Annotated in this window: 60 protein-coding genes; 45 read left to right on the forward strand and 15 right to left on the reverse strand. The window is 72.5% G+C overall.

All coding sequences use genetic code 11. The features are described from left to right. Positions 1-303 precede the first annotated feature (303 nt). From ACIQVL_RS36185 to ACIQVL_RS36195, 3 genes are read left to right on the forward strand one after another with little or no spacing between them, the layout of a single operon-like run. Positions 304-627, forward strand: coding sequence for a WXG100 family type VII secretion target (locus ACIQVL_RS36185; protein ID WP_403437401.1), 324 nt, complete (start codon positions 304-306; stop codon positions 625-627). A gap of 53 nt (positions 628-680) precedes the next feature. After that, positions 681-1,004: a WXG100 family type VII secretion target gene (locus tag ACIQVL_RS36190; protein ID WP_403437403.1), complete on the forward strand. Its 324-nt coding sequence runs from the start codon at positions 681-683 to the stop codon at positions 1,002-1,004. A 52-nt stretch (positions 1,005-1,056) separates the two neighbouring features. Next, positions 1,057-2,451, forward strand: a complete 1,395-nt coding sequence (locus ACIQVL_RS36195) for an EsaB/YukD family protein (RefSeq protein WP_403437404.1) — start codon at positions 1,057-1,059, stop codon at positions 2,449-2,451. A gap of 93 nt (positions 2,452-2,544) precedes the next feature. On the opposite strand, the gene ACIQVL_RS36200 is transcribed toward ACIQVL_RS36195, so the two are convergent. Further along, on the reverse strand, positions 2,545-3,228 hold the full coding sequence (locus tag ACIQVL_RS36200) for a LuxR C-terminal-related transcriptional regulator (protein ID WP_403437405.1): 684 nt from the start codon (positions 3,226-3,228) through the stop codon (positions 2,545-2,547). Positions 3,229-3,474: 246 nt separating this feature from the next. Here ACIQVL_RS36200 and ACIQVL_RS36205 point away from each other — a divergent pair, with 246 nt between their 5' ends. Both ACIQVL_RS36205 and ACIQVL_RS36210 read left to right on the forward strand, forming a co-directional pair. Continuing rightward, complete coding sequence (locus ACIQVL_RS36205; RefSeq protein WP_403477447.1) at positions 3,475-4,302, forward strand: hypothetical protein; 828 nt, start codon at positions 3,475-3,477, stop codon at positions 4,300-4,302. Further along, positions 4,299-7,019 carry a right-handed parallel beta-helix repeat-containing protein gene (locus tag ACIQVL_RS36210; RefSeq protein ID WP_403477448.1) on the forward strand — a complete coding sequence of 907 codons (2,721 nt, stop codon included), beginning with the start codon at positions 4,299-4,301 and terminating at the stop codon, positions 7,017-7,019. The genes ACIQVL_RS36205 and ACIQVL_RS36210 overlap by 4 nt, the downstream gene beginning before the upstream one ends. 109 nt (positions 7,020-7,128) lie before the next feature. On the opposite strand, the gene ACIQVL_RS36215 is transcribed toward ACIQVL_RS36210, so the two are convergent. Further along, a complete protein-coding gene (locus tag ACIQVL_RS36215; RefSeq protein ID WP_403437408.1) occupies positions 7,129-7,851 on the reverse strand; it encodes a hypothetical protein in 723 nt (240 codons plus the stop codon). A 203-nt stretch (positions 7,852-8,054) separates the two neighbouring features. On the opposite strand from ACIQVL_RS36215, the gene ACIQVL_RS36220 reads away from it, so the two are divergent. The 5 genes from ACIQVL_RS36220 (at position 8,055) to eccCa (ending at position 41,295) form a co-directional block, all read left to right on the forward strand. Next, positions 8,055-11,405, forward strand: a complete 3,351-nt coding sequence (locus ACIQVL_RS36220) for a WXG100 family type VII secretion target (protein ID WP_403477449.1) — start codon at positions 8,055-8,057, stop codon at positions 11,403-11,405. Between the two features lie 13 nt (positions 11,406-11,418). Beyond that, positions 11,419-11,892 (forward strand): WXG100 family type VII secretion target, encoded by a 474-nt coding sequence (locus ACIQVL_RS36225; protein ID WP_403477450.1) that lies wholly within the window; start codon positions 11,419-11,421, stop codon positions 11,890-11,892. A 14-nt stretch (positions 11,893-11,906) separates the two neighbouring features. After that, positions 11,907-36,752 carry a lonely Cys domain-containing protein gene (locus tag ACIQVL_RS36230; protein ID WP_403477451.1) on the forward strand — a complete coding sequence of 8,282 codons (24,846 nt, stop codon included), beginning with the start codon at positions 11,907-11,909 and terminating at the stop codon, positions 36,750-36,752. A 96-nt stretch (positions 36,753-36,848) separates the two neighbouring features. After that, a complete protein-coding gene (locus tag ACIQVL_RS36235) occupies positions 36,849-37,247 on the forward strand; it encodes a YbaB/EbfC family nucleoid-associated protein (RefSeq protein WP_403437417.1) in 399 nt (132 codons plus the stop codon). Positions 37,248-37,281: 34 nt separating this feature from the next. Then, on the forward strand, positions 37,282-41,295 hold the full coding sequence (gene eccCa, locus ACIQVL_RS36240; RefSeq protein WP_403477452.1) for a type VII secretion protein EccCa: 4,014 nt from the start codon (positions 37,282-37,284) through the stop codon (positions 41,293-41,295). A 1,180-nt stretch (positions 41,296-42,475) separates the two neighbouring features. Here eccCa and ACIQVL_RS36245 read toward each other — a convergent pair. Further along, complete coding sequence (locus tag ACIQVL_RS36245) at positions 42,476-43,132, reverse strand: sigma-70 family RNA polymerase sigma factor (RefSeq protein WP_403437421.1); 657 nt, start codon at positions 43,130-43,132, stop codon at positions 42,476-42,478. A gap of 207 nt (positions 43,133-43,339) precedes the next feature. Here ACIQVL_RS36245 and ACIQVL_RS36250 point away from each other — a divergent pair, with 207 nt between their 5' ends. Further along, positions 43,340-46,192 (forward strand): ATP-binding protein, encoded by a 2,853-nt coding sequence (locus ACIQVL_RS36250; RefSeq protein ID WP_403477453.1) that lies wholly within the window; start codon positions 43,340-43,342, stop codon positions 46,190-46,192. 4 nt (positions 46,193-46,196) lie between these two features. Here the strand turns inward: ACIQVL_RS36250 and ACIQVL_RS36255 are convergent, their stop codons facing one another. Next, on the reverse strand, positions 46,197-47,393 hold the full coding sequence (locus tag ACIQVL_RS36255) for a cytochrome P450 (protein WP_403477454.1): 1,197 nt from the start codon (positions 47,391-47,393) through the stop codon (positions 46,197-46,199). Between the two features lie 347 nt (positions 47,394-47,740). Between ACIQVL_RS36255 and ACIQVL_RS36260 the strand changes: the two genes are divergently transcribed. Further along, positions 47,741-48,970, forward strand: a complete 1,230-nt coding sequence (locus tag ACIQVL_RS36260) for a cytochrome P450 (RefSeq protein ID WP_403477455.1) — start codon at positions 47,741-47,743, stop codon at positions 48,968-48,970. A 77-nt stretch (positions 48,971-49,047) separates the two neighbouring features. Here the strand turns inward: ACIQVL_RS36260 and ACIQVL_RS36265 are convergent, their stop codons facing one another. After that, on the reverse strand, positions 49,048-50,034 hold the full coding sequence (locus tag ACIQVL_RS36265) for a methyltransferase (protein ID WP_403437426.1): 987 nt from the start codon (positions 50,032-50,034) through the stop codon (positions 49,048-49,050). Between the two features lie 335 nt (positions 50,035-50,369). Here ACIQVL_RS36265 and ACIQVL_RS36270 point away from each other — a divergent pair, with 335 nt between their 5' ends. The 13 genes from ACIQVL_RS36270 to ACIQVL_RS36330 all read left to right on the forward strand — a co-directional run bounded on the left by ACIQVL_RS36270 (position 50,370) and on the right by ACIQVL_RS36330 (position 66,905). After that, the gene (locus tag ACIQVL_RS36270) at positions 50,370-51,674 is read left to right on the forward strand and encodes a nucleotide disphospho-sugar-binding domain-containing protein (protein ID WP_403437428.1); all 1,305 of its coding nucleotides are present in this window, start codon (positions 50,370-50,372) and stop codon (positions 51,672-51,674) included. After that, positions 51,671-53,386 (forward strand): NAD+ synthase, encoded by a 1,716-nt coding sequence (locus tag ACIQVL_RS36275; protein WP_403477456.1) that lies wholly within the window; start codon positions 51,671-51,673, stop codon positions 53,384-53,386. The genes ACIQVL_RS36270 and ACIQVL_RS36275 overlap by 4 nt, the downstream gene beginning before the upstream one ends. A 35-nt stretch (positions 53,387-53,421) precedes the next feature. Next, complete coding sequence (locus ACIQVL_RS36280) at positions 53,422-54,240, forward strand: class I SAM-dependent DNA methyltransferase (RefSeq protein ID WP_403477457.1); 819 nt, start codon at positions 53,422-53,424, stop codon at positions 54,238-54,240. Further along, positions 54,237-55,370 carry a hypothetical protein gene (locus tag ACIQVL_RS36285; RefSeq protein ID WP_403477458.1) on the forward strand — a complete coding sequence of 378 codons (1,134 nt, stop codon included), beginning with the start codon at positions 54,237-54,239 and terminating at the stop codon, positions 55,368-55,370. The genes ACIQVL_RS36280 and ACIQVL_RS36285 overlap by 4 nt, the downstream gene beginning before the upstream one ends. Next, positions 55,367-56,089 (forward strand): cyclase family protein, encoded by a 723-nt coding sequence (locus ACIQVL_RS36290; RefSeq protein ID WP_403437435.1) that lies wholly within the window; start codon positions 55,367-55,369, stop codon positions 56,087-56,089. The genes ACIQVL_RS36285 and ACIQVL_RS36290 overlap by 4 nt, the downstream gene beginning before the upstream one ends. A gap of 21 nt (positions 56,090-56,110) precedes the next feature. Then, positions 56,111-57,343 carry an MFS transporter gene (locus ACIQVL_RS36295; RefSeq protein WP_403477459.1) on the forward strand — a complete coding sequence of 411 codons (1,233 nt, stop codon included), beginning with the start codon at positions 56,111-56,113 and terminating at the stop codon, positions 57,341-57,343. Positions 57,344-57,457: 114 nt separating this feature from the next. Then, a complete protein-coding gene (locus ACIQVL_RS36300) occupies positions 57,458-57,982 on the forward strand; it encodes a cupin domain-containing protein (protein ID WP_403437439.1) in 525 nt (174 codons plus the stop codon). Between the two features lie 94 nt (positions 57,983-58,076). After that, entirely contained in the window at positions 58,077-59,255 is a 1,179-nt protein-coding gene (locus ACIQVL_RS36305) for an acyl-CoA dehydrogenase family protein (protein WP_403437441.1), read from the forward strand. 9 nt (positions 59,256-59,264) lie between these two features. Next, positions 59,265-60,110 carry an oxygenase MpaB family protein gene (locus ACIQVL_RS36310; RefSeq protein WP_403437443.1) on the forward strand — a complete coding sequence of 282 codons (846 nt, stop codon included), beginning with the start codon at positions 59,265-59,267 and terminating at the stop codon, positions 60,108-60,110. A 60-nt stretch (positions 60,111-60,170) separates the two neighbouring features. Continuing rightward, positions 60,171-62,405 (forward strand): tetratricopeptide repeat protein, encoded by a 2,235-nt coding sequence (locus ACIQVL_RS36315; protein WP_403477460.1) that lies wholly within the window; start codon positions 60,171-60,173, stop codon positions 62,403-62,405. A gap of 168 nt (positions 62,406-62,573) precedes the next feature. Beyond that, positions 62,574-64,145, forward strand: coding sequence for a phytoene desaturase family protein (locus ACIQVL_RS36320; protein WP_403437446.1), 1,572 nt, complete (start codon positions 62,574-62,576; stop codon positions 64,143-64,145). 100 nt (positions 64,146-64,245) lie between these two features. After that, the gene (locus ACIQVL_RS36325) at positions 64,246-65,355 is read left to right on the forward strand and encodes an NAD(P)H-dependent flavin oxidoreductase (RefSeq protein WP_403437448.1); all 1,110 of its coding nucleotides are present in this window, start codon (positions 64,246-64,248) and stop codon (positions 65,353-65,355) included. Next, the gene (locus ACIQVL_RS36330; RefSeq protein ID WP_403437449.1) at positions 65,352-66,905 is read left to right on the forward strand and encodes an acyl-CoA synthetase; all 1,554 of its coding nucleotides are present in this window, start codon (positions 65,352-65,354) and stop codon (positions 66,903-66,905) included. The genes ACIQVL_RS36325 and ACIQVL_RS36330 overlap by 4 nt, the downstream gene beginning before the upstream one ends. A 27-nt stretch (positions 66,906-66,932) precedes the next feature. Here ACIQVL_RS36330 and ACIQVL_RS36335 read toward each other — a convergent pair whose 3' ends face one another. From ACIQVL_RS36335 to ACIQVL_RS36345, 3 genes are all read right to left on the reverse strand, one after another. Then, on the reverse strand, positions 66,933-69,842 hold the full coding sequence (locus tag ACIQVL_RS36335; protein WP_403477461.1) for an ATP-binding protein: 2,910 nt from the start codon (positions 69,840-69,842) through the stop codon (positions 66,933-66,935). A 188-nt stretch (positions 69,843-70,030) separates the two neighbouring features. Next, positions 70,031-71,038 (reverse strand): (-)-alpha-amorphene synthase, encoded by a 1,008-nt coding sequence (locus ACIQVL_RS36340; protein WP_403477462.1) that lies wholly within the window; start codon positions 71,036-71,038, stop codon positions 70,031-70,033. Further along, positions 71,022-72,500 carry a cytochrome P450 gene (locus ACIQVL_RS36345; RefSeq protein ID WP_403437455.1) on the reverse strand — a complete coding sequence of 493 codons (1,479 nt, stop codon included), beginning with the start codon at positions 72,498-72,500 and terminating at the stop codon, positions 71,022-71,024. Before ACIQVL_RS36345 ends, ACIQVL_RS36340 begins: the two co-directional genes overlap by 17 nt. Before the next feature lie 268 nt (positions 72,501-72,768). Between ACIQVL_RS36345 and ACIQVL_RS36350 the strand changes: the two genes are divergently transcribed. The 4 genes from ACIQVL_RS36350 to ACIQVL_RS36365 all read left to right on the forward strand — a co-directional run bounded on the left by ACIQVL_RS36350 (position 72,769) and on the right by ACIQVL_RS36365 (position 77,579). Beyond that, positions 72,769-74,271: an acyl-CoA synthetase gene (locus ACIQVL_RS36350; RefSeq protein ID WP_403437456.1), complete on the forward strand. Its 1,503-nt coding sequence runs from the start codon at positions 72,769-72,771 to the stop codon at positions 74,269-74,271. Between the two features lie 87 nt (positions 74,272-74,358). After that, positions 74,359-75,933 carry a fibronectin type III domain-containing protein gene (locus ACIQVL_RS36355; protein WP_403477463.1) on the forward strand — a complete coding sequence of 525 codons (1,575 nt, stop codon included), beginning with the start codon at positions 74,359-74,361 and terminating at the stop codon, positions 75,931-75,933. A gap of 27 nt (positions 75,934-75,960) precedes the next feature. Beyond that, entirely contained in the window at positions 75,961-76,680 is a 720-nt protein-coding gene (locus ACIQVL_RS36360; RefSeq protein WP_403437459.1) for a class I SAM-dependent methyltransferase, read from the forward strand. A gap of 62 nt (positions 76,681-76,742) precedes the next feature. Then, positions 76,743-77,579: an alpha/beta fold hydrolase gene (locus ACIQVL_RS36365; protein ID WP_403477464.1), complete on the forward strand. Its 837-nt coding sequence runs from the start codon at positions 76,743-76,745 to the stop codon at positions 77,577-77,579. A 119-nt stretch (positions 77,580-77,698) separates the two neighbouring features. On the opposite strand, the gene ACIQVL_RS36370 is transcribed toward ACIQVL_RS36365, so the two are convergent. Next, positions 77,699-79,309: an acyl-CoA synthetase gene (locus ACIQVL_RS36370; RefSeq protein ID WP_403477465.1), complete on the reverse strand. Its 1,611-nt coding sequence runs from the start codon at positions 79,307-79,309 to the stop codon at positions 77,699-77,701. Between the two features lie 187 nt (positions 79,310-79,496). On the opposite strand from ACIQVL_RS36370, the gene ACIQVL_RS36375 reads away from it, so the two are divergent. From ACIQVL_RS36375 to ACIQVL_RS36410, 8 genes are all read left to right on the forward strand, one after another. After that, positions 79,497-80,297, forward strand: a complete 801-nt coding sequence (locus ACIQVL_RS36375; RefSeq protein WP_403437462.1) for a crotonase/enoyl-CoA hydratase family protein — start codon at positions 79,497-79,499, stop codon at positions 80,295-80,297. A 114-nt stretch (positions 80,298-80,411) separates the two neighbouring features. Then, positions 80,412-81,353 carry a Zn-ribbon domain-containing OB-fold protein gene (locus ACIQVL_RS36380; RefSeq protein ID WP_403437464.1) on the forward strand — a complete coding sequence of 314 codons (942 nt, stop codon included), beginning with the start codon at positions 80,412-80,414 and terminating at the stop codon, positions 81,351-81,353. Then, complete coding sequence (locus tag ACIQVL_RS36385; protein WP_403437465.1) at positions 81,353-82,399, forward strand: thiolase domain-containing protein; 1,047 nt, start codon at positions 81,353-81,355, stop codon at positions 82,397-82,399. Before ACIQVL_RS36380 ends, ACIQVL_RS36385 begins: the two co-directional genes overlap by 1 nt. Beyond that, entirely contained in the window at positions 82,396-83,562 is a 1,167-nt protein-coding gene (locus tag ACIQVL_RS36390; protein WP_403437467.1) for a thiolase domain-containing protein, read from the forward strand. The genes ACIQVL_RS36385 and ACIQVL_RS36390 overlap by 4 nt, the downstream gene beginning before the upstream one ends. Before the next feature lie 83 nt (positions 83,563-83,645). Further along, positions 83,646-83,888, forward strand: a complete 243-nt coding sequence (locus tag ACIQVL_RS36395; RefSeq protein WP_403437469.1) for a DUF397 domain-containing protein — start codon at positions 83,646-83,648, stop codon at positions 83,886-83,888. 155 nt (positions 83,889-84,043) lie between these two features. Continuing rightward, on the forward strand, positions 84,044-84,943 hold the full coding sequence (locus ACIQVL_RS36400; protein ID WP_403437470.1) for a universal stress protein: 900 nt from the start codon (positions 84,044-84,046) through the stop codon (positions 84,941-84,943). A gap of 132 nt (positions 84,944-85,075) precedes the next feature. Further along, on the forward strand, positions 85,076-87,739 hold the full coding sequence (locus ACIQVL_RS36405) for an ATP-binding protein (protein ID WP_403437472.1): 2,664 nt from the start codon (positions 85,076-85,078) through the stop codon (positions 87,737-87,739). 91 nt (positions 87,740-87,830) lie between these two features. Continuing rightward, positions 87,831-88,328, forward strand: coding sequence for a hypothetical protein (locus ACIQVL_RS36410; protein ID WP_093507815.1), 498 nt, complete (start codon positions 87,831-87,833; stop codon positions 88,326-88,328). Positions 88,329-88,348: 20 nt separating this feature from the next. Here the strand turns inward: ACIQVL_RS36410 and ACIQVL_RS36415 are convergent, their stop codons facing one another. Both ACIQVL_RS36415 and ACIQVL_RS36420 read right to left on the reverse strand, forming a co-directional pair. Next, on the reverse strand, positions 88,349-90,367 hold the full coding sequence (locus tag ACIQVL_RS36415; protein ID WP_403477466.1) for an N-acetylmuramoyl-L-alanine amidase: 2,019 nt from the start codon (positions 90,365-90,367) through the stop codon (positions 88,349-88,351). Positions 90,368-90,642: 275 nt separating this feature from the next. Then, the gene (locus ACIQVL_RS36420) at positions 90,643-91,782 is read right to left on the reverse strand and encodes an aminoglycoside phosphotransferase family protein (protein WP_403477467.1); all 1,140 of its coding nucleotides are present in this window, start codon (positions 91,780-91,782) and stop codon (positions 90,643-90,645) included. A gap of 266 nt (positions 91,783-92,048) precedes the next feature. Here ACIQVL_RS36420 and ACIQVL_RS36425 point away from each other — a divergent pair, with 266 nt between their 5' ends. Further along, positions 92,049-93,545: a hypothetical protein gene (locus ACIQVL_RS36425; RefSeq protein ID WP_403437475.1), complete on the forward strand. Its 1,497-nt coding sequence runs from the start codon at positions 92,049-92,051 to the stop codon at positions 93,543-93,545. 77 nt (positions 93,546-93,622) lie between these two features. Here the strand turns inward: ACIQVL_RS36425 and ACIQVL_RS36430 are convergent, their stop codons facing one another. Next, complete coding sequence (locus ACIQVL_RS36430) at positions 93,623-95,044, reverse strand: PP2C family protein-serine/threonine phosphatase (RefSeq protein ID WP_403477468.1); 1,422 nt, start codon at positions 95,042-95,044, stop codon at positions 93,623-93,625. Positions 95,045-95,393: 349 nt separating this feature from the next. Here ACIQVL_RS36430 and ACIQVL_RS36435 point away from each other — a divergent pair, with 349 nt between their 5' ends. Further along, complete coding sequence (locus ACIQVL_RS36435; protein WP_403477469.1) at positions 95,394-95,807, forward strand: SsgA family sporulation/cell division regulator; 414 nt, start codon at positions 95,394-95,396, stop codon at positions 95,805-95,807. Positions 95,808-95,947: 140 nt separating this feature from the next. Further along, positions 95,948-97,981: a phosphocholine-specific phospholipase C gene (locus ACIQVL_RS36440; protein ID WP_403477470.1), complete on the forward strand. Its 2,034-nt coding sequence runs from the start codon at positions 95,948-95,950 to the stop codon at positions 97,979-97,981. On the opposite strand, the gene ACIQVL_RS36445 is transcribed toward ACIQVL_RS36440, so the two are convergent. Continuing rightward, positions 97,971-98,996: a Gfo/Idh/MocA family protein gene (locus tag ACIQVL_RS36445; protein WP_403437482.1), complete on the reverse strand. Its 1,026-nt coding sequence runs from the start codon at positions 98,994-98,996 to the stop codon at positions 97,971-97,973. The two genes, ACIQVL_RS36440 and ACIQVL_RS36445, sit on opposite strands and share 11 nt — an antisense overlap. Before the next feature lie 66 nt (positions 98,997-99,062). After that, positions 99,063-100,157, reverse strand: a complete 1,095-nt coding sequence (locus tag ACIQVL_RS36450; protein ID WP_403437484.1) for a chemotaxis protein — start codon at positions 100,155-100,157, stop codon at positions 99,063-99,065. Between the two features lie 170 nt (positions 100,158-100,327). Here ACIQVL_RS36450 and ACIQVL_RS36455 point away from each other — a divergent pair, with 170 nt between their 5' ends. Further along, complete coding sequence (locus ACIQVL_RS36455) at positions 100,328-101,107, forward strand: alpha/beta fold hydrolase (RefSeq protein WP_403437486.1); 780 nt, start codon at positions 100,328-100,330, stop codon at positions 101,105-101,107. 323 nt (positions 101,108-101,430) lie between these two features. Next, positions 101,431-103,269, forward strand: coding sequence for an asparagine synthase (glutamine-hydrolyzing) (gene asnB / locus ACIQVL_RS36460; protein ID WP_403477471.1), 1,839 nt, complete (start codon positions 101,431-101,433; stop codon positions 103,267-103,269). A 55-nt stretch (positions 103,270-103,324) separates the two neighbouring features. Here the strand turns inward: asnB and ACIQVL_RS36465 are convergent, their stop codons facing one another. Next, positions 103,325-104,944 carry an alpha/beta hydrolase gene (locus ACIQVL_RS36465; protein ID WP_403477472.1) on the reverse strand — a complete coding sequence of 540 codons (1,620 nt, stop codon included), beginning with the start codon at positions 104,942-104,944 and terminating at the stop codon, positions 103,325-103,327. Between the two features lie 303 nt (positions 104,945-105,247). On the opposite strand from ACIQVL_RS36465, the gene ACIQVL_RS36470 reads away from it, so the two are divergent. The 3 genes from ACIQVL_RS36470 (at position 105,248) to ACIQVL_RS36480 (ending at position 107,928) form a co-directional block, all read left to right on the forward strand. After that, positions 105,248-105,931 (forward strand): chaplin, encoded by a 684-nt coding sequence (locus ACIQVL_RS36470; RefSeq protein ID WP_403477473.1) that lies wholly within the window; start codon positions 105,248-105,250, stop codon positions 105,929-105,931. A 283-nt stretch (positions 105,932-106,214) separates the two neighbouring features. Continuing rightward, on the forward strand, positions 106,215-107,075 hold the full coding sequence (locus ACIQVL_RS36475) for a GNAT family N-acetyltransferase (RefSeq protein ID WP_403477474.1): 861 nt from the start codon (positions 106,215-106,217) through the stop codon (positions 107,073-107,075). A gap of 76 nt (positions 107,076-107,151) precedes the next feature. Beyond that, positions 107,152-107,928, forward strand: a complete 777-nt coding sequence (locus tag ACIQVL_RS36480; RefSeq protein WP_403477475.1) for a GNAT family N-acetyltransferase — start codon at positions 107,152-107,154, stop codon at positions 107,926-107,928. The last annotated feature ends 134 nt before the right edge of the window (positions 107,929-108,062 follow it).

Here is a 108,062-nt window from a genome sequence, read left to right on the forward strand (position 1 = left end):
TCTCGCCGACCCACTCACCCATCGCCACAAGACGAGTCTGGTCCTGCCGCTCACGCGGCAGGACCAGAACCCCAAGATCTTCATCAGCCTTCTAGGGACAGTCCCGAGGACAACCCGGTCTCCTGCCCTTGTCATTGACGAACCGTCAAGCCCCCTGCCGTGCGGGGGGCTTTCGGCATGCGTGGGCACGGGGACACCGTTCGACCTCCCCGGGGGACACCGGAAAGGGGATCTGTCCGCCTCCCGTCCACTGCTGCGACGCTTACTGGGCCGGTATTACGCCACCCGGAGAGGAGCAGTACGGTGACCGACTTCAAGGTGACACCGGAGCAGATCTCGATGGCCGCAGCGGCCTGCGACAGCAAGGCGGGCGAGATCGACGGCCAGCTGTCGAACCTCAAGAACTACGTGGCCAACATGGAGGCCTCGTGGCAGGGCATCGCCCAGGACACCTTCCAGGCCCTCATGCAGGAGTACGACATCTACTCCCGCATGCTCCACGACGCGCTCACCGACATCGCCGGCGGCCTGCGCGGAAACTACGTCAACTACGGCGACGCCGAGCAGCAGAACATCAACTCGATCAACACCATCGAGGCCGGCCTCTCCAACGCCAACCTCGGCTGACGTCCCGTCACCACCACCGACCGGCACAGCACCCAGCACACCAGGGAGTGATCATGGCAGGAAATGTCGACGGCGCGAACCTCGTGGTCAGGCCGGAACTCGCCCACGCGGGCAAGGACATCAACGACATGGCCCAGACCATCGCGGACGAACTGAGGGACCTCAAGAACCAGCTCCAGCCGGTCCTCGCCGGCGGCGACTGGACCGGTGACGCGCAGCGGTACTTCGAGGGTCTGGAAGCGGAGTGGAACTACGCCGCGAACGGTCTCTTCGGTCCGGACGGCGTGCTCGGCGAGATCGCCGGCGCGATGCACGTCAACTGGAACAACTACTCCGAGGCCGAGTGGGCCAACGGCCGCACCTGGCAGCACCACTGACCCGCCGTCCCCGTGGCGGAACGCCCCCTGCATCCCCTGAGGAATCGTCATCGTGGATGAGCACTGCCGTATCACCGTCGTCGGCGAGCGCCGGAAGGTGGACCTCGCGGTCCCGGCCGGCGCCCCGATCGTGAGCTATGCCGACACCCTGGCGCGCTTGTGCGACCAGCGGGAGTCCGACATCATGCCGGCGGCCTGGACCCTGGGCGCGGCGACCGGGAGTGCCTTCGCCCCCGAGTGGTCGCTCGCCGAACTGGGCGTCACCGACGGGCAGGTCCTCTACCTGCGCGACGCCACCGCCGACGAACTCGACGACCCGGTCGTGCACGACGTCGCCGAACGGGTCGCCGACGTCTCCGGGGGCGTCCTGGACCGCCGGTGGGACGCCCGCTCCCGCACGTACGCCCTGACCGCGCTCGCCCTGGGCTGGCTCGTCGCCACGCTGGCCGTGCTCGCCGCCCGGCACCGGCCCGGCACGGGCGTGCTCCTCGATCTCGCGCTCGCCGCGGGGCTCGCCCTGCCCGTCCTGGCCTGGGTCGCGACGGAGCGCACCTGGCCCGTCCCGGCCGCCCTGCGGATGACGATGGGCCTGTGCGCGGTGCCCGCGCTGGCCCTGTGCGCCTGGTCCGCGGCCCTGGGCTACGGCACCGAACGGCTCGGCCTGGCCGGGATCATGACCAGGACCGGGCTGGCCGTGGCGGCCCTCGCCGTGGGCGCGCTGCTCGGCGCCTTCCTCGCCGCCGTGGCGGCGCCCGCGGTCACCACCTCCGCCACCCTGTTCACGGCCGTCGTCGCGGCCGTGCTCGGCATCGGCCTCGCCGCACTGCGGGCGAGCGGCGTCCAGGCGGCCTCCGTCGTCGCCGTCGCCGCGTTCGCCCTGCTCATCGTCGTGCCGTCGGCCGTCAGCGGCACGGTGGCCTTCACCTGGCGGCGGGTGCGGATGCGGGTGCAGGAGGAGCCCCGCGACGACGAGGTCGCCGACGCCGTACGCGCCGCGACCGTCCTGCTGGTGACCTGGAGCGCCGTCCTGAGCGTGGTCCTCGGCGGCGCGCTGGTGGCCATGGCCGCCTCCGCCTCCCCGTACGCCAACCTCGCGGCCGGGCTGCTGGGGCTCGCGGTCCTGCTGCGCGCCGGGTCGGCCCGGCTGGTCGCCGAGGTGGTGCCGCTGCTGCTGGCCGGTACGGCCGGACTCTTCACGCTGCTCGTCACCGGCCCCGAGCGGTTCGGCTCGGCTGACTGGGCCGGGCCCGTGTGCAGCGCCCTGGGCGCGGCCGTGCTGCTGGTCTACGGATTCCGGCGCATGATGCGCCGCCCCGACCTGCCGGCGATGGCCCGGCCCCGCTGGCTGACCGGATTCGGCTCGGTACTGGCCGGGGGCAGCGTCGCGCTCGCGGTGGCGACGTTCGGCGCGTTCGGCTCGATCGTCGGTCTCGGACACCACATCTGACGTGACGTCATCAACGTGGTCAGCAGGCGTGACCGCCGGCCCGCACAGGTGCTGTGCGGGCCGGCGGTCACGACGGGAAGGGCGCGCGCGATGTCAGGCGGCGGAGGAGTAGCCGGCCACGAGAACGGGGCTGCGGAGCTCGTCGTCCTGAAGCAGCCCGAGCTCGATCGCCTTGCGGGTGAGATCCGCCTTGTTGCGGACGTTCAGCTTGTTCCGGATCCGCTTCACATAGGTGCTGACCGTGGCCTCCGTCAGCCCCATCCGGCGGGCGATCTGACTGTGGGTCAGCCCCGTGGCCAGGAGCCTCAACGCCTCCCGCTCCCGGTGCGCGAGCGCCGGGGCGGGGGTGCCGACGGGCTGCCGCAGCTCGTGGTGGAGCCGGCCCGCGAGGCCGGGCGCCACATGCAGACCGCCCAGCGCCACGGTCTCGACCGCGCGCAGCAACTCCTGCTCGCCCGCCTGCTTGCCGACACATCCGTAGGCCCCGGCGCGCAGCGCGTCGGTCACCGGCTGCCAGCCCGCGAGGTCGGCGACCACCAGCACCCGGCCGCGCTGCGTGAGGGCGGCCACGGTCCTGGCGAGCGACGGCCCGGGCTGCTGCGGGGCCCCGTAGACGATGACGTCCAGGCGCTGCGCGGCGGGCTCCGGCAACTCCGCCGGATCCGCGGCCAGCGCGACCACCCGCAGCAACGCGCTGCCGGAGAGCAGGGTCTCCAGACCCAGGCGCACCAGACTGTGCTGCTCGACAACGGCGATCTGAGCAATCTGGGGGGACATCGGGCTCCTGCCAATTCTGGGGTTCGGGGAGTTCCTGAGTACGAACGTAGCCTCCGCGTCTGCCCCCAACCCCGCTCCGGGCCCCGTGAGAGAAAACACGTGAACCTGCCCGTGACCTCGTACGTAACTCAAGTCGGGTGCCCTGCGGCCGAGTAGCCCACTCGTGCGCCCGCGCCGCGGCAATTCGTCCCGCCATCCCTTTCCCGTGATTATTCAGAAACTCAACAATGAGGGGTGCTTTCCCGCATGATTGAAGAGGACTGGCGTGAGTTCTCCTCCGCGTTCGCCGAATCCGTACGGCCCGAGGACCCGCGCGGCCTGACCGGCAAACGCATGCTCGTGGTGAGCGTCTCCACGCTCCTGGCCGTCGCCCTCGGCGCGCTGGTGTACGGCGCACTCGGCGGCCCGGCCTTCGCACTGCCCAGCGAGGTCAGGCCGATCGCCCCCAGCCCGGACGCCACGCCCTACCAGGCCGGCGGCCAGAGCTCCGGACAGACCTGGAAGGCCATCGCCGGCCCCGACTGCGCGGCGAGCAGCGACGGTTCGACGAGTTTCGCCGCGTACGGCTACGCCACCGGCACCGACGCCGACGGCACCGCGGCCTGGACCCAGTCGGACAGCGGCGGCTACACCGGCGAGGCGTGCACCGGCGGCTACCTCTCCATGCCGGTCTCCGGCAAGGCCGACGGCTACGACGCCACCCGCTACGCGCTGTGGAAGTACGACTTCAGCTCCCACTTCACGGTCGCCTCCTGCCGGGTCTCCAGCTACGTGCCCGTCAACTCCTCCCGCACCCGGGTCGGCGGCTCGCCCGCGTACTTCTACTACTACGACGACGACTACACCCCCACCCCCGGCACCAGCACCGACAGCGAGCCCAAACCGCTCGGCGGCTTCCTCGTCGACCAGGTCGGCAAGACCCAGCAGGGCCGCTGGTACACCTCGCCCGCGTTCACGGTGCGGACCGGCCAGGTCACCGTCAAGCTCGTGGACGCCGGCGCCGAGCGCACCGACGCGGCCGACGGCGTCCATGTCGCCGCCGCGCAGCTGCGCCTGACCTGCACCTCGACATGAGCGCCGGACTCCGCGTCGCACCCCGCGGCTGGGGCACGTTCAAGACCATCGTCGCCGCGGTCCGCGAGGCCCCGGCGGGAGCGGTGATCTCCGTGCAGCCCGGCACCTACACCGAGAGCGTCGTCCTGGACCGAGACATCACCCTCGCCGCCGAGAAGGGCCGCGGCACGGTACGGCTCATCGCCGGATCCCACGGACCCGCGCTCACCGTGCAGAGTCCCGGCGGCCGGATCCAGGGCCTGGTCCTCGAAGGCCGCGGCAAGGAACCCGCCGTCCTCGTCACCGCGGGCGCGGTGGAGATCGACGGCTGCGAGATCACCGGCGGCGGCGTCCAGGTCACCGGCACCGCCACCCCCGTCCTGCGGGACTGCGAACTCCACCACACCGGGGACATCGGGCTCTACCTCGGCGGCGACAGCCGGGCCGTGGTCGAGAACACCGGCATCAGCGACGTGGACGCCGTCGGCATCCTGGTCGACCACGGCGCCGCCCCCACCCTCACCCGGGTCTCGGTGACCCGCACCGGCGGCCACGGCATCCGGATCACCGGCGCGGCCCGCGCCGCCCTGGAACTGTGCGCGGTCACCCACACCGGCGCCGCGGCCGTCGCCGTCGACGACACCGCCCGGCCCGTGCTGCGCACCTGCCGCATCGGCGACAGCGAGGCCGGGGGAGTCGTCATCACCGGCGACGCCGGGGCCGACGCCGCCCCCGACGACGACACGGCAGGAGAAGCGCCGTCCGCCGGCGGCGAGTTCGGGGTCGCGCTGCGCGGCTGCGAGATCGCCCGCACCGGCCGCGACGGCGTGCACGTCACCGGGCGGGCCGTCGCCTCGCTCGTCGACTGCCGGGTCAGCGACATCCGCGCGGCCGGCGTCGTCGCCACCGGCTCCGGCCGGCTCCGGCTGCACGACACCACCACCACCGACACCGCGGGCTCCGGTCTCGCGGCGGGCGGCGAGGCACAGGTGGAGGTACGCGGCGGAGCCTTCACCCGCTCCGGCGCCAACGGCGTCTACGCCTCCGACACCGCCCGCCTCACCCTCACCGACTGCGCCGTCACCGTCTCCGCCTTCACCGGGGTCCACGCCGGCGACGGCAGTCGGGTCACGGTCCACGACAGCCGGGTCCAGGGCACCCCGGAACACGGCCTGCGCAGCGTGGACCAGGCCCTGCTCACCCTCACCGACACGAAGATCGACGACACCGAGCTGTGCGGCATCGAGGTGGACGGCGGCGACCTGTCCGCCCGCGGCTGCCGCATCACCAAAGCCGCCACCGGCATCGTCCTGCGCACCGACCACCGTCCCCTCGTGGACGACTGCTCCATCAGCTCCTGCTCCGGCGTCGGCATCGACATCGGCGCCGGTACCGCCGCACTCGTCGTCGACACCCGCGTGACCGGCACCGGCGCGGCCGGCGTCTTCGTCCGCGAGGGCGCCGGCGCCTGGCTCGCCGACTGCTCCATCACCGACACCAAGGGCACCGGCGTCGTGGTCCAGGCGAAGGCCAGGCCCCGGGTCCGCGGCACCACCGTCACCGGCACCGCGAAGAACGGCCTCTACATCGCCGACCACGCCGCAGGACGCTTCGAGGACTGCGACATCAGCGCCACCGGCTTCCCCGCCGTCTACGTCGGCAAGGAGGCGACGCCCCTCCTGCGCGGCTGCCGTATCCACGACACCGACGAGGACCTCAAACTCGCCGACGGCGCCGACCCCACCATCGAGCGCTGCCGCGTCGACGACGTGAAGATCAGCACGATGCCGGAGGAGGCACTGGGCGGTGACCCGCTGCCCGCACCGGCCGGCGCCGGCGCGCTCGCGGTGGCACCGGGCGCCCAGGCCACCGGCTCCGCCACAGCACCCGCGACGGGCACCGGCACCCGGCAGTCCCGGGCGGAGAGCCTCTCCGAGGTGCTGGCCGAACTCGACGACCTGATCGGCCTGGAGAGCGTCAAACAGGACGTCAGCACCATGGTGAAGGTCATGCAACTGGTCCGCCAGCGCACCGAGGCGGGCCTCGCCGCCCCGCCGCTCAGCCGCCACCTGGTCTTCGCCGGCAACCCCGGCACGGGCAAGACGACGGTGGCCCGCCTGTACAGCCGGGTCCTCGCCGCCCTCGGCCTGCTCTCCCGCGGCCACCTGGTCGAGGCCGACCGGGCGTCCCTGGTCGGCGAGTACGTCGGCCACACCGCGCCGAAGACCACCGCCGTCTTCAAACGGGCCCTCGGCGGCGTCCTGTTCATCGACGAGGCATACGCCCTCACCCCCGCGGGCCAGGGCAACGACTACGGCCGCGAGGCCATCGCCACCCTCGTCAAACTCATGGAGGACCACCGCGACGACATCGTCGTCATCGTGGCCGGCTACCCCGACGAGATGGAACGCTTCGTCGACATCAACCCCGGCCTGGCCTCCCGCTTCACCCGCACCCTGATGTTCGACGACTACGGCAGCGAGGAACTGGGCCGCATCGTCGAGTTCCACGCGGCCAAGCACGAGTACGAGCTGCCGCCGGACACCCGCGAGGCCCTGCTCGGCTACTTCGGCGCCCTGGTCCGCGACGACCGCTTCGGCAACGGCCGTACCGCCCGCCAGATCTTCCAGCGCATGACGGAACGGCACGCCCAGCGGGTCGTGGAACTGGTGGAGCCGACCACGGAGGACCTGGTGACCCTGCTCCCCGACGACCTGCCGACCGTCGCCGTGGAGTGAGGCACCGGCAGGGCGGCATCACACCAGGGCACACGGAACGGCGCCCGGCCGAGAAACCCGGCCGGGCGCCGTTCGCCATGCCCTCCACGCCCTCCAAGGGCTCCGCACGTCAGACCGCCGAGGGCGTATCCGCGTCGCTCCCCTGCACCGCCGACTGGGCGGACGGATCCATGGACGACTTCGCGTCCGTCTGCGCATAGGTCTGGCCGGCGTTGTTCAGCAACGCGGTGAACGTACCCATCAGTTCGATGCCACCGGCACCGTCCTGCATGACCTTCGTCAGCTGCGGGTTGATCGCCTCGGCGAACTGGGCGCCGCTGTCGGCGAGTTCGTCTTTGTGCCATTGCAGGGCGCCGTGCGGGCCACTGGCCTCGAAGTGACCGTTGTCCTGGCCGAACAGGGTGCCGTCGTCGACGGCGCCCTGCACCTTGGTCCGCAGCGCTTCGTACGCGCTCGTCACGTTCGAGACGGCATCGAGGAAAGTTCCCTCCGCCGCCCGCAGCGCGCCCAGGTCGATCGAGAAGGCGTTGGTGTCCGGAAGGGGCGGCGGGCCGTCCGACCCGCCGCTCGACTGGGTGGGCACCAGGTCGGGAGCCGTGGTGTAGGCCATGCTCAGTTTCGGCATGGTGACCATCGGGTCGGGCGGGTCGTCGGAGTCCGAGTCGTCGGGCTTGTCGGTCGTCGCCGTGACCCCGTAGATCTCGGCGTATTGTTCGGCGGCGTCCTCCTCGTCGCCGTGATCGCTCGCGTCCGGGTCTACGTTCGGTACCCAGGGGTCGCTCTGGTATTTCGATGCGTGCGGGCTTACGTCGTCGCTGTCGCTGTCGCCCATGAGATACCCCGCTTTCTTCGGTCCTCGGCGTCCTGATTGACCTATCCATGGTGCCGGGATATCGGGCGCCGCTCGACGTCCCTTTTCCAGGACGTCCCCCATGCCAGGAACAAGGATCTGGGAAATCCCTCCCCGCCCCACGACTCTTAACGTGCGGACACATATGAAGTCGCCGGCGGGGCGGGGAGAGGAGACGGGGCGAGATGGCGAACGCGCACACCGACGGCGAAGCGTTGATTCCGTTGGACCGGGGGCTGTTCGAGCCCGCGACGGCCTCGACGGACCAGGACGCCGCCGCTACGGCACCGGATGCACAGAGCTCCGCTCCGGCGGAACCGGCGGCCGATGCGCACGGCCCGGTTCCCGGCGATGCCGGTCAATCGCCCGACGACGGTTCGCTGGTTCACCTGGACAGGGAGTTCTTCAGCCGGGCGACGGGGGAGCCCCACGCGAGGCCCCACGACGGCCACGGAGTTCCCGAGGGACACGACGACCATGCGGGCCATGCGGACCACATGCCGGCGGATCACACGGCGACCGCCGACACACAGTTCACCGTCCAGGCGCCCCCGTCACACGGGGACGGCGCCGACGAGCCCCATCCGCCCGCATCCACGTCCACACCCGCGCCGACATCATCGGAAACGGAGGAACCGCGCGCCGCGAACACCCCCACGGACGCCGGCGACTCAGACCCCGGGCAGACCACCTCGAACGACCAGAACCTCACCGAACGGACCGTCGACGGCCAACACCTGCTGGGATCCGACACCCAGGACGGCGGCTGGATCTCCCAGGACGGCACGGTCTACGTCTCCGGCGACGGCACGGTGGAGCATGGGCTGACGGCGCCGGACGGTTCGTTTCTGGCGAACGGTGAAGTTCGGCAGATCGACGGTGACTCGGTCTACGGGACCCGTTTGGATGACGGGTCGTTCCTGTCCGAAGACGGAAAGACCATGGTCACTGCCGGCGGTGTGGTTGAGCATGGGCAGACGACTGCGGATGGGCAGTTCGTCACGGAGCGGGCCGTTGACGGCCAGGATCTGTGGGGCTCCGATACGCAGGACGGCGGCTGGATCTCCCAGGACGGCACGGTCTACGTCTCCAGTGACGGCACGGTGGAGCATGGGCTGACGGCGCCGGACGGTTCGTTTCTGGCGAACGGTGAAGTTCGGCAGATCGACGGTGACTCGGTCTACGGGACCCGTTTGGATGACGGGTCGTTCCTGTCCGAAGACGGAAAGACCATGGTCACTGCCGGCGGTGTGGTTGAGCATGGGCAGACGACTGCGGATGGGCAGTTCGTCACGGAGCGGGCCGTTGACGGCCAGGATCTGTGGGGCTCCGATACGCAGGACGGCGGCTGGATCTCCCAGGACGGCACGGTCTACGTCTCCAGTGACGGCACGGTGGAGCATGGTCTGACTTCGCCGGACGGTTCGTTTCTGGCGAATGGTGAGGTGCGCACCATTGATGGTGCGGAGGTCTACGGAAGTCGTCTGGATGACGGGTCGTTCTTGTCGGAGGACGGGACGACGATGGTCACTGCTGGTGGTGTGGTTGAGCATGGGCAGACGACTGCGGATGGGCAGTTCGTCACGGAGCGGGTTGTCGATGGTCAGGATCTGTGGGGCTCCGATACGCAGGACGGTGGGTGGGTTTCTCAGGACGGGACGGTTTATGTCTCGAGTGATGGTTCGGTTGAGCATGGTCTGACGGCGCCTGATGGTTCGTTTTTGGCGAATGGTGAGGTGCAGCAGATTGATGGTCAGACTGTTTATGGGTCGCGTTTGGATGATGGGTCGTTTCTGTCGGAGGACGGGACGACGATGGTTACTGCTGGTGGTGTGGTGGAGCATGGGGAGGTCTCGTCCGACGGGCAGTTCCTGACTGAGCGGGCTGTTGATGGTCAGGCGATGTGGGGTTCGGATACGCAGGACGGTGGGTGGGTTTCTCAGGACGGGACGGTTTATGTCTCGAGTGATGGTTCGGTTGAGTATGGTCTGACGGCGCCTGATGGTTCGTTTTTGGCGAATGGTGAGGTGCAGCAGATTGATGGTCAGACTGTTTATGGGTCGCGTTTGGATGATGGGTCGTTTCTGTCGGAGGACGGGACGACGATGGTCACTGCTGGTGGTGTGGTGGAGCATGGGGAGGTCTCGTCCGACGGGCAGTTCCTCACCGAGCGCACTGTCGACGGTCAGACGCTGCTCGGCTCCGACACCCAGGACGGCGGGTGGATTTCCGAGGACGGGACCGTATATGTCTCGGCGGACGGTGAGACCGAGTACGGGCAGACCTCGTCCGACGGATCGTTCGTGGCAGCCGGCGACACGTCGAGCGGGGACGGCACGACGACAGCCGCGGCGGACGACGGCACGACGACCACGGTCTCGGACGACGGCACAACGACCGTTTCGGACGACGGCACGACCTTCGTCTCGGACGACGGGACCGTTGATGACGGGACGACCACGTCGGACACGGTGGACTCCTCCGACGGGACCGCCTCCGACGGGACCGCCTCGGACGAGTCCGAGGAGTCGACGTCGGACTCCTCGGCGCTGACCGCGCGGACCGTCGGCGGACAGACGTTGCTGGGGACCGCCACCCAGGACGGCGGGTGGATCTCCCAGGACGGGACCGTCTACGTCTCTCCGACGGGTGAGGTGGAGAACGGGCTGACCTCGCCGGACGGTACGTTCCTGCCGAACGGCCAGGCGCGGACGGTCAACGGGCAGCAGGTGTACGGAAGTGTCCTGAGCGACGGCACGTGGGTGTCGGAGGACGGGACCGTCGAGATCCAGCCGGACGGCACCGTCCTGAACGGACAGACCACGGCCGACGGGCAGTTCCTCGTCTCGCAGAGCGTCGACGGGCAGTCACTGCTGGGCACCGCCACCCAGGACGGCGGCTGGATCTCCCAGGACGGAACCGTCTACGTCTCGGCGGACGGCGAGGTCGAACACGGCATCAGCACCCCGGACGGCAGCTTCCTGAAGGACGGGGTGACCAGGACCCTGCCCGACGGCACCGTTCTCTACGGCTACATGTCGGGCGGCGACTTCTACTCCTCCGACGGGACCACCGTCGTCCTGGCGGACGGCACCGTGCTCACCGGCACCCTCGACACCCAGACCGGCATCTTCACCGCGTCCGACGGCTCCACCTACCTCGTCACCGACGACGGGGTCGAAGGCGCCACCCTGCAGAGCGACGGTTCCTATGTGCTCGCCGACGGCTCGACGGTGATGACCCCCGGAGCCTGGGCCGTCGACATCGGTCAGCTGGGCGAGTCCATCACGCTGGTCCGGAACCGCGCCGATGTGATCGACGACAACATCAGCGCCATCCAGGATCAGTATCGCGTCGTCGAAGACGCCTGGAACGGCCCCGCCGGCAACTCGTTCACGGATATCTCCACCCAGCTCAGCAAAGTCATGACGGATCTCCAGGATCTCCTCACCGACATGATCGAGCGGATGATGACCAGCAAGGAGAACTACATCTCCGCCGAGACCGCCAACATTGCCAATTCACAGGGCTCCTGAGGAGGCGTCAGTAATGCCGAACATCCCCCACGACTACAACGCCGTCACGCTCTCGGTGGATCCGAACAGTCTTGCCGGCGCGTGCGACCAACTGAACTCGGCCGGCCAGAACATCAGCGACGCGCTCGCCGACATCATGAACTCCCTGAGCGAACTGCGGCTTGCGTGGACCGGAGACTCGGCGGACGTCGCCGACGACTTCAACACACGCTGGACAACGGTGACGGAGCAGCTTTACGGCACGCAGGCGGATCCCTCCAAGGGCGTCCTCAACGTCCTGACCGCGGGCATCTCCCAGGCCGCGCAGAACTACGCCAGCGGCGAGGGCGCCGTCAAGGCGATGTTCTGGAACTTCCACCACGGGATAACGCTGGGCAAGAGCGGCGGCTCGACGTCCTCCGGTGCCCCGACCGACACGGTGGACCAGCCGACCGGTACTCCGAACGAGAACTTCCACACCACCGCGGTCAACGAAACCGGATTCTGAGGTAGCCCCCGATCATGTCTGAGTCGATCTTCCAGGACAAGAACTGGGACCCCAACCCCGTTTACGAACTCGGCAACGCCCTCATCGACTTCGGTGACTACCTGGACGAGCAGGTCGCCCGGATGACCAGCGCCGAGTTCGATCTGAACAACGGGGCGTGGCAGGGCGACGCCGAGATGTGGATGACTCAGGCCTACTCCGACCAGCGCGAATCGGTGATGGAGATCATCGAGGAGTTCTGGGACACCGGCGAGATGATCAACTATTACGCCATGCTCCGCACCGAGCAGGAGGCCACGCTCGCGAAGCAGTCGCTGGCGAATCTCATCGCGGGCATCGTCGGTGCCCTGCTCGGCGCGCTCCTGTTCGTGGCACCGGAACTCCTCGGCCTCATCGGCGTCGGAATGGAAATCCTCGCGGATATCGGCGGGATGGTGGGGAGCATCTTCACCTTCCTGGTGAACGTCGGCAAGAGCGTCGGCCAGTTCGTCGGCAGCGCCGCCACCGCGGTCGGCGAGGCCCTGCCCGACTGGGTGGTGACGATGGCCACCACCACCGGGAAAGTCGCCCAGTTCGGCATCGAGTTCATGGGCGTCAACGCGGCCTCGGTGGCGGCGGGCAACGCCGCCGCCGGCCTGGAGACGACCGCCGAGCAGCTCATCCCCGTCCCCACCTCCCTGGAGCAGATCCCCGGTTTCCTCTCGGACCTGGTGCTGTGGGGCGGGATCGGCGTCGCCGTGGCCTCCGCCGCCAAGGGCCTGGTCAACGTGGCCAGGGAGAAGCTGGACATCATCAAGGCCGACATGAACGTCGGGGACGTGAACGTCGGCGTCGGCGACGTGGGCACCTCCGCCGGCAGCGCGTCGACGGGCACCGGTTCCGGTACGGGCCTGACCCTGCCGTCCTCGGCCGGCACCGTCTCCTCCGTGAGCGGGACGATCGCCGACTCCTCCAAGGGCCTCACCAAGTCCGACCTGACGCTGTCCTCGGACGTCGAGGTCAACTCCGCCGTGACCCGGACGCTCACGGGCACCACGGTGCGCACCTCCACGGACACGGCACCGGCCCCGACGCCCACCAAGGTGACGACGACCGTGGCACCCGACGGCCCGAGCGCCGGCGGCGGGACGGCCGTACCCGACAAGGTGACCCCGGTGGACGCCGGCACCTCGCCCGGCGGCTCCTCCGCGGTCAAGACGGCCACCGACGGCGCCACCCAGCCCGTACAGCCCGCGCCGAAGACCGACACGGCAGGCGGGAGCACGGGCGGGAGCAGCATCACGAGCGGCGTGGCGGACGGCTCCACGGGTCAGTCCGTCCTGCACGACGTCGGCTCCGGCCTGAGCAGTGTGGCCAAGACGGCGCAGGCCGCACAGCGCACGGTGGACGCCACGACGGTCGGACACTCGACAGGCAGCGGCCCGGAGTCTGCGGGCGCCACCGGCGCCGAGCACGTGGTGCGCACGAACCTGGAGGCCCAGCCGGCCACCAGTACCCCGCACGAGGCGACCGCGCAGACGCCGAGCCCGACTTCGGCCGCCGACACCGGCGCCAGGGCACAGGACACGGGAGGCAACGCGGCACCGGGCGTGGCGAAGGCGGTCGACGCCGGGGTGAAGCAGACGCAGAGCGCCCTGCGGACCGTCGGCGACAACCACGCCGCCGCCTCGGACGCAGCCGTGCGCAACGCGACGCCCGAGGAGACGGTGTCCCCGGTGCAGTCCGTCGTGTCCGCGAAGCCGGAGGTCGTCCATCCGTCCGCTCCGGTGCGCGAGGCGTCGGTCGGGCAGATCGAGGGCGGCGCTCGTACGGGCACGCCTGACGCGTCCGGGCGCAGCGGTTCGCCGGACGCGTCGACGCGCAACGGTGCCTCGGGCGGGAGCGCGCGCACGGCGGGGGCCGAGAACACGGTCTCTGCGGTGCGCGAGGCATCGTCCGGGCGGATCGAGGACGGCGGCCGTACGGGCACGCCGGAAGCGGCGGGAAGCACGGCTCCCAGGGCCGCGGACGCGGCGCAGAGTGCCCGCGGCACGGCCGACGGCGGCGTGGCGGCGAAGGCGGTCGGCGTCCGCGCCAACCTCGGGGACACGGCCGTACGCCCGGAGGCGGACCAGGGGCAGCGCGCCTCCGGTGCCGCCGAGGGGACACGCACGGTCCGGAACGCGGGACGTGAACCGTTGACGTCGGCCGCCGGGTTGGGCGGCCGGCAGGTGCGGCCCGCGGGCAGGGCGGACGCCCGGTCCGCGTCGGGCGCGGCCGGCGACCCGGCCGCGCCCGCCGGGCCGGCGATGGACAGGACCACGCCCGTGGAGGCGACCGAGGCGACGGTGCACGGGGCGTCGGCCAGGGCCGGGTCCGGGTCCGAGGCCGACGGGGCCGGTCAGACCCGGACGGGCGCGCCCGGCGAGACGTCACGCGCCCAGCGCGGCGCGGACGAAGCGCGCTCGGCCGTCAGGCCCGAGGAAGCGGAGACCGTACGGACCGCGTCGGACCGGAACTCCGCCGACACGAGCAGCGTCCAGGCGGAACGGCAGCGGGTCGCCGACTTCAGGGAGGCCGCGAAGCGTCAGAAGGAAGAGGCGCGCCAGACGGCCGTGGCAGGCAAGGAGGCCGACGAGACGTCCGCCGCTGCCAAGTCCGCCGACGCGACCGACGGCACCGACGTGACCGACGCGTCGGCGGCGTCGCGCGAGACACCGGGCCAGGTCCGGGACCAGAGTTCGGCCGGTCGGACGCCGGAGCACGAGTCGGCCGCCACCGGCAGCGAGGCCGATCCGGCGCACGCACAGCCCGGCGACAGGACCGGGGAGTACCTCGGGGACGGGCAGGTTTCGTACGACTACCGGCACGAGGTGTCGGAGGCGAAGAACGCCGCGTACGAGGAATCGAAGCGTCAGCAGAACGAGACCTACGAGTCCCGGCTGGCGGAGGAGGCGGAACGGGCCGACCAGCGGATGCAGCGCAACCAGCGCCTCTGGAACACCTTCGAGGGCCTCCGCAGTGAACTGGCGCACGAATACCCCGCCGTGAAGTCCGAGCCGGTCAGGGACATCGAGGCCGCCGTCAGGGACGAGGGCGTCTCGGGCCGGTACGCCGAATCGATGGCCGACGCCTATCACAAGGCGATGGACGAGCACCGGCAGTACCTGAAGGAGAACCCGGAGAAACGTGCCGAGGAACTCCAGGGCGGGGTTGACTCCGAGACCGGCGCCGTGACGCACTCTCCGTTGCAGGCCAAGCTGGTCAAGGCACTGGAGTCGGTGCTGGACGACAACTACCGGGGCCCGACCCCCGCCGAGCTGGTCGACGCGATCTGGCGCTCGGAGGACAGCCACGGTCCCAGCAGCTGGGCCCGGAAGCTGGGCGTTCCGGAGGACCTCGTCTCCACCGTGGGCAGCGCCTTCCAGGAGGCCCGCCACGAGTACGGCAGGGCGGGGGAGACCGACCTCGGCACCTACGCGTTCGAGGGAATCCTGAGCGGCAAGCTGGAGAGCCACCTCAGCAATGTGGAACACAACCTGTCGATCCGCTCGCTTGCCGACCAGATGATCCGCGAGGACAGCCGGTTGCAGAGCGGTCAGCCACGGCCGTGGCGGGAGGAGGTCAAGCAGCGGCTCGAAACGCAGGTGTCGGACATCGAGGACGCCGTCGAGCGGGGTGACATCTCCACCGCCAAGGGTGAGGCCGACATCCGGAGCCTCTACGACGCGCTTCCCCAGGAGTTCGCGCTGGAGGCCGCGGTGCGGCAGCTGCGCGGTGCTGCGGAGGACGCCTTCGACCGCGCCCTGACCCACCCGGACCGACCGAACGAGCAGGTGTTCGCCTCCGAGGCACTGTTCGACCGGCGGCCGTTCTCACCGAAGGACGAGGCGAGCCTCCGGACGGACTTCCTGAACGAGTTCACCACCGAGCTGCGCGGCAGCGCCCGGCAGCTGGAACAGGAACTGGACGGGGGCATGGCCCACCCGGACTTCCTGCCGAACCTGTTCCAGAAGGCACAGTCGCGGTTCGACGCCACGGCGCGCGGCCTGGAGACCCGGCTGGTGCAGGCCGAGACCGCCCTGCGCACCTTCGACTCGATGGCCGACTCCAGGGGCCTGGACCGGTCCTCCGACGACATCGGCACAGTCCGCAAGGACTTCCTCGACGAGTACACCAAGGCCACCGGCGAACTCTCCGACGGCCGCCCGGCGCGCGAACTCGACAGCACCGCCTACGCGGATGGGGCCCGCCAATTCGACCAGGCCCTGCGCGCACTCGAGGACCGCTGGGCGGGCAGGCTCGACGCCAAGGCCGCCGAGCGCGACATGCGCGAGCACGCCGATCAACTGGGCGGCTATCGGCCCGACGCCTCCGACAGCGTCGCCGACAAGGTGATCGAGGACCACAACAAGGCCGTCGAAGCAGCGGCGACCGAGATCCTCGGCTCCCGCAGGCCGGAGGAACTGTCCGCCGACGACTGGGCCGCGTACACCGCCGAACTGAGCCAGGCGCACACCCGCCTGATGGACAGGATGGACGCCCGCTACGACCTCCACTCCGGCCTGGAGGGGACGCTGGAGGCCGCGGACAGGCAGCTCCGCTTCACCGCCGGGGCCGGCAAGGGGGCCGAACTGGGCTCGCAGGCCAAGCGGGTCCAGGACGACATGCGCAAGACGCTCACCGAGACCTATCGCGAACAGGTCGGCATGCCCGAGCAGGGCCGGTGGTCGGACGAGGAACTGGCAGCACGGGAAGCGGCCTTCGACGAGACGGTCCTGGACCCGTACGTCCGATCCCTCAGCGACCGTCTGGCCTACGAGGGGGCCTTCGACACGGCGCTGACCGATGGCGGCCGCCGCTTCAACGAGCTGACCAGCAAGGTCGACGAGGAGGCCGGAACGGTCACCGGCCGCTACGCGCTGAACGGGTACGACCTGGGCCGGGTGGCCGACGACTTCCGCAGCGATTCCGCCCGGACCCACCAGGAGATCTTCGGCCCGAACGGCCGCGACGTCGAAGCCGCGCTCGGCACCGAGCGGGCCGGCGGCGACGCCTTCGGCACGGCACGCGATCAGGCCCGGAGCGACCTCGTGCGCGAGGTGGAGATGCCCCGCCACCGAGCGCAGCAGGACGCGTGGCGGGCCCAGATGATGCAGATGCTGCAGAAGACGGGGGCGCAGGTCGACGTGCGCCGGCAGGTCGAGACGAAGGAGTCGGCCATCGGCTCCGCGGACGCCCGCCAGACCTTCCACGAGGGCAGCAGGCAGGTGCTGGACTCCTTCGAGCAGGAGCTGAGGGGTGCTCGGACACCGGAGGACGTCGGTACGGCGGTGCGCACCGCGCAGGAGCAGGTCCAGGCACTGTACGACGATGCCGCGACCGCCGACGCGGAGTACCGCCAGTGGCGGGAGAACCCCACGTGGAAGCTGGACTTCGCGCAACTGGCCGTCGACCGGACCCCCTTCACGGAATCCGGCCGCACGCAGGAGCGGGCCGACGCGCGGACTCCCGACGCGACGCCGCTGACGGAGGGCGCGGGCGGGGTGTTGGCGGACCTCCGTGCCGGGACGGAGCTCCGTGCCCAGGTGTACGGGGAGTTCGAGCAGAAGCTCGCCGACAACCCGGCCCTGGCGCAGACCATTCCGTACGCGGAGCAGGTGAACGCCCGCGAGTGGTTCGCCGACCAGCGGTCGCAGGCGGCACAACAGGCGGACTTCGACCACGACGCGCTCAACGCCCAGCTGGACGCCAGGCTCGAACAGGCGTACAGGCAGGCGAAGGCCACGGCGGAGGTGCACGGGGCCTTCGACCGCGAGATCGCCGCCGGGTCGCGGTATCTGCCCGCGGGGGACCTGTTCAGGGGATCGGCCGAGGCCCGCTCGGTCCGCGACGCCTTCGCCCAGGCGATGACCACCGCCCCCCTCGGTGACGAGGGGGCGCCGGCCGCGGAGCTGGTGGAGCAGTTCCGGCAGGAGTACCGGACGACGCACCGGGCCTGGTGGGCCGAGCAGCGCGCCCAGGACGCGTTCGAGCGGGCACTCGTGGTTCTCCCCGACGGAGTCGACCTCACGCGCGGTGGCCCGGGGTGGGCCCGGGAGCAGCATGCCTGGTACGACAGCCGGCTGCGGGAACTGCGCGAGCAGTACACCGAGGAGTGGCTCGCCGAGGGCACGTTCCGCCCCACCGAGGAGACGGCGAACCGTCTGCAGACGGCCGTCCGCCACGTGGCGTCGATCCTGAAGGATCAGGCCGAGTCCCTGAGCGAGCCGGTCCAGCAGGCCGTCGAGCTGGCCCGGACCATGGGAGAGGAGCGCGGCTGGTCCCAGCAGCTGGCCTTGAGCTACCGGACCGAACAGGCAGCGCTCATCCGCGACTTCGTCGCCTCCACCGCAGCCCGCAAGCCGGGCGACCGTTCCTCGGCCACCGCGGACCTCGCCGCCGCGTTCGACACGTTGCGGGACGCGGCCCGCATCCGTCATCTCGCGCACCAGGACCTGGCCGAGTCGCTGTCCGCCGCGCAGTTGGCGCCCGTGACCGTGACCTCGCGCGACGTGGCCGACTGGGCCCAACGGGAGTTCGACCGCATCCGTGCGGAACACGTCGAGGCGTTCGAGCAGAAGCATCAGACCACGACACCCCAGGCGCCCTCGCGGCAGGAGCGGCAGTCGGCCGCCGTCGATGCCGATGCCAATTCCAATGCCGCGTACACCTCCTCCGACGATTTGCTCGACGATCTGGTCGGGTCGACCCGGATCTCCGATGTGCGGGAGGTGGCCGCGGACCGGACGCTGGGCGTGGACGTCTTCGGTGTGCTGGCACCGCAGGACCCCCCGGCCTTCCTGCGGGATCCGGCCACCGGCCTGCCGTACGACTACACCGGGCTCGGCCCCGACCACGGCGCGCACTACCTGTACATGATGAACATGCTGGAACCGGCTCCGGAGCCCGGAGCCATGGACCCTTCCCAGTGGGACATCGACGAGGGGGCCTACAGCCACCAGGGGACACACCATCGGGTGCCGCTGCTGGTGTCCGCCGTCTGGCAGGGCGACCCGCTGTCGGACACCGGCGCGTCGGCCGGGTTCTGGGAGAGGTTCGGCGGCGCGGCCGTGCGGTTCGCGGGCCAGGCGCAGTTCGTGCTGTTCACGGACGTGACCCGCGCCGACCTGGAGCAGGTCCTGGCTCTGACCGACTGGTCCGAGGACCCGCAGCAGCTGGCGGTGCAGCGGATGGCGGCCTGGGCGCAGCAGGCCGGGATCGCCCTGGTCAACATCGCGGAGGTGTTCAACTCCGCCCGGCCCATGGCCCTGCACGCGGAGTTCGCCACCGAGACGGCGAAGCAGACGGGTCCGGGATGGGCCGCCGCCAGCGATGTCGTGCGCTGGGAGATCGCGGACCGGTTCGGCGGGCTCTACAGCGACGGCGACAACACCATCACCAGCCTGGAGGACTTCCGGAAGGTTGCGGACAGCCCGTCCGGGATCGCCGTGCACCGCCAGGGGGAGAGCGTCGCGAACTCGGCGGTGCTGGTTCCGCCCGGGCATCCGGTCATCGGCGAGATCCGCGAGCTCATGCGGCAGCAGTACGGCAGGACCCAGCGCGACATGTACTCCGCCGCCGGCGAGCTGCGCGACTACTGGTGGCGGACCGAGGTGGGCCGGGCCCGACGGAACTCGGTGCTGATGCGCACCTTCCCGCCCGCGGTGATCGACGTACTGACGAAGGCCGCAGGTGTCGAACACCACCGGCAGCTGCCCCGCCTCGAAGGCGTCGGCATCGGCACCGACGGGAGCTGGAAGAAGTCCGGCCCCCGGACGCCGTCGGCCATGGGGCGTGCGCAGACCCTCGCCTTCACGCAGAAGGTCGTGCAGAGCCTGGTACGGGACCTGTACAACCGCGACGGGGACCTGCGGCTGACGGCCGCCGCCGAGGCCGTCGCCCGGCATCCGCAGCCGCAGTTGGTGTGGGAGGCAGCGGTGCGGTTCCTCGCCTCCCGCGAGGACATGCGGGCTCTCGTGCGCGGTGTCACGATGCGCCGCCTGGTCGGGGCGGACGAGGAGTTCGTGGCCGAACTGCCCGAGACCGTACGTGGTCTGCTGCGGCCGGTGCAGGGCGAGAGGCCGCCGCTGGGGGCCGCCGAGGGGGACGACGCCGACCGGTTCTGGTTCGGCGAGGAACACAGCGGAGGATGGTGGCTCGGGGAACAGTCGGTCGCCACCCGCCTGGAGCCCTACCGGCGTCCCGCGAAGGACACGGCGCCCCGGAGGTCACCGGGCACGTCATACGGCACGTCGTCCGGTACGTCCTCGCGGACGGCCGGCGCGTCGGACACGGCCGTGGAGAGGGCCGCGGACACGAGCGCGGACACCTACCAGGCAGTCCTGCCGATCGGAACCCCGGTGGCCCTCGAAGGGCCGCGCCAAGGCGTGGAGCTCACCCTGGTGCCTGCCCCGGCGTTGCCCTCGGCCGAGGGCAAGGGCAAGGCCAGGGAGCAGTCGTTCGCGTACCGGCGTTCGAACCCGCGGGGTGCGGTCCCGACCGAGTACCACGTCAGCGACATGGGAGACGTCACGTTGCCCTCGGGCGAGGTGCTGTCCGCGGACGGTTGGGTGCGGTTCGGCGGCGACTTCGTCCATCCGGCTTCGGGGGCCCTGATGTTCGGGGACACCGGCTGGATCGGCCAGGTGCACGACCTGGACGAGTTGCTGGAACACCCCGACTTCCCGGAGCCCGGTACCGCACGGCACACCCTGGTGGCGGACCCGTCGTACATCTACCTGGCCCCGGCCGGGCAGGCCGGGGCTCCAGGCGTTGACGCGGTCCGCATCACGCTGGACCCGGACAACCTGGCCGGCACGGATCAGAGGCACGGGCCGCAGGCCGGGGCGTCGTCCGCAGAGTCGGGCGAGACCTCTGCCCGGACGTCGAGCGGGACCGCGGCCGGGACCGCTGCCGCGACGTCGCCCGAGCGCTCTGCCGAGACCGCGGCCGCCATGACGGCCGAGGACCCTGCCGAAACGGCAGCCGAGAGGTCTGCCGAGACCACGGCCGAGGCGTCCGCCGAAGCCGCGCCCGAGTCGTCCGCCGAAGCCACAGGCGCGGCGTCGGGCGAGAACTCTGCCGGCACGGCGGCCGGGACGGGATCCGGCAGGACCTCGGAGGGTGCGGGGGATCCCGCCAGGCCCCCCGTTCCCGAGATCGTCGTCACGCCGCCCGACGACGAGCGCGAGCCCTGGTACCTGTCCTTCGACGCCATGGGCCAGGCCGTCGTGCCGGACTCGGTGGAGCAGGTCGAGTTCACCGAGAAGCAGGCCGAGCGCTGGGCGGACCGGGTCAGCCGGCCGCTCGTCCTGCCCGGTCCCGGGCCGCACGACGCGCTGCGGGCGGGGATCCGGGACGAGGTCCGGAAACTGCTGCTGACCGTCAAGCCCAAGGACTGGGACAACGTGCTCGCGGTCGGCCGTACGGTGGTCGTCGACGGCCGCCTGGTGTGGCTCCGCCCGATGCTGCGGACGCTGTCCCCCGTGCCTCCGAAGACGGGCGATGTCAGCGAGTACCCGGTCGGCTTCGCGGTGACCCAGACCGGCGGCGAGACCAGCCGCGAGACGGTCCAGGGCGCCGACTCCGTCCTGTTCACCGCCCTCAACCTGGGCACGAGTGTCGCCGCCTCGATCGCCGCCCTCGCCGTGCCGCAGGTCCTCGTCGGCTCCTCGAAGGAGAAGAGCGACTCCTGGGCGCAGACGGTCCTGTCCGGCCGCAAGCCCTTCATCAACAAGTTCAACCGGTTCACGGCCGGCCTCGAGATGCACGTCTTCGTCGGCGGCGAGGAGGTCACGGGCGCGAACCGTCCGGTCACCGTGCCCGAACGTGTCCAGGTCGACCTTCCCGCCCCCTACTCGGACGCGGGCCAGCAGCAGCCGGACCGCCACGCCCCCGAGCAGCCGCGCCCCGTCAAGCCCCGCAAGGGCGGCCCGTCCCAGGCCAGGGAGCTGCTCAACGCGGTCAACCTCACGCCCGTCATCGCGGGACTCCAGCGCAACCTCCTCGCCGCCGGTCTCCCCGCCCCCCACGTCAAGAAGATCATGACCGGGCTGGGGATGGACAAGTCCCAGGGCTTCCTCAGCGAGCCGACCGCGCGCAACCGCTATGCCTGGTGGACCGGCGGGGACGTCTCCAACAGCATCGAGGTCTCCGGGCCGTTGGGCAAGAAGTTCCAGGGGCATCTGCGCATCCAGGCCCAGGTCGACAGCCTCCAGTACGTCGGCGACACCAACGTCGGCACACGTGACGACATCGGCGCGGGCTTCAGCCGTACGGCGTCCAGCAAGGGTGCGTCGGTCGCCGGCCTCGGCGGTGGCTACAACACGGCCGGTATCGGCGGTGCCTCCGACGCGTCGACCGCGGGCACCGACCCCGAGACCACCCTCCCCGGGCAGGAGGCCCCGCAACACGAGTCGGTCGAGGTGAAGGGCGTCGCCCCCGCCGTCGGCCTGTCCGTGACCGGCGACCGCGGCACCGGCTACTCCCTGGACACCGCCCACATGAGCCACACGGTGCTGAACGTCTTCGGCGACCAGAGCCGTTACCGCACCGGGCTCCGGCTGACCGCCACCATGGAGTCCAGCACCCACAACATCGCCCCGGTCGTGGTGACCACCGAGTCCGAGCAGAGCGTGCCGAAGCGCGAGGCCGCCCAGTTCGTGGAAGGTACGGTCGGTCCGGGCTGGACCGCCGACCTGCGCCCGGTGGACGGCGGCGAGAACGCCCGACGCCACCGGGTCTTCGCGCTGCCCGCGCCCCGGCAGGTCAGGAAGCTGCCGACCACGCGCTCACCGTTCCGCTTCGGCATGGACGTGTCCGGGCCGGGCCTGCTGCGGCCGCATCCGCGCGAGCCGCTGCCGCTGGCCGCACGCCGGGGCCTCGGCTTCGGCATGCCGATCGCCCTGCCGGGCTCGGAGGGACTTCAGCAGAACCTCCGCGACGCCATCGAGCGGCACCACGTCAAGGCGCTCGGAGCCAAGAAGGCCTCGAAGAGCGACTGGGCGAACGCCGACCGGGACCTCGCGATGTTCTACGGCCGCTCCGCGCTGGAGGCCGACCCGAACCAGGCGCTGCTGGGCATCCACCGCACCATCGAGGTCGGCGGGCGCCGCTACAAGGTGTCGGCGAAGATGAGCTGGGGCGACCGGGTCACCGGAGCCAACCCGCTGACCGGTCCGGTGAACGAGGACAACCCGCTGGGCGAGACCTACTCGATGAAGGTCAACGCCCGGGTCGTCAACGGTGCGACGGTCGCGGGGGAGCGCGGCAAGGGCGCCAAGGCCCGGTTCGCGTTCGGCGGCGGCGCCCGGCTCGCCATTCCGGAGCACGAGTTCAACATCGGCTCCCTGCACATCAAGACCCCGCCCTTCCGGCTCGCCGTGGGCGCCTTCCGCGGACTGCTGAGCCGCTCCGGCGGCAAGAGCGACAAGTTCTCCGGACTGGCCAAGGAGTACCGGCGTACGGAGACGGCCAAGAAGGTCGACGAGCACCGCTACGGGATGACCCTGCAGTGGACGGTCACACCGGAGGGAAAGAAGCCGTCGTACCTCAGCGGCAGCAACCCCACGACCGCGCGGATCGTCGTTCCGCACGAGCACGTCCCGGATCGGCCCGTCTCCCTGGAGCAGGCCCAGGCGGCGGGCCGGACCGAGGCCACCGGGCACCGCCCGGAGACCGAGCGGCCGTTGGACTTCAGCAGCGGTACCCACGGTTTGTACCCGGTCTTCCACCTGATGCCGGAGCTGGCCCAGCTCGGCGCCCGCATGTACGCGAGGCAGCACAGACTGCCCGACAGCTGGCTGCGCAACCCGGCCGAGTGGCCGGAGGAGATCCGTGACCTCGCCCACCCCGGGATCCTGACCTCCCGGTTCGGCGCCATGACCGGCGCCTTCGGCCACGAGTCCGAGCTTCCGAAGGACGGCAGGCACAAGCAGGCGTTCCGGGTGAAGCTGCACACCCATGCCCCGAGCGACCTGGGCCGCAGCCCGGATGTCGAGGTCGAGCACTACGCCCAGGCCGCGTCGAGCCATGCGGCCGAGAAGGAGGGCGAGTGGTCCCTCGGGCTGGCCGGCTCCCTCGGACCGCAGTTCCGGTTCGGCTCCGACGCCAACGACGAGGGAGGCCACCACGGCGGCGTGGGCGGCCGGCTGACCGTCCAGGGATACGGTGAGGCCGCCAAGAAGTGGGGCGACGGATCGGGCAAGACGGCCGGACGGATCGACATCACCCGGGCGACCTACGGCGGCGACGTCCACACGGTGCGCACGACGCCGGTCTTCGAGGTGACGTACGTCCGCTGGCGCGGCAAGGAGCTCACCGAGACGACGGAGTTCCTGACCGCCGACGAGGCCCTCGACCTGCTCACCCCCGAACGCCGGCTCTCCGACATCATGCCCGCGGGCGCCCCGCCGGCCGTCACGACCAGCGCTCCGGTGACCGGTGCGACCGAGGCTGCGGCCCCCGTCACCGTCCCGACGATCGTCGTCACCTCCCCCGAAGGCGAGGAGTCGGCCGTCGACGCGGCCCCGGCCGCGGCGGCCGACGTCACCGCGGCCGCGGCCCCCGCCACCCTCCCGACGATCGTCGTCACCCCGCCCGACGGCGAGGAGCACGCCACCGACCCCGGTACGGCCGCGGCCGCCACCGCCGCCGTACCGGACCCCGGCCGGCTCGCGCCGACCGCCCGGCAGCAGTCCGTCGCGCCACCGCCCAGGACCCGCACCTACCTCCACCAGGATCTGATCGCCGGCATCGGGCACCCCGAGGTGATGCGCGCCGACCGTGTGCTGAACGCGATCACCGGGCGGCTGCGCGACCGCGGCGTCATGACCACGGAGAGCGCTCCGGGAGTCGCGCCGCGGCCGAACCTGCTGATGCGGTCGCTGAGTTCGTCGTTCTCCTCCGACGCGTTGCGGACCGAGTGGCACGCCCTGACCACCAACCAGGGCGTGAGCCGCTGGTTCCCGGTGCCGGGTCCCCTCGGCACCACCCGCTATCTGTGGGTGAAGGTCACCGCGACCCGGCTCGGCGCGGCGGCCGGGCAGCGGGCCCGGGACGACATCAAGCTCACCCTGCGGGGCGAGTCGGTGGACGAGGACTCGAAGAGTGAGGCCTCCGGCGCCGAGTTCAGCGGCGGACTGGATCTGCGTGGCCGGATCGGGGCCGGGTCGCTGCACGGCGGTCTGGAAGGCGGCGTCGAATACTCCGCGTCCCGCGGTGAGGCGGACGAGGAGGCCAAGAAGAAGGTCAAGATCTACCGGGCCAACCCCAAGGACGCCTCGGAGGAGTTCAACCACGACGTCACCTTCCGGGTCGAGATGGGCACCACCACCGAACTGCCGGAGGCGCTGACTCTGCCCGCGCGCGGCGTCGGCCGGATCACCCGCCTGTTCTCCGGCCGGCCGAGCCGTGACAAGGGGGTGTTCACCTGGTACGACGCGGGAGACGGCACCCCGGGCAACGCGGCGCCGGTGCAGGGCGGCAGCGTACGACTGCTCGTGCCCCGGCACCTCACGGCCGCGGTCGAGGAATGGCCTCGGGCCATCGACCTCACCGGAGCCCACGAGACCGAGGTCGGCTGGGAGCCCGCGCCGAAGCCGAGCACGCTCGAGAAGCCCGATCCGGCGCAGCCCGCCGAGCCGCGGACCGAGCCGCCCCAGGAACAGCAGGCCGTCCCGGCCCCCCAGGCGTCCGAGTCCGTCGCGGAGCAGGAGCAGGAGCAGGAGCAGGAGCCGGACCGGGCGGCCGAGTTGCCGGAGGCCCTGCTGGAGAACCTGCACCCGTGGTCCGTGCCCGCCGCCGCGTCCATCGGGCGCTGGGCGGCCGTCACCGCCGTACGCCACCGCACTCCGCCCGTTCTCGATGTCAACGCGCCCCCGCATGTCTCGGGCCTCGACTTCACCACCCGGGCGGGGCTGCGCTACCAGCACTTCACCAGCGGGAACATGCTGCGGCCGCACATCAAGGAGCTGCTGAAGCAGACCTACGAGGTCCCGGTCGGCGACAAGAAGGCCGTCGTGGGCCTGCGGCTGGACGGTGCGGAGATCCTGGGCCCGCCCGAGGGCACCCTCATCAAGCAGCGGACGTACACGCAGACCGACGAGGAACCCAAGCACGCCGTGGAGCGGGAGAGCGGCTGGCAGTTCACGCTCGGGCCCGAGATGGGCGGCTCGCTGGGCGACCACAAGATGTTCGACCGGCTGCCCATCACCATCAAGAACTGGATCAACGGCCGCAAACGGACCACCGCCATCGGCGACACCGACGAACGCAACAAGGAAGGCCAGCGCAACTACCGGCTCTACCGCTTCGACGTCACCGCGATCATCAAGGGCCCGCACGGAACGGTCAGCGTCAAGATCCCGGACGGACTGTTCGGCATGCTGCCGATCGACAAGGCGACCGGCAGGCTCGCGGACGGCCTGGAGGACCGGCTGAACGGCCTCCTGGCTCCGCCGCCGGCCCCGGTGCCCCCGATGCCGACCCGCCCGGCCCCGGCCCCGCCGGTCCCGACCCGCCCCACGCCGGCACCTCCGATGCCGACCCGCCCGGCACCTGCGGTGCCGGCGCGTACCTCGTCGTTGTCCGCGAAGCACTCCCACCCGGCTCCGGAGCTCGCGATGCCGAGCCGTCCGGCCCCGGCGCCGCCGATCCCGGAACGTACCTCGTCGCTGTCGGCGCGGACCGCCGACCCGGTGACGATTCCCCCGATGCCGACGCGTCCCGCGCCCCCGGTGCCCGAGCAGGCGCGGGACGTCTCCCCGGGAGAGGAAGGCTATCGGCAGGACGACGACCCCGAATCGCAGTTCCGCCTCGGTACGGCGGCATTGCTGGAGGAGACGGTGACCGCCGCGCTGCGCGAGCGCTTCGGCCTGGAGGCGGTGGTCAGCCTCGGGGGCGGCGGCGCTGTGTCGGCGGTCAGGCCGGTGCGCTCCATCCAGGATCTGGACATGCGGCTCACTCTGCCCGACGGCGTCGGGGCCGAGCAGCGCGCGGCGATCATGCGGCACATCCAGGACGACGTCCTGGTCGACGGTGAGCAGTCCTCCGGGACGACGGTGCGTGGGCGGTTCGGCGATGTCGAGACGAGTGTGACCCTCGCGCCGGTCCCCGTGGCGGCGCGCCCGCTCCAGGTGGTGGACGGCTCGGACACCGTCGACGTCAGCGTGGTGGACACCGCCCGGCTCTTCGCCGACAAGGTCCTCGCGTTCGTGGCACGCAAGGCGGATCCCTCCGACGCGGACGGCGCGGCGTGGGTGGTGGAGAAGCGGCTCCGTGACGCCGCGGACATCCTCGCCCTGGCCGACCGGCTCTCGGAGGAGCGGGCGCTGAGCGAGACGATGGCGGGTCTCGCGGAGGGGACACTTCCCGCGCCGCCGAAGTGGGCGGAGCAGAAGCCGGCGAGGTTCGCGCAGACGCTGAGCGAACTGCGCAAGGCCGGGCAGGACCATTTCACCGATTCCCAGTGGTCGGCACTGCGCGACATCGGTCGCCTGCTGCCCAACGCCGCCAGGCCCACGAAACCCGGCACGGCCGCGCCGACCGAGCAGGAGCGGGCGGCGCTGGCGGAGGAGAAGCTGGCACGGCGCCAGGCGAAGAAGGAGCAGGGGGCGGCCCGGCGCGCCGCGGCGGCAGGTCGTGCTGCACCCGGCCGGGCATCCGAGGCCTCCGCGGTCCTGGTACCCGACCCGACGCCGTCCGGACTGGGCGAGCAGGCACAGGAGCCCGAGCCGCAGCGGACGCCCGTGGCCGACGTGCCGGTGCCCGCGTCGGACGAGAGCCTCGCTCCGGCGCCGCTCCCGGCGGTCGACGGGCGGACGGTCGTCCAGGTGCCCGGCCAGGAGGGGATGCTTCTGCGGGCACCTCGCGGCGAGGCTCCGAAGCTGCTCGGGACCGGCGCCGATTCGGGCTTGTTCAGTGTGGCGAACGTGAACAACAGGGTCGTCGTGCAGGAGCTGGCGGCGACCGGTGGTCCGGCCGTGCACACCTGGACGTTCGCTCGCCTGGGCGGTCTGCGCCTCGCCGAGGAGAGCGTCCTGCTGAGCGGCGGCACCTTCCACGGCTCCATGATCACGATCGCGGGCGGGAACGTCGGTGACGTGCACGCCGACGGTGCCGAGTGGCCGGCCAGGCTGGGCGAGGGCGACGAGATCATCATCGCCTCGACGGCCGGCAACCAGATCTACCGCCGGACCACGGGCGGGTTCAGCACGGTGTCCGCACCGGAGCTCACCCCACCGGTACGGCCCGCACATCTCTCCGGCGAGCAGGGTGAACGCTGGGACGCCGCCGTGAACCTGGCCCGGACCCATCTGGGCGCGGCCGCGGCCGACCAGCAGCTGAAGCTGTACATGCTGGGTGTCACCATCGGCGCGTTCACGTCGAAGAAGGGCTACGGCGGTTTCGTCACCCCCCGCGCCCTCGAGGGCGACAGGGACCTGGTCGCCAAGGCCCGGACCTTCAACAAGATCACCAAGGGGCTGCTGCACGCCGGTCCGAACCAGCGCGTCACCCTGTGGCGCGGTGTGTCCATGGACCCTGAAGCGGCACAGGCCGATCAGTTCATCGAGCGGCTGCCCGCCTCCACCTCCCAATCCCGTGAGTTCCAGGCCACGTGGGCCAGGCACGGCATCGACAGCAACCGCGTGATCTTCGAAATCGACGTCCCGGCCGACCACGGCAAGTTCGTGATGGCCTATCCGCCCGGCTACGCCGGGACAGCCGATGACGCGCCGGCGCTCAACCAGGACCAGTGGGAGGTGACCCTCTCCCCGACCAGGCTGATCCGCACCGGCCCGTCCCGGGTCGAGGACGGCATCACCGTCATCCCGGTCCGCGCGGAGCAGATCCCGGCCGGTGAGCTGGAGAGCGTGATCACCGAGCCGTGGCCGGGCCTCCCGTCGGTGACCGCGTTCGACGACTTCGGCAGGGCGTTCGAGCAGAGCTCCCTGCGCAGGTGGCCCGGCCTGCAGGACGCCACGGTCCGCGAGGTGGGCGGCACCGACCCGCTGGTCCGGTCGTTCGTGGTCAGCCGCCCCGGCCTCGCCGACGAACTGACCATCACCGTGACCCACAAGCCGGGCGACGACGCGGTCTCGGTGTCGTTCGCCGCCGAAGGCGTCCCACCCTTCAGCCAGGAGTGGAGCGGAACCGGTTTCAGCGACATCGCCGCCGACCTGCGCGGCAACGTCCTGTACGACAACGATCTCTTCGCCACGTTCCCGACGCCCGCCTCCTGGAAGAGCCTCGCCGCCGGTGCCACCCACCCCGACCAGCTCGTCTCCCTGCCCACCGTGTCCCCGGCGAGCCCGCCGACCGGTACCGTCGCCGGTCCCGAACAGCCGGCCGCGGCCGATACAGCCGCCTCTGCCACCAGCCGGGACGGCCTCGATCCGGCCACCACCGAAGCGACCGCGTCATCGGGGACCTGGACCTCGGGAAAGGTCACCTTCGCGCAGGGCTCGACGGAGATCGATCCGGCCCAGCGCAGCCGGCTCAGCGCACTCGCCCGCAAGGTGGTGGAGGTGGGTGTCCGCGACATCCGGGCCGGACTCTGGGCACCCTGGATCACCGTCACCGGGTACGGCAACGGTTCGTGGCTGACGCCGGGACTCAGCGACTGGGGCGCCGAACGCACCGGCCAGGAGCGCGCGGACGCCGTCGCCGGCCTGCTCCGGACCGAGATATGGAACGCCCTGTACCTGCTCCAGGAGAACGACCCGCCCACCGCCGGGCGCATCGACTCCGACGCCTTCAAGGTCGTCTCCCGCAGCGAGGGACGGCAGATCTCCTACGGCAGCCCCCCGGACGGCGTGGACCGGCGGGTCCTGCGGCGGAGGGCGGAGATCGAGATCGACCTGGCGCCCCGCTCGGCGGCCGTGGAACTGCTGGACAACCTACGGCTCGCCGGCCCTGATCGCGCGCTGCGCGAGGCGCCCTTCGACCCGGATCCGTTCGCCCGCCAGATCCTGCACCTGGACCCGCAGCAGCCGGTGCGCGACGCCCACCGCCGGGAGCTGTACGCAGTGGTGGACGAGGCGATCGCGGTCGGCCGGGCCACCAGCCTGGCGGCACTGGGCGCGTACCACCTCTGGCGGCAGGGGGCGCTGTCCGACGCGACTCGGATCACCGCTCCGGACGGCAGGGCCCTGGGTCGCAACTGGACGGGCAGCCCGGTCAACAACCTGGCCACGAAGTCCTACTTCGAGCTGTTCGAGAGCCACATCCTGAACAGCCCGGCGGCGTTGTGGCAGCAGTCGGGTGTCGCTGACGACCGCCCCTACGTCATCGCCGCCCAGGGCGGCCACGACCATGTCAGGGTACGACTCACGGACGGTTCCCTGCCCCGGGTACCGCTGGAGGAGTTCGCCGAGCTGCTCGCCATGGACCAGGACCTGGCCGCGCTCGACGGCCGGCTCCCCGTCGTACTCGCCGTCCCGCGTGCGGGTGCCCTGAGCCCGCGTCTGCCGCGCACCGCCGCCGCCCGGACCGGCAGGACCGTATGGGCGCACAGCGGCGAGGTGAAGCTCTACCAGGACCCGGTGTCGCAGCGGACCCGGATCGCGGAGGTCTACCGCAATCAGACCGTGGACCCGCTGGGCAGTTGGTTCGCCAGCGAGCCGGACGTCCTCTCGCTCGACGCCTCGCCCGCCGGGGCCGAGGAGCGGTTCATGCGCATGACCGACGGGACGCTCGTCGCGGACGACGACATCATGAGCCACACCATCGCCGTGGACGGCCGCACGCACGGCCGTGCCGTGCTCGACGGGGAGGAGGTGCTCCGGCGGGAGCAGTACTACGAGTCCCTGACCTCGGTGAACGGGTACGTGCACATCGACCCCGTCAGCGGGGGCTTCCAGGGTCCGGCCGAGAACGTGCCCTGGGCCGGCCGCGAGGCGTACTTCTTCAACCTGCACGGGGAACCCGGCGCGTTCCGGATCGCGCGGGCCGACGGAACCCCGAAGGGCGCCCGAGGCGACCAGGTCGGCGGCTATCTGCGGCGCCGGCCCAGTCTTCGGCGTCTTCCCGCCGACGGTGTCCTGGTGCTCCTGTCCTGCTGGGTGGGCGCGGCTGCGGACGGTCACGTCTCGGCCAGCCTCGGCAGCCGGGCCCCGTTCGTCGCCGATCCGCTGGCGACCGTCTCCGAGGCCCAGCAGGTGGCCGACCACACCGACCGCACGGTGTTCGCGGCCGACCGGGTCAGCTACCTCACCTACGACCTGGGGGTGAAGCGGCACGGGATCGCCACGACCACCGAGGGGGAGCGGCACAGGTGGCTGGAGCTGCGGCCGGAGCCGGCGGGGTCGGCGCTGGACGAGCTGGCTCGCACGGCGGGTCTGCACACGGGCGCGGACCCGGTTCCGGAGGAGGCCAGGGGCGCGACGCTGCGGTTGGTGCGGGCTCTGCGGCAGGTGTTCGGGGCCTCGGTCGAGGACGACAAGGACGATGCCCACGGGGAGTACCAGCGGTTGCTGCGGGGGGTCGGCGCGCTGGAGTCGATGCGCCACAACGACGCGGGGCTGCGGGACACCGGGCAGTTCACCATGGAGCTGCTGGCGCGGGTCGTCCGTTCGCACCTCGGACGGCCCGCGGGCTCGGCCCTGGACTCGACGGACGTCCTGCCCGTGTTGCAGGCGGCGCAGGCCCAGCAGCCGGGGACTGTGCTGCGTGACTTCGTCGCGCTGCCCTCGGTGGACGAGGCCCTCACATGGCTGGCGAAGGGCGATCCCGGCCAACGGGCCGTCGAGGTTCTGGGCCTGGAGACCGGTCCGGTCACGGAGGTCCACCGGCAGCGGCTGCTGTGGGCGACGGCCAAGGCCGTCGAGGGCCTGTCGGCCGCCGCCGACGTCAACTCCCTGGCGGTCAAGGTCCTGCACCTGAACGCCTCCGCCCAGCCCATGGACGACGCACGGCGTACGGAGCTCTTCTGGACCATGGCGGGGGCCGCCGCCGCGGGCCGTGACGTCCACAGCCCGACGGCGCTCGCCGCGTTCCACCTGGAACGCAACGGTGCCCTGTCCAAGGACACGCTGCTCCACTCCTGGAGCGGCCGGGTGACGGGCCGCAACTGGACCGGCACGCCGATGACCGAACCGCTGATCAGCGACAGGTACATCGCCGTGGACCCGGCCGTAGGCCAGACCAGCGCCGTGGTCCGCCCCGTGCCGTGGGATGCCTCCGCAACCGGTACGGGGCCGATGAAACCCGCCTTCCTGGTGGTGGCCGACGGCAGTCGCGACCACATTGACATGCCGTGGCCGGACGGCTCCCGGCGCCCGGTGCCCGCCGACGAGATCGCCGAACTGCTGGCCAACGACAACCAGCTGAGCAGGCGTGCGCCCGAGGAGCCGATCGTGGCGGTCGTTCGGCACACCGGCCGGAGCGGCCGCCTGATGGCGGCTCTCTCGGACCGGGCGGCGACCAGCAGGACCGTCTTCATGGCCACGACCCAGGCGAACCTCTACCACGAGACCACGGCCAACCAGTACTACCTGTCCGTTCACGAACACCGGGGGGCGAACTCCACGACAGGCTGGGACAGCACCGCCCCCGCGGCTCTGACCCCACCGGCCCAGGCATCGTCCGCGCTGCCGGTCCTCACCAACGCAGCACCGGCGACGGAGGAACGCCTCACCAACGCGGCGTCGACGACCGGAGAACCCCTCACCAATACGGCGGCGACAAGCCAGGCACCCGTCGCCGGCGCAGCGCCGGCCGCCGTCGAGGAGACCGCGGAGACCTCCTCGGTGCCCTGGACGACGGGAAAGGTCACCTTCGAGGAGGGCTCCAAGGACATCGACGCGGTCCAGCGCGGCAATCTCGCCACCCTGGTCGCCAAGGTGGCTGAGGCAGGCCTGCGGGACATCCGGGACGGACACCCGGCGCCGTGGATCACCGTCACCGGATACGGCAACGGCTCGTGGCTCAAGGCGGCCAGCAGCGATCGGGGCGCCGACGCCACGGGCCAGGAGCGCGCCGACGCCGTCGCCGACGTGCTCCGGACCGAGCTGGACAACGCCCTCAACCTGCTCCAGCAGAACGATCCGTCCACCGCCGTTCGTGTCGACGCCGACGCGTTCCGCATCAACAGCCTCAGCGGAGGCCGGAACCTGGCCGTCGACGGCCAGTCGGACGGCGTGGACCTGCGGGTCCTTCGGCGGCGGGCGGAGATCGAGATCGACCTGGCACCGCGCTCACCGGCCATCGAGCGGCTGAACGCCCTGCGGCTGGCAGAACCCGGATCCGGCCTGGCCGAAGGGGCCTTCGACCCGGATCCGCTGGCCCGCCAGATCCTGCACCTGGGCGAGTACCAAACGGTGCGGGACGCCCATCGGCGCGCGCTGTACGACCTGGTGGACGAGGCCGTCGCTGCGGGCCGGGCGACGAGTCTCGCGGCGTTGGGCGCGTACGACCTCTGGCGGCGCGGGGCGCTGTCCGACGCGACCCGGATCACCGCTCCGGACGGCAGGGCCCTGGGTCGCAACTGGACGGACAGCCCGATTACCGACCTGGTCACGGACTCCTACCAGCGGCTGGGCGGCGGCAAGGTCGTCGACAACGCCGTCGCGCTGTGGGGGCAGCAGGGGACCGGCGACAACCGCCCCTATGTCATCGCGGCCAAGGGCGATCACGACCACATCGCGGTGAAGCTGGCGGACGGCACCCGGCCGCCCGTGCCGCTGGAGGAGTTCGCCGAGCTGCTCGCCATGGACCAGGACCTGGCCGCGCTCGACGGCCGGCTCCCCCTCGTACTCGCCGTCCCGCATGCCGGTGCCATGAGCCCGCGTCTGCCGCGTACAGCCGCCGCCCGGACCGGCAGGACCGTGTGGTCGCACGGTGGCAAGGTGAAGCTCTCCGAGCACTCGCTCACGCAGCAGACCCGGATCGAGGTGGTCGACCGCCATGTGGCGGGGGAGCCGATGGGCAGCTGGTTCGCAAGCGAGCCGGACGATCCGGCGCCCACGGCCCGCCCCTCCGGTGTGCGGGAGCGCTTCGTACGCACGATCGACGGGACCCTGGTCCCCGACGACGAGATCATGAGCTACACCCTCGCCACCGACGGGCGCCCGTACGGCCGTTCCGTGTTCACCAGGCGGGACCAGGCCGACCGCGAGCGGTACTACCAGGCTCTGCCGACGTTGAACGAGTACGTGCACATCGACCCGGTCTCCGAGAACCAGCACGGCGCTGCGGAGAAGGTGCCCTGGGCCGGCCGGCCGGCGTACTACTTCGCTCTGCACGGGAGCCCGGGCGCGTTCGCCATCGTGACGACGGACGGGACCCACGAGCAGGTGCGCGGCGACCAGCTCGGCGGGTACCTCCAGCGGCGCCCGAGTCTGCAGGGGCTCGACGCCGACGGAGTCGTGGTGCTCACGTCGTGCTGGGTCGGTGCGGCCACGGACGGTCTCCCTTACATCCACATCGCAGGGCGGAGCCCGTTCGTCGCCGATCCGCTGGCGACCGTCTCCGAGGCCCAGCAGGTGGCCGACCACACCGACCGCACGGTGTTCGCGGTCGACCGGGTCTACTACCTCACGCTCGACCAGGGGGTGAGGCGGCAGGGGATCGCCACGACCGCCGAGGGCGGGCGGCACAGGTGGCTGGAGCTGCGGCCGGAGCCGGCGGGGTCGGCGCTGGACGAGCTGGCTCGCACGGCGGGTCTGCACACGGGTACGGACCCGGTTGCAGAGGAGGCCAGGGGCGCGACGCTGCGGTTGGTGCGGGCTCTGCGGCAGGTGTTCGGGGCCTCGGTCGAGGACGACAAGGACGATGCCCACGGGGAGTACCAGCGGTTGCTGCGGGGGGTCGGCGCGCTGGAGTCGATGCGCCGCAACGATCCGGGGCTGCGGGACACCGGGCAGTTCACCATGGAGCTGCTGGCGCGGGTCGTCCGGTCGCACCTCGGACGGCCCGCGGGCTCGGCCCTGGACTCGACGGACGTACGCGCGGTGCTGGCGGCGGCGGAGGCCCGGTCGGCCGGGACGGCGCTGCGCGACTTCGCCCCGCTCCCGTCGGTGGACAAGGCACTCGCGGCGATGGCGCACGGCGATCAGGACGAGCGGGCCGTCCGGGTCCTGGACCTCGACGCCGGCCCGGTCACGGAGGTCCACCGGCAGCGGCTGCTGTGGGCGACGGTCAAGGCCGTCGAAGGTCTGGAGGCAGCCGCCGACGTCAACGCCCTGGCGGTCAAGGTCCTGCACCTGGACGCCTCCGAGACCGTGGACGACGCACGGCTTGCCGAACTCCTCTGGACGGCGGCCGGGGCGGCCGCGGTCGGCCGCGACGTCCACAGCCCGACCGCGCTCGCCGCGTTCCACCTGGAACGCAACGGAGCCCTGTCCCCGGAGACCCTGCTCGAATCGGACAGCGGCCACATCATCGGGCGCAACTGGACCGGCACGGCCCTGACCGACCCGCTGATCCCGGACAAGTACCTCGCCTCGGCCAACGGCACCGACGGAGCCAACGCCCAGATGCGCTACACGCCCTGGCGTGCCGCCGGAGCTCTCCCCGGCCAGCGGCCCGCCGCCTACTTCGTGCTGGCCAAGGGCGCCGCCGACCACCTCGACATGCCCTGGCCCGACGGCTCCCGGCGCCCGGCGCCCGCCGAGGAGATCGCCGAACTGCTCACCAACGACCCGGTGCTGAACGGCCGCCCGACGCGCGAGGCGATCGTGCCCATCGTGCCGCACACCGGCCGTGGCCGGGCCCTGGCGAAGGCCCTGTCCAGCCGGACAGCCACCACCAGGACCGTGTACACGCCCGCGGTGGACCTCGATCTCTTCCACGACACCGGGACCGAGGAGCACTTCATCGTCGTGGCCCCACAGCCGCAAGGGTCCACTTCACAGTCCGAATGGGTCCGCACCGACCCGCCCACGCTGGCCGCCCCCGCCCAGGCGGCGCCCGCCCCCGCCCTCGTGACAGCGGCCGACGGACAGCACACCGGCGCCGGAGAGCGGCAGCCGTCCGCGGCCGGCCGGGACACGGCGCACACCTCCGCCCCCGTGGAGCTCGTCGAGGGGCCGATGCCGAACGCCGCGATTCCCACGGACGCGGCCGACGTCATCCCCCCGCCGATCCCGTACCCGGGAGGGAAGGTCTTCGTCGCGGCCACCGGCAGCCCCGAAACGGTCCGCACCGCAGGGCTGGTGCCGGGTGGCACGGGCCTGGACCTGGTCGCCTACGCCCAGGTGGGCGGCGCCGGCCATGGGTTCGTGAGCGCCGACACCACGCCCGAGGCGGCCGCGCGACGGCTGAGCGAGGGGTTCGTCTGGGAGATCGACGCGCCGGGCGGCATCGACATCGGCGCCACGCTCGACGCCTACGGGATCCCCCAGGAGGCCACCGGCGGGGACGAGGTCCTCTTCGCCGGCGGCGTCGCCTCCCGGTTCGTCAAGGGCGGCTGGGCCATCGTCCCCGGCGGCGAGGGCAACACCCTCGGCGAGTGGATCCCCAACCCCCGCTACGGCGCCGCCCCCGGCCGCAGGCTGCCGCTCTCCGTGGTGGTCAGAAAGCGTGAGTTCCAGGTGGAGGACGCGGTGTCCGCGGGCGAACTCCGGCTCCTGAACGAGGCGTTGGTCCGGGAGGACACTAAGACGGGTGAGGAGCACGCGCGGGAACTGGGAGCCAGGCTGGCCGGCCACATCGAGGCGGAGCTCGCGAAGGCGGGCACGGCGTCCGGCCACGCCGACCTGTACCTGACCGTGGCGGACGGGAACTCCTCCCTCGCCGGCACGGTGCTGGCCCAGGCCGTCGCGAACGCTCTCGGGCGCCGGGCCGTGCTCACCGTCGGCGGTCTGCGGATCCCCTTCGAGATCTGTTCCTCGCAAAAGTGACACAGACCCGATCCGGCCCCGGATCCGTATCTCCGAGTGGAACCCCTCAGCGGAACCTCTCAGCGAACAACAGCCCCCAGGACGGGAGATGCCCGCATGCCCGAGTACGAGCAGATCGATTTCTCCGCGCTCGCCAACCAAGCCCGGCGGATCCAGGGCAATGTGGCGGACGCACAGCTCGACCTGCGCAACATCGAGGCCACGGGCCACAGTTCGGACGGCATGATCAGCGCGACCGTCTCGGCCGAGAGCCGGGTCGTGGACCTGCGCATCGACCCGTCGGTGATCGACCCGGACAACCCGGAGCGGTTGGTCCGGCTCCTCGTCGAAGCCATCGACAGCGCCCACGACACCGTCACCGACCAGCGCGCCGAGGTCATGTCGGGCATCACCGGCGGCCTGCAGGACATGCTGGCCGGGCTGAACGGCGAGAAGACCGAGAACAAGAGGGCCTCCGTCGCACCGCGCTTCCCCGACCGCCGTTCCCGGCGATGACCGCGCCCGTGAGCCCGACCGACGAGGAGATCTGATGTCCCGGGTCATCTTCCACCGGCCCGCCAGGGTGGTGCCGCCCACGCTGCCCACCGACCCGGTGGTGCTCTCCGCGCCGCCGCAGCCGGTCGGCAAGGACAGCAACGGCAGCTGGCTGATGCTGCTGATGCCGCTGCTGTCCAGCATCAGCATGGCCGCCTATCTGATGTCCGGCGGCCGCCGGATGCTGGTGCTGCTGGGCATCGCGTTCGTCGTGCTGTCCATCGGCGTCACCGTCGGCGTGCGGATGCAGATGCGCGGACAGGCCCGCAAGCAGAAGCTGCGCGCCCGCGACCGCTACCTGGACCACCTGGTCGAGGTGCGGCGCACCGCCCGGCAGGTGGCGGAGAGCCAACGCGCCGTCGCCGCCTGGCAGTTCCCCTCGCCGCACCGGCTCTGGGCGATCGCGTCCCAGCGCCGCCGGGTGTGGGAGCGCCGGGTGACCGACCCCGACTTCCTGAAGGTGTCCGTCGGCTCGGGCAACGCGCCGCTGACGACGCCCATCCGGATGTCGACCCGCAACGACCCGACCGTGGAGTACGACCCGCGGGCCAAGACGGCGGCCGACCGGCTGGTCGACTCGATGTCCGTGGTCGGCGACCAGCCCGCCGTGCTGGACCTGGCGAAGGCCGGTGTGGTCAGCGTCCTCGGGCCGCCCAAGGCGGCCCGCGAGGCCGTGCGCGCACTGCTCTGCCAGATCGCCGTACTGCACGCGCCGGACGACGTGGGCATCGCCGTCGCGACCGGCGGCGAGGACTGGAACTGGGCCAAGTGGCTGCCCCACACCCATGAACCCGACACCACCGGGGACGCCGGCGTGGTCCCGCTGGTCGCCGAGGACTTCGAAGGCATCGCCGACCATCTCCAGCAGGCACTGGAGGCGGCCGCCCAGCAGCCGTCCCGCCGGCTGACCATGGCCGTGCGGGAGGGCCCGGACACCCGGCGCCGCCTGGTCGTCGTCCTCGACCGCTACCTGCCGCGGGCCGCCTGGGCCCGCTCGCCGCTCGCCGCCGAACTCCTCGCCGCGGCCGGCCCGCAGAGCGCGATCACCGTCATCTGCCTGGTGGAGCACGAGAACGACGAACCCACCCGCGCCGACGTCCGGGTACGCCTCGACGCACACGGCGCCGTCACCGTCGAGGGCCGCCGCGCCGACGCCCGCTCCGCGGTCGAGTCGGCCGTCGCGGCCCGCGCGGAACTGCCGTTGTGCGAGGCCGTCGCGCGGGCGCTGGCCCCGCTCGCGCTGTCCGCGGAGGGCGAGGAGATCCTCGCCCAGACCATGTCGCTGCCCAGCATGCTGGGCATCTCCGACCTGGAGAACTTCAGCCCCGAGTCGCTCTGGGTCGACGCGCAGGACGAGGAGGTGCTGCGCATGCCGATCGGCTTCGACAGCGGCGGCCGGCAACTCGTCCTGGACCTCAAGGAGTCCGCGCAGGGCGGCATGGGCCCGCACGGCCTGATCGTCGGCGCCACCGGCTCCGGCAAGAGCGAACTGCTCCGCACCCTGGTCACCGGCCTGACCATGACCCACTCGCCGGAACTCCTCAGCCTGGTCCTGGTCGACTTCAAGGGCGGCGCCACCTTCGCCGGAGTCACCGACCTCCCGCACGTGGCGGGCCTGATCACCAACCTGGTGGACGAGGTCGCCCTCGTCGACCGGGTCAAGGACGCCCTCGTCGGCGAACAGCAGCGGCGGCAGAAGATGCTCCGCGACGCCGGCAACATCGACAACGTCCGCGAGTACCAGCTGCGGCGGGCCGCCGGGGCCACCGGCCCGGACGGGCGCCCGCTGGAACCGCTGCCGTACCTCCTGGTCATCGTCGACGAGTTCGGCGAACTGCTCGCCAACCGTCCTGATTTCATCGAGCTGTTCGTCCAGATCGGCCGGGTCGGCCGCTCGCTGGGCATCCATCTGCTGCTCGCCACCCAGCGCCTGGAGGAGGGGCGGCTGCGCGGACTGGAGGCCAACCTCTCCTACCGGATCTGCCTGCGCACCTTCTCCGCGGCCGAGTCACGGGTCGTCATCGGCACCCCGGACGCCTACCGGCTGCCCCCCATCCCCGGCTCCGCCTACCTCAAGGTCGCCGAGACGGTCCTGGAGCGGTTCCGCGTCGCCCATGTCTCCGGGACCCACCTCTCGGACGAACAGCGCGCCCTCGCCGCCGGACCACTGCCCACCGACCCCGTGCACTTCACGCTGCGGCTGCCGCCCGACCCCGACGCGGAACCGGAGGAGGAGCGCGAGCGGGTGCGGCCCATGCTGGAGGGGCCCAGCGAGATGCAGGTCATCGTCGAACGGCTCGGTACGGCAGGCCAGCTGGCCCACCAGGTGTGGCTGCCCCCGCTGCCCGGCGCGCTGGCCCTGGACGACCTCACCGGACCGGTCGTGGTCCGCCCGGAGCGGGGCATGACCGCCGACTGGTGGTCCCACAAGGGCGCCCTGCGCACCCCGGTCGGCGTCCTGGACGTACCGCTCCAGCAGCTCCAGCAGCCGCTGGTACCGGACTTCGCCAAGGCCGGTCACCTCGCGGTGGTCGGCGCCCCGCAGTCCGGCAAGAGCACCTTCCTGCGCACCCTGATGCTCTCCACGATGCTCACCCACACCCCGGCCGAGGCCCAGTTCATCTGCCTGGACTTCGGCGGCGGTTCGCTCCAGCCCTTCGAACGGGCCCCGCACGTCAGCGGGGTGGCCGGCCGGCACGACCCGACGCGGGCCCGGCGGGCGGTGGCCGAGGTCCGGCAGCTCATCGCCGAGCGCGAGCGGGTCTTCCGCCACCTCGGCATCGACTCCGCCGACGAGTTCCGGCGGCTGCGCAACACCGACCGGCTGCCCAAGGACATGCGTACCGCCGACGTCTTCCTGGTGATCGACAACTGGGGCGCGGTACGCGGTGAGATGGAGGGCGTCGAGGCGGCGGTGCTGGACATCGCGGGCCGCGGTCTCGGTGTCGCCGTCCATCTGGTGCTGGCCGCGGGCCGCTGGGCCGACATCCGCACCGCGCTGCGGGACGCCATCTCGGCCCGTCTGGAGCTGCGCCTCAACGACCCGGGCGACTCGGAGATCAACCGTCGTGCGGCCCGCGCCTTCGGGCTCGCCGCCCCCGGCCGCGGCATGGCGCCGCCCGGCATCCAGTTCCAGGTCGCCCTGCCCCGGCTCGACGGCAGGGACAGCGCCGACGGCCTCGCGGAGGCGCAGGAGGAGGCGATCGGCAAGCTCACCGCCTCCTGGTCCGGGCCGGTGGCCCCGCCGATCCGGATGCTGCCCGAGCGCCTCACCGCCGCCCAGCTGGCGGACCGGATCCGGGAGGACGACACCGCCCCGGGCGTGCCGATCGGCATCGCCGAGGCCGACCTGGCCCCGGTCCGCCTGGACCTCACCGACGCCGACCCGCACTTCCTGGTCTTCGGCGACGCCGGCTGCGGCAAGTCCACGTTCCTGCGCGGCTGGATGAAGGGCCTGGCGGCCCGGCGCTCCGCCGTCGAAGCGCGTTTCGTCGTCGTCGACTACCGGCGGGCCCTGATGGGCGCGGTGGCCGAGGAGTACATCGGCGCCTACATCGGCGACGCCAACGCGGCCCAGGTCTACATCGAGCAGGTCGTCGCCAAGCTCACCGAGCGGCTGCCCCCGCCGAACGTGACCATGGAGCAGCTGCGCAGGCGCGACTGGTGGACCGGCCCGGAGTTCTACGTGGTGGTCGACGACTACGACCTGGTCGCGAACGGCCGTACGTCACCGCTCAATCCGCTGATGGACTTCCTGCCGCAGGCCCGCGAGATCGGCCTGCACCTGGTGGTGGCCCGCCGGGTCGCCGGCACTGCCCGCGGCTCCATGTCCGAGCAACTGCTCACACGGGTCAAGGAGTTGGGCACCGCGGGCCTCGTCCTGTCCGGCGATCCGCGGGAGGGCGTGGTCCTCGGCAGCGAACGCGCGGCACAGCGCCCGGCCGGCCGGGGAGTCCTGGTCGGCCGCCAGACGCCGCCGACCCTGGTCCAGGTCGCCCTGGACGTGTGAGATGCGGCCCCCGTGAGACGGAGGGGAAGCGGGAAACGTTCATCTCCGCGGAACCTCCGCCTCCCGGGTGATCGCTACGCTCCGCCGCATGGCAGCGCACGTGACGGCTTCGGGCGTCGGACGAAAGCCCGAACTCGCTCTGCCGCTCTGCCGTTCGGCGGACCTCACCGCACGACGCGGACGGCCGGACCCGGTCACCCGGGTCGGCGAGCCACACCCCGGCAGTACCGCCCGCCTCGACGCCCCACAGCCCTCGGGGCTCCAACCGCCGGGCCGTCCGGAATCCCCGGCAGGCGCCCGACTCGCCGTTGTGGCGGGGACACAGGGTGCCGCCATGTCGACGGTGCCCGTGGTGGGGGACCGGCACCGGCGGGCTCGGGCATGCCGGGCGACGGCCGGGCGGCCCCTGCCCCCGGGATCCCGCACCCCGCCGGACGCGGCGCCGGCGGTGCCCCGCCCGATCACGGAGCGTCCGAAGGCCCCCACCCCCTCCCCGCCACGCGATGCGACCCCACAGGGAGCGGACCTCTCGGTCGCCGAAGGCGGTTCGGCCGAGGGCCGGAGAGCCGAGAACCGGTCATCCGAGAGCCGGTCATCCGAGAGCCGGTCATCCGAGGGCGGGTCATCCGAGGTCGGGCCAGTCGAGAGCCGCACAACCGAAGGCGCGTCAGGCACAGCCGTCATGGCGGTCCGGGGCTTGCGAAAGGCCCCCACCGGTAGGGTCGGCGGGAGCCTGGTGTGCGGCGGCACGCGGCTGCGCCCCTGGCGGGAACCACCGGGGCGCTCTCTCGACGAGACGATGTACTCGCCTGCAAGGACGGAGCCGTCCGTCCCGCTCATCGGCCCGTCGGCAGGCGTCGCGCGGCCACGTCGGCGGTGCCGGCCGGGGGCCGGGGCCACTGACGACCGTGCGGTACCGGGGCGGGGCCGTGCCGTTGCCTCGGGGCCGACCGCTCTCGTGGGCGTGGGCGAGGCCGGCGGACGGCAGGCACCGCATGGCGGCGGGCGGGCGCTGTGCCAGAGGCCGCGGAGGGCGTGTAGGGCGTGGAGGGGACCTGGATCGCCCCGGCGGCCGCGGTCCGGAGCCCGGCTCCCGTCCCGAGGGAGCCGGCGCGCGGGCGGCGGCGGGGGAGTGCGGTGCCGTAAGGGGCCGGTGCGAGGGCCGTTCCGGCGTCCTCGGTCAGTGCGCGGCGACGGAAGGCCGGGCGGCGGCCGGGCGCCGGCCCGGATGCCGCTGTGCCTGGGCCGGGAGGCCGTGCCGGGCGCGCAGGGTCGCCCCGTTGCGGTCGCCCAGTGCCTCGCGCAGGGCCCGCAGGGCGTTGTGGGTGCGGGACTTGACCGTGCCCTCGGGAACGTTGAGCACCTCGGCCGCGTGCCGGACCGGCTGGTGCAGGAAGTAGACCTGGGCCAGCACCGCGCGGTGCGTGGCGGACAGCCCGGCGAGCGCGGTGCGCAGCACCTGACGGTCGAGGACCTGCTCCAGCGGTTCGCCCGCCACCGGGATCGACTCCAGCGGATCGTCCTCCACCTCGGTGGGGCGCGACGAGCGGGCCCGCAGCATGTCGATCGCCAGCCGCCGCGACACCGTCAGCAGCCACGGCCGCGCCGCCCGCGGGTCGTCGGGAAGGATGTCCAGGTTGCGCCAGGCGCGCACCATGGTCTCCTGGACGAGGTCCTCCGCCGTCTGCCGGTCACCCTGGGTCCAGCCGAGCAGGCTGCGCATCAGGGAGTTCTTGTTGACGTCGTAGATCATCCGCATCTTCTCCTCCGCGGACCCCGGCACGGGGAACGCCTGCGGTGCGGAAGTCCCTGCCTCGGGTGCGAGTGCCGTCGTCATGAGCTGCCCCATCTGTTGCCGACCGATGGAACGAGCCTGCGGCAGCGCCGATACGGAGACATCCGTGAGCCTCACTGAGATCCCGGAGGACCGGGGGACTGCCCGACTCAGTGAGCCGGGGGCGGCCGTGTGACCCGAGGCTGCAGTTTTCCCAGGCGTCATCTGAAACGGATTGGGATCTCACAGAAAGGCTCTAGAGTCATGAACATGCTCGGGCAACAGCTGCATCCGGTGATCGGCCGGGAAGCGGAGCAGGCCACTTTGGATCGGTTGGTCTCGGATGTCGCCGCAGGTCGTGGCGGGAGTCTGCTGATCGAGGGTGAGCCGGGCATCGGTAAATCGACTTTGCTTGCGCACGCCCTGGCCAAGGCTCGTGCGGCCGGCTGCGAGGTGTCGGCCGGGCAGTGCGACGAGCTGGGCCGGCGGTTGCCGCTCTCCGTCATGACCCGGCTCCTGGAGATCGACCCCGGTTCGTCCGACCCCCGCCGCGCGGAGGCGGCGCTCGCCCTGGAGCAGCCGCAGCAGGCGGCGGGCTGGACGATGCGGCTGCTCGCCGGGGACCCGGTGGTGGCGGCGACCGAACAACTCCTCGTCCTGGTCGATCGGTTGTGCACGACCGGCCCGCTGGTGCTCGCGGTGGAGGACCTGCACTGGGCCGACGAGGCGAGCCTGCTGATGTGGCGCCGGCTGTGCCGGGCCTCCGTCCAGCTGCCGTTACTCGTCATCGGCACCTGCCGTCCGGTGCCGGGCAACACCGAGCTGGAGCCGTTGCGCCGCGATCTGCGCTCCCGGGGCGGGCAGTTGATCTCGCTCGACCGGCTGCCCGAGGCCGAGGTCGCCCGGCTGACCGGGCTGCTGGCGCACGGCGAACCCGGTCCGGTGCTCGCCGAGCGACTCCGCTCCGCCGCCGGAAACCCGCTCTACGTAAGGGAGTTGCTGGACGCCCTCGCCCGCGTCGGCGCCCTGCGGACCACGGACGGCCGGGTTGAGCTGACCTCGGCCGGCCGGGACGTGGAGAAACTCACCGAACTGCGGGACGTGATCGCGGACCGGCTGGCCGGCCTCTCCGCCGACACCCAGGAGGCGCTGCGCGCCGCGTCGCTGCTCGGGCCGGAGTTCTCGGTACGGGACCTGGCCGCGGCGGTGGGCCGCGGCACCGGCACCATGCTGGCCGTGGTGGAGGAGGCGCTCGGCGCCGCCGTGCTGGAGTCCGCCGGGTCCCGCCTCCGGTTCCGGCACGGCCTGCTGCGGGAGGTGCTGTACGAGGCGATGCCACCCGCCCTGCGCACGGCGTTCCTGCGGCGCGCGGCACAGGAGCTGATGACCTCCGGAGCCCCCGTGGAGCGGGTGGCCGAGCTGATCCTCCCGGTCCTGGACACGGCTGAGGACCGCGAGTGGGAGTGGCTCGCCGAGAACGCCGAACGTCTGGTCGTACGGGCCCCGATCGCCGCCGCGGAACTCCTGGAGCACGCGGTGCGCCAGGCGGGCCCGGACGATCCGCGGCTGCCCGTGCTCACCGGCAGACTGGCCGCGCTCTACTTCCGCATGGGCCCGCTGGACCGGGCCGAGGAACTGGCCCGCACCGTGCTGCGGCAGACGGCCGACCCCGAACTGCTCGGCCGGGTCAGATGGCTGCTCAGCACCATCGGGATGCGCACCGGCCGCTACGAGGCCGTGGTGGAGAACTGGCGCGCCGCCACCAACGACCCCCGGATCGGCCCCGTCTGGCGGGCCCGGCTGCTGGCCCTGGTGGCGCTCGCCCGGCATCTCCTCGGGCAGATCGGCCGGGCCCGAATGGCGATGGCCGAGGCGCTGGACGAGGGCAGGAAGCTGGGCGACCCGACCACCGTCGGATACGCCCTGCACGCCGCCTCCGTCATCCGCAGCTGGCACGGCGACCAGGCCGGCGCGCTGGCCCTGAACGACGAGGCGCTGGCGGAGGTCGGCAACGACCCGGACCTGGTCGACCTGCGGCTCATCCTGCTCGGCAAGCGGGCCACCGACCTGGACGGCGTCGACCGCCTCCAGGAGGCGGAGGAGGCGCTCACCCAGGCCCGTACGCTCGCCGAACGGGTCGGCGCGACCCGGCTGTCGATGACCCTCGTGCAGGGGGCCGAGCGGTACTACGAGCACGGCCGCTGGGACGACGCGCTGGCGGTGCTGGACGAGGTGACCGACCTTCCGCCGCTGTGGCGGCTGGCCCGCCGGGGCCTGAAGGCGATGATCGGCGCCCGCCGTGGTGAGTGGGAGGCGGTGGCCGGCTTCCTGGACGCCCCGGCGGGCGGCCGGGCTCCGGGGCAGGGACCGGTCGCCGCGGGACACCTGCTGCTGGCCCGCGGCCTCGTCGCCGAACGGGCGGGCCGGCTTCCTGAGGCCGTCGAGGTGCTCATGGGTCTGATGGCCGAGACGTACGCGCACGACCTCGGGAACCACCCGGAGTGGCTGCCCGCCCTGGTCCGGCTGGCGCTGGCCGCCGAGGACCGGCAGACCGCGAGCGCCGCCGGGATCGCCGCCCGGCAGGCCGCCGACCGCAGGCCGCGGCCGCGGACCCTGGCGGCCGCCGACTGGTGCGCCGGGCTGCTCGACCTGGATCCGGCCCGGCTGATCGCCGCCGTCGGTTACCACCGGGGCGCCGGCCGGCAGCCGGATCTGGGCAACGCCCTGGAGGACCTCGCCGTGGTCCAGGCGGCGTCCGGGGATCTCGACGCGGCCCGCGCCTCGTTCGGCGAGGCCCTCGCGGTCTGCGCCGAGCTGGGCGCGGACTGGGACGCCCGCCGGGCCGCCGCCCGGCTGCGCCCCTGGGGCGTGCGGGCCGGCAGCCGCGCCCCGCACGTGCGGCCGTCGTTCGGCTGGGAGGCGCTGACCGCGACCGAACGGCGCGTCGCCGACCTGGTCGCCGAGGGCCTGTCCAACCCCGACATCGCCACCCGGCTGCTGCTCTCGCGGCGCACCGTGGAGACCCATGTCTCGCACATCCTCACCAAGTTGCAGGTACGTTCCCGGCGCGAGGTCGGTGCCGCCGCGGACCCCGGCCCCGGAAGAGCGGAGGCGCGCGGCTGACGGGTCACGCGGGTGCCCGGCGGACCAACGGCAGCTCGTGGACGCCGTAGATCATCTTGTCGTGGCGGAAGGCCAGTGTGTCGCGCGGGACGGCGAGCCGCAGTGACGGCAGCCGGCGGTGCAGGGTGCCGAGGGCGATCCGGATCTGGGTGCGGGCGAGGTGGTGGCCCAGGCACAGATGCCGGCCGAACCCGAAGGAGAGATGACCGCGGGCGTCGCGCCCGAGGTCCAGCCGGTCCGCGTCCGGGAACACCTCCTCGTCCCGGTTCCCGATGTTGGTGGCCACGACGACCCCCTCACCGGCCCGCACCACCTCCCCGCCGACCTCCACGTCCGTCAACGCCACCCGCCGGCGGCCGAAATGGGAGACCGTCAGGTGGCGGAGCAGTTCGTCGGCCGCCCTCGTGTCCGCCGCCGGGTCGTCGTTCTCCCGCAACAGGGCCAGCTGGTCCGGGTGTTCGAGCAGTGCCAGAGTGCCGAGCGCGATCATCTGCTCGGTGGTCTCGAACCCGGCGATCAGCAGGAGCATCAGCGTCATCACCGTCTCCTCCCGGTTCAGCTCCCCGGCGGCCAGGCCGCCGTGCACCAGCCGGGAGGCGACGTCCGCCCCGGGGCAGGCGGCCTTGGCGTCGATCAGCCCCTCCAGATACGCCATGACCCTGGCCTTGACCGAGGCGCCCACCGCCTCCGAATGGCCGGCCGACTGCATCGTCAGCGCCGCGTCCCGCAGGAACGGGTGGTCCCGGAACGGCACTCCGAGGACCTCGAACAGCACCAGCAGGGTCACCGGGGTGGCGAAGTCCGCCACCAGGTCGAACCGCCCGGGTCCGCGGAGCAGTGCGTCGACGCGCTCGTCCACGACCCGCCGGACCATCGGCTGGAGGGCGTCGATCCGCCGCGCCGCGAAGTCCGGGATCACCAGCCGGCGCATCCGGCCGTGATCGGGATCGTCCATGTCGATGAAGGCCCGCTCCCGTGACCGCATCGCCTTCGAACTCGCGCTGCGATGCGGGAACCCCGGCAGGTCGGTGTCGGAGCTGAACCGTTCGCCGTCCAGCAGCACGGCCCGCTGGTCCGCGTGCCGGGTCAGCAGCCGGGCGACGCTGCCGTCCCACAGCCGAACCCGGCACACGGGCGCCTCCCGCCGCAGCCGGTACAGGCCCGGCGGGGGATCGAAGGGCCGTCCGGGTGCCCGGGGCATCGGGAAGGACGGGACGACTCTGCCATCAGCAACCATGACCCACTCGCCGGTTCGGCACCGCAGTACGTGTCGCGCCGACCGGCCTCGGGGCAGCCGTGGTCCGCACTCCACCCAAGGTAGGAACAGCGCCCGGCCGGCCGACAGGTCCCCGTTCGGGGATCTGTGCCTGTCCTCGCGGGGCAGCCGTACGGTGTCGCTGCGCCCCACTCAACTCGCCTGCGCGGTACGGAAGTTCACCCTCCTGAGGTGAGGCGGCTCAGCCTCACGGCCCGCCCGGCACCGCGCACGCTCCCGCCCGCAGTACCCGGCGTGTTCGCACGCCGCGGACCGTACCCAGGAGGTACCGCGTGACCAGCATTCCCACCGAGGCCGTGACCCTCGACAGCGACGGCGGCGGACGGCTGTACGAGCAGGCGGACGAACTCCGTGCCGCCGGACCCGCCGTCCGCGTGCGTATGCCCGAGGACGTCGTCGCCTGGTCGGTCACCCGCGGAGACGTCGCCAAACGGCTCCTCGTCCATCCGCACGTCTCCAAGGACGCCCGCAAGTCCTGGCCCGGACACCAGCCCGGCGCCGTACCGTGGCTCTATCCCTGGGTCGACGTCACCAGCATGTTCACCTCCGACGGCGACGACCACGCGCGGCTGAGGCAGCTGCTCGGCCGGGCGTTCACCCCGCGCCGGATCGAGGAGCTGCGGCCCGCGATCGAGGTGATCGTCACCGATCTCCTGGACGCCCTGGCGGCCCGTGGCGCCGACGAACGCGTCGACCTGCGCGCCGGGTTCGCGCACGGCGTGCCCACCCGGGTCATCTGCGACCTGTTCGGCGTCCCCGCCGACCAGCGGCCCGAGATGCTCCGCATCATGGGCGACGTGTTCGCCACCGACGTCACACCCGAGCACTCCGCGGCCGTGGCGGGCGACCTCTACGGCGCCATGCTGACCCTCGTCGAGACCAAGCGCCGCGCCCCCGCCGACGACCTCACCAGCGTGCTCCTGACCGCCCACGAGGAGGACGGCGACCGGCTCAGCGAGGCAGAGCTCATCTCCACCCTGATCGCGATGATCGGCGGCGGCAGCGAGACCACCGTCGCCCTGATCGACGCCGCCGTACGCGAACTCCTCACCCACCCTGACCAGCTCGCCGCCGTCCTCGCCGAACCCGCCCGCTGGGCCGACGTGATCGACGAGGCGCTGCGGCTGCATCCGCCGATCATGCACCTGCCGCTGCGGTACGCCACCGAGGACATCGACCTCGGCGAGGGCGTCACCGTACGGGCCGGGGACGCCATCCTCATCGCCTTCGGCGCCCACGGCCGCGACCCGGGCGTCCACGACGACCCGGCCGCCTTCCGCATCGACCGCGCCGACAAGCAGCACCTGGCCTTCGGCCACGGCATCCACTACTGCGTCGGCGCCCCGCTCGGCAGGCTCGAAGCCGAGATCGCCCTGCCGGCCCTGTTCGCCCGCTTCCCCCGGCTGGCCCTCTCCATCGCCCCCGACGACCTCGAGCCCCAGCACTCCTTCATCGGCAACGACCTCGCCGAACTGCCCGTGATCCTGGGCCCCGCCGCCTAGCGGAGCCGGCGCCCCCTGCACACGACAGCGCCACCCCGGCCGGGCTCCCGTCGGCAGGGGTGGCGCTGTCGTGCGGGTCAGACCGCCCTGGCCTCGGCGATGCGCATGGTGCCCGAGGTCTCCGTCATGCCGGTGAACCGGAAGCCGGCCGCGTCGAGGAGCGCGGACAGTTCGCCCTCCGTGCGTTCCCGGCCGCGGGTGAGGGCGAGCATGATGACGTCCATCGTGAGCGCCGCCGGGGCCGGCCGCTCGTCGGGCAGCACGTTCTCGATGACGAGCAGGGTGGCTCCGGGGGCGGCCGACTTCCGTACCGTGGCGAGGATCCGCGCGGTCCGTTCGTCGTCCCAGTTGTGCAGGACGTGCATCAGGACGTAGGCGTCGGCGGCGGGCACCTCGTCGAAGAAGTCCCCGGCGCGCAGCGCGAGCCGCGGGTGGTCGGGGAAGGCCAGGGCCTCGATGACGCCCGGCCGGTCGAACAGGACGCCCTCGGCGTCGGGGACGGCGTCCAGGATGCCGCGCAGCAGGTGACCCCGGCCGCCGCCGATGTCGGCGATCACACCGAACGGCGTGAAGTCGTAGGCGTCGACGACCGCCGGGACGCCGGCCGCCGCCATGGAGGTCATGGCGCGGTTGAAGATCTCGGCTTCGTCGGGCTGCTCCTGCAGATAGGCCCAGATCCCCTCGGCCTGGAGCACCTCGATGGCCGGTTCCCCGGTCATGACGGTGTGCTGGAGCAGCGAGAGGCTGTCCAGGTGCATCGGCAGCCCCATCAGACGCAGCAGCGGGCGGGCGCTCATCGGGTGGTCGTCGCGCAGCACGCGGGACGCGTCGGTGTGCGCGTAGCCGCCGCCCCGCTCCTCGAAGACACCGAACGAGGTGAGCAGGCGCAGGACCCGGTCGAGCGCGCCGGGAGCGGCCCCGCAGGCGGCCGCGAGCTTGCCGAGCGGGACCGGCTCGTCGTCGATCCGGTCGGCGACACCGATCTCGGCGGCGACCTGCAGACAGCGCGCCGGGTAGGCGCCGTAGGCGAGCGCGTGGATCATCTCGGGGGATTGCTGTGTCATGACGGGCAGGGCTCCCTCTCGACGGTGTCCGGGCACGTCCGGACCGCGTGGGACAAGAAGGTAGGAGCGGCGCTCCGACACCCGACAGGTCTCCGTTCGGGGATCTGGGAATGTCCCCGGGGCGCGGCCGTACGGTGTCGAGCGGCATCAGCCAGGGCCGCGGCACGCTTCCGGGCCCGGATCCCGGACCGAGAGGCGGCCGATGAGCGCGCACCGCAACGGGTTCGACCGCGGCACGGAGACCGTGCCCGCCGGAGAACCAGCCCTGTACGCCCCGGAGTTGCCCGGCACCGCGGGCGACGCGTCGGCGTCGCCGGCCGGACGGGGGGCGGATCGTGCCTGACAGCGCCCGCGTCCTCTTCGTGCCCGGCGCCGCCGCGTGGGGGCCGTACAACGCGCTGCGGGCGATGGCCGAGGTGGTCCGCGAGCGTGGCGCGCGGCCCGTGTTCGCGATGGACGGCAGCTTCCGCGGGGTCGCCGTCGCGCACGGCTTCGACGAGGAGGTGTACGACGCCTCGCCCCCGCCCGCCGACCCGGCCGCGGCCGGCCCCGCGATGTGGGCCGCCTGGGTGCGGGAGAACGCCGTGCACTTCCGCGGCTCCACCCTGGAGCAGCTCCGCACCGTGATCCGGCCGCAGTGGGCCGAGCTGGCGCGGGCCGCCGAGTACGCCCACCCCCGGCTGCGCGCCATCATCGACGAGGTCCGCCCCGACCTGATCGTGGTGGACAACGTCGGCGCGGACCCCTCGGTCGCCGCGTCCGGCATCCCGTGGGTGCGGTCGATCTCGGCGAACCCGCTGGAGCTGGCCGACCCGGACCTGCCGCCCGCCTTCTCCGGCTACCCGCTCGGCGACCGCACCGGCTGGGACGCCTTCCGCGCCGAGTACGCGGACCTGCACACCGGCCTGCACGCCGAGTTCGACGCCTACTGCACGGCCCAGGGCGCCCCGCCGCTGGAACCCCTGCGGTTCGCCCACGACTCGCCCTGGCTCAACCTCTACACCTACCCGAGCGCCCTCGACTACCCGCGCCCGCCCGGGTTCGCCCGCCGCTGGCACCGCCTCGACACCGTGGTCCGCACCGGTGAGCGCAGGTTCAGGGTGGCCGACCACCTGCCCGGCACCGGCCCCGTCCTCTACCTCTCCCTCGGTTCCCTCGGCTCCCTCGACACCAGGCTCCTCCAGCACCTGGTGGACGTCGTCGCCCGCACCGGCCACCGCACGATCGTCTCCACGGGCCCCTGCCACCACGAGGTCACCCTCGGCCCGAACATGTACGGCGAGCCGTTCCTGCCGCAGCCCAGTGTCCTGCCCGAGTGCGACCTCCTCATCACCCACGGCGGCAGCAACACCCTGGGCGAGGGCGTCGCCGCGGGCCTGCCGATGATCGTCCTCCCGCTCTTCTGGGACCAGTACGACAACGCCCAGCGCGTCGCCGACCTCGGGTTCGGCGTCCGCATGGACACCTACGGCTTCGACCCCGACACCCTGGTCGCCGCCATCGGGGAACTGCTCGCCGACGACGGCCGCAGGCAGCGCCTCGCGGAGGTCCGCGAGAACATCCGCCGCGCCCCGGGCCGCGAGACCGGCGGCACCCTGATCGCCGACCTCGCCGACTCGCTGACCGGGGTACGACGATGAGACCGCCCGCCCGGCTGAGACTCGCTCTCGCCCAACTCGACCTTCATGTGGGCGACTTGGCCGGTAACCTGACCGCGCTGCGGCGCTGGGCCGACCGGGCGCGCGACGAGGGCGCCGAACTCGTGCTCACCCCGGAGCTGTCCATCTGCGGCTACCCGCCGCAGGACCTGCTCCTCAAGGCGCACTTCCTGCGCGACTGCCGGGCCGCCCTCGACGAGTTCGCCCGCGGCACCGCCGGGATCGTCGCCCTCGTCGGCTTCCCCGAGTGGGACGGCGCCGTCCACAACTCCCTCGCCGTGGTGGCCGACGGCGCGGTCCGGGCGGTGTACCGCAAACGGCGGCTGCCCAACTACGCCGTCTTCGACGAACAGCGCCACTTCACCGCCGGTGACGAACCCGGCCTGCTCGACTACGGCGGCACCGGCCTCGCGCTCTCCGTCTGCGAGGACATCTGGGCGGACGGACCGCCCCTGGCCGGCCCCGCCTCCGCCGCCGACCTCGTCCTGAACGCCTCCGCGTCCCCCTACCACCGGGGCAAGGGCCGCGAGCGCGAGCGGATGCTCGCCCAGCGCGCCCGGGACCGGCGCGCCGTCGTCGCCTTCTGCAACCTCGTCGGCGGCCAGGACGACCTCGTCTTCGACGGTCACTCCGTCGTCCTCGACCACCGCGGCGAAGTCCTCGCCAGGGCCCCGCAGTTCGAGGAGGCCCTGCTCCACGTCGACATCGACGTCGAGACAGTGCGCGCCGCGCGCCTGCCCAACCCCCCTTCTTCCACAGTGCACGTGAGCCGCACAACCCTGCCCCGGCCCGCCGCCACGCCCCCGCCGGCCCGCCCGGCCCCGGCCGTCGCGCCCGTCCTGGACGAACTGCCCGAGGTCTACGCGGCGTTGGTGCTCGGCGTCCGCGACTACGTGCGCAAGAACGGCTTCCGGAAGGTCTGCCTCGGCGTCTCCGGCGGCATAGACTCCGCGCTCGTCCTGCTCCTCGCGGTCGACGCGCTCGGCGCCGGCCACGTCGAGGCACTGCTGATGCCCTCCCGCTACAACTCCGCCGAGACCAGGGCGGACGCCCGCCGCCTCGCCGACAACCTGGGCGTGCGCAGCCACGAGATCTCCATCGAGCCCGCCTTCCAGGCGTACGAGACGATGCTCGCGCCCGTCTTCGCCGACCGCGGCCCGGACGTCGCCGAGCAGCACCTCCAGGCCCGCATCCGCGGCACCCTTCTCATGGCCATGCAGAACAAGTTCGGCTGGCTGGTGCTGACCACGAACAACAAGACCGAGACCAGCGTCGGCTACTCCACCCTCTACGGCGACACCGCCGGCGGCCTCGCGGTCATCGACGACGTGCCGAAGTGGCTGGTGTACGCCCTCGTCAGGCACCGGGGCGGCACCGGTGACACCGACCCGGTACCGCGCGGCATCGTGGAGCGCCCGGCGAGCGCGGAGACCGACTTCGACCAGCGCGACGAGGACACCCTGCCGAAGTTCGACGTCCTCGACCGCATCCTCGAACTCGCCGTCGAGGAGAACGCCTCCCGCGAGCAGATCCTCGCCCGCACCGGCGCCCGCGCCGAGGACGTGGACCTGACCCTTCGGCTCGTCGCCGAGAAGGAGTTCAAGCGCCACCAGACCCCGCCCGGCCTGCGCGTGAGCCCCCGCGCGTTCGGCCGCGACCGGCGCATGCCCATCACCAACGGCTACCCCGGCTGACGCCGGCCCCCCACCTCTCCCGCCAGGAGCCCTTCGTGCACGGAACGACAGAGTCCGCCGCCCCCAGACACGCGATCAGCTTCCCGCCCGTCGAACCCGAGACCGTGCGGGCGGAGCAGTGGACGTTCGACCTCATGGAGGACGGCGTACGGACCAGCATCCGCGCCCACGACTACCCCGAGATCTTCCGCCGCCCCGGCCTGTACGAGCAGTTGTTCCACGAGCGGCTGCGCTGCGCCTCCCCGCGGACGGCCCGTGACGCCCTGCTGTCCGAACTGCGCGACCACGGCGCCGACATCCACGCGCTGCGCGTCCTCGACCTCGGCGCCGGCAACGGCATGGTCGGCGAACTGCTGACGGCCGCCCGGGTCGTCGGCCTCGACATCAGCGAGGCGGCCCGCGACGCCTGCGTACGCGACCGTCCGCACGCCTACGACGCCTACTACGTCGCCGACATGACCGACCCGGGCGAGGACCTGCTGAAGCAGCTCGACCAGTGGGGCCTGGACGCCCTGGTGTGCGTCTCGGCGCTCGGCTTCGGCGACATCCCGGTGGCCGCCTTCGTCAACGCCTACAACGTCGTGGCCGACGGCGCCTGGGTCGTGTTCAACGTCAAGGAGACCTTCGTCGCCGACGACGACCGGACCGGCTTCGCCCGGCTGGTGTCCGGCATCATGGGCAGCGGCGCGCTGCGCGTCCACCGGATGGAGCGCTACCGGCACCGCTACTCGATCGACGGGGAACCTCTCTTCTACTACCTGTTCGTCGGGCGGAAGGTGCACGACCTCCCCCTCGACCCCGGGTGGGGCGGGCACACCGCGGGCGGTGCGTTCCCGGGCCGGACCCTGCCGTGACCGCGGACCCGCCCGTGGACGTCCTCCGCCTCGGCGGGGCGACGCTGCCCCTGCACCGGGCCGCCGAACCCGGCCACCTGCGCCTCGGCCTCGACGCCGACCCGCCCGGAACGGCGGCGCTCGCGCTCCTCACCGCCCTGCGGCACCGCACGGAGGTCCGCTGCGACCACGGCACGGCCACCCTGCACGCGCCGGACCGGCCGCTGCCGCCGGTCACCGGCAGCCGCCGCCTCGCCGCCGGGCACACCAACACCCTCGACATCGTCGACGAACGGTTCGCCGTGAAGTGGTACGCCGAACCCGCCCTCGGCACGACCCGCGAGCAACAGCTCCTGGCCCGGCTCACCGCCGCCCGCTGCCGTGTCACCCCCGCCGTTGCCGGTGCGCTCACCTGGCGCACGGACGGGCCGCCCACCACCCTGGCCGTGGTCACCGCCTACCTTGCCGGCGCCACGGACGGCTGGACACTCCTGGAGCACCTCGACCCGCTGCGCGCGGAGGACGAACTGCGGTCCCTGTGCCGGTCGTTCGGCACCGCCCTCGCCGAGCTGCACACCGCCCTCGCCCCCGGCTCGTACATCCGGCTCGGCTCCGCCACCCGCCTGGCCGGGATCAGCGCCCGGATCACGGCGGCGCGCGCGGTCTGCCGCGGCGACCTGCCGGTACCCGAACTGCCCCGGCACGCAACGGACCTGACGGCCCAGGACGTGCACGGCGACGTCCACCTCGGCCAGTTCCTCGTCGCCGACGGGCGGGTCCACGTGACCGACCTGGAGGGCGACCCCACGGAGCAGCCGTACGAGCGGGTCCGCCCCGACACGCCGCTCCGGGACCTGGCGTCGCTGCGCCGCTCGGTCCTGCTGGCGCACCTGTGGCGGCGGGACCGGCACGGCGACCCCCCGGCCGCCCGGGCCGTCTACGACCGCGCCCTGGCGGACCTCACGGACGCGTACGCCGTGGCCAGCGGCGGCCTGCCGGCCGGCTGGACGTCCTGGCTGCCGCTGCTGGAGCTGGAGAAGGCCGCCGGTGAGGTGCTGTACGCCCGGCGTTTCCTGCCCGAGTGGCTGCTGACGGCACGCGCCTGCTACGCCGACGCGGCCGCGTCCCTGGAACCGGAGCCCCACCGATGACGGCACCCGGCCCCGGACCCGTGCGGCCCGACCTCACCCGACCGGTCGACCTCACGCAGGAGTTCCACGACGGGATGCCGGTCTACCCCGGCCTGGTGCCCACCCGGATCCGCCCGCACCAGACACACGCCGGGACCCGGCTCCCGGACGGCACGTCCTACGCGTCGTACGGAGTGACCTTCAGCGACCACGCCGGCACCCACGTCGACGCCCCGAACCACATCGACCCGGCCGCCGGTGCCGCCGGGATCGACGAGCTGCCGCTCGCCTCGTTCTGCGGCCCGGGGATCTGCCTGGACCTCGCCGCGGACACCGGCCCGGTCACCCGGCCACGGCTGGCGGCGGCCCTGGCCGCGAGCGGCCTGCCCCTGCTGCCCGGGGACGTCCTGCTGCTCCGCACCGGCGTGCACGACCGGCTGGGCGGCACCGGCGCGTACCTCACCGACTACCGCGGCCTGGACGAGGACGCCTGCCGCTGGATCGCCGGGCACCGGGTGCGGGCCCTGGGGGTGGACCAGCCCAGCCCCGACGACCCGGACGACTCGGTCTCCCCGGCACACACGACGTTCGTCGCCGCCGGGATCCTGATCTACGAGAACCTGGCGAACCTGGGCAGCGTCGCGGGCCGCCGCTTCTGGTTCACGGGTTTCCCGATCCCGCTGCGCGGCGGCACCGGAGCCCCGGTCCGCGCCGTGGCCTTCCCGCCGGCCGGCACCTGAGGGCGGGGGAGTCACACGGCCATGTCCGTCCGACCGAGCGTGCCGCGGAGCGTGCTGCACCTGCACGGCTTCCGCCTGCTGCTTCTCGACCGGCTGCTCGCCCCCGCCGCGACGGCCGTCTCGACGGTGGCCGTCTCCTTCGCCGTCCTCGGCCTCTCCGGCTCCGTCACCGACCTCTCGCACGTGCTGGCCGCCCAGATCGCCCCGGCGCTGCTGCTCATGCCGGTCAGCGGAGTGCTCGCGGACCGGTTCGGCGCTCAGTACGTGATCGCCGCGGCCTGCCTGCTCACCGCGTGCTGCGAGGGCGCCCTGGCGTTCCTGCTGCTGACCGGGCACCCGGCCATCGGGCAGATCATGCTGCTGGAGGCCGGCACCGGCGCGGCCCTGGCGATGTTCCTCCCGGCCTCGACGGCGCTCCTGCCCCGGCTGGTGCCGGACACGGAACTCCAGCGGGCCAACGCGATCAGCCGGCTGGTGACGAACGGGGCGACCGTCGGCGGCGGCGCGTTCGCCGGGGCGGCCGTGGTCTCCTTCGGCCCCGGCCGGGCGCTGGCCGCGGACGCGGCCGCGATGCTCGCCGCAGCCGTCCCCAACCTCCTGATCCGCACCGCCCCGGCAGCCCTCCGGGCCGCACCCGACCTGTTCGGCGAACTGCGGGAGGGCTGGCGGGAGTTCCGCTCGCACACCTGGCTGTGGGTCATCGTCCTGCAGTACTCGTTCGTCTTCATGGCCTGCGCGTGGGGGTACGGCGTGCTCGGCCCCGTCGTCGCCCGGGACAGCCTGGGCGGCCCGGCGGCCTGGGGCGAGATCCTGGTCGCCGAGTCGCTCGGGCTGGTCGCCGGAGCCTGCGCCGCGACCCGCTTCACCACCCGGCGGCCCATGCTGTTCGTCGCCCTGTGCGGAGCCGCGGTCGCCGCTCCCACGCTCGCCCTGGCGCTGCTCCTGCCGCTCTGGCTGATCTGCGCGTTCTCGTTCGGGACCGGAGTGCTGGTGGAACTGATGATGGTCCAGTGGAACGTGGCCATGGCCCGCACCATCCCCGCGGACCGGCTGGCCCGGGTCGGCTCGTACGACATGCTCGGCACCGTGGTGGCCACGCCGTTCGGGACGCTGCTCGCGGGCCCGCTCGCGGCCACCATCGGGATCCGGCCGGCCCAGTTCGCCGCGGTGCTGCTGGCGGTCGCGGTCACCGTCCTCGCCCTGGCACCGAAGGAGATCCGCGCGGAGGCGGGCCGGGCCGGCGCGACCCGCTGACCCGATGGCAGGCATCGCCGATACGCGTTTCCGCCGCACCGCCGGACTGCCTAGCGTGACCCGGGTACCGCCCCGGCCCGCAAGCCTCCCGTGTGCCACCAGAGGAGCACCGCCATGAGCCAGCCGCCCCGCCGGATCGTCACCGGTCACGACGAGACGGGCACCTCCGTGTTCCTCTCCGACGGCGAACCGCCCGTCATCCGGACCGCACCCGACGGCGCCGCCTTCTACGAGCTGTGGAACACCGACGCGGTCCCCGCACCCGTCGCGGCGGACGAGCCCGAGCCCACCGAGCGCGACCTGACCGTGCCGCCGGCCCCCGGCGGCACCAAGATCCGCGTCAACGAGTTCCCGCCGGGCTGCGTCTCCCCGACCCACCGGACCCAGACCGTGGACTACGGCATCGTCCTGGCCGGCGAGGTCGTCCTCGTCCTCGACGACTCCGAGCGGGTGCTGCGCGCCGGGGACGTGGTGATCCAGCGCGGCACCGACCACCGCTGGGAGAACCGCACGGACACGGCGGCCCGGATGGTGTTCGTCCTCGTGGACGGCGCCTTCACCGAGCCGCTGCTGAAGGTCCTGGGCGCCGGGGTGCTCGGCTCCCTGCACGGCAGCCCGCTGGCGCCCGGCCAGAGCTGACACCGGTCGCGGCGGGCCGCCGCCATTCCCTATTTCTGGAACACGTTCTACGGTGTGCGCCGTCAGGACCGCCCTTGGGGAGCCTGGAGGCGCCGTGCACCTCGACCACACGTCCGAGCAACAGCGGCTGCGCACCGAACTGCGCGCCTACTTCGCCGGCCTGGTGCCGGAGAACGCCTACGCCCGCTACGCCGACCCGGCCGCGCAGAAACGCTTCTACCGGGAGACCGTCCGCCGCCTGGGCACCGACGGCTGGCTCGGCGTGGGCTGGCCGAAGGAGTACGGCGGCCGCGGCCTGACCGCGATGGAACAGTTCATCTTCTTCGACGAGGCCGCCCAGGCCGGCGTACCGCTGCCGCTGATGGCGCTGAACACCGTCGGCCCGACGATCATGCAGTACGGCACCGACGAGCAGAAGTCGTACTTCCTGCCCCGCATCCTCTCCGGCGAGATCGACTTCGCCATCGGCTACAGCGAACCCGACGCCGGCACCGACCTCGCCGCCCTGAAGACGAGGGCCGTCCGCGACGGCGACGAGTACGTCGTCAACGGCCAGAAGATCTGGACCACCAACGGCGACACCGCCGACTGGGTCTGGCTCGCCACCCGCACCGACCCCGAGGCCCCGCCGCACAAGGGCATCACCATGCTCCTGGTGCCGACCACCGACCCCGGCTACTCCTGCACCGTCATCAACACCCTCGCCTCGCACGACACCACGGCCAGCTACTACGAGGACATCCGCGTCCCCGTCGCCCGCCGGGTCGGCGAGGAGAACCGCGGCTGGCGGCTGATCACCAACCAGCTCAACCACGAGCGCGTCACCCTCGCAGCCCACGGCACCATGGCCATCCGCGCCCTGCACGACGTGCAGCGCTGGGCCATGGAGACCAAGCTCGCCGACGGCCGCCGGGTCGTCGACCTGCCCTGGGTGCGCCGCAACCTCGCCCGCACCCACACCCGCCTCGACGCCATGAAGCTCCTCAACTGGCAGATGGTGAACGCCGTACAGGAAGGCACCCTCACCCCGCAGGACGCCTCCGCCGTCAAGGTCTACGGCTCCGAGGCCCGCCGCGACGCCTACGCCTGGCTGATGGAGGTGGCCGGTGCGGCCGGTCCGCTCAAGGAGGGCTCGGCGGGCGCGGTCCTCCACGGCGACCTGGAGCGCGGTTACCGCTCGGCGGTCATCTTCACCTTCGGCGGCGGCAACAACGAGATCCAGCGGGAGATCATCTCCTGGATCGGACTGGGGATGCCACGGGTACGGCGTTAGCCTGCCGGTATGGACGGTGACGCCGGGCTCTTCACCCCCGACTCCGTGACCTGGCAGATGCACGGCGACCCCATGATGTGGGTCGCCGGCATCCGGGCGCTGTACCTCCAGGCCCTGCATCCGCGCGCGGTACGCGGTGTCATGGAGAACTCCGACTTCCGCCGTGACGCCTGGGGCCGGCTGATGCGGACCGCGGACTTCGTCGGTACGACGACCTACGGCACCACCGAGGCCGCCGAGCGGGCCGGGGCGCGGATCCGGAAGATCCACAGCATGCTGGGCGCCACCGACCCGGACACCGGCCGGCGGTACGGCGTCGACGAACCCGACCTGCTGCTGTGGGTGCACTGCGCCGAGATCGACTCCTACCTGCACGTCGTCCGCCGCTCCGGCTTCCCGCTCACCGACGCGCAGGCCGACCGCTACATCGCCGAACACCGGGTCAGCGGCCGCCTGGTCGGCCTCGACCCCGCCGCCGTGCCCGGCGACCAGGAGGAGATGGCCTCCTACTTCGAGAAGGTACGGCCGCAGCTCGCCGCCGGCGCCGACGCACGCGCGGTGGACGACTTCCTGCTCCGCCCGCCGACGCACCCGCTCCTCATACCGGCGCGTGCAGCACTGTGGCGGCGCGTGGCCCGCCTCGCGTACGCCTCTCTGCCGCCGTACGCCCACGAGCTGTACGGCAGACCGGCCCCGCGGCCGGCCGCCGTCACCCGCCGACTGCGCGCCACCGGCACCCTGTTGCGCTGCGTTCCCGCACGTCTGCGTTGGCAACTCCCGCCCAAACACATCCTGCGCGCCATGGCGAGGCTCGGCCCGGACGCACGCCCCGCACCGTACAAAGTCGGGCGATAGACAGCCATACTGGGCGAGCAGGGGGGTGTCACGGACCGCGACGGGGGGCGACGGCGCGCGATGGCTGACAGCAGGCTGGTCCAGGGACGGTACCGGCTGCTCGACCTGATCGGGCGGGGCGGGATGGGCGAGGTCTGGCGGGCCCGCGACGAGTCGCTCGGCCGGCAGGTCGCCGTCAAGTGCCTCAAACCGCTCGGCCCGCACCACGACCAGGCGTTCACCCGCGTGCTGCGGGAGCGGTTCCGGCGCGAGGCCAGGGTCGCCGCCGCCCTCTCGCACCGCGGGGTCACCGTCGTGCACGACTTCGGCGAGTACGACGGCATCCTCTACCTGGTGATGGAACTGCTGGACGGCCGCAACCTCAGCCAGCTCCTGGAGGACGACAGACACCACCCGCTGCCCGTCGGCGACGTCGTCGACATCGCCGAGCAGGTCGCCGCCGCCCTCGCCTACACCCACCAGCAGGGCATCGTGCACCGGGACCTGAAGCCGGCCAACATCATGCGGCTCACCGACGGCACGGTGAAGATCTGCGACTTCGGGATCGCCCGCCTCGGCCACGACATCGGTTTCACCTCCCGGCTGACCGGCACCGGCATCGCCATGGGCACCCCGCACTACATGTCCCCGGAGCAGATCGGCGGCACCGAGGTCGACCAGCGCAGCGACCTGTACTCACTGGGCTGCGTCCTCTACGAGATCGCCACCGGGGCGCCGCCGTTCGACCTCGACGACGCCTGGGCGATCCTCGTCGGCCACCGCGACACCCCGCCCGCCCCGCCGCGCAGGCACCGCCCCGAACTGCCCGGCTGGTTCGAGCAGGTCGTCCTCGACCTGCTGGCCAAACGGCCCGAACAGCGGCCGTACGACGCCCGGGAGCTGGGCCGCCGGATCGTCTCCGGACGGACGACACCCACCTACGTCCCCACCGTCGTCACCGCGCAGCCCCGGTTCCGGACCACGGAACCGGGTGCCCGCGAGCCCCGGCTGCCGTCCTGGACCCGGGGCATGACCACCGGCCACAAGGCGACCGGCGCCGCCCTGCGCACCACCCCGCCCGACCCCGGCGCCGGCCTCACCGGCGAGTGGACCGTCCGCCCGGCCAACGGCGTCGCGGAACCGCACCCGGCCGTGCCCGGCCCCTCCCCGGAGACCCTCGCCGCCCTCGCCGGCCGGCACAACGCCGGGCTCAGCCTGGGACGGCTCGGCCGCTGGGCCGAGGCGGGCGACGTGCACCGCGCCGTCGCCGCCGAACGCACCCGCCTCCTCGGCCCCGACCACCCGGACACCCTCGCCAGCCGCTACGAGATCGCCTTCACCCTCAGCCGCACCGGCCGCCCCGCCGACGCGCTGCGCGAGTACACCGAGGTCGCCGCCGCCCGGGAGCGCGCACTGGGCGCCGACCATCCCGACACCCTCGCCACCCGTCAGGAAACGGCGTACGTGCTGGGTCAGTTGGGCCGCCACTTCGACGCCCACCAGGTGTACACGGCCGTCCTCGCCGTCCGGCAGCGGCTGGCCGGCCCCGACCATCCGGACACCCTGCGCTGCCGCCACAACCTCGCCTTCAACCTCAGCAGGCTGGGCCGCCTGGAGGACTCCTACCGCATGGCCCACGACGTGGCCGCGGCGCGCGCCCGGGTGCTCGGCCCGCTCCACCCCGACACCCTGGTCACCCGCTACGAAGTCGCCTACGCGGCAGGCCAGTTGGGTCGCTGGGACGAGGCACTGCAGACCTATCGCGAGGTGGCCGAGGCCCGTGGCCGGGCCCTCGGTGCCGACCATCCCGACACCCTCGCCGCCCGCTACGAGGTCGGCATCAGCCTGGGCCGCCTGGGCCGCAGCGCCGACGCGCTCACCCTCTACCGCGCCCTGATCGACGACCGCACCCGCGTCCAGGGCCCCGCCCACCCCGAGACCCTGCGGGCCCGCCACGGCCTCGGCGTCAACCTCGGCCGCCTGGGCCGCTGGGAGGAGGCCCTGGCCGAGTCGCGTGACGTGTGCGCGATCAGGGAACGGGTGCTGGGCCCGGACCACCTGGACACCCTGGTCAGCCGCCGCGAGGTCGCGGTGGGCCTCGGCTGGCTGGGCCGCTGGCCGGACGCGCTGACGGAGTACCGGCGGGTGGCCGGCGCACGGGAACGAGTCCTCGGCCCCGACCACCCGGACACCCTCGCCAGCCGCAACGACGAGGCGCACTGCCTGGAGCAACTGGGGCGGGGCGCCGAGGCGGTGGAGCTGTACCGACGCGTGGCGGTACTGCGCCAACAGCGGGCATCCGGCGGACGGCTCTGAAGCGCGCCCCACAACGCGCCCCAAAGGGGCGTGGGGCTGTGACACACATGCGGCTCCGCCGCGTGGGCGCGACCAGCCACATACGACCCGCACGCGGGAACCGGCCTTCCCGTGGAGCGCACCGGCATGCCTCTTACCCGCCTAGATCATCATGTGTTACGAAGAACCATGCCCCCTGCCACCGAAGCAACCCGGAGCTACGACGCCATCATCGTCGGCGGCGGCCACAACGGCCTCGTCGCGGCGGCCTATCTGGCCCGGGCCGGCCGCACCGTCCTGGTGCTGGAGCGGCTGGGCCGCACCGGCGGCGCCGCGGTCTCCACCCGCCCCTTCGCCGGCGTCGACGCACGGCTGTCCCGCTACTCCTACCTGGTCAGCCTGCTGCCGAGGAAGATCGTCCGCGACCTCGGCCTGGACTTCCGGGTCCGCGGCCGCACCATCTCCTCGTACACGCCCGTCGAGCGCGACGGGCGGCCGACCGGACTGCTGGTCGGCGGCGGCGAGCGGCGGATCCGCGAGGCGTTCGAAAGGCTGACCGGAGGAAAGGCGGAGTACCAGGCCTGGCGGCGGTTCTACGGCACGACCGGCCGGGTCGCCGAGCGCGTCTTCCCGACGCTCACCGAACCGCTGCCCTCGCGCGAGGAACTGCGCCGCCGCATCGACGACGAGTCGGCCTGGCGCGCCCTGTTCGAGGAGCCGATCGGGGTCGCGATCGAGGAGAACTTCGAGGACGACCTGGTGCGCGGGGTCGTCCTCACCGATGCGCTGATCGGCACCTTCGCCGACGCCCACGACGCCTCGCTGCGCCAGAACCGCTGCTTCCTCTACCACGTCATCGGCGGCGGCACCGGCGCCTGGGACGTACCGGTCGGGGGCATGGGCGCCCTCACCGACGCGCTGGCCGCCGCCGCGCGCTCGGCGGGCGCGGTGCTCGCCACCGGGCACGAGGCGGTACGGATCGAGACCGACGGGCGGGCCGCCGAGGTCGCCTACCGCACCGCGGACGGGGAGCGCGTGGCCGCCGCCCGGCACGTCCTGGTCGGCGCCTCCCCGCAGGAACTCGCCGCGCTCACCGGCGACCCGGCCCCGGAGCCCGCCGAGGGCGCCCAGCTCAAGGTGAACATGCTGCTCAAGCGGCTGCCCAGGCTGCGCGACACCGCCGTCGACCCGCGCGAGGCGTTCTCCGGCACCTTCCACATCGCCGAGGGCTACGGCCAACTCGCCACCGCGCACGCCCAGGCGGCGGCCGGCCGGCTGCCCGCCGCCCCGCCCTCCGAGATCTACTGCCACTCCCTGACCGACCCCAGCATCCTCGGCCGTGACCTGGCCGAACGCGGCTACCAGACACTCACCCTGTTCGGCCTGCACACCCCGGCCCGGCTCTTCGCCGCCGACAACGACGCCGTACGCGACGAACTCCTCAAGTCCACCCTCGCCCAGTTCGACGCCCACCTCGCCGAGCCGATCGTCGACTGCCTGGCCCTGGACGCCGACGGCCGCCCCTGCATCGAGGCCAAGACCCCCCTCGACCTCGAACGCGACCTGCGCCTGCCCGGCGGCAACATCTTCCACCGCGACCTCTCGTGGCCCTACGCCCAGGACGGCACCGGCCGCTGGGGCGTGGAGACGCGGCACGCCAACGTCCTGCTGTGCGGGGCGGGCGCGGTGCGCGGCGGAGGGGTGAGCGGGGTGCCGGGGCACAACGCGGCGATGGCGGTGCTGGAACAGCGGGACGACTGACCGCCGACCGGGACGCCGCCGACCCTGACGCTCCCAAAGAATCTGACGGAGCATCAGAAAACCTCTTCCGTCGGCCGCACGACTGCGGCATCCTGCGCCCATGCAGACGGAGCTGAGCAAGACCCTGGGAGTCGAGCACGCCGTCTTCGGCTTCACGCCGTTTCCCGCCGTGGCCGCGGCCATCAGCCGGGCCGGCGGCTTCGGAGTGCTCGGCGCGGTCCGCTACACCGCCCCCGACGACCTCAAACGCGACCTCGACTGGATCGAGGCGCATGTCGACGGCAAGCCGTACGGGCTCGACGTCGTCATGCCGGCCAAGAAGGTGGAGGGCGTCACCGAGGCCGACGTCGAGGCGATGATCCCGGAGGGGCACCGGCAGTTCGTGCGGGACACCCTCGCCAAGTACGGCGTGCCCGAGCTGGCCGAGGGGGAGGCGTCCGGCTGGCGCATCACCGGCTGGATGGAACAGGTCGCCCGCACCCAGCTCGACGTCGCCTTCGACTACCCGATCCGGCTGCTCGCCAACGCCCTCGGCTCACCGCCCGCCGACGTCGTCGACCGCGCCCACGACCAGGACGTCCTCGTCGCCGCACTCGCCGGCAGCGCCCGGCACGCGGTCAAGCACAGGGACGCGGGCATCGACATCGTCGTGGCCCAGGGCTACGAGGCCGGCGGCCACACCGGCGAGATCGCCACCATGGTGCTCACCCCCGAGGTGGTCGACGCCGTGGCGCCCCTGCCCGTCCTGGCGGCCGGCGGGATCGGCAGCGGCCGGCAGGTGGCCGCCGCGCTCAGCCTCGGCGCCCAGGGGGTGTGGCTGGGCTCCATGTGGCTGACCGTCACGGAGGCGGATCTCTCCTCGCCCGCCGTGACCCGCAAACTGCTCGCCGCCGGCTCCGGCGACACCGTCCGCTCCCGCGCCCTGACCGGCAAACCGGCCCGCCAGCTGCGCACCGAGTGGACCGACGCCTGGGACGACGCGAACGGCCCGGGCACCCTCCCCATGCCCCTGCAGGGACTGCTCGTCGCCGAGGCACTGACCCGCATCCAGAAGTACGAGGTCGAACCCCTGCTCGGCACCCCCGTCGGCCAGATCGTCGGCCGCATGACCGCCGAACGCAGCGTCCGGGCCGTCTTCGACGACCTCACCCGGGGCTTCGAAGAGGCCGTCGACCGCATCAACCGCATCGCCGGAAGGAGCGGCAAGTGACCAGCACGCCCCCCGCCGGGTTCTGGGCCCAGGCCACGAGCGATCCCGACCGCACGGTGCTCGTCGCACCCGACGGCGAGGAATGGACCGCCGGCCGCCTGCACGCGGCCGTCAACCGGCTCGTCCACGGACTCCGGGCCGCGGGCCTGGAGCGCGGCGACGCCTTCGCGGTCGTCCTGCCCAACGGGCCCGAGTTCTTCACCGCCTACCTCGCCGCCACCCAGGCCGGCCTCTACCTCGTCCCGGTCAACCACCACTTCGTCGGCCCGGAGATCGCCTGGATCGTCGCCGACTCCGGCGCCAAGGTGCTCATCGCCCACGAACGGTTCGCCGCCCCGGTCCGGCACGCCGCCGACGAGGCCGGCCTCCCCGCCACCCACCGGTACGCGGTCGGCGAGATCGCGGGCTTCCGCCCGTACACCGAACTCCTCGACGGACAACCGGAGTCGGCCCCGGCGGACCGCGAACTCGGCTGGGTCATGAACTACACCTCGGGTACGACGGGCCGCCCCCGCGGCATCCGCCGCCCGCTGCCCGGCCGACTCCCCGAGGAGGCCTACCTCGGCGGCTTCCTCGGCATCTTCGGCATCCGCCCCTTCGGCGACAACGTCCACCTGGTCTGCTCGCCGCTCTACCACACGGCCGTCCTCCAGTTCGCGGGCGCGTCCCTCCACATAGGCCACCGCCTGGTCCTCATGGACAAGTGGATTCCCGAGGAGATGCTCCGCCTGATCGACACACACAACTGCACCCACACCCATATGGTCCCGACCCAGTTCCACCGGCTGCTCGCCCTCCCCGAGGATGTGCGCGCACACCATGACGTCTCCTCCATGCGCCACGCCATCCACGGCGCCGCCCCCTGTCCGGACCACGTCAAGCGGGCCATGCTCGACTGGTGGGGCCCCTGCGTCGAGGAGTACTACGCGGCCAGCGAGGGCGGCGGTGCCTTCGCCACCGCCGAGGACTGGCTGAAGAAACCCGGCACGGTCGGCAGGGCCTGGCCCATCAGCGAACTCGCGATCTTCGACGACGACGGCAACCGGCTGCCGCCCGGCGAACTCGGCACCGTCTACATGAAGATGAACACCGGCGGCTTCGCCTACCACAAGGACCAAGCCAAGACGGAGAAGAACCGCATCGGCGACTTCTTCACCGTCGGCGACCTCGGCTACCTCGACGAGGACGGCTACCTGTTCCTCCGCGACCGCAAGATCGACATGATCATCTCGGGCGGGGTCAACATCTACCCCGCCGAGATCGAGTCCGTGCTCCTCTCCCACCCCGCCGTCGCCGACGCCGCCGCCTTCGGCATCCCGCACGACGACTGGGGCGAGGAGGTCAAGGCCGTCGTGGAACCCGCCCCCGGCCACGAGCCCGGCCCCGACCTCGCCGCCGGCCTGCTCGCCCACTGCGCCGGACAGCTCGCCGGCTACAAGTGCCCCAAGACCGTCGACTTCATCGCCGAGATGCCCCGCGACCCCAACGGCAAGCTGTACAAGCGGCGGCTGCGGGACCCGTACTGGGAGGGACGCACCAGGCCGGTGTGACCGGCCGGGACACGGCGACCCGGCGCCTCAGGAGCGCGGCCGGTGCCGGGCCTCCAGGAACCCGGCGAGGCCGGCGGCATCGGTGCCGAGCTTGCGGTAGACACGGGACAACAGCTGCCGCACGCCCTGTTCGGTGAGGTGCAGCTCCTTGGCGACCACACCCGCCGAGTGCCCCTGGACGGTCAGTTCGGCGGTCCGCAGCTCCGGCGCGGTGAGCGTGTCGACCTGCGCGTAGCGCAACGGCAACGGCCGCAGCCCGGCCGCCGACAGCTCCTCCCTGGCCCGCGCGGCGAGCACCTCGGCCCCGCAGTGGACGGCTCCCTCCAGCCCCTGGTAGAGCCGGTCGGCGGCCTCCTGGAGCCGGCCGCCCAGGGACAGGGCGGCACCGTGGCCGATCTGGGCGCGGGCGAGTTCGTAGGCGGCCGGCGACTGCTCCAGCTGCTCGACGGCCTGCGCGTACAGGTCGACCGCCGCCGGCCCGCAGGTCACCTCGGCGAGCGTGTGCAGGGCCTGCCCGACGGCCGAGGCGGCACCGAACTCCCGGGCCCTGCGCACCGCTTCCTCGGCATGACCCACCGCCTCCTCGGGCGCGGTGGGAGCGAGCGCGGTCGCCAGCCGCAGCTGCCACGGGCACCAGGCCGGGTTCCGCCAGCCCCGCCCGTCCAGCCACTCCCCGACCTCGGACAGCAGCCGCGCAGCCTCGGCGTGCCGCCCCTCGGCGAGGAGCAGTTCGGCGTAGACGGTGCGGGGGTCGGGGTAGATGACTGCGTTGACCGGTGTCGCGCCGAAGTGGTGATCGTCGGCGAAGGCGCGGGCCTCGGCGACGCGCCCGCGGGCCAGCAGGGTCTTGATGAGGATGCTCACGCCGAACCACTGGGCGGCCACGACCCCGTCCACCTTGTCGGCGATCCGCAGTCCCTCCCGCACGGCGTCCTCGGCTTCGGCCAGGCTGCCGCGGCGGTAGCGAATGTACCCGGCGATGGTCTGGCCGAACGCCAGGTGGGAACCGTGCCAGCCCTTGGCCACGCATTCGGCGATCCCCTGGCTGAACAGCTCCTCGGCCCGGCGCGGCCGGTCGCCGTACATGAACACCAGGGCGACGGAGAGGGGTACCTCGAACCCCCGGTTCTCGTCGGTCCAGCTCATGCCGCCGGCCAGGGCCTTGTCGGCGTACGCGAGCGAGGTCTCTCTCGGTTCGCCGCGCATGGCCGCGTCCCAGGCCCGCAGCCCGAGGATGTAGCGCTCCTCCAGGCTGCGGCCGGGCAGTTTCTCGGCCAGTCGCGCCAGCGTCCGGGAGCGGGTGGGTGAGTCGTGGTCGTCCGGCCGCACCATGCTCCAGACGAACTGATCGGCCTGCATCCGCAGTTTGACGCGCGGATTCGTGGCCTGCCGTGCCTCTTCGGCCGCCACGTTCACGGCCTCGGCCAGCTGATCGGTGTGGGCCATGGCTGTGGTCAGCCGGTAGACGATGGAGGCGCGCAGATCGGGGTCGACGTGCGGCTGGGCCAGCGCCTGGCGCAGGTGCCGTACCGTGGCCGTGGGTTCGATCAGGAAGGTGGCGCAGGCCAGTTCGTGGAGGACCGCGGCACGGTCCTCGGGCAGGGGCGGTTCCTGCACCGCGCGGGTCAGCAGGCGCCGGGCCGCCTCTGTGGCTCCGGCGCGCAGGTATGCGCGGGCGGCCTCGCGCAGACACGCGACGGTCTCCGGACGGTCCTCGCAGGGGACCTCCAGCAGATGCCGGGCGGCCTTGGCGGGTCCGTAACCCGCGGCGAGTAGGGCCTGCGCCGCGGTGTTGTGCAGACCGGTCCGGAAGCCCGTGCGGATGGACCGGTAGATCGTCGTGGCGATCAGCGGGTGCACGAACTCCAGCTCGCCCTCGTGGCCGTGCCCCTCCGCCAGGATCCGCGCCGCCCGCAGCTTCTCGGTCGCCTCGGTGACGGCCTCGTCACCGAGCACGGAGATGGCCGCGGCGAGCTCCGGCGAGAACGGCGAGCCGAGTACGGCTGCGGTCTGCGCGAAGCGCACGGTCGTGGTGCCGAGCCGTTCCAGGCGTTCGATCAGCCCCGGGCCCTTGATCGCGGCGGCCAGCTCGCGCATCGCGGGCAGCTCCTCGTCGGTGCCGCCCAGTTTCCGCTCCGCGAGTCCGATGGCTAGTTCCACCGCCTCGAAGGGGCTGCCACCGGTCGCCGACCAGCATTCCTTGCAGAACCGGTCCCCGGCTGCCTCCCCGATCTCGTTCCTGACGATCTGCGCGACGCCCTCCTGGGTGAGCAGGGCCAGGCTGTGGGGGCGGTCCCCGTGGTCTCCGACGAGGGTGCGGAACTTGCCCGCCTCGGGGGGCAGTTCGTCGGGCCGGTAGGTGACGACGAACTGCAGGGGGAGATCCTCGACCCGTGGTGCGAAGGAGGTGAGCCAGCTCAGTGACTCCGGGTCGGTCCAGTGGAGGTCATCCAGGAGTACGACGACGGGGGCCTTCTTCACCGTGAGGCGCGTCATGACCCAGTCGAGTCCCTCGCGGACTCCGGTCGGGTCCGGCGCGGGGGCGGGTCCTGTGGCTTCGAGTCCGAGGACGGCGGCAACGGTGTCGTACCAGCTGCCCAGGAAGACGCGGAGTTCCGCCTCGCCCATCCTCGCAAGTGACGGTTGCATCAACTGGCGTACCACGTGGAACGCCGAGCCCTGCTCCGTCTCGCTGCCCGTGCCCGACAACACGGTGAACTTGTGTGCAACGGCTCGGGCGCGAGCTTCCGTGACGAGTGCCGTCTTGCCCAGTCCGGCCGCTCCGGAGAAGGCGAGCAGCCCTTTGCTCCGTGTGCGCGGGACGCCGCCCGTGGCGCGCCGCAATTCCCGGAACGCCGCGTCGAGGGCCTGAAGTTCCCGTCGGCGCTCGATCAGGGTTTCTTGGTCCGTGATCGGTTGCCGCGGCTCCGTCGCCATATGCCGTACCGCTTTCTTTCGTTCGGCCCGGGGACAGCCGAGCGTACGCCCTGACGCGGTGTGAGCAGGCCGGACTGAGTACTATCGGGTGAATCATGAACTGCAGAAGGGATAATGTCCGTCTTCCGGGTAGGGGATTGTGATCGCCACCTTCTTCGGGCGCGGTTGCGGGAGCACACCGCATGCCGCTACGTCACGGCGGGCACCGACTTCACGTCCGCATACCGGGGTACGGATCGGGACCAGTGGTAACACCCGCGGATCCAGCCGATCATGCCCTCCACGTATGCTCGGCCCGCGGGGCTCAACTGCGGTTCGACGTCGGCGTGGAGCCTCTCGAACTCCCGGATCGTGCTGTTGACCCGCCGGATGGCCAGGACGACGGCGGTCTGCAGGGAGCAGTGGTGTTCGCGCTGGTAGGCCAGGGCCAGGTTGATCATTTCGCCCGCGCGTTGTTCTTTCACGGCGGAGAACAGATCGGCTGTCCAGACCGCGGCGTCGGCCGAGAGCCGGCTGAGCCGCCGCACGGCTGGATGGTGGAGTTCTGCGGGGGACGCCTCGTCCGGCGTCGCGGTCTCGTACAGCGGATAGAACGGTTCGACACCTGCGGTCAGCGACCGTATGGAGGTGCAGTCTCCCGTGCGCAGGACGACGGGGTGGGCCTGGGCCACCGCTTCGTACAGGAGACCGTGCACGTACTCCTGGCTCTTCCATGCCCATCGTGCGGCCTGACCGGGTGTGCACCGTTCCCGGACCTGCCGGTACAGGTCGGCGAGGGCCGCTCCGAGCGGTGTGCCGGGCGTGCGGTCGTCCCGCAGAACGGCGATGCTCTCGCACAGCATGGGCACGAGCGCCGCCGGGGTGTGCCGGCCGATGTCCTCCGCCCGGTCGTCGAACACGAACTGATACGCGATCTGGTGGGCCACGATGCGCAGCAGCCCGGAGTCCACGGCGGGACTGGTGAAGGACGCGAGCTGGGCGGGGCGAGTACGGGCGATCATCTCGGCCACACCCGGCTCGTCCGTCAGCCCCCACCTGCGCAGCCAAATGCCGACGTCGGCCGCGGCTTCGGCTTCGTGGGGGTTGCGCACGAACGGGAAGGGCATGTGGAGGTGGGCGTCGATCAGGTCCCCGAGGTGGGCGGCGCGGGATCCGTCCGCTGCACCGACCGCGGCTTCCTCATGCGTTGTCGACACTCTGCTCACCCGCCGATCGGGGGTCCGATGCCTGTCGGGTGCAGACCGCGCGGCGCGGGAGCGGTGGACGGGACGGCGACGCCTCCGACGGCCTGTGCGGACGTGACTCGCGGAGCATGACCAGCGAGCGCGGCCCCAGCGTGATCGCGGGGCGCGGGGTCCGTGCGGCGTGTCCGGGCAGATGGCGCAGGCGCACGCGGCCGGCGATGGTCGCGAGCGCCACGGTGACCTCCACCATGGCGAACTCGTCGCCGAGGCACTTGCGGTTGCCCGCGGAGAACGGCATCATCGCGCGCCGCTGTCCGGCGGTGGGCCGTCCCGGCAGCCAGCGGTCGGGATCGAAGCGTTCGGGGTCGGGGAACGACGACGGGTCGTGGTGGAGGAGGTAGGGGCTGTAGAGCACGGTGGCTCCGGCGGGCAGCCGGCGGCCGGCGAGTTCGGTCTCCCGGGTGGCGACGCGGGTGAAGAGCCAGCCGGGGGAGGAGTGCCGCAGCGTCTCGGAGACGACGCACCGGGTCTGGACGAGGTGCGGCAGATCGTCCGGGCCGGGCCGCCGGCCGCCGGGCAGCACGGTGTCGAGCTCGGCGTGCAGGCGCTGTTCGGCCTCGGGATGGCGGGCCAGCAGACTGAAGGCCGCGGCCAGGGACAGGGCCGAGGTCTCGGCGCCCGTGAGCAGCAGGGTGATCAGGTCGTCGTGGATCTCCCGGTCGGTGCGGGCGGGGGCCTCGCCGTCGCCGTGGGGGGCTGCCAGCAGGGTGCCCAGGACGTCGTCACGCGCGGCGCCCCGGCGGCGCTCCGCGATCACCGCGTCGATGATCGCGTGCAGTTGGGCGAGCGCCCGCCGGTAGCGGCGGTTGGCCGGGGTCGGAAGCCGGAACAGCGCGTCGACCGGCACGACCGTGCGGACGAAGAGGCCGCGGACGACGTCGGCGAGACAGCCCCGCACCTGGGCGGCGGTCGTGTCGTCGAGCGAGTCGGAGAGCAGGACCCGGCTGATCACGCGGGTCGTGAGGGTCATCATCGCCTCGGTCAGGGGAACCGCACCGGCCCCCTGCCACCCCGCGCAGACCGACTCGGCCTCCGCGGCGACGAGTTCCGTGTACGCGGCGGCGTGGGAGGGACGGAAGGCCGGCTGCAGCAGCCTGCGTTTGTCCCGGTGCGCGGACTGACGGCAGGTGACCAGTCCGTCCCCCATCAGATTGCCCAGCCGGTCGTACAGCGGGCCCCCTTTGTCGAAGGTGTGCGGGTCCATGAGCATCTCGTGGGCCAGCTCCGGGTGGCACACCATCCAGGCGCGCCGGGGGCCCAGTCGTATCTCGACCAGATCCCCGTGCGCGGGCAAAGAATTGAGAAACGCCAGCGGGCGACGGTATAAGGCGATACCGTGACCGAGTAATGGGAATATGCCGGGAGCAGTACCTGTCGTCCACGTTCGTTTTTGTTCGGGAACGGCACCGTTCATGGAAGCCTCCTGTCCAGTGCGACATGTGAAATGAGCGAACCTGCTTCGAGGCTGACAGCCCGAGACAAGTCCTGCCCAGTTCAACCGTGCCCGGGTTTCCGGAAACCTTTCTCCAAAGGGGCGCACAGGGGCACGTTGAAGCAAAAAACGCATGGGATGAACGCCTCTTGATGCATGGTGCATCGACTGTGGTTCCTTTTGCCACTCCGGTGCGGTCCCGTCCCGGCTCGCTTGACCTGCCCGGGCGACGGGCCGAGGATCATGAGTCATGACGCAGGGACAGGGCAGCACGGTGGACGGGGTACTGCGGCGCAGCGCCCGGCGCACCCCCGCGCGGGTGGCGGTGCGGTACGGCGAGCGACGCTGGACGTACGAGGAACTCGACGACGCCGTCTCGCGCGCGGCGAGCGTCCTGCTCGGCCAGGGCCTCGACCGCGGTGACCGGGTCGGCACCTACGGACACAACTCCGACGCCTACCTGATCGCCTTCCTCGCCTGCGCCCGCGCCGGCCTGGTGCACGTCCCGGTCAACCAGAACCTGACCGGCGACGACCTCGCGTACATCGTCGGCCAGTCCGGCAGCTCGCTGGTGCTGGCCGACCCGGATCTGGCCGGCCGGCTCCCGGGCGGCGTACCGGCGATGCCGCTGCGCGACGCCGACGGCTCGCTGCTGTCCCGGCTCGCGGACGCGGCGCCGTACGACGGGCCCGAACCGCGCACCGAGGACCTCGTGCAGCTGCTGTACACCTCCGGGACCACGGCGCTGCCCAAGGGCGCGATGATGACCCACCGGGCGCTGGTGCACGAGTACCTGAGCGCGATCGCCGCCCTCGACCTGAGCGCCGGGGACCGGCCCGCACACGCGCTGCCGCTCTACCACTCCGCCCAGCTGCACGTGTTCCTGCTGCCCTACCTCGCGGTGGGCGCCACCAACGTCATCCTCGACGGGCCCGACGGCGACACCCTCTTCGACCTCGTCGAGGCCGGGGACGTGGACAGCCTGTTCGCGCCGCCCACCGTGTGGATCGGACTCTCCAACCGGCCCGACTTCGCCACCCGCGACCTCGGCGGACTGCGCAAGGCCTACTACGGGGCGTCGATCATGCCGGTCCCCGTCCTGGAACGGCTGCGCGAACGGCTGCCGAAACTGGCCCTGTTCAACTGCTTCGGGCAGAGCGAGATCGGACCGCTCGCCACCGTGCTCGCCCCCGAGGAGCACAAGGGGCGGCTGGACTCCTGCGGCCGCACCGTCCTGTTCGTGGAGGCACGCGTGGTCGGCGAGGACGGCGCGGACGTCCCCGACGGCACCCCCGGCGAGATCGTCTACCGCTCACCGCAGCTGTGCGAGGGCTACTGGGACAAACCCGAGGAGACCGAAGCGGCCTTCCGGGACGGCTGGTTCCACTCCGGCGACCTCGCGGTGCGCGACGCCGACGGCTACTACACGATCGTCGACCGGGTGAAGGACGTCATCAACTCCGGTGGCGTGCTGGTCGCTTCACGGCAGGTCGAGGACGCCCTCTACACGCACGAGGCGGTGGCCGAGGCCGCCGTGATCGGGCTTCCCGACGAGCGGTGGATCGAGGCGGTCACCGCCGTCGTCGTGCCGCGCGGCGAGATCGACGAGGCCGGGCTGATCGCCCACGTGAAGGAGCGACTGCCCGCCTTCAAGGCACCCAAGCGGATCCTGTTCGTGCAGGCGCTGCCCCGCAACGCCAGCGGAAAGATCCTGAAGCGGGAACTGCGGGAGCGGTTCGATCCCGCCTCGTGAGGACGGGGCGACGGCTCCTGCCGGTCCCAGGACGTGAGCGTCGACACAAGGCCCCGTACGGACCCAAGAAGTCTGGTTCCATACCGTGTGCGGCTTCCGACACCTCGTCCGCCGTTCACCGCCGGCGAGCACACCACCGACATGCGCTGCTGCCTCCCCGTCCCCCTCGGCGCACTCGCGGGCATCCCCGGCCCCTGCGAGATGCTGCGCTCCGGCTTCCTCCTCGCACCCGCCCTGCTCCGGTCCGCCACCGCTCCCCGCCCCCGGCACCCCCGCTCCCTCGCCGCCGTCCACCTGGAACTGGTCACCCTCACCGAGGACCGCGCCGTCATCACCTGGCACACCGCCCTGCCCGGCACCGACGACGGCACCGGCCGGATGCTGCCCGCCGCCACCGAGGGCGAGATCGTCTACGGCACCCACCCGGCCCGCCTCAACCGCACCGCGGGCGAGGACCGGCCCACCGCGCACCACCACGTCGAACTCACCGGCCTGGAGCCGGGCCAGACGTACTACTACCAGGCCCGCTCCCGCGGCGTGCCCGCCACCCCCACCGCGCTCCACCTGGTGCGCGGCAACGCGGCCGGCACCTCCCGCCACGGCCTCGACACACCCGGCGGCCCCTACTCCTTCACCACCCCGCAGCCCCCGCCCGGCCGCCACCTGCTCTCCCTCGCCCTCTGCAACGACCTGCACATCGGCGAGACCGTCGCCGGTCTGGTGGCCGGTGTCCCCTTCCTGCGCGGAGTGGCGCAGCGGACGGGACAGACCCCCTACCCCGAACTCATGAGCAGGGCCGTGGTGGACGAGGCCCGCCGCCGCGGCGCCCAGCTGCTGCTCGCCGCGGGCGACATCTCCGGCGGCGGCGGACCGCGCGACCTGGCGGAGGCCAAACGGATCCTCGACGGCTTCGGCACCCACCGGCGGGACTACTTCGTCGTGCGGGGCAACCACGACCGCGCCGCGGGCGAGGGCGACACCTTCCACCGCGAGTTCGGCCTGCCGGACGGGCCCGGATGGTTCGAGCACGACGTGGCCGGACTGCGGATCATCGGCCTCGACACCTACGACAAACGCGGCAACGGCGGCGACGCGGGCGGCCTCGGCGCCGAACAGCTCTCCTGGTTCCGGCGCCGGCTGCGCGCCCACCGGGAACAGCCCACCGTCGTCTTCGGCCACCATCCACTGACCGTCCGGGAGGCCCTCTTCCCGGTGAGCCCGGCGCAGCGCCTCGGCCGCCGCCAGGCTCGCGCGATCCTCCGGGCCTACGCCACCGCCCCGGGTGTGTTCCTCCACCATGTGGGCCACACCCACCGCAACAAGCGCACCCATGTGCCCCTGGCCCCGCAGGTGACCCTGCAGGAGGTCGGTGCCGCCAAGGAGTACCCCGGCGGCTTCTTCCTGCTGCGGATCCACAGCGGCGGCTTCGCGCTCAACTTCTTCCGGGCGCGGGCCGCCGAGGCACTGGAGTGGAACGAGCGCAGCCGCCGGCAGGCCGGGGGACTGTGGCCGTACCACGCATTGGGCCGTACGGTCGCCGACCGTAACAGTGTGGCCGCCCGCGACCTGTCCGGCATCGGCCGGCTCGTGCCGCCGTCCGCCCAGCCCCGTTCGCCCCAAGGGATGACGGCCGTCCCGAACCCCCGCCTGGATGTGGCCTAGCGGAGGGCATCTCCGTAGCGTGGGCACATGTCGACCCTGTGGGAACTCATGCACGACTGCATCCCTGCCGACCACGCCCGTCAGGTCACCTCCCGCTACTACCTCGACGAGGCGATGCGCTCGCCGCGGGCACCGGACCGGGTGGTCGACCTCGGCTGCGGCCGGGGCACGTCGGCGGAGCTCTTCCGCAAGCACGACTCCGGCGTCCACTGGGTGGGAGTCGACATCCGCGATTCGCCGGAGGCCGCCCAGCGCGAGGCCGGGCACGACAGCGTGGTGTACTTCGACGGCGTCAACCTGCCCTTCGGCTCCGGCGCGGTGCCGCTCGTCTACTCCCACCAGGTCTTCGAACACGTGGCGAGACCCAGGGAACTGCTCGCGGAGGTGAGCAGGGTGCTGCGGCCGGGCGGGCTGTTCATCGGCAGCACCTCCCAGTTCGAGCCCTACCACTCCTTCAGCCTGTGGAACTACACGCCGTACGGGTTCCGGGTGCTCGTCGAGGACGCCGGTCTCGCCCTGGAGGAGATCCGGCCCTCGCTCGACGGCGTGACACTGATCATGCGCACCTACCACGGCTCACGGAAGAAGGAGTACGGCCGCTTCTGGCAGACGGAGTCGCCGCTCAACACGGAGATCGACGCCTGGGCCCGCAAGAGCAGGCGGGACACGGCGCTGGTGAACCTCCGCAAGCTCACGTTCTGCGGCCAGTTCGCGTTCCGGGTGCGCAAGCCGGCCCCGCAGGCCTGACCGCGGGGCCGGCCGCCGAAATCCGTTGCGGCACCGCGTCCCCGTCCCCGAGGATCAGCGCCGTGCCCACTTTCACCGCAGCCGACGGGACCCGCCTCGCCTACCACGTCAGAGGCGAGGGCGAACCCCTCGTCGTGCTGCCGGGCGGCCCCATGCGGGCCTCCGGCTACCTCGGGGACCTCGGCGGGCTGACCGCCCACCGCCAACTGGTCCTCCTCGACCTGCGAGGGACCGGCGACTCCGCCGTGCCCGCCGACCCGGCGTCGTACCGCTGTGACCGGCTCGTCGACGACGTGGAGATGTTGCGCGCCCACATGGGGTTCGACCACATGGACGTACTGGCGCACTCGGCCGGCGCGAGCCTGGCGATCCTGTACGCGGCGGCGCATCCGCAGCGGGTCCGGCGGCTCGCGCTGATCACCGGCAACCCCTCGGCCCTCGGCCTGCGCGCCACCCCCGAGGACCGGCTGGCGGCGGCCCGGCTGCGGGCGGGGGAACCCTGGTTCGAGGAGGCCTACCCCGCGCTGGAGGCGTGGCTGACCGGCTCCGGTGAGTTCGACGAGGTGTTCATGCCCTTCTTCCACGGCCGCTGGGACGCCACCGCCCGCGCCCATGTCGCGGCCACCGAGAGCCAGACCAACTTCGAGGCGGGCGATCGCTACTTCGCCGAGGGCGCCTTCACCCCGGACGCCACCCGGGCCGCCCTGCGCGCCCTCGCCGCCCCTGTCCTGGTGTACGCCGGAGAACTCGACGGCGGCCCCAGCCCCGCCCTGGCCCGGCGCGCCGCCGAGGCCTTCCGGACCGCCGAGGTCACCGTGCAGCCCGGCGCCGGCCACTACCCCTGGCTCGACGACCCCGAGTGGTTCGTCCGCCGTACCGTCGCCTTCCTGGACGCCTGAGCGGCCCTCGGGTCCGGCGCCCCGAAGGCCCGTCGGGAAGCGGTCGCGGAACCTGTCCGTCGCCCGGACCGGCGTGTCCCGGCACGGGCCGTCCCACGGCGGTGGCACACCCGCACGGGCTACCGGTCGGCGGCCACCGCCACCTCGCGCGCCCACCGGTAGTCCGCCTTGCCGCTCGGTGACCGCTGGACGGCCTCGGCGATCACCAGCTGACGGGGCACCTTGTACCCGGCCAGCCGACTGCGGCAGTGGGTCTGGATGTCGGCGAGGGAGGGCGGCTCGGCGCCCGCGCGCAGCTGCACCACGGCCGCGACGTGGTTGCCCCAGGTGGCGTCGGGCACCCCGGCGACGAGCGCGTCGTACACGTCCGGGTGCGACTTCAGCGCCTGTTCGACCTCCTCCGGGTACACCTTCTCGCCCCCCGTGTTGATGCACTGCGAGCCCCGGCCGAGCACGGTGACGACACCGTCCTCGTCGACCGTCGCCATGTCGCCGAGGAGCACCCACCTGCGGCCGTCCTTCTCGAAGAACGTCTCGGCGGTTTTCACCGGGTCGTTGTAGTAGCCGAGCGGGACGTTCCCGCTCTGCGCGACCCGGCCGATCTCGCCCACCGCCACCGGCTCGTGGGTCGCCGGATCGACCACCTGCGTACGGAAGTTGACGCGGACGCGGAAGCCGCTGCCGGCCCCGGAGTCGTCGGTCGCGGTGCCGTTGAAACCGGACTCGGAGGACCCGAAGTTGTTCAGCAGCATGGCGTTCGGAACGAGTTCGCTGAACTGCCTGCGCACGGTCTCGGAGAGGATCGCGCCGGAGGAGGAGACGCTGAACAGGGCGGAGCAGTCGGTGCCCTTCAGCGGCCCGTTGAGGGCGTCGACCAGCGGGCGCAGCATCGCGTCGCCGACCAGCGACATGCTGGTGACCTTCTCCTTCTCGACGGTCCGCAGCACCTCCTCGGGCACGAACTTGCGGTGGATCACCACCCGTTGCCCGAAGTTGAAGCCGATGAGGGAGGTGAGGGTCGACGTGCCGTGCATCAGCGGGGGAGTGGGGAAGAAGGTGATCCCGGTCCCGCCGGCCGCCACCCGCTCGGCCAGCTCCTCCGGCCGCTTCACCGGCTCACCGGTCGGCGCTCCGCCGCCCAACCCGGCGAAGAACAGGTCCTCCTGACGCCACATCACTCCCTTGGGCATGCCCGTGGTGCCACCGGTGTAGATGATGAACTGGTCGTCGCCCGAGCGCGCCGGGAACCCCCGCCCGGGCGATCCGGCGGCCTCGGCCTCGGTGAAGGGCAGCGCCTTGAGCTCCGACGTCGGCTCGCCCACGCGCACCAGGTGCCGCAGCTTCGGCGTCCTGGGCAGCGCCGCCGCCACCCGGTCGTCGAACTCCGCGTCGAAGACCAGCGCGACCAGGTCGGCGTCCCGGTAGAGGTACACCAACTCGTCTTCGACGTAACGGTAGTTGACGTTGACCGGCACGACCCGCGCCTTCATGCACCCGAACACGGTCTGGAGGTACTCGATCCCGTTGTACAGGTGCAGGCCGAGATGCTCGCCGGGGCGGATCCCGCTGTCGATCAGGTGATGGCCGATGCGGTTCGCGGCGGCGTCCAGCTCGGCGTAGGTCAGCCGGCGTTCCGCGCCCGTGCCGGGGTGGTCGACGTACACGAGCGCCTCGCGGTCCGAGGCCACGTCGACGACCGACTCGAACAGATCGGCAAGGTTGTACTCCACCGCTCCTCCTGACCCCGGCAACCGTGACGAAGAAAGGCGCACCTGTCCGTTCGCCGGTCATCAGAGCAAAGGGCGCGGCAAGTGTGAAGGGTTCGCGCGAAGAAATCTGACTGACTGTCAGAAAACCCTTGAAGTGCCTCCCGGCCTACTGCAACCTGTTCTCGTTCTTTCAGAGGGGAGACGGTCCATGGGTGGGACGGAACACCTCACCGTGCGGCGCGAGGGCGCCACACTGGTGCTCACGCTCAACAGGCCCGAGGCGAAGAACGCGCTCTCGATCTCCATGCTCGTCGGTCTGTACGACGGCTGGATCGAGGCCGACGCGGACGACGGCGTCCGCTCGGTCGTGCTCACCGGGGCCGGGGGCGCCTTCTGCGCCGGGATGGACCTCAAGGCGCTGGCCGGGCAGGGGATGGCGGGCGAGCACCTGCGCGACCGGCTGAAGGCCGACCCCGACCTGCACTGGAAGGCGATGCTCCGCCACCACCGCCCACGCAAACCGGTGATCGCCGCGGTCGAGGGGTACTGCGTCGCGGGCGGCACCGAGATCCTCCAGGGGACCGACATCCGGGTGGCGGGCGAGTCCGCGACGTTCGGGCTCTTCGAGGTCCGGCGGGGGCTCTTCCCGATCGGCGGTTCGACGGTACGGCTGCAGCGGCAGATTCCGCGCACCCACGCGCTGGAGATGCTGCTCACCGGGCGGCCGTACAGCGCCCGGGAGGCGGCGGACATCGGGCTCGTCGGGCATGTCGTGCCGGACGGCTCGGCGCTGGACAAGGCGCTGGAGATCGCCGGGCAGATCAACGCGTGCGGGCCGTTGGCGGTCGAGGCGGTCAAGGCGTCGGTGTACGAGACCGCGGAGATGACGGAGGCGGACGGGCTGGCCGCGGAACTGAAGCGGGGGTGGCCGATCTTCGACACTTCCGACGCCAAGGAAGGGGCTCGTGCGTTCGCGGAGAAGCGGGCGCCTGTCTACAAGCGTGCGTAGCGCTGCGCAGGCCCGGGCCGGTTCGGAAGCCGCGGGCCGGTGGGAGCTTGTCGCGCAGTACCCCGCGCCCCTGCAGGGGCGCTGCACATCGACCTTCTCAAGGAGGCAGCGCCGATGCCCGAAGTCCTCAAAGCTCCCCTCGTCGTCGAGTTCCCGTTCACCCGGTCCCTCGGGCCTGTGCAGAGCGCCTTTCTCACCGGCCTGCGCGAGCGTGTCGTCCTCGGGGTGAAGACCGGGGACGGTCGCACCCTCGTGCCACCCGTCGAGTACGACCCCGTGACCGCCGAGGAGATCCGCGATCTCGTCGAGGTCGCGCCCACCGGCACCGTCACCACCTGGGCCTGGAACCACGAACCCCGTCGCGGCCAGCCCCTCGGCACCCCCTTCGCCTGGGTGCTGGTCCGGCTCGACGGAGCCGACACCGCCCTGCTGCACGCCCTCGACGCGCCCGGACCGGAGGCCGTGCACACCGGCATGCGGGTCCGTGTCCGCTGGGCCGAGGAGCGCTCCGGGGCCGTCACCGACATCGCCTGCTTCGAGCCGTACGACGGAGAGGCGGTCGAACCCGGCGGGCACGACGGCGAGTTCGAGGACGCCGTGCACGGCATCGTCGCGCACGCCCGCCTCGACTACACCTACTCGCCGGGCCGCGCCCAGACCGCGTACATCAACGCCCTGTCGTCCCGGCGGACGTTCGGCGAGCGCTGTCCCTCCTGCCGGAAGGTGTACGTCCCGCCCAGGGGTGCCTGTCCCACATGCGGGGTGGCCACATCGGAACAGGTCGAGGTGGGGCCCGGCGGCACGGTCACCACCTTCTGCATCGTCAACATCAAGGCGAAGAACCTCGACATCGAGGTGCCCTACGTCTACGCCCACATCGCCCTCGACGGCGCCGGCCTCGCCCTGCACGGCCGGATCGGCGGGATCCCCTACGACCAGGTGCGGATGGGGCTCAGGGTCGAGCCCGTGTGGACCGAGGGAGCCCGCTTCCCCGACCACTACCGGCCCACCGGCGAGCCCGACGCGGACTACGAGACGTACAAGGAGCTGCTGTGATGCGTGACATAGCACTGGTCGCCTTCGCGCAGACCGACCACCGCCGCACCAGCGAGGACCTCTCCGAGGTCGAGATGCTCATGCCGGTCCTGCACGACGTGCTCGGACAGACCGGCCTGAAGACCGCCGACATCGGCTTCACCTGCTCCGGCTCCAGCGACTACCTGGCCGGCCGCGCCTTCTCCTTCACCCTCGCCCTCGACGGCGTCGGCGCCTGGCCGCCCATCTCCGAGTCGCACGTCGAGACGGACGGCGCCTGGGCCCTGTACGAGGCCTGGACCAAGCTGCTCACCGGGGACGCGGACACCGCGCTCGTCTACTCCTACGGCAAGTCCTCGCCCGGCTCGGTGCGCGACGTGCTGACCCGCCAGCTCGACCCCTACTACCTGGCCCCCCTCTGGCCCGACTCGGTCGCCCTCGCCGCCCTCCAGGCCCGTGCCCTCATCGACGCGGGGGAGACCGACGAGCCCGCGCTGGCCGCCGTCGGCGCCCGCAGCAGGGCGGACGCGACAGCCAACTCCCACGCCCAGCTCAGCGGTTCCGTGCCGCAGGGGGAGTACGTCGTACGGCCCCTGCGCACCGGCGACTGCCCGCCGATCGGCGACGGCGCCGCCGCCGTGATCCTCGCGGCGGGGGAGCGGGCCCGGGAGCTGTGCGAGCGGCCCGCCTGGATCCGGGGCATCGACCACCGCATCGAGGCGCACAGCCTCGGCGTCCGCGACCTGACCGACTCGCCGTCCGCCCGGCTCGCCGCCGAGAAGGCGGGCGCCTTCGAACGGCCCGTGGACACCGCCGAGCTGCACGCGCCGTTCAGCTCGCAGGAGGTCGTCCTGCGCAAGGCGCTGCGGCTCGGCGACGACGTGCGGGTCAACCCGTCCGGCGGGGCCCTCGCCGCCAACCCGATCATGGCCGCCGGACTCATCCGCATCGGCGAGGCCGCCGCCCGCATCCACCGCGGCGAGTCCGACCGTGCCCTCGCCCACGCCACCTCCGGGCCCTGCCTGCAGCAGAACCTGGTCGCCGTACTCGAAGGGGATCCGCGATGAGCAAGGAGCCCGTGGCCGTCGTAGGGATCGGCCAGACCAAGCACGTGGCGGCCCGGCGGGACGTGTCGATCGCCGGGCTCGTCCGCGAGGCCGCGCGCCGCGCCCTCGACGACGCCGGGCTGGACTGGGCCGACATCGACGCCGTCGTCATCGGCAAGGCGCCCGACTTCTTCGAGGGCGTGATGATGCCGGAGCTCTACCTGGCGGACGCGCTGGGGGCGGTCGGCAAACCCATGCTGCGGGTGCACACGGCGGGCTCGGTGGGCGGCTCCACCGCGCTCGTCGCGGCCAACCTCGTCGCCGCCCGGGTCCACTCCACTGTGCTGACCCTCGCCTTCGAAAAGCAGTCCGAGTCCAACGCCATGTGGGGGCTGTCCCTGCCGATCCCGTTCCAGCAGCCGCTGCTGGCCGGCGCGGGCGGCTTCTTCGCCCCCCACGTGCGGGCCTACATGCGGCGCAGCGGCGCCCCGGACACCGTCGGCTCGCTGGTCGCCTACAAGGACCGGCGCAACGCGCTCAGGAACCCCTACGCCCACCTCCACGAGCACGACATCACCCTGGAGAAGGTCCAGGCGTCCCCCATGCTGTGGGACCCCATCCGCTACTCGGAGACCTGCCCCTCCTCCGACGGCGCCTGCGCCATGGTCCTCACCGACCGCGCCGGAGCCGCCCGTTCCGCCAGGCCGCCGGCCTGGATGCTCGGCGGCGCCATGCGCAGCGAACCCACCCTCTTCGCCGGCAAGGACGCGGTGTCGCCGCAGGCCGGGAAGGACTGCGCGGCCGACGTCTACCGGCAGGCGGGGATCGCCGACCCGCGCCGGGACATCGACGCCGTCGAGATGTACGTGCCGTTCTCCTGGTACGAGCCCATGTGGCTGGAGAACCTCGGCTTCGCCGAGGAGGGCGAGGGCTGGAAACTCACCGAATCGGGAGTCACCGAACTCGACGGCGACCTGCCCGTCAACATGTCGGGCGGTGTCCTGTCCACCAATCCGATCGGCGCCTCCGGGATGATCCGGTTCGCCGAGGCCGCCCTCCAGGTGCGCGGCCAGGCCGGAGAACACCAGGTCGACGGCGCCCGGAAGGTGCTCGGGCACGCCTACGGCGGCGGCTCCCAGTTCTTCTCCATGTGGCTCGTCGGCGCCGCCGCCCCCGACAACTGAAAGGACCCGTTCACGTGGCCTGTCGAGTGCCGGAACCGAAAGCTAGGCTGGCCGCGGACGACGAATTCGGGAGGAGCACGGACGTGGCCGAGAGCACCATCCAGCAGCAGCGGGCAGTGGGCTGGGACAAGCCGGAGCTGGATCTCAGCGGGGCCGACTGGCAGTCCAGCAGCCGGGGCCTGGGGGATGTCCAGATCGCCTTTGTCGAGGGATTCATCGCGATGCGCAACAGCGGCAGCCCGGAGAGCCCCTCCCTGATCTTCACCCCCGCCGAATGGGGTGCCTTCGTGTCGGGGGCCCGTGAGGGCGAGTTCGACCTCACCTGAGTGCCTGCCCCCGTGCCGCCACTGCGGCAGAGAGGTGAACCAGGGGGTGTTCCGCAAGGATTTCCGGACACGTGACCAGCAGCGCCCTTCCGGGGCCGCCGCCTGAGACAGGCTGGCCCCGGACGGGGAAGGTCGTATTCCGGAGGTGAGGAACGATGAGCGCTGCGCCGGTCATCGCCGCGGCGGACGGGTCGGACGACAGCCTGCGCGCCCTGGACTGGGCCGTACAGGCGGCCCGGCAGCGGGAGGCACCGCTGCGGGTGGTCCATGTCCGCCAGTACGCCGCCTGGGGGCAGCCCGACGTCCTGGTCGCCGGCGAACCGGACGAGGGCGGCGACCCCGTGCTCGACGAGGTCCGGGACCGGCTGTCCACCGGCGCCGTCGGGCCGAACGTCGAGTACGTCGCCATGGAAGGCGCTCCGAGCGCCCTGCTGCCCGAACTGGGCGCCGACGCACAGCTGCTGGTGCTCGGCTCGCGGGGCCGCGGCGGCTTCGCCAGCCTGCTGCTCGGCTCCAACGGCATGGCCGCCGCCCGTGACGCCGCGTGCCCGGTGGTCGTCGTGCCCCGGCCCGGACGACAGGTGCACGAGGAGCTGCCCGCCGGGCCCGGTCCCCGGGTCGTCGTCGGCCTGGACGTGGACAGCCCCGACGACGCCACCCTCGCCTTCGCCTTCGAGGAGGCCGCCCGGCGCGGCGCCCGGCTCCAGGTCGTCGCCGCCTATCCGTGGCCGGCGCAGAGCTGGTTCGCGGCCGGGGAACTCGTCCCGCCGGCCGTCGACCGGGACGAGGTCGAGCAGGAGACCCGCACCCTCGCCGAGGGCTTCCTCGCCCCGCACCTCAAGGACCGCCCCGACCTGCGCGCCGACGTCCTCGCGCTGCCCGGCGACGCGGCCGGCCTGCTGGTGTCCGCCTCGAAGGACGCCGCCCTGGTCGTCGTGGGCCGCCACCGCAGGCGACTGCTCGCCCCGGCCCGCATGATGGGCTCGGTCACCCACGCCGTACTGCTGCACGCGGCCGCCCCGATCGCGGTCGTCCCGCCGGCGCCGCAGGAGTGATGTCAAGTCCCTGCGCCCAGTTACCGTCAGTGGAGAGCGGATCACCGCAGTCGGGCGTACGCTGAGCTGCCTGTAAGCCACGGTGCGCGCCCGCTCCCCGCGCTCGCGCAACACCGTGGCGGGGGGGTGGTCATGGGACAGCGGGTCCTGCGGAACCGACGGACGCTCTACGAACGCGACAGCGAACTCGCCGCCGTCGACGAGGCGTTGGCCGAGCTCACCGGCCTGCGCGCGGACGGCGCGGCACCGGGCGAGCGTCCGCTCGGCGCACTGCTCGCCTTCGCCGGCCGGGCCGGCATCGGCAAGACCACCCTGCTCGCCGAGGTCCGCCGCCGCGCCGCAGCCCGGGGCTGCACCGTGCTCTCCGCGCGCGGCGGCGACCAGGAACAGCGCGTAGCCTTCCACGTCGCCCGCCAGCTCCTGCAACCCCGCCTCGCCGGCGCTCCGGAGGCCGAACTCCGCGCCTCACTGGGCAGTTGGTACGACATCGTCGGCCCCGCCCTCGGCCTGTGCGCCCCCACCGAGGGCGCCCCGCCCGACCAGCAGGGCCTGCGCGACGGCCTCGACTGGGTCCTCACCCACCTCGCCGTGCGCCAGGCCCCGATGGTCCTCGTCCTGGACGACGCCCACTGGGCCGACCCCGAATCCCTCGGCTGGCTCGCCGCGTTCGCTCCGCGCGCCGAGCAACTCCCGCTGCTCGTCGTCGTCGCGTACCGGCCCGACGAGCTCCCCGAGCACGCCGACGCGTTCCGCGGCCTGCCCGGACGGGCCGGCGGCCGCCCGCACGGCCTCGAACCGCTCAGCGCCGACGCCGTCGCCGGCCTGGTCCGCGAGAGCCTCGGCGACCACGCCGACGACGCCTTCTGCCACGAGTGCTGGGCCGTCACCGCCGGCAACCCCTTCGAGACCGTCGAACTGACCGCCAAGGTCTCCGACCGGGGCCTGGACCCCACCGAGGCCGGCGCGCCCCTGCTGCGCGACCTCGCCGCCGCCGTCAAGGGCAGCGGTCTCATCGCCCGCCTCGAACGCCTGGGCCCCTCCGCCGTCCGGTTCGCCTGGGCCTGCGCCGTCCTCGGCACCGAGATCCATCCCGCGCTCGCCGCCGCCGTCGCCGGACTCGGCCACGAGGAGGCCGCCGACGCCGCCGACGCCCTGCGCGGCGCCCGCGTCCTCACCGGCGCCGAGACCCTGGAGTTCGTCCACCCGCTGATCGCCACCGCCGTGTACCGGGCCATCCCGCCCGCCACCCGGGTCGCCCTGCACGGCCAGGCCGCCTGGTGCGTCACCGACGACGGCCAGGGCGCCACCGCGGCCGCCCGCCACCTCCTGGAGACCCACCCCGAAGGCGACACCTGGGTCGTCCGGCAACTGCGCGCCGCCGCCGGCGAGACCCTCCGGGCCGGCGCCCCCGACACGGCCCGCGCCTACCTCGCCCGCGCCCTGCGCGAACCCCCGCCCGCCGACGAGCGCGCCGCCGTCCTCCACGAACTGGGCAGCGCCTCCCTCCTCACCGAGCCCGCCACCACCGTCAACCACCTCCGCGCGGCCCTCCAGGAACCCATCGCCGAGCCCGCCCTGCGCCACCACATCGTCTACCGCCTCTCCCAGGTCCTCGCCCACAGCGACCGCCTCGCCGAGGCCTCCGAGACCCTCGCCCGCGAGATCCACGTGACCGACGACGCCCGCGTACGGCTCCGGATGCTCTCCGAACAGTTCATGTGGGACGCCTTCCGCGCCGACGAACCCGACCACCCCTCCCGCTCCCGCCGCCTGACCCGGCTCGCCGACCGCCTCCGCGGCCGCGACCTCACCGAGCGTTACGTCATCGGGCTGCGCACCTGGGACGCCATCCAGCGCGGCGAGCCCGCCGGCGTCGCCCTGCACCACGCCGAACGCGCCCTGGCCGGCGGCCTCGGCTGGGCCGAGGCCGACCGGGGCTTCGAGGTGCCCGTCCTCGTCGCCCTCGCCTTCATGTACGCCGACCGGCCCGACCGCACGGAGGAACTCTTCGCCGCCGGGATCGCCGACTTCGAACAACAGGGCTGGCGCGGCGCCCACCTCTCCTTCGCCTACACCCTCCTCGGCTACGTCCGCTACCGACGCGGCCGCCTCGCCGAGGCCGAGGAGCACGCCCGCTCCGGCCTGCGCCTCGCCGAACGCGTCGGACCCGGCACCCCGGCCCACTGGTACGCCGTCGGCATCCTCGTCCAGACCCTGCTGGCCCGCGGCCGCACCGACGAGGCCGCCCGCCTCGCCGAGGACCACGCCTTCCGGGAGCCCTTCCCGGCGGCCGTGGTCTTCCCCGACGCCCAGACGGTCTACGGCGAACTGCTGCTCGCCCGCGGCCTCCCGAAGGACGCGGCGGCCGAGCTCGCCGCGGCGGGCCGCCGCCTCGAACCGCGGGGCATCCGCAACCCCTCCTGGTGCCCCTGGCAGCTCCACCTGGCCCGCGCCGAAGCCCACGAGGCCCCGGAACGCGCCCTCACCACCGCCCTGGCCGCCCTGACCCACGCCCGCCGCTTCGGCGCCCCGTCCGCGATCGGCCAGGCCCTGCGCACCGCGGCGGAGGTCTCGTCGGGCGAGGCACGCCTGGCGTACCTGCGCGAGTCGGTGGCCCACCTGGAGCGCTCCCCGGCCGCCTACGAGCTGGCCTGCGCACTGGTGACCCTCGGCACCGAACTCCGCGACGCCGCACTGCTGCGCAGGGGTCTGGACACCGCCGAGCAGTGCGGGGCGGACGGCCTGACGGAAGCAGCGCGCACCGAGTTGGCAGCGACGGAAGCGGCGACCTTGTGACGCCCGTCGACGACGGCCTGCCCGGTCGCCTGCCGACCCGCACGCGGAACTGATCCCCGCCCCACAACCCCGGCCCCGTACCATGGAGCGCATGTCGTTCCTCCGTCGCCGCAGCGCCACTCCCGCCGGCCCCGAATTCGACGTTCTGGCCATGGACCCGGGTGACTGGCCCGGCAACCTCGGTGCCGGGCTGCTGCCCGCGCCCGACGGCACCTGCCAGGGCGTCTTCCTGCGCTACGACCTCTTCGGCGGCCGCGGCCCCGCGATGATCATCGGCAACCTCCCCGAGGGCTCCCCGGCCCGCGAGGTGGAGGAGGGCGAGATCCCCTTCGAGGTCGGCCAGCTCCTCCTCGCGCTGGAGAACGACGAGGACGTCACCGTCGTCGGCACCGAGGACATGCCGGTGCTGCAGGGCGACAACCTGCTGATCGTGCGGCGCCTCAAGCTCTCCGAGAGCCGGATCTCCTGCGTCCAGTTCGACCGCAGCGACGGCGTCCTGGTGACCATCGCGGCCTGGGACCGCCCGATCACCGACGACCTGTACGCCCTGCTGAAGCCGCTCCCGGCGGAGCTTTTCCAGCAGGGCTGAGGGCCGCCGCCCTCCTTCGGCTACCTGCCGTGGCCGTGGTGCCGCCCGCTCTTCGCGGCCGGCACCACGTCGACGTCGGCCGCGCGGACGAACTCGACCCGGTGGCCGTACTGGATCTCGTAGTACAGGTCCTTGCCGACCACGACCTTGTGCGAGTCGGTGCTGAAGGTGACGGCGTAGTAGTACTCGCCGGGCACCTCGTCACCGGCCACGTACCTCTGGCCCGCCGGGATCGTGTACGGCAGCGCGGAGACCGACTGGGCCGGTACCCCGGAGGGGTACGCGGACGCCTCCGGATAGGCGCGGCCGTACACCGGGATGCCGGTCCGGCCCGCCTTCGGTGTGATCACCACCCCGGTCGCGGCGACCGCCGTCGGGGCGCTCGCCGGGTTCCTGAACCAGGCCTTCTGCCCGAGGTACCAGATCGCCGTCCAGTCCCCCCAGGTGTCCGCCACCGTGTACTGCTGACCGGTGGAGGCCCGTGAGGAGAGGTCGTTCACGTCGGTCGTCGGCGTCGTGCCCATGCCGATGTCCTTGATCAGGGCCGAGCTCTCGTCGTGGTCGGAGTACAGCCGTACCTCGCTGGACCCGTGCGCGGCGCAGGGCTGGCCCTTGGTGACGCAGCCGGTGTAGCTCGGCTGGTTCGAGGCGTAGTCCGGCAGGACCGTGACCACACCGCCCGTGACCACCCGGTGCTTCTTGCCCGCCTTGTGCTTGAACGGGTGGTCCAGCAGTTCGAAGTAGTGCCGCCAGTCCCAGTAGGGGCCGGGATCGGTGTGCATCCCGGGGATCGTGGACGTGGTCGGGCCCGGCACCGTGTCGTGGCCGAGGATGTGCTGCCGGTCCAGCGGGATGCCGTACTGCTCGGCGAGGTACTTCACCAGCCGCGCCGAGGAGCGGTACATCGCCTCCGTGTACCAGGCGTCCGGCGAGGCGAGGAAGCCCTCGTGCTCGATGCCGATCGACTTCGCGTTGATGTACCAGTTGCCCGCGTGCCAGGCCACGTCCTTCGCCTTGACGTGCTGGGCGATCAGACCGTCGGTGGAGCGGATGGTGTAGTTCCAGGACACATAGGTCGGGTCCTGGACCAGGTTGATCGTGGTGTCCCAGGAGCCCTCGGTGTCGTGGACGACGATGTACTTGATGCTCTGCGAGGCCGGCCGGTCGGCGAGGTCGTGGTTGCCGTAGTCGTTGTCCCCGAACTGCGCGTAGGGCGCGGGGATCCACTCGCACGACACCGTTGTCGGGCACTCCGCCCCGTCGTCCGCGGCCTTCGTGCGCAGCCCGGTCAGCTCCAGCTGCGCGGTGTCGGCCCGCAGCTGCGGCTGGGCGGCGAGGGCGACGACCTGTCCGGCGTCGGTGGTGCGCTCCTCGCCCGTGTGGAGGACGTCGAACACGTCGTTGGCGTACGCCGCCGCGGTCGCCGTGTCGTCGGCGCCGGAGAAGCGGGCGATCGCGCCGTACCAGTCCGCCGGATCGGCGCTGAGCGGCTGGTGCAGATCCTGCTGGGCGGCCGCGAGCAGCGCGGCACCGCCGGCCACGTTCGCCGCCGCGTCGGTGCGCAGCCGCTCGGCCGGGATCCCGGTCAGCCCGGCTGCCTTCGTCAGGGTCTTGAGGCGTGCCGGGAGCGCGGAGTTCCGCGGGACCTGCACGCTGGGGTGGAGGGCGGGGCGGGCACTGTCCCCGCGGGCGTCCTCGGTGCCGTCGGCGAAGTGCTCGGTGGCCGTCGCCAGCGCGGTGTGCGCGTCGGTGAGGTGCATCGGGCCGTAGCCGCCGGTCACGCTGGGCGCGCCGCCGTGCGTGTCCCAGCGGGACTGGAGGTAGGAGACGGCGAGCAGCACGCTCTGCGGCACGTGGTACTCGGCGGCGGCGGACGCGAACGCCTGCTGGAGCAGTCCGGCGGACGACTCGTTGCTGTCCGGTGGGGGTGCCGCGCCCAGCAGCGGCAGCAGCAGGGCCGCGGCGGCGACGGCTCCGGCCGTCCTGCGCGTACGTCTGCCGCTGTGCGGGGGTGCGGGCTCGGTGACGGATCCTCGCAATGCGGCCTCCTGGGGCGATGGGGCGCGACGGGGCGTGCGGGGCTGAGCGTGGCTCAGTGGTACCGGCTTGCCGACGATCCGTCAATCATGCCCAGAGAGGCCCTAATTCCCATGTCATGCGATGATCGTGGGAGTTTCGCGGTGGCGGCCCGCAGGCCTGCGGGGCGTCATTGGCGTACACCAGTGGTCGGGCGTGACGCCCTCGCGGAGACCCCGGACATGCGAGGATCCGCGGCGCGCAGCTGCCCTGAGCGCACCGCGGATCCTCGTCCCCGTCAGCGAGTGCCGACCGCCGCGCGTACGGCCCGGCGGGCCATCTGGCAGTCGTCGTGCAGCCGCCGGAGCAACAGCCGCTGTTCCTCGCCGGTCGGCGCGGCGCCCGGGTGGGCCGTACCCGGTGCCGCCGGGGTCGCGTCGTGCATCGAACGCTGCACGGCGGTCTCGTAGGTCCGGATCTCCCGGGTGAGGACCAGCATCAGGTTCACCAGGAATGCGTCCCTGGACGCGGGCCCCGCCGACTGGGCGATCTGGCTGATCTGCCGGCGTGCCACCGGGGCGTCGCCGAGGACCGACCAGAGCGTGGCCAGGTCGTACCCCGGCAGATACCAGCCCGCGTGCTCCCAGTCCACCAGCACTGGACCGGCCGGGGACAGCAGGATGTTCGAGAGCAGGGCGTCGCCGTGGCAGAACTGGCCCATCCCCTGGCGGCCCGCCGCGACCGCGATGCCGTGCAGCAGCTTCTGCAGGTCACCCATGTCCCGGTCGGTGAGCAGACCCAGCTCGTGGTACCGGGCGATCCGGGCCGGGTAGTCCACCGGGGCGTCGAACGTGCCGGCGGGGGGCCGCCACGCGTTCAACCGGCAGATCGCACCCAGCGCGGCCCGGATGTCCGCGCGGGGCGGTGCCTCCGCCGGGTGGCGCTGGACCGCCGCCACCCGGCCGGGCATCCGCTCGATCACCAGCGTGCAGTTGTCCGGGTCCGCCGCGATCAGTCTCGGCACCCGGATCGGCGGCCGGTGCCGGACGAACGAGCGGTATGCGGCTATTTCGTGGCGGGTCCGCTCCGCCCAGGCGGGGGAGTGGTCCAGCAGACACTTCGCCACGGCCGTGCTGCGCCCCGTCGTCCCGACGAGGATCACCGACCGCCCGGTGCGGCGCAGCACCTGCACCGGAGCGAACTCCGGGCAGATCCGGTGCACCGACGCGATCGCGGTGCGCAGCTGCGCACCCTGGGGGCCGGACAGGTCGAGTCTGCCGCTGAGCGGCTGGGTGCCGAGACCCGCGGGGCGGCGCTGCCGGCCCACGCCCGGTACGGCGGCCCCCGGACGCGCGGGGTCGAGGTAAGGTCCGCCGCCCGCCGGGCGGGGGCGCAGCGACCTGGGCGGAGCGGACACGGAGGACGATGCTGCGTACATGGGAGATACAGATCCCTTCGTGTGCCTGCGGTGCCTGCCTGAGAAGTCCTGTGAGGGGTTCTCGCGCCCAGCCCGTCCCGGCCGCCCGGACACACCCTGGGGAGTGTGCCCGTCGAGTGGCGACCGGGTCGGGGTGGCGCGTTCCTACCTGACACCCGTTGCCCAGTGGCACACCATCTGGCGCACCCTGGCGAACCGTGGCGAATAGTCGCCCGGCAACCGGCACCGGGCTACTGTCAACTCAGCCGAGAACCTGGGGGCTTGACGTGACCGGAGAACCCAACACCCGCCTCTCGGACCTGTTCGGCCTGGCCGGCTGGTCCAAGGGCGAACTCGCGAGGCTGGTCAACCGGCAGGCGGCGGCCATGGGCCACCCCCAGCTGGCGACCGACACCTCCCGGGTGCGGCGGTGGATCGACACGGGAGAGATCCCGCGCGATCCGGTGCCGCGGGTGCTGGCGGCTCTGTTCACCGAGCGTCTCGGCCGTGTCGTGACCATCGAGGACCTCGGTCTGGTACGGCACGGGCGTACGGGAAAACGGCCGGACGACGGGAACGTGGAACATCCCGACGGCATGCCGTGGGCGCCCGAACGAACCGCCGCGGTCCTCACCGAATTCACGGGAATGGACCTCATGCTCAACCGACGCGGCTTGGTGGGCGCGGGTGCCGCGCTCACCGCGGGATCCGTACTCAGCAGCGCCATGCACGAGTGGCTGCACACCGACCCCACACTCAGGGCCGACGCCCCCGTCCTCGACGATCCTCTGCACGCCGACCCCGCCGGGTTCGACCGCTACGAGGCCGCCCCCATCGGGTCCGAGGAGATGGAGGAACTGGAGCGCTCCGTGGAGGTGTTCCGCGCCTGGGACGCGGCCCGCGGCGGCGGCCTCCAGCGCAAGGCCGTGGTGGGACAGCTCAACGAGGTGGGCGGCATGCTCGCCTACCGCCACCCCGAGCACCTCCAGCGGCGCCTGTGGGGCGTCGCCGCCAACCTCGCCGTCCTCGCGGGCTGGATGTCGCACGACGTCGGCCTGGAGCCCACGGCCCAGAAGTACTTCGTCATCGCCGCCCATGCGGCCCGTGAGGGCGGCGACCGGCCGCGTGCCGGGGAGGCGCTCTCCAGAGCGGCTCGCCAGATGGTGCACCTCGGCCGGCCCGACGACGCACTCGACCTGATGAAGCTCGCCAAGTCCGGCTCGGGCGGCGAGGTGCTGCCGCGCACCCGGGCGATGCTCTACACCATCGAGGCCTGGGCGCAGGCGTCGATGGGCAAGGGCCAGGCGATGCGCCGCACCCTCGGCCAGGCGGAGGACCTCTTCGTCTCCGACCGGGGCGACGTGCCGCCGCCGAGCTGGATGCAGATGTTCAAGGAAGAGGACCTGTACGGCATGCAGGCCCTCGCCTACCGCACACTGGCCGAGCACGACCCGGCTGCGGCCGTGCACGCCCAGCACTACGCGGAGAAGGCACTGGCCCTCAGGGTCGACGGCCGGCAGCGGTCCAAGATCTTCGACTTCCTGTCCATGGCCTCCGCCTGCTTCATCGCGGACGACCCCGAGCAGGCGGACCGGTACGCCCGGCTGGCCCTGATGTCGATGGGATCCAACTCCTCCCACCGCACCTGGGACCGGCTGCGCCAGATGTACCGGCTCACCGCCGAGTACGCCGGCTACCCGAGGATCCAGGAACTGCGGGAGGAGATCAAGCTGGCCCTGCCCAGGGCCAGGACCAAGGGGAACCACAACAGCGCACAGGCATAGGGGCAGGTGCGCTCGACACGAGCCGGCTGATCGCCTCAGGGTGGCACCCGCTGCCCCTCCCTGTGCTGCGTTCCTGCCTATTCACTCACCTTGGCGACGAGCACGCAGGCCTCGTCCGTGCGCCCGCTCTCGCCGAACTCCTCGACCACGGCCCTGACACAGTCCTGGGCGGTGCGCGCCGCCCCGAACCGGGGGGCCAGGCCGAGGAGCGCGTCCAGGGAGTCCGCTCCGCTGTGCCCGGGCACCACTCCGTCGGTGTGCAGCAGGAGCAGGTCGCCCGGTTCCAGGGTCACTTCGGCCTGCCCGTAACCGGCTCCCGAGGTGACACCGAGCAGCACGCCGTCCGGCGCGCTGAGCGCACACCCCGTCCCGTCGCGGAACAGCAGCGGGGCGGGGTGTCCCGCCTGCGCCCAGGTCAGGGTGCGGGTGGCGGGCCGGTAGCGGCAGCAGACCGCGCTGCCCAGCGCGGGTTGCACGGTGGCGTCGAGCAGCTGGTTCAGCAGGGACATGAGCTGCCCGGGCCGGGTGCCGGCCATCGCCATCCCGCGTACGGCGCCCAGCAGCATCGTCATGCCCGAGGCGACGGAGACGCCGTGGCCGGTGAGGTCGCCGACGCTCAGCAGGGTGTCGCCGTCGGACAGCTCCAGCGCGTCGTACCAGTCGCCGCCCAGCAGGGTTCCGGCCCCCGAGGGCAGGTGGCGGGCCGCGACGTCGAGCGTGCCCGGCCCCCGGCGCGGCAGTCGCAGGGCGCCGCGTCCGGGGGGCAGCACGGCCTCCTGGAGCTCGACGGCGAGCCGCTGTTCGGTCTCGGCCCGGCGGCGGTGCTGCTGCATCGTGTCCCGGCTCTCGCGCACCGTGCGCTGGCTGAGCCGCAGTTCGCTGACGTCGCGCAGTACCGCCCACATCGAGGCGGTGCCGCCGTCGCCGTCGAGGACCGGCTCGCCCATCATGTGGACGGTCCGGACGTTCCCGTCGGGCCGCAGGACGCGGAACTCGCCGTCGATCGGCCTGGCGTCGACGAGGCAGTCGGTGACCATCGCGGTCAGCCGGGGCCGGTCCTCGTCCAGGACCAGGGCGGGCAGTTCGTCGAGGGTGAGCGCGGACGCGGCCGGGTCGCGGCCGAGGATCTGGAACAGCTCGCCGGACCAACTCGCCTCGTCCGTAAGGAGGTTCCACTCCGCGCTGCCGACCCGGCTGAGCAGCGAGCCAGGGGCGGGCGCGGAGCCGCGGGCGGGCCCCGCCTCCGCGCTCGCCGGCCGGGGCGCGGGTCCGTCCCGCAGCTGGGCCAAGTGCTCGTCCAGGTCGTTGAGCTGATGGAGGGCCAGGTCGTACAGGGCCCGCTGCCAGCGCTCCTCGGGGTCCGAACCCGAGCTCCGGGTGTCCCGCCGCACCGCGTCCACGTCGCCCTTGAGCCGCCGCGTCTGCGATATCAACGCCTCGACGGAGCCGCGCCCGGGCGGCTGCGCTGCGGGGCGGTCCGCGGAGACATGGGACGGCATGACGCACTCCGATGCGGGGACTGAACGGCCAGGGCGGACGGTGGGACCGGTTACGACTGTTGCACAGCCTGCGACGCCCTGTAAGGGATTTGGCAACACCCGATACGGTGGTGCTTCTGGCATATGCCAGAGTCTTCACGGGCTGGTCGGACGCCTATGAACGCTGTACGCGAGTGAGGGCGCACGTCGTAGTGGGACTACGTGATTCGGCGGACTTCGTGAGCTCTCCGCGTCGCGCTCGGGCGGTTGTTCGACGCCTCTGTGTTCACAGTGTCGCGGTCTCGGCCAACCGCGGCAACTCTGTCCGGATTTCGCGTCATGCGAGGCGGCCTCCCGGAGTCCTACAGGCATGGACATCTCTTTCGAGCAAGCCGCCCGCGCCCGGCTGATCACCGCCGAGGACGAGGAGATCCCGGTGCCCGCCACGCTCCGGTACACCTCCGGTGATCCGCTGGCCGTCTTCGTCGACTTCCCGGCCGAGGTCACCCTCGGCGGCGAGGAGGTCACCTGGACCTTCGCCCGCTCGCTCCTCGACCAGGGGATCGGTGCCCCGGCCGGGCGCGGGGACGTCCACATCTGGCCCTGCGGCCCCGGCCGTACGGCCGTGGAGTTCCACTCGCCGCACGGCCTCGCCCTGCTCCAGTTCGACACCCAGGCGCTGTTCCGGTTCCTGCAGCGCAGCCACGAGGTGGTGGCCCCGGGGCAGGAGGACGTCGAGGCCGTCGTCGAGCGGGGCCTGAGCACGCTCTTCGGGGGCGTGTGAGGCGCACGGGGCGCTACCGACCCGGACTTTGACCTTTGTTCACTCCCGCCTCACCGATCCGGCCCGGAGCCTGCCGACCGCCCCGTGCACCCTGGCGCGCGGTGCGCCGCACGGGCGCACCGGTGACGAGGACGGGGCCAATGACACCGATCAGCCGAAGAGGCTTCGTGGGACTGGGCGCTTCCGTTGCGGCGGGTATGACGGTGGGCGCCGCCGGCCCACGGACCGCGGCCGCCGCCGCGGCCCTGAGCACGGCGACCGGCACGATCTCGGACGTCCGGCACGTGGTGATCCTCATGCAGGAGAACCGCAGCTTCGACCACTACTTCGGGCGCCTCAGGGGCGTCCGCGGCTTCGCCGACCGCAGCGGCATCACCCTGAGCGGCGGCTATCCGGTCTTCAACCAGCCGAACGGCACGGGCCGGCAGTACCCGTGGAAGCTCAGCGCCACCCCCGACGCCGGCGGCAAGGACGGCGAGACCCTCGCCCAGTGCAACGGCGACCTCCCGCACTCCTGGTCCTCCCAGCACTCCGCCTGGAACAAGGGCCGCCTCGACAACTGGGTCGCGGGCGTCGGCAACGTACGGTCCCTCGGCTACCTGGACCGCGCCGACATCCCCTTCCACTACGCGCTCGCCGACAACTACACGATCTGCGACGCCTACTTCTGCTCCACCCTCAGCGCCACCGGCCCCAACCGCACCTACCTGTGGAGCGGCAAGGTCGACTCCGCCAGCTACGACGGCGGCGACGAGTCCGGCCTGACCTGGCAGAACTACGCCGAGGCCCTGCAGAGCGCCGGAGTGACCTGGAAGGTCTACCAGAACGCCCAGGACAACTACGGTGACAACGGCTGCGCGTACTTCAAGAACTTCGCGAACGCCGGAGCCGGCAACCCGCTCCACGACCGGGGCATGTCCTCCGTCCCCGCGGTGACCGGCTCCACCCCCGACGACATCGCCGCCGCGATCAAGGCGGACGTCGTCGCCGGCACCCTTCCGCAGGTCTCCTGGGTGGTCGCCAACCAGGCCTTCTCCGAGCACCCCTACGCCCCGCCCGGCGACGGCGCGCACTTCGTCAACCTGGTCTACCAGGCCCTCGCCGCCGACGCGGACGTCTTCGACTCCACCGTCCTGTTCCTCAACTACGACGAGAACGACGGCTACTTCGACCACGTGCCGCCCCCGGCCCCGCCCGCCGGCACCGCCGGTGAGTTCCTGAACGGCGTGCCCTACGGCTTCGGCTTCCGGGTCCCGATGCTCGTCATCTCGCCCTGGACCCGCGGCGGCTGGGTCTCCTCCGAGGTCTTCGAGCACACCTCGGTGCTGCGCTTCCTGGAGACCTGGACGGCGGCCCTCGGCAAGCCCGCGAACTGCCCCAACATCAGCCCCTGGCGGCGCGCCGTGAGCGGCGACCTGACCGGCGTCTTCGACTTCGCCAACCCGGTCTACGGCTCGGTGTCCCTCCCCGCGACCGGCGTCATCGGCTACTCCACCTGCGGCCCGCTGCCCAACCCGGTGCCCACCACCAACGCCCTGCCCGCCCAGGAGTCCGGCACCCGCCCGGCCCGCGCGCTGCCCTACCAGCCGAACGGCTACCTGGACCACCTGGAGTTCGGGACCGCCGGCACCGTCCGCGCCTGGTTCACCATGGCCAACCAGGGCACCCCGGCGACCCGTTCGGCGCACCTCTCCATCCACCCGAACGCCTACCGGGACACCACGCCCTGGCAGTACACGGTCGGCGCCGGCTCCACCGCCTCCGACTACTTCAACATCGGCACCGGATACGGCGCCGGCAAGTACGACATCAGCATGGCCGGCCCCAACCGCTTCCTGCGCCGCTTCCAGGGCGACGCCACCAAGGCCGGCAAGTCGGCGGAGGTGAGCACCCGTTACGCCGTGGAGCCCGGCACCGGCAAGCTCGCGATCTGGTTCAAGATGGCGAACACCGGCTCGTCGTCGGTGAAGTTCACGATCACCTCGAACAACTACCGCACCGACGGCCCCTGGACCTACCAGGTCGCCGCCGGTGCCTCGACCGAGGACTACTTCAACGCCGTCGCGTACCAGGGCGGCTGGTACGACTTCACGGTCACGGTGGACTCCGACGCGACCTGGTCGCGCCGGTTCACCGGCCATCTGGAGACGGGCGCCGCCTCCGTCAGCGGCTGAGGTCCGCGTACAGGTCCGGGCGCGGGGCGAGTCCGACGGCCGTACGGCCGCCGCTCTCCAGCGCCCGGACCCCGGCCTCGGCGACCACGGAGGAGGCGTAGCCGTCCCAGGCGCTGGGGCCGGTGACCCGGCCCTGCCGGGTGGCGTCCACCCAGGCCTGCACCTCGCGGTCGTAGGCGTCGGCGAACCGCACCAGGTAGTCCTGGGCGACCTCCTCGCGGGCGCCGCCGGCCGCGGTGACCAGCATGGTGTGGTCCTCGCCGATCCGGGCGCTGCCCTGCTCGCACACGGCCTCGCAGCGCACCTGGTAGCCGAAGCCGCAGTTCACGAAGACCTCGACGTCGACGAGGGCGCCGCCGTCGGTCTCGAAGAGCACCAGCTGCGGGTCGAGCAGCCCCTCGGGGGCGCCCGCGGAGGGCCGCGGCCGCAGCACGGTCACCGCGGTCAGCTCCTGGCCGAGCAGCCAGCGGGCGGCGTCGATCTCGTGCGACACCGAACTGTTGATCAGCATGGCGCTGGTGAAGCCGGGCGGCGAGGACACGTTGCGGTGGGTGCAGTGCAGCATCAGCGGTCGGCCCAGGCTGCCGCCGTCCAGCAGCGACTTCAGGCGCCCGTACTCGGCGTCGTAGCGGCGCATGAACCCGATCTGCGCCAGCCTGCGCCCGAGCCCCGCCTCGGCCTCCACCACCCGCAGCGCACCGGTGGAGTCCGGCACCATGGGCTTCTCGCACAGCACCGGCAGCCCGCGCTCGAAGCACGCGAGCAGCGGCTCCTCGTGCGCCGGGCCCGGAGAGGCGATCAGCACGGCGTCGACACCCGGCGCGGCCAGCGCGGCCAGCGGATCCGCGTGCACGGAGACGCCGTCCAGACCGGCCACCGCCTCCTTGGCGCGCTCGGGGTCCGGGTCGGCCACCGCGGCCACCCGAGCGCCGCTGATCACCTGGTCCAGCCGTCGTATGTGGTCGGCACCCATGTGTCCGGCACCCAGCACCGCGACGCCCAGCAACTCAGCCACGCCCACACACTCCCTCTCGGCCGACGATCACGCTCCAGAGCCTACGTCGGCCGGGGGAGGGGCCGGTCAGTAGCGCAGCACGCCGGCGATGCCGTTCTCGTCGCCCAGGGTGCCGTCCGGGACGAAGCGGACGTCGGCGCCGGTCTCCAGGCACTGCTCGACGATCTCGTCCACGATGTCGTCGCGGGCGTCGAGGTCGCCGCTCACGGCCGGGACCAGGTGGTCGCCGTCGTCGCGGACCGTGGTGCGGTAGTTCTCCTCGACGGCGAGCAGCCGGACCCGGCCCTCGCGGGCGTTCTGCCAGACCTCGTCGACACCGGCCGCGAACGTCTTGTGACCGCGCGCGGACTCCAGTTCCCGGGCCACCGACGCGGCACTGCGGCGGGACTCGGCCTGGAGCAGCGGGGTGATCGCCTGCCACACGGCCTCCGGGCCGGCGTGCGCGAGTCCGCCGTGCTGCACGGGGATGCTGTGCCTGGCGACGTTGCCGAGTTCCTCCCACAGGGAGAGGGCGGCCTGCTCGCCGGTGACGTACAGCGGCCGCGGCTCTTCACGCAGCAGCGCCGCCATCGCGGTGTTCGCCTCCCGCAGGAAGTGCTTGGTGTCCTCGTCGCGGAAGGTGCTGGGCATGTCGCCGATCTGTTCCCGGCGCTCGGCGTCGAAGTTCTCCTGGCTTCGGCCGAGCGGGAAACCACCGGCCCGGCTCTCGGTGACCCGGTCGACGCCGCCGTTCCACAGCGTGACGCGGTCGGCCGAGATCGACAGCACCCAGAACGGCCGCTCGGCGGCGTGTGCCGAGACCAGGTTGCGGGTGAGGAAGGTGTCCGAGAGCACCACACGCTCGGGCACGCTGCGGGCCAGGGACCACACCTGGTGCTCGCCCGGCGCGGCGAAGATCACCAGGCCGTCCTCGGTGTAGGTCAGGTCGACCTCGGCGAGAGCCTGTTCGAGCTGCCTGACGACATCGGAGCGGCGGTCCCGGGTGACCGCGGGATCGGACTCCAGCTGCTTCTTCGCCTCGGCCACGACGTTGCGCAGCCGGACGGGATCCTGGGCGTTGTCCGGCTCACGACGGTGTGTCGGCGTCAGCACGGAGACAGCGGGGTAGGGGCGCGGGCGGCGCAGCTCGGCAAGGGTCGAAGGACTGAGTGCGTGCTCCATATCAGCACCATAGGACCGATTCGCCATTGCGGCATTTGGGGTAATTCCCCGGCGCCTTCGGATCCGCGGTGCGCCGTAACCGTGTTGAGGCCCGGCGCCCGGTGACGGCGGGCCGGACGGCCGGTTACCGTACCCGGCAGTAACCGGATCACGCCCCCCAGGAGGCCCGCATGCCGCAGCTCGAAGTCGACGGAGCGGCACTGACGTACGACGACGAGGGCCCCCGCGACGGCGGTGCCGCACCCCTGGTGTTCATCCACGGCTGGACCGCCAACCGGCACCGCTGGGACCACCAGGTGGCGCACTTCGCCGGAGACCGGCGGGTGATCCGGCTCGACCTGCGCGGCCACGGCGAGAGCACCGGGGCCGGTGTCGGGACGGTCGCCGAACTGGCCCAGGACGTGGTCGCGCTCCTCGACCACCTGGAGGTGGACCGTTTCGTCCCCGTCGGCCACTCCATGGGCGGCATGATCTCCCAGACGCTGGCCCTGGCCCACCCCGAGCGGGTCGAGCGGATGGTCCTGGTCAACTCCATCGGCCGGATGACGTACAGCCGCGGCCGCGGGCTGCTGCTGGCGGCCTCGACCCTCGTGCCGTTCAAGCTGTTCGTCGCCGCCAACATCCAGCGCGCCTTCGCCCCCGGCTACCCGCGCGAGCAGATCCGGGAGTACGTCCGGGCGTCCGCCGGCACTCCGCGCGAGGTCGTCATGACGCTCTACGGCGCCATGCGGGCCTTCGACGTCCTCGACCGGGCCGGTGAGATCACCGCGCCCACCCTGATGGTGCACGGCTACCACGACATCCAGCTGCCGGTGGGGCAGATGCTGCGGATGGCCAAGGCCTACCCGGACGCGGAGGTCCGGATCATCGACGCGGGCCACGAGTTGCCGGTGGAGCGGCCGGCCGAGCTGACGGCGGTGCTGGACCGGTTCCTGACCCCGGCCGCGTAGCGCGATCCCCCGACCGCACCAGGTGACCGGCGCCCGGCGAAAGCCGTGGCGCCGACCCGTTTGGGGAACTTTTTGCGTTTGGCCTGTTCGCGGCGGACGGGGTGGGCTGTGAGGCGGCTTTGCGGGCCTCGCGCGGGCAAAGCGCGTCCGAAACTGGGGGTGGGGTACTCCGTTCGTGTTACGTCCAGGTTGACCGGGCGAGGTCCCGGGCGCACGCTCGTTATATAGGTGCTGAATACAAGTGGTTCGCTCGGGCAATTGCCTGCGCCACGGAACCGCAGGTGGCGCGCACTGCCCGGCTGACCGGCAGCAGGAGGTAGCACATGTGTGGCATCACCGGCTGGGTCTCCTTCGACCGTGACCTCACCACCGAGCAGCGCGCATTGGATGCAATGACGGAGACCATGGCCTGCCGCGGCCCCGACGACCGGGGCACCTGGAGCGAGGGCCCCGCCGCCCTGGGGCACCGCCGGCTCGCGATCATCGACCTGCCCGGCGGCCGTCAGCCGATGACCGTCCGGACCCCGGACGGCATCGTCGCGATGGTCTACTCGGGCGAGGCGTACAACTTCACCGAACTGCGCGGCGAACTCGCCGCCCGCGGCCACGGGTTCACCACCGACTCGGACACCGAGGTCGTGCTCCGCGGCTACGTGGAGTGGGGCGACGCCATCGCCGAGCGGCTCAACGGCATGTACGCCTTCGCCGTCTGGGACGGCCGCCACGACAAGCTCGTGATGATCCGCGACCGCATGGGCATCAAGCCCTTCTACATGTACCCGACCCCGGACGGTGTCCTGTTCGGCTCCGAACCCAAGGCGATCCTGGCCAACCCGCTGGTCCGCCCCCGGGTCGGCCTGGACGGCCTGCGCGAGCTGTTCACCATGGTGAAGACCCCCGGGCACGCCGTGTGGGACGGCATGCGCGAGGTGGAACCCGGCACCGTCGTCACCGTCGACCGCAACGGCCTGCGCACCCGGGCCTACTGGCGGCTGGAGACCCGCCCGCACCCCGACGACCGGGACACCACCGTCGCCACCGTCCGCGAGCTCCTCGACGACATCGTGCGCCGCCAGCTGGTCGCCGACGTGCCCCGCTGCACCCTGCTCTCCGGCGGCCTCGACTCCTCCGCCATGACCGCGCTCGCCGCCCGGCAGCTCGCCGTGCACGGCGAGAAGGTCCGCAGCTTCGCCGTCGACTTCGTCGGCCGGACCGACAACTTCGTCGCCGACGAACTGCGCACCACCCCCGACACCCCCTTCGTGCACGACGTGGCCCGCCTGGCCCGCACCGACCACCAGGACATCGTCCTCGACGTGGCCAGCCTCGCCGACCCCGCGGTGCGCGAGCGGGTGATCCGGGCCCGCGACCTGCCGGCCGGGTTCGGCGACATGGACACCTCGCTCCTGCTGCTGTTCCGGGCCGTCCGCGACCAGTCCACCGTCGCGCTGTCCGGCGAGTCCGCCGACGAGGTGTTCGGCGGCTACCTGCAGTTCTTCGACGAGAGGGCGCGCACCGCCGACACCTTCCCCTGGCTCGTCCAGTTCGCCCGGCACTTCGGCGACGACGCCGGCGTCCTGCGCGCGGACCTCGCCAAGTCCCTCGACCTGGAGCACTACATCGCCGACGCCTACCACTCCGCCGTCACCGGCGTCGAGCGCCTGGACGGCGAGAGCGACTTCGAGTTCCAGATGCGGCGCATGAGCTACCTGCACCTCACCCGCTTCGTCCGCATCCTGCTCGACCGCAAGGACCGGACGAGCATGGCCGTCGGCCTGGAGGTCCGGGTGCCGTTCTGCGACCACCGGCTCGTCGAATACGTCTACAACGCGCCCTGGGCCCTCAAGTCCTTCGACGGCCGCGAGAAGAGCCTCCTCAGGGAGGCCACCCGGGACGTCCTCCCGCAGTCCGTGTACGACCGGGTCAAGAGCCCCTACCCGTCAACCCAGGACCCGGAGTACGGCCACGCCCTCCAGGAGCAGGTCAAGGACCTGGTCGCCCGGCCCGACCACCGGGTGTTCGACATCGTCGACCGGGAGAAGGCCGACCGGGCGGCCCACCAGAGCGAGCTGAGCACCCAGGCCGACCGGCGCGGCCTGGAACGCACTCTCGACCTGGCCCAGTGGATCGACATGTACGACCCGGAGCTCACCCTCTCCTGAGCGCTGAGCGCTGAGCGCTGAGCGCTGAGCGCTGAGCCCTGAGCCCGCGGAGGTCTCAGTCCGGTGAGTCGGTGACGGAGTTGCGGTCACCGTCCGCCGGACACGAGCTGCCGTCGGGCGGCAGCGTGCCGTACAGCAGGAAGTCGTCGACCTTGCCGTGCACGCACCTGGACGACGTGTACCCGGTGTGGCCGTCGCCCCGGTTGTCCAGTACCACGGCCGACGGACCGAGCCGCTTCGCCGTCTCGACCGTCCAGCTGTACGGCGTCGCCGGGTCACCGCGGGTGCCCACCAGAAGCATCGGCGCGGAGGGCACGTCCTTCACCTGGTCGCGGATGAAGTCCGTGCCGCGCGGTCGGCCGTAGCACAACATCACCTGCGTCAGCCGGAACCGGCCGAACACCGGGGACGCCTGCTGGTACTCCTGGTCCAGCCGGGCGACATCCCGGGTGAGCCGCAGGGCGCTCGGCCGGTCCGGGTCGTCGGCGCAGTTGATCGCCATCAGCGCGGCCGACAGGTTGTCGACGGGGATGTCCGCGCTGCCGACGAGCCCGCCGCCGCGCCCGTGTCCGCGGCCGTGCGGCAGCGCGTAGCCGCCGGACGCGAGGTTCTGCACCCCGCGGGTCTCCCCGTCCTCGACCAGCGAGGCCAGCGCCCGCTCCATCAGCGACCACAGATCCTTGTCATAGAGCCCCTGCCCGATGGCGTCCACCAGGTCCTGGCCGGTGAACGGGCCGCCGAAGTCGGAGGGCACCGGGTCCTCGTCGAGGGAGCGCACCAGTTTCACGACCGCCTCGCCGGCCTTGCGCCGGTCCTGCCCGAACGGGCACCCCCGGTCGGCGACACACCAGTCCAGGAAGTCGTCCAGCGCCGTCTGCTGCCCCCGGGCGCCGGCCACCCCCTGCTCGGCCAGCGACTCGGTCAGCGTGTCCACGCCGTCCAGTGCCATCCGGCCCACGTTGTACGGGAACTGCGCCGCGTAGACCGCGCCGAGCCTGGTGCCGTACGAGAAGCCCAGGTAGTTCAGCTTCTTGTCGCCGAGCGCCTGGCGGATGACGTCGAGGTCCCGGGAGGCGTTCACGGTGCCTATGTGGGACAGCACCGGCCCGGAGTTCCTCGTGCACCGGAGCGTGAGCTGCTTCAGCGCCTTCATCAGGGCCTGCGGACGCGCGGCGTCGGGGGGCTCGTCGGCGCTCGCCCCGTCCGAGGGGTCGCCGGTGCCGTCGCTGCAGCTGACGGGGGAGGAGCGGCCGACCCCGCGCGGGTCGAAGCCGACCACGTCGTAGCCGTTGGTCAGGCTCATGAACTCCTTGCCGTCCTGCCCGAGCTGGCTGACGCCCGAGCCGCCCGGCCCGCCGAAGTTCAGCAGCACCGAGCCCCGCGACCTCCCGGTCGCCCGGTAGCGGGACAGCGCCAGATCGAGGGTGCCCGCGGCCGGCCGTGCGTAGTCGAGGGGGACGGTGACCCTGGCACACTGCATGTCCTTCGGCAGCTCCACGTCCCGGCACGCCGCCCACCTGACCTTCTGCCGGTAGAACAGGGTCAGGTCCGGCTGCTCCCCGCCGGCCTCGGCCGCCGTGGTCGCGGGCAGCCCGCCGCCGAACAGCGCCAGCGCTACGGCGCCGGCACCGGCGCAGCGCCGCAGGGCGGGCCGGGTACGGGGCACGGCAGGCATCGAAGGCCTCCAGGGACGCTCCGTGGCGGACCGGGTACAGGGCTTTCGCCCACCATAAGCGGGCTCTGCGGGACCCGCCTCCCGGCGAGCGGTGCGGGCCGGGGTGCCCTACTCTGCGCCTGCCTTCCGCCTGTCTTCCGCACAGTCACCCTCTTTTGATGCCCTTGCATACTTTTGCTGCAGGTTCGAGTTCAGTGTCGCTCGATGGGGTGAAATGTGAATAAGCCATAACTCACATGGTTCGTCTGCGTTTTAACCGTTGCGGGCGAGCGCCCGCAATCATGTCTGGAAGGCAGGGAACCTATGAAACGGGTTACCCGAAACGGTGTGATCGCCGTCGCTGCCGCCTCCGGTGCGATGGCCGTGGCGGTTCCGGCCTGGGCCGACGCGGGCGCGAACGGTACCGCGGCCGGTTCGCCCGGGGTGATCTCCGGCAACGGCATCCAGTTGCCGGTCGACCTCCCGGTGAACGTGTGCGGGAACACCGTGAACGTGGTGGGACTCCTGAACCCGGCGGCGGGCAACACCTGCGTGAACGAGGGCGGCGGCGACGCCACCGACGGCGCGCCCGGCGGCTCGGCCACCTCCGGCGGCGCGACCGCTCAGGGTGCCGAGACCGGTTCGCCCGGGGTGATCTCCGGCAACGGCATCCAGCTGCCGGTCGACCTCCCGGTGAACGTCAGCGGCAACAGCGTGAACGTGGTCGGCGCCCTGAACCCGAGCACCGGCAACACCTCGGTGAACACCTCCGGCGACCACCCGAGCCCGCCGAAGACCTCCACCCCGGAGCCGCCCGCCGTCAAGCCGCCGGCCCCGCCGAAGACCCCCACGGAGCCCAAGTCGCACAATCCCGCCGCGCCGCCGGCCCGGGTCACCCTCGCCCACACCGGCACCGACCTCACCGGTGTCGCCGCGGCGGGCAGCGCGGGGCTGCTGCTCGCCGGGACCGCCCTGCACCGGCGCTTCCGTCCGGGCCGGACGCGCTGACCGGCCGGCGTGATACCGGGGCGGCCTGACGCACCGCGCACCGGCAGGCCCCACCGGACCCGACCGGTGGGGCCTCCGCCGTTCCCGCGGGTCGCCCGGCGCCGAGCGGCCGACCGGTGGACCGCCGGACGGCAGACCGATCGGTCCGGCGTTCGGAACCGCACGCAGCACGTCAACGGCTTGATCCCGTCGTGGCGCGGCGCCCGGTGATCCGGAAGGATGCTGCGGGCGCGCGGCGCCGGTCGCCGTGCGATCGGACCCCGTCACGGAATGGAGCGCATCGATGACCTCTCCGGCCCCGGCCCCGCAGGACCTCGTCGTCACCCGGGCCACCCCCGACGACTGGCCGGTGATCGTCGGCTGGGCGGCCGACGAGGGCTGGAACCCCGGGCTGTCGGACACCGCCGCCTTCTTCGCCCAGGACCCCGACGGGTTCTTCGTCGGCCGCATCGACGGCGAACCGGTGTCGGCCGTCTCCGTCGTCAATCACGGCGCCGACTACGCCTTCCTGGGCTGGTACCTGGTCCGCCCCGACCTGCGCGGTCAGGGCCACGGCCTCACCACCTGGAAGACCGCGCTCGCCCACGCCGGCAGCCGCACCGTCGGCCTGGGCGGCGTGGTGGCCCAGCAGGACAACTACCGTCAGTCCGGCTTCGAACTGGCCCACCGCACCGCCCGGTTCGTGGGCGAGGCCCGCGCCGCCGGGACCCCGGCCGGCGTCCGGCCCGCCCGCGCCGCCGACCTGGCCGCCGTCACGGCGTACGACAGCGCCTGCTGCCCGGCCGACCGGCCGCGTTTCGTGGCCGCGTGGCTGACCACCCCCGGGCACAAGGCGCTCGTGCGCCACGACGGCGACCACCTCACCGGTTACGGCGTGATCCGCCCCGGCCGCGACACCCTGCGCATCGGCCCCCTCTTCGCCGACACCGCCGAGGACGCCCGCGCCCTGTTCACCGCCCTCAGTGCCGAGGCGGCGGGCCACCGGGTCGCCGTCGACATACCCGAGACCAGCACGGCGGGGGTCGCCCTCGCCGAGGAGGCCGGGTTCACGCCCTCGTTCGAGACCGCCCGCATGTACACCGGCCCGGTCCGTGACCACGCCCGCGAGCGGGTCTTCGGGGTCACGACGCTCGAACTGGGCTGACCGCCGGCCCCCGGACACCCGGCCGCCACCGGGTAATCCTGTTGCCGCCGTCGTGCCCGGATGGTGGAGTGCCGGGATGGATCACAGAACCGTGCTCGCCCTGTACGACCGCGACATGCGCGAAGGCGCCCGGCCCGACGGGCCGGGCGCCCGGATCGAGCGCGTGGGCGCGGTGGTGCGCCAGGTGGCGGACGCCGAGGGGTGGAACGGCGTCCTCTGGTCGGATCTGGACGAGGCGACCGCCGATCGTGCGATCGCCGAGCAGGTCGACTTCTTCGCCGCCCAGGGGCGGGAGTTCGAGTGGAAGGTCTACGGCCACGACCGGCCCTCGGACCTCGGCGACCGGCTGGCCGCTGCCGGGTTCGGCGCGGAGCCGCAGGAGACGCTGATGATCGGCGAGGTCGCCCGGCTGACCCTCGACACGAGGCTGCCGGACGGCGTACGCGTGGTGCCCGCCACGGACCGGGCGGGCATCGAACTCGTGGTGGACGTGCACGAGCAGGCGTTCGGCACCGACGGTTCACCGCTCCGGCACCAGCTCCTGACGCGGCTCGCCGAGCAGCCCGACACCATGGTCGCGCTGGTCGCGCTCGCCGGGGACGAACCGGTCAGCGCCGCCCGGGTCGAGCTGGCCCCCGGGGCGAGGTTCGCCGGACTGTGGGGCGGCGGCACCGTGGCGCAGTGGCGCGGACGCGGCGTGTACCGCGCGCTCGTCGCCCACCGGGCCCGGGTCGCCGCCGCCCACGGCTGCCGGTACCTCCAGGTGGACGCGTTGCCGACGAGCCGGCCGATCCTCGAGCGGCTGGGCTTCCACGCCCTGAGCACGACCACCCCGTACATCTCTCCGAAGTAGGCGTCAGGCGGGATCGGCCGGCCGCCGGGCGCGCCCGCGCGGCGGGGGCCCCCCCCCCCCCCGGGGGGGCCCCCCCCCCCCCCCCCCCCCCCCGGGCCCCCCGGGGCCCCCCCCGCCCCCCCGGCCCCCGCCCC

Origin of the sequence: Streptomyces sp. NPDC090499 (assembly GCF_044769305.1) — a bacterium.
GTDB lineage: Bacteria > Actinomycetota > Actinomycetes > Streptomycetales > Streptomycetaceae > Streptomyces.

Coding starts and splice junctions, on each gene's coding strand:
- ACIQVL_RS36275 (WP_403477456.1), top strand. CDS start 51,671: ATGAGACCGCCCGCCCGGCTGAGACTCGCTCTCGCCCAACTCGACCTT.
- ACIQVL_RS36375 (WP_403437462.1), top strand. CDS start 79,497: ATGGGTGGGACGGAACACCTCACCGTGCGGCGCGAGGGCGCCACACTG.
- ACIQVL_RS36380 (WP_403437464.1), top strand. CDS start 80,412: ATGCCCGAAGTCCTCAAAGCTCCCCTCGTCGTCGAGTTCCCGTTCACC.
- ACIQVL_RS36335 (WP_403477461.1), bottom strand. CDS start 69,842: ATGGCGACGGAGCCGCGGCAACCGATCACGGACCAAGAAACCCTGATC.
- ACIQVL_RS36400 (WP_403437470.1), top strand. CDS start 84,044: ATGAGCGCTGCGCCGGTCATCGCCGCGGCGGACGGGTCGGACGACAGC.
- ACIQVL_RS36360 (WP_403437459.1), top strand. CDS start 75,961: ATGTCGACCCTGTGGGAACTCATGCACGACTGCATCCCTGCCGACCAC.
- ACIQVL_RS36455 (WP_403437486.1), top strand. CDS start 100,328: ATGCCGCAGCTCGAAGTCGACGGAGCGGCACTGACGTACGACGACGAG.
- ACIQVL_RS36480 (WP_403477475.1), top strand. CDS start 107,152: ATGGATCACAGAACCGTGCTCGCCCTGTACGACCGCGACATGCGCGAA.
- ACIQVL_RS36220 (WP_403477449.1), top strand. CDS start 8,055: ATGGCGAACGCGCACACCGACGGCGAAGCGTTGATTCCGTTGGACCGG.
- ACIQVL_RS36450 (WP_403437484.1), bottom strand. CDS start 100,157: ATGGAGCACGCACTCAGTCCTTCGACCCTTGCCGAGCTGCGCCGCCCG.
- ACIQVL_RS36430 (WP_403477468.1), bottom strand. CDS start 95,044: ATGCCGTCCCATGTCTCCGCGGACCGCCCCGCAGCGCAGCCGCCCGGG.
- ACIQVL_RS36465 (WP_403477472.1), bottom strand. CDS start 104,944: ATGCCTGCCGTGCCCCGTACCCGGCCCGCCCTGCGGCGCTGCGCCGGT.
- ACIQVL_RS36440 (WP_403477470.1), top strand. CDS start 95,948: ATGACACCGATCAGCCGAAGAGGCTTCGTGGGACTGGGCGCTTCCGTT.
- ACIQVL_RS36470 (WP_403477473.1), top strand. CDS start 105,248: ATGAAACGGGTTACCCGAAACGGTGTGATCGCCGTCGCTGCCGCCTCC.
- ACIQVL_RS36315 (WP_403477460.1), top strand. CDS start 60,171: ATGGCTGACAGCAGGCTGGTCCAGGGACGGTACCGGCTGCTCGACCTG.
- ACIQVL_RS36235 (WP_403437417.1), top strand. CDS start 36,849: ATGCCCGAGTACGAGCAGATCGATTTCTCCGCGCTCGCCAACCAAGCC.
- ACIQVL_RS36390 (WP_403437467.1), top strand. CDS start 82,396: ATGAGCAAGGAGCCCGTGGCCGTCGTAGGGATCGGCCAGACCAAGCAC.
- ACIQVL_RS36255 (WP_403477454.1), bottom strand. CDS start 47,393: ATGCCCCGGGCACCCGGACGGCCCTTCGATCCCCCGCCGGGCCTGTAC.
- ACIQVL_RS36300 (WP_403437439.1), top strand. CDS start 57,458: ATGAGCCAGCCGCCCCGCCGGATCGTCACCGGTCACGACGAGACGGGC.
- ACIQVL_RS36320 (WP_403437446.1), top strand. CDS start 62,574: ATGCCCCCTGCCACCGAAGCAACCCGGAGCTACGACGCCATCATCGTC.
- ACIQVL_RS36225 (WP_403477450.1), top strand. CDS start 11,419: ATGCCGAACATCCCCCACGACTACAACGCCGTCACGCTCTCGGTGGAT.
- asnB (WP_403477471.1), top strand. CDS start 101,431: ATGTGTGGCATCACCGGCTGGGTCTCCTTCGACCGTGACCTCACCACC.
- ACIQVL_RS36435 (WP_403477469.1), top strand. CDS start 95,394: ATGGACATCTCTTTCGAGCAAGCCGCCCGCGCCCGGCTGATCACCGCC.
- ACIQVL_RS36295 (WP_403477459.1), top strand. CDS start 56,111: ATGTCCGTCCGACCGAGCGTGCCGCGGAGCGTGCTGCACCTGCACGGC.
- ACIQVL_RS36245 (WP_403437421.1), bottom strand. CDS start 43,132: ATGACGACGGCACTCGCACCCGAGGCAGGGACTTCCGCACCGCAGGCG.
- ACIQVL_RS36290 (WP_403437435.1), top strand. CDS start 55,367: ATGACGGCACCCGGCCCCGGACCCGTGCGGCCCGACCTCACCCGACCG.
- ACIQVL_RS36310 (WP_403437443.1), top strand. CDS start 59,265: ATGGACGGTGACGCCGGGCTCTTCACCCCCGACTCCGTGACCTGGCAG.
- eccCa (WP_403477452.1), top strand. CDS start 37,282: ATGTCCCGGGTCATCTTCCACCGGCCCGCCAGGGTGGTGCCGCCCACG.
- ACIQVL_RS36265 (WP_403437426.1), bottom strand. CDS start 50,034: ATGACACAGCAATCCCCCGAGATGATCCACGCGCTCGCCTACGGCGCC.
- ACIQVL_RS36420 (WP_403477467.1), bottom strand. CDS start 91,782: ATGTACGCAGCATCGTCCTCCGTGTCCGCTCCGCCCAGGTCGCTGCGC.
- ACIQVL_RS36325 (WP_403437448.1), top strand. CDS start 64,246: ATGCAGACGGAGCTGAGCAAGACCCTGGGAGTCGAGCACGCCGTCTTC.
- ACIQVL_RS36205 (WP_403477447.1), top strand. CDS start 3,475: ATGATTGAAGAGGACTGGCGTGAGTTCTCCTCCGCGTTCGCCGAATCC.
- ACIQVL_RS36200 (WP_403437405.1), bottom strand. CDS start 3,228: ATGTCCCCCCAGATTGCTCAGATCGCCGTTGTCGAGCAGCACAGTCTG.
- ACIQVL_RS36215 (WP_403437408.1), bottom strand. CDS start 7,851: ATGGGCGACAGCGACAGCGACGACGTAAGCCCGCACGCATCGAAATAC.
- ACIQVL_RS36210 (WP_403477448.1), top strand. CDS start 4,299: ATGAGCGCCGGACTCCGCGTCGCACCCCGCGGCTGGGGCACGTTCAAG.
- ACIQVL_RS36190 (WP_403437403.1), top strand. CDS start 681: ATGGCAGGAAATGTCGACGGCGCGAACCTCGTGGTCAGGCCGGAACTC.
- ACIQVL_RS36405 (WP_403437472.1), top strand. CDS start 85,076: ATGGGACAGCGGGTCCTGCGGAACCGACGGACGCTCTACGAACGCGAC.
- ACIQVL_RS36250 (WP_403477453.1), top strand. CDS start 43,340: ATGCTCGGGCAACAGCTGCATCCGGTGATCGGCCGGGAAGCGGAGCAG.
- ACIQVL_RS36230 (WP_403477451.1), top strand. CDS start 11,907: ATGTCTGAGTCGATCTTCCAGGACAAGAACTGGGACCCCAACCCCGTT.
- ACIQVL_RS36350 (WP_403437456.1), top strand. CDS start 72,769: ATGACGCAGGGACAGGGCAGCACGGTGGACGGGGTACTGCGGCGCAGC.
- ACIQVL_RS36410 (WP_093507815.1), top strand. CDS start 87,831: ATGTCGTTCCTCCGTCGCCGCAGCGCCACTCCCGCCGGCCCCGAATTC.
- ACIQVL_RS36475 (WP_403477474.1), top strand. CDS start 106,215: ATGACCTCTCCGGCCCCGGCCCCGCAGGACCTCGTCGTCACCCGGGCC.
- ACIQVL_RS36385 (WP_403437465.1), top strand. CDS start 81,353: ATGCGTGACATAGCACTGGTCGCCTTCGCGCAGACCGACCACCGCCGC.
- ACIQVL_RS36345 (WP_403437455.1), bottom strand. CDS start 72,500: ATGAACGGTGCCGTTCCCGAACAAAAACGAACGTGGACGACAGGTACT.